A 105,305-nucleotide genomic window follows, 5' to 3' on the forward strand; every position below is an offset into this window, starting at 1 on the left:
CGGTGCCGGGCTGCCGATCCCCGGCCAGGTCACGGCGGTTGCGGAAGAGACCTATTTCGAGGCCATCAAACGCCTGATGGCGAACACGGCAGGTGTGCGCCGCCTCGGCTCGGCGGCACTGTCGATTGCCTATGTCGCCTGCGGCCGGCTGGACGGATTCTTCGAAGACGGGCTCGCGATCCATGATTTCGGCGCCTCGGCGCTGATGGTCGAAGAGGCGGGCGGCATCGTCACCCGTTTTTCCGGCGCTAAGGTTGTCGGAAAGAGCGATATCCTGGCCGCCAGCAAGGCGCTGCATCCCTGGCTGCTGGAAGGCTTCCAGAGCAAGGCGTGAACCGGCGCATTCCTACCGTCTAAACCCGCAGGAGCTCTTCGATCTCCACATCGCCCTTTGCCGGCATCGACTGATGGACGAGCTCGTTGTCGCGGAAGACGAACAAGCCGGCGAAACTCGGCTCGACCCTCATCCCGGCCCGAATCCGATCGTCCGGTGCGACCATCGCCTTCAGGCGGGTGCCGTCGGCAAGATCGACATCGACCATCTTGTGGGTGCCGAAATCGACGGTGCGATGGACTGTCGCGGCATCGACCCGCTCCGAGGGACGGATCGTCAGCGCTTCCGGGCGGGCGGCAAGCGTCACCGGCCCATCCTCGACGGGAACCGGAAGCGGGAACAGCGGATGCTCACAGACGCCGTTTCTAACGCGGCTCTGGACAAAATTCATCGAGCCGATGAACCCGGCGACGAAAGCCGTCTGCGGCTGCCGGTAGATGGTGCTCGGCGGCGCGATCTGTTCGGTGCCTCCGTCGCGCATGACGACGATGCGGTCGGCGAGCGCTAAGGCCTCGTCCTGGCCGTGGGTGACGAAGAGCGTGGTGATGCCAAGGCGCCGCTGGATATCGCGCACTTCCTCCCGCAGCCTTTCGCGCAGATGCTGGTCGAGGCTGGCGAAGGGCTCGTCGAGCAGAAGGATCTTCGGCTCAAGCACGAGCGAGCGGGCAAGCGCGACGCGCTGCTGCTGACCGCCGGAGAGTTGCGTCGTCATCCGCCGCCCGCAATCGGCGAGGCCGACCAGGGCCAAAGCATCCTCGACGCGTTGCCGGATTTCCGCTTTCGGCAGCCGGCGGAGCTTCAGGCCGAAGGCGATATTGTTGAAGACGTCCATGTGCGTCCAGAGCGCATGGCTCTGGAACACCATGCCGGTCGGGCGCCGCTCGGGCGGCAGCACCGTCACATCCTTCGCGTCGATGCGGATCGTTCCGCCGCTTGGGCGCTCGAAGCCGCCGATCATCCTGAGAAGCGTCGACTTGCCGGAACCGGATGGGCCGAGCAGGCAGACGAGCTCGCCGTCTCCGACTTCGAGCGAGAAGTCGCGAACGGCAAAGGCGGTCCCGAACAGCTTCGAAACGCCCTCGATCGAAAGATGTGCCATCTCAAACCCTTCCCTGAATTAACCTCACGCGCCAAAACCTCTTGCAAAGGCGCCGGTGCCGATCACGCGGCGGGCAAACATCAGCGCGATGAAGGACGGCACCCACAACATGACTGACAGTACGGCGCCGTATTGCACGACGATCTGATTGTTGATGAAGCTGATCATCAGCACCGGCATGGTGCGGACCTGAGGCGCGCCGATCAGCCAGGCACCTTCCGTCTCGTAGAAGGTGCCGACGAAGGTCAAAAGCAGTGCGGCAGCGATCGTGGGTCCGGCCTGCGGCAGGGTGATCGACCAGAAGACGCGCAGCGGCGTGGCACCCGCATCGCGCGCCGCCTCTTCCATGCGCCGGTCGACATTCTGGAAGGCTGCGACCGGGATCCAGATCATCAGCATCAGCGTGCCGACAAGCTGGATCAGCACGACGCCCCAGAAAGTGCTGATCAGGCCGAGCTGTAGGAAGATGCCGGCAATGGCGACGAGCAGGCCGAATTTCGGGAAGGCATGCGATGCGAGGAACGACAGGAACAGGATGTTCCTGCCGGGAAAGCGCATGCGGGCGAAGGCGTAAGCCGCGGGAAGGCAGATGACGGCGGAAAGAATGGTCACCGTCGTCGTCAGCCGCAGGCTGAGGAAGAGCGCTTCCCAGACATCCGGACGCGCCAGCGTCTGGCCCCAGAAACGCAGGCCGAACTGCTGCGGGATCACCGATGGATAACGCCAGACCTCGGTGAAAGCCCACGTTCCGACGACGATCAGCGGCAGCGCGATGAACAGCGTCAGCAGGCACGCGAAGAGCATGCCGATCCAGTCGAAGCGAAGATCCGTACCCGATCTACCGGCACTCATGGCTGGGCCTCGCGGTTGCGGGCGATCGACCTGATATAGAAGATACCGAAGACCAGGCAGAAGCCGAATGTGATGACGGCCTGGGTCATGGCGTTCAGTGGGTCGTTCATGTCGGCGAAGGTGCGCTGCATGAACGGCCCCATCATCTCCGGCGATGCGGAGCCGAGCACATAGGGCAGGGTGAAGGCGGAGAAGATGCCAAGCACCGCAAAGGAAGCAGTCACCAGCAGCGAGTTCCCCATGCGCGGCAGGATGATCGAGACGAAGACCCGAAGCGGCCTTGCGCCGACATCGCGGGCGGCTTCGATCGCGCTGTTCGAAACGGAGGAAAGCCCCGCCGTCAGCATCAGCACCGTCAGGGGAAGATTGTCCCAGACGAGGCCGATGACCGGTCCCCACGGCGTCAGATAGGGCGTGCGCAGCTTGGGCAGGCTGACGGCGTTCAGCAGCAGGTCGACGGTGCCGTTCGGCCCGATCGTCCTGATCAGCGCATAGGCGAGAATGATCGACGGCACGAACATCGGGAAGATCGCAAGAGCCTGCACATAGGCGGCAAGTCGCCCTTGCGAGAAGCGGAGGTATAGCGCGATCGGAAGGCCAATCGCCAGAAGCAGAATACCGCAGACGGCGGTGGTCCAGAGCGTCAGCCACAGATTGCCGAGGCTGTAGCCATCGGTGAAGAAGAAGCGATAGGAGGCAAGCGAGAATTCCGTCGCGCCGTCGGGGCCCCGAACGAAGATCGTGCCGACGACAGCCGAAAAGATCGGAAAGACGATCAGCCATGCGAGCAGGAGGACCGGTAGGGCAACGAGGAGGAGCCCGATGGAACTCCCCCTGTTGATGGACCGGTGACGGCGCAGAACCGCCGGCGCAGTGTCAGTGGACATCAGGTGCGGCTGATGCCCGGAGCAACGTTGCGGTACCAGCCGTCGGCGATCGCCTTTTCCCAATCGCCACCCGGGAAAGTCGGGATGGTCGAGGGAATGACGTCGGCATATTTCTTGCGAAGATCGTCGGAAATGTGGTCCCAGGAAATAGCCGGGAAGCCGCCGATCTCGGTGATGATCGCTTCCTGCATTTCCTTCGTCAGCATGAATGCGGCAAGCTTGAGGGCCGCATCCTTGTTGGCGCCGTTCGAGAACACGGTGATGCTGGAGAAGCCGCCGCAAAGGGCAAGATCGGTAAGCTGCACGAGGCCGGTCGTATCAGGCAGCACACCCTGGGAGATCGCCTGCAGCACCTGGTCCGACCAGACCGGCACCATGGTGACGACGCCCTGGGCGAGCAACTGGATCGACTGGGTGTTGCCGGCCGTATAGGCGCCCTTGTCATAGAGCGCAGGCGCGAGGTCGTTGAGGATCTTCCAGGCCGGCGTCAGCGTCTCAGTGGCAAAGTCGGTGGTGAAATTGTCGATCTTGAACTTCTTCGGATCGCGGCCATTGGCCTCATGGATCGCGCGGCGGACGAAATTGCCACCCGAACCGCCCTTGTCAGGACGGTTGTAGATGAACTGGCCCGGATTGGCCTTGATCCAGGCGGTGAGCTGATCCCAGCTCTTCGGCGCATCCTTCGGATCGAGCTTGGTCGTGTCGTAGGCGAGAAGCACCTGCGAACCGCGATAGGGCAGCGAGTAGGGGGTATCGAAGGCAAGCGGGTTGATATGGTCGTAGCCTTCGATGTTCTCGGCGGAGAACTTGACCCAGAGCCCGGCATCGATGCCGCCGGACGGCAGGCGCGGATCGAACTGCTCGAAAAGGTCGGCCTGCGGATCGGTCTTTGTCTTCAGCGCCGCGAGCGCACGGTCGGCGATGGCGCGCAGACCATTATTATCGCCGGCATCGATCACCTTCAGGGCAACACCCGGATGCGCCTTTTCGAAGGCCGGGCGGATGACGTTGTTCCAGAGGTCGACGATGTTGGCATCCGAACCGCTGTAGAGATCGATCGTGCCGGCCGCAGCCGATGCGAAACGCGGAAGAGCCAGCAGACCGGCTGCAGCCGACGATGTGATCAGAAATTCGCGTCTATTCATAACCGTCTCCATCAGGTGTCGAGGCTCAGCCTCCGCAGGATTGTCCAAGGCCTTGCTAGCGCCGGCGCGTAACATCGACATGACAGGATCGGGGGTCTCGGCAGGGAAATTGCACAGCTGTGCTCTTTGCACCGTGTGGAAATCGGCGGCAGGAGACACTATCTCTTGCGGAAAAGGAGATATCCAATGACCGAAGAACGTGCAGTCCTCGCCGGTGGTTGCTTCTGGGGCATGCAGGATCTGATCCGCCGATATAACGGCGTGATTTCGACCCGCGTCGGCTATAGCGGCGGCGATGTGCCGAATGCCACCTACCGCAACCACGGAACCCATGCCGAGGCGATCGAGATCATCTTCGACCCCGCAAGGATCAGCTATCGGGAAATCCTCGAATTCTTCTTCCAGATCCACGACCCGAGCACGCGCAACCGCCAGGGTAATGACGTCGGCTTGAGCTACCGCTCGGCGATCTTCTACGTCACCCCTGAGCAGGAGCGCGTCGCCAGGGATACGATCGCCGATGTCGATGCATCCGGCCTGTGGCCCGGCAAGGTCGTCACCGAAGTCGTGCCGGTCAGCGATTTCTGGGAGGCCGAGCCCGAGCACCAGGATTATCTGGAGCGGATTCCGAACGGCTATACCTGCCATTTCGTCCGACCCGGCTGGAAACTGCCGGTCCGCCAGAAGATCGCCTGAAATTGATCAAGCTCCCATCGCCGCGCGGCTGGTTTCCAGAAGCGCGGCGACGAGGTTTGTCCTCGGCGAAGATCGTGTCACCACGATGCCGACGGTGCGCATAGCGGACGAGCGGGGCAGGGGCAGCTTGACGATATCTAATCCCGCCGGCCAGGGCGGCGCCCAATCCGGCACGATCGAGATTCCGAGACCGCGGTCTACCATCACCGCGATCGCCTCCAGCGCGTCAAGCTCATAACGCTCGACCGGATGGATGCCGATCTCGAGCAGATATTCATCGGCGATGTGACCACCCCACTGGTTGCGGTCGTAGCGAATGAAGGGCAGGGCCGTCAACAGTTCGAGCGGATCCGCTCCCTCACAGTCCCGCGGAGCGATCAGCACCAGGGGTTCCTGGCGCAGCTTGTTGAAAGTCAGCGTCTTCTGCATCGGAAATCGCGGCTCGATGATGAAGGCGGCGTCCAGCGTGCCGTTCAGAACCTCGGCATAGAGGTCCATCGACGCGCCAGGCTTGAGGAAGATTTCGATCAGCGGATAGTCCTGCGCAAGGCGGTGGAGAATGCCGGGAACGAGACCGGTCAGCGCCGTATTGATCGCCCCGATCCGCATCTCACCCGAAATCGTCGCGGTGCCGGCCATCGCCTTCAGGTCGCGTGTATCGCGCACCAGATCCCGGCAACGTTCGAGAATGGCAAAACCGGCTTCCGTCGGCCGCATCACGCGGCCGGAGCGCACCAGCAGCCGCACCCCGAGCTCGGCCTCCAATGCGCGGATACGCTGGGCAACAGCTGCGGGCGTGAGGTTCAGCCGCTGGGCGGCCTCCGCCAGAGAGTGCCGCTCGGCAACGACAATGAAGGTTTCGAGAAAACGTGTGTCCATCGATAGTTTTTCTATCTCTTGAACGAAGCAGAAGCCATATTTTATTTACGATCCATTGCTCCGAAAGATGGCCAGACCCTATGAGGAGATGGATGAAATGGATTTCGGCCTGAAGGACAAGACGGCCCTGGTGCTTGGCGCCGGCGGCGGACTGGGCAGCGCGATTGCCGCCAAGCTTGCGCGCGAAGGCGCCAGAATTGCCGCGGCGGATATCGATCTCGCCGCCGCTGAGAAGACCGCGGCTGCGGTTGAATCCGAAGGCGGCAAGGCGCTGGCGCTGCAATGGGACCTTTCCGATCTCGGTTCGATCGATGCGCATGTCGCTGCAATCGAGCGCCAGTTCGGACCGGTCGATATCCTCGTCAACAATACCGGTGGCCCACCGCCGACCACTGTCTCCGGCCAGGATCCGGCGGTTTGGAACCAGTATTTCCAAAGCATGGTGCTCTCCGTCATCGCCGTTACCGATCGTGTGCTGCCTCAGATGCGCGCGCGCAAATGGGGACGCATCGTCACCTCGACCTCATCGGGCGTAGTTGCGCCGATCCCCAATCTCGGTATCTCCAACGCGCTGCGTCTGTCGCTGGTCGGCTGGTCGAAAACACTGGCGCGCGAGGTCGGACGCGACGGCATCACCGTCAACATCGTCCTGCCGGGCCGGATCGCCACCGGCCGCATCACCTTCCTCGACGAGCAGAAGGCCAAACGCGAAAACCGCTCCATCGATGACGTCGTCATTGAGAGCACCGGCAGCATTCCGCTCGGTCGCTATGGCCGGCCGGAAGAATATGGCAATGTCGTCACCTTCCTGGCTAGCGAGCCGGCCTCCTATCTCACCGGATCGGTGATCCGCGTCGATGGCGGCATGATCCAGAGCATCTGACAGAAACCGAATTGGAACCGAACACCGATGGCCCTCAGCGCTGAAGCGATAGCAACCCTCAAGACCGTCTCGACGGCGACCCTGACGACCGTTCTTCTGAAGAAGGGCCTGCGGAACGTCTGGATCCGCGGCGCCGTTCCGCTGAAGCCCGGCCAGCCGCGCATCGTCGGCCCGGCTTTCACCCTGCGCTTCGTTCCGGCCCGCGAAGATCTGGCGACGCCGACATCCTGGGCCTCGCCGATCTCGACGCGCGCCGCGATCGAGGCGATGCCGGTGGGCTGTGTTGCCGTCGTCGATGCGATGGGCGTTACCGATGCCGGCATCTTCGGCGATATCCTCTGCGCCCGCATGCAGAAGAGAGGCGTTGCAGCCCTCGTCACCGACGGCGTCGTACGCGACCTTGCCGGCGTGCTCGACACCAACCTGCCGGTCTGGTGCCGCGGCGTCGCAGCACCCCCATCGGTCGCCGGCCTCACCTTCGTCGCCTGGCAGCAGCCGATCGGCTGCGGCGGCGTTGCGGTCTTCCCTGACGACATCATCGTCGTCGACCAGGACGGCGCAGTGCTGATCCCCGCCGATCTGCTCGACACCGTGCTCGCAGAAGCGCCGGAACAGGAGCGCATGGAAGCCTGGATCATGACCAGGATCGATGAAGGCGTATCGCTGCCCGGCCTGTACCCGATGAACGCGGAAACAAAGGCGCTCTACGAGGCCTCGAAGAAATAGGTTCCAGGCCAGGCGGATTGAGGAGGTCGCGGCTTCCAGCCCTCTTCTTTCCGCCGCCTTTCAATACCAAGGCACGTAATCCAGGCCGCCGTCGATCCGTGCCGGGCGCCCGTTGAGGAAAAGTTCGCCGATGCGCGGGGCCGAGCGGGCGATGATCTTGCCGCGGCGGATGACCGTCAGGCGGTTCGGCTTCAGCCGCAGTGCTTCTAGCGTATCGCTCGCCTGGAGGATGACGAGGTCGGCGTTGCATCCCTTTTCCAGGCCGTAATCTGCAAGTCCCATCGTCTTCGCCGAATTGACGGTCAACGCGTCGAAGATCCTCTTCTTGTCGTCGATGCCGGCCATCTGCGCGACATGGATTGCCATATGGCCGACCTCCAGCATGTCGCCCGATCCCATCGAATACCAGGGGTCCATGACGCAGTCATGCCCGAAGGAAACATTGAGCCCGGCATCCATCAATTCGCGCACGCGGGTCATGCCGCGGCGTTTCGGATAGGTGTCGTGCCGGCCCTGCAGCATGATGTTGATCAGCGGATTGGGGATGACGTTGATCTCGGCCTCCGCCATCAGCGGAATGAGTTTGGAGACATAATAGTTGTCCATCGAATGCATCGAGGTCAGATGCGAGCCGGCGACGCGCCCCTGCAAGCCGAAGCGGATGGTTTCCGCAGCCAGCGTTTCGATATGGCGCGAGAGTGGATCGTCGGTTTCGTCGCAATGGATATCGACCGGCAGGCCGCGATCGGCGGCGATGCGGCAGAGCGCTTCGACCGACGCCGTACCTTCACCCATCGTCCGTTCGAAATGCGGAATGCCGCCGACGATGTCGACACCCATATCGAGGGCGCGGTTGAGCGCATCGATTGCGCCCGGCGAGCGGTAATAACCATCCTGGGGGAAGGCGACCAGCTGCAGATCGATATAGGGCGCGACCTTTTCGCGAACCTCGATCATCGCCTCGACGGTCACCAGTCTGGGATCGCTGGTATCGACATGGCTGCGAATGAAAAGCAGTCCCTGCGTGACCGCCAGATCGCAATAGCGCAGCGCGCGATCGACCAGTTCCTCTTTCGTCACGATCGGGCGCAACTCTCCCCAGAGCGCGATGCCTTCGAGCAGCGTGCCGGATACGTTCATGCGCGGCAGGCCGAGCGACAGGGTGGCGTCCATATGGAAATGCGGATCGACGAAGGGCGGGCTGACCAGCCGGCCGGCCGCGTCGATCTCTTCTCCGGCCTGCGCCTGAAGATTGCGCTCGACAGCGGTGATCTTGCCGCCCTGGATGCCGATATCGATCCCCTTTCGGCCATCGGGGAGATTTGCATTTCTGACGATCAGATCGAACATCGGAGCCTCATTGGATGTGGGCGGTTTCAGCGTTCGCCGCGGCGATAGGGCTGCATCAGCGCCTGCGGAACACGGGCACGGCGGGCCATGACGGCCAGGGCGGCAATGGAAAGGATATAGGGCGTCATCAAAAAGAGCTGATAGGGCACGAGCCCGCTCAGTGCGGTTTGCAGCCGAAGCTGAAAGGCGTCGAAGAAGGCAAAGAGCAGCGCGCCGAACAGCGCGCGGCCGGGCCGCCAGGAGGCGAAGACAACAAGCGCGATGCAGATCCAGCCCCGTCCCTGCACCATGGTCGGGAAGAAGCTGTTGAACGCCGACAATGTCAGGAAGGCGCCGCCCATTCCCATCAGCGCGCTTCCGGCAATCACCGCGCCATAGCGCACCTTCATCGGATTGACGCCCTGGGCCTCGGCCGCATGCGGATTTTCGCCGGTCATGCGGATCGCAAGCCCGACGGGTGTGCGGAAAATGATGTAGGCCATCAGCAGGGCGATAAGGATTCCGAGATAGGTCGGCGCCGTCTGGGTGAAGAAGGCTGGCCCGATGAAGGGCAATGTCGAGAGACCCGGGATGGCGATCGGCTGGAACGGCACGATGGTGGGCGGAGTATTGGCGAGCGGCACGATCAGCCGGAAGACATAATAGCTGAAGCTGGAGGCAAACAGCGTGACGCCGAGACCGGAAACATGCTGGGAGAGGCCGAGCGTCACCGTCAGGCCCGCATGCAGCAGGCCGAAGACGCCGCCGGCGATGGCGGCGATCAGCAGGCCGGTCCAGAGATCGGCGCCGTGATAGACGGAAAGCCAGCCGATCATCGCGCCGAAGGTCATGATACCCTCGATGCCGAGATTGAGCACGCCGGCCCGTTCGCAGAGCAATGCGCCGAGCGTGCCGAAAATCAGCGGCGTGGCGATCCGCAGGATTGCCGCCCAGAGCCCGGCGGAAGTGATGATGTCGAACAGTTGCATCATCGCCGTATCCTGTATTGGGTGAAGAATAACGCGATCAGCATCGTCAACAGCGACAGCGCCACCGTGACGTCGGCGATATAGGTCGGGATGCCGAGGCCCCGGCTCATACCATCCGCGCCCACGAACATGGTGGCGGTGAAAATGGCGGCGAAGACGACGCCGAGCGGATTGAGGTTGGCGAGCATGGCAACGACGATGCCGGCATAGCCGAAACCGGGCGACAGGTCGGTCGTCACATAACCCTTGACACCCATGACCTCGATCGCTCCGGCGAGCCCCGCAAGCCCGCCCGAGAGGCAGGCGACCTTCACCAGCGTTCTGCCGAGCGGGACGCCGGCGAAGACCGCACCAGTGGGATTGAGGCCGGCGGCGCGGGACTGCATGCCGAACACGGTGCGCGACTGGACGAAATGGACGATGACGGCCAGGGCGATCGCGATCGCAAAGCCGATATGCAGGCGTGAGCGGGCGATCAGCTTCGGCAGCATGGCGTGATCGCTGACGGATTGCGACTGCGGCCAGCCGAAGGCGAGCGGATCCTTGAGGATGCCGTCGATCAGCATCGAGACGAAGAGCACGGCGATGAAGTTCAAGAGCAGGCTGGTCACGACCTCATCGACGGAGAAGCGCAGCCTGAGCCAGAGCGGGATCAGGATCAGCACCATGCCGGCAATAGCGCCGACCAGCAGCAGGAGCGGGATGAGAATGGGCGCGGGAAGATTACCCAGCAGTTTCGAACTCGCCGCCGCAACGGCGATGGCGCCGAGATAGAACTGGCCTTCGGCGCCGATATTCCAGAGCCGCGCCCGGAAGGCGACGGCGGCGGCAAGTCCCGTCAGCATCAGCGGCGTTGCCCGCGTCAGCGTTTCGGTGGCCGACAGCCGCGAGCCAAAGGCACCAGTCAGGATGCGCCAATAGGCATCGAGCACCGGCGCGCCGGCAATTGATATCAGGATGCCGGCCAGCGCGAGCGCTGCTATCACTGCGATCACAGGGGTAACGATCAGCAGGTAAAGCGGACGATGTTCGCGGCGCTCAAATCGCATGGCCGGCCTCTGGGGTTTCCTGCCATTCGCCGGCCATCATCAGCCCCAGCCTGCGGGCATCGGCGCTTTCGGCCGCGACGGGCGGAGACAGGCGGCCGCCGACGATCGCCTGTATGCGATCGGCAAGTGCGATCACCTCGTCGAGGTCTTCCGAGATCAACAGCACGGCAGTACCCTGCCGACGAGCTTCGAGCAGGCGCGCGTGCACGGCCGCCACGGCCCCTTCGTCGAGTCCGCGCGCGGGCTGCGCGGCGATCAGGATGCGCGGTCGCCGATGCAGGTTGCGGCCGAGAATGAGCTTCTGCATATTGCCGCCGGAGAGCAGCCGGGTACGAATGGCAGGGCCGCCACCGCGAACATCGAACCCGTCGATGATTTCCCTGGCAAAGGCCATGCCCGCCTTGCGGTTGACGAGACCGCGGCGCGAAAAGGCTGGTGAAGCGATGCGCTCCAGCACGACGTTTTCCCAGATCGCCATTTCGCCGATCACGCCTTCTTCGTTGCGATCCTCGGGAATGCGGCCGATGCCGGCTTCGACGACATCGGCGACGCCGAGATTGCCGACGGCTTCTCCGAACAGCAGCAGGTCGCCGGCGCTGCGCGCCAGCATACCGGAGAGAAGATGCGCCAATGTCGCCTGGCCATTGCCGGAAACGCCGATGATGCCGAGGATCTCTCCTTGATGCAGCCGGAAGCTGATCGACTTCAGCCGATCGATGCCGCCGGTGCGCACCGTCACATCGGCCGCTTCAAGGGCAACGGCGCCGGGTGTCGACGGCTCGCGCACGGGCCGCGTCACACGGCGTCCGACCATCAGTTCGGCGAGTTCCGCCTTGCTGGTTTCCGACGCCCTGCGTTCGGCGACCATCTTGCCACCGCGTAAGACCACGATGCGGTCGGCCGCGGCCATGACCTCGTCGAGCTTGTGGGAGATGAAGATCAGCGACAGGCCCTGGCGGGCCATTTCCCTCAGCGTCGTGAACAGCCGTTCGGCCTCGATATTGGTCAGCACCGCCGTCGGCTCGTCGAGGATCAGGATGCGGGCATCGTTATAGAGCGCCTTGAGGATCTCGACCCGCTGCTGCTCGCCGACCGACAGGTCGCCAAGACGGGCATCGGGATCGACCTTGAGGCCGAAACGTTCGGAAATTGTGAGCAGCTTCTTGCGTGCCGCTGACGTTCCCGAGCGCCAGGACCACAGTTTTTCGGTGCCGGTCATGACATTTTCGAGAACGGTCAGATTGGGCGCGAGGGAGAAATGCTGATGCACCATGCCAACGCCGGCGCGGATCGCTGCACGTGGCTTGCCCTGCGGCACCTCCGCACCCTCGATCAGAATGCGACCGGCATCCGGCATGTAATGGCCGAAAAGGATGCTCATCAGCGTGGTCTTGCCGGCGCCGTTCTCGCCAAGCAGGGCCACGACCTCACCCTTGGCGAGCGTCATGGAGATATCGTCATTGGCGAGATTGTCGCCGAAGCGCTTGCTGACGCCTGCTATCTCCAGCACAGGCGCGGTCATGACGGCAGTCCTACGACGGGAAAACGGTGCTGCCACCGCCCCTCGGCCTCCAGGCGTGCGGCAAGCGACAGCAGACGCGGCTCGTGACCCATCGGCGCCATGATCTGCACCGGCAGCGGCATGGCATGCTCATCCTGTCCGAAAGGCAGTGTCAAAGCAGGAAAACCCGAAATATTGGCGAGGCAGGCAAGCGGCGCAAATGCCGTCATCCGCTCGAGATGCAGATCCGTGTCGGCATGATCGGACGGAAAGGAGCCGATCACAAGAGGCGCGGAAGACAGCAGCGGCATCAGGATGCAATCGACCCTGTCGAACAGCGCCCAAAGGTTACCGCTCACCAGGACGGCCTCGCTCAGCGTGTTCCAAAGCATGGTGGCCGACAGCGCTCGTCCGCGCGCCGCGAAAGCCTGCGTCAGAGGCTCGGCCCTGCTTTCATCAAGCGCCGCCGTCTTCATGAGTGCTGCGAGATTGACAGAGACGATATCGGCGAAGGCGCGGCCGCTCGCGGTGACGTTCCATTCGACGTCAGCCCAGGTGAGCGGAACCATGAGATGTCCGTCGCTTTCGAGCGCGCGGGCCGCATGCTCTACGGCTGCGAGCCGATTGTCTTCCGTCGGATAGGCCGGCCCGGTATCGGCAAGCAGGCCGATCCGCAAACGGCCATTGCCGCTATCGACAGGGAAGGGGTCCGGAAACGGTCCTCGTGATTTGCCGCTTAGCCTGTCGAAAGTCAGTGCCGTATCCCGCACCGAGCGGCAGACCGCGAGTTCGCTGGCGATGCCGGCGAGGTGGTTGCCGAAGGACGGCCCGCCCGGGATGGCGCCGCGCGTCGGCTTCAGTCCGACAAGGCCACAGCAAGCGGCAGGCACACGGATCGAGCCGCCGGCATCGGTGGCATGCGCAATCGCCACGATCCCGGCAGCAACCGCTGCTGCCGCCCCGCCGGAGGAGCCGCCCGCGGTTCGTGCCGGATCGAGTGGGTTGCGACAGACGGGCCCGATCGCCGGTTCGCTGGCGAGCGACAGGCCGAATTCCGGGCTGGTCGTCAAGCCGAAGAAACAGAAGCCGGCGTCGCGGAAACGAGCGGCCAGATCGGAATCCGCTTCGCCGCCTTTTCTTTCGAAGAGACGGGAGCCGGCCGTGACCGGCAACCCGGCAAAAGGGCCGCCAAGATCCTTCGCCAAGGTCGGCACACCGGCAAAGGGCCTGGCGACAAAACGATCGGGCGCGCTCTGCCGTTCCCGATCGCGGGCATTGGCCGAGGCGAGACCCATCGCTGCATCGAGATAGGCGATGGCGCCAAGCGGTTCCTGCCGCGCAGCCGCCTCGAGGGAAGCCTGCATCGCCTCCGCAGCGCTCAAGCTGCCATGCCTGATCGCTGCCGCCAGATCCGTCGCATCACCTTGCATGAGCCGGATTACTTCGGCTCGTCCATCATCTTCGGAACTTCGAAGCTGCCGGCCTTGATCTCCGCCCGCTTGGCTTCCATCGCAGCCTCCGCCTCGGCGGGCGCCACACCCTTCACGAAGACGATATCGCTGCCGCCTTCCTTCATCAGGCCGTAGGACGTGTAGTTCCTGCCGACCGGCTTTCCGGCAGCGACATCGGCGATCGCAGCGTCGAGGATTGGACGGAAATACCACATGGCGTTGGCAAACACCGTATCGGGATAACGCGGCGTGTAGTCGATCAGCGAGCCGACCGACTTGATACCGCGCTCCTTGGCGGCATCGGCCGTGCCGATACGCTCGCCGAACAGGATGTCGGCGCCGGCGTCGATCTGGGCAAGGCCGGCTTCACGGGCCTTCGGCGGATCGAAGAAGGTGCCGATGAACGAGACGAGGTGTTTTGCGTCCGGGTTGACCGCCTTGACGCCCGCCGCGAACGCATTGATCAGCATGTTGACCTCAGGGATCGGAATGGCGCCGACCGAACCGACGACATTCGACTTGGTCATCTTGCCCGCCAGCATGCCGGCGAGATAGGCGCCGTCATGGTTCCAGGTGCCGAAGACGCCGAAATTGTCGCCGGCCTGCTCGCCGCTCGAACCCAGAACGAAAGCGGTGTCGGGATAGTCGGCCGCGACCTGCCGGGCCTCTTTCTCCACCGCATAGGCCTCGCCGATGATCAGCTTGTTGCCCTGTTCGGCATATTCGCGCATGGCGCGCGGATAATCGGTGCCGGAGACTCCTTCGGAGAAGACATATTCGATGACGCCTTCCTTGGCCGCGTCCTGCAGGGCCTTGTGCAGACAGGAGTTCCAGGCATTTTCGACCGGCGAGGCATGAATGCCGGCAACCTTCAGCGGCGCAGCCGCCCTTGCCAGCGGGGCAAAGCCACTGACCCCAAGCGCAATGCCGGACGCGATCACTGCCCGGCGTGAAATCAGGATATCTTTGGTCATTGATTGTTCCCCTTTTTTACCATTTGGTTCAAAAATCATAGTAGCGCCCAAAAATGTGTCAAGCAGCAAACAGGCTTAAAAATCAGGCTGTTCGACCCATGCTCGCTGCTGGCTCGCCGAGGCGCGGAGGCGATGGGCTGGATTTACAAGGTGTTACATCTTGGCGTGACGACGTCGGCAGGATATGCAAGGATCATCGGGGTTGGGGGACATGAAATGGGGGAAGAAGAGGGCGCCTCGCGGCGACCGATCGCGAGCCGGTCGTCGTCCTGGGCCATCGGCCTCAGCGCGTGGCTGGCGCGGAGCGGCGCGACACCGAACGGCATTTCGCTTTTATCGGTCGTATTCGCGGGTATAGGCGCAGCCCTCGTCGTTTTCACAACACATCCGATTGCCATGGTTTGCGCCGCGATCTCGGTGCAACTGCGGCTCGTCTGCAATCTGCTGGACGGAATGGTCGCGATCGAAGGCGGCAAGAAAACCAAGAGCGGGCCGCTCTACAATGAATTTCCCGACCGGGTCGCCGACAGCCTGTTTCTCGTCGCGGCTGGCTATGCCTGCGGCCTTGGCTGGCTCGGCTGGCTCGCTGCGCTGCTCGCCGCACTCACCGCCTATATCAGGGTCTTCGGAGGATCGGTCGGTCTTCCCCAGGACTTCAGCGGTATCATGGCCAAGCAGCGCCGCATGGCGGTGCTGACGGCGGGCCTCCTCGCCCAGAGTGTCGAGACGCTGATATCAGGCAGCCACTGGTCGCTGATCCTGGCATGCGCGGTCATCGCCGCCGGCAGCCTTGTCACCTGCATCACACGCACGATAACGCTTGCCCGTTCCCTGGAGAGACTATGATCGCGCTCATCCGTCGCCTTCTCGTGCTGTTCGTCCGTATCCTGGTCGGCGCCCGAAGCGAGTGGCGGGGCTGCGCGCCCGATCCCCGCCGCCGCATCTATTTCGCCAATCACAACAGCCATGTCGATACCGTCGCCGTCATGGCCGCCCTGCCGTGGCCGGTGCGCCGGCTGACCCACCCGATTGCGGCGCGCGACTATTGGGGAACGAGCGCTTTTCGCCGCTTCATCGCGGAAAAATGCCTGCGCGCCGTCCTGATAGACCGCAAGCCTCCGCCGGACAGCAACCCGCTGGAGCCTCTCGAGCGCCTGCTCGAGGAAGGCCGCTCGATCCTGATTTTTCCTGAGGGGACGAGAAGCGCCACCGATGAAATCGCCCCGTTCCGCAGCGGCATCTATCGCCTCGCCTGCCGTTTTCCGGATGTCGATCTGGTGCCGATCCATCTCGACAACCTGCAGCGCATCCTGCCGAAGGGAAGCATGCTGATCGTCCCGATCACCTGCACGGCGCGCTTCGGCAAGCCGCTCCGCGTCGAACCAGGCGAAGAAAAGACCGAATTCCTGGCGCGCGCCCGTGCCGCTGTCATCGAGCTCGCGGATGGGGGGCACACGGCATGACCAGTATGTTCTCTCTCGTGCTGGCCGCTATCCTCGGCCTGCTTGCCGTCGCCTCCGCCATCGGTTTCATCCTGCAGCGGCGCGCGACCGAGCCCGGCTCCGTCGCCACCGTCCAAAATCTCAACGCCCGGATCCGCTCCTGGTGGATCATGGTCGCGGTGTTCGGCGGTGCGATCCTGCTCGGCGATACGGCGACCGTCATCCTGTTCGGATTCCTATCCTTTATGGCGCTTCGCGAATTCTGGACGCTGACACCATCGCGGCGCGGCGATCATCTGGCGCTTTTCCTGTCCTTCTTCGTTGTGCTGCCGCTGCATTACGTGCTGCTCGGAACGGAGTGGTACGGCCTGTTTGCGATCTTCATCCCGGTCTATGCCTTCCTGATCCTGCCGGCGGTGGCGACCTTGACGGGTGACGTCAACGAATTCCTCGCCCGCAGCGCCAGGGTGCAATGGGGATTGATGCTGACGGTCTATTCGATCAGCCACGCTCCCGCACTCCTTATGCTGGAGACCGGCACGCCGTCGGCACTTCTTCTCGTCTATCTGGTCGTGGTCGTGCAGCTTAGCGACGTCTTCCAGTATGTCTGGGGCAAACTCCTCGGAAAGCACCGCTTCTCGCCGAATATCAGCCCGTCGAAGACGATCGAAGGGCTGGTCGGAGGCGGCGCATCGGCCATCCTCGTGGGAACGCTGCTTTATCGCCTGACGCCGTTCTCGCCGCTGCAGGCCGCTGCTATCAGCACGGTCATCGTCGTCGCCGGCTTCTTCGGCGGCTTCGTGCTCTCGGCCATCAAACGCGATCTCAATGCCAAGGACTGGGGCTATGTGATCGAGGGCCATGGTGGCGTGCTTGACCGCCTGGACTCCATCACCTTCGCCGCACCGCTGTTCTTCCACATCGTCCGCTATTGGTTCACCACGTAGAAGCTGGTTCTGGCTAAAACCGGTCGATCTCCTCGAGGCTCTCGAACAGCCGGCGCTGAACGTCTCGCTCCTGCTTGCCGATGGCGGTCATCAGCTTGCCCATGGTTCCCCGCAGGCCGTGCAACTCGTCGACCAGCTCCATGACGATATCGACGCCGGCTTCGTTGACGCCCATGTTTGCCATGAGGTCCAGGATCAGCCGGGCGCGTGCGACGTCGGCGTCACGAAATTGCCTTTGGCCGCCTGAGATCTCCGGGATCAGCCAACCCTGTTCGATCCAGAGATCGAGCTGGACGATGTCGATTTTCAAGTAAAGACGGAATTCGAGATCATTCATGATCAAGCCTCCATGTTCTCTCTCGGATCGTAGGAGTTTGCTGTCGCCCATTCCTTCATCAAGGCCGTCAGCCGCTCATCCGGGGCGTCGGGCAGCACAATCTTCAGCGAGATGTAGACGTCGCCGTGTCCGCCGCCGCGTTTTACGACACCTTTGCTCTTGAGACGCAGGACCTTGCCCGTGTTCGAATGAGGCGGCAGCGTCAGATTGACCGGTCCCGACGGCGTCGGCACGCGAACCTTGCCACCAAGCACGGCCTCACTGAGCGAGATCGGCAGTTCCAGGCGGATATCGTCGCCGTCTCGCGTAAAGAAGCGGTGCGGGCGAACACGGATTTCGATCAGGGCATCGCCCACCGGCCCACCGCCGATGCCCGGCTCGCCCTTGCCGCGCAGCCGCAAGGTCTGGCCGTCGCGCGTCCCCGGCGGGATCTGTACGTCGAGCGCCGGACCATTCGGCATCTTGACCTCCGTCCTGGTGCCGTTGACGGCCTCGAGAAAGTCGACCTCCATGGAAAATTGGCGGTCACGGCCACGACCACGGGTCTGGCCGCCGCCGGCACGACGTGAAAAGAAGCTGGCGAAGATATCGTCGGCATCGCTGAAATCGGCAAAGCCGGCGCTGTTGTGGTAGGGATCGCCAGGCCCGCTCTTCGACGCGTAGTCGCGGTAATAATTGCGCTGCGCCCGCTCGGCGCCGGTTATATCGATCTCGCCGCGGTCGAAGCGTCCGCGTTTTTGCTCGTCACTCAATATCTCGTAGGCCGTTGAAATTTGCTTGAACCGTTCCTCAGCCTTTTTGTCGCCGGGGTTAAGGTCGGGGTGAAGTTTCTTGGCGAGCTTGCGGAACGCGCTTTGAATATCCTTTTGCGTCGCATCGCGTTTCACGCCCAGAAGCTCGTAGGGATCCTGGCTCATACATATCTCCGGTCGGGCAGCGAATACTGCTGGTTGGCTTGGCAATGATATAGGTTGTCGGGCCGCCGCCGGGGAGGGGAGGCCGTCCGCTCTGATCGACGTCAATCCGACAAAGCGCCCGCTGTCACGCAGGCTCTGTGGAGCTTAGAACAACGCCGCGTCTTCCGCCGGGGACGCCGAGCCTTCCTGCGCGTGATCGGGGCGTCGATCGATAAGAACCGAGCACCCGGCATGGCGCACGACCTTGTCGACGATCGAGGAGAAGACGTAGTCGGTGATATCGGTCACATGGGATGAAACCAGGATAAGATCGGCCGATTTCTCCCTTGCGCTGGAGACGAGCAGGGAGGCGGCAACACCGATGCGAACCTCGATCATCGCCGGAATTCCCAGCTCCTTGCAGAGCGATGCTAGTTTCTTTTCGGCGTCGACGATGGCGGTCGTTTCGAATTCCTCGGGAAGCTCCGTCAGGTGATGGCGGGGGATATTCTCGATGACGTGCATGACGACGATGCTTCCGCCTTCATCCACCAGCGCAGCAGCCCGGCGCAGAAGGCGGCTGGCCGTTTTGCGGGAACCCATACCGATGCCGCAGATGATCGTCCGATACATTGAAATCCATATCCTCGAATGTGAATGATAGCACCGATCATACCGGTGTCGACCATCCCGGCATTGACGAATATCAAGAAAAAGTGCGGCAACGACAGCGTGCATGAAACAGCCAGCTGCTCGGAACGAACCTCCGGCTGAAATCGTCGCATAAGCGACTGAAACTCAAGGCTTCAGCGCAGTCAACACCCCGACCCAAGAGGGCACGCCATGCTCAGGAAACCCCGGTCCCGCCTGGCACGCTAAGCGAGCCGCCGCCACCTCCAGATGGTACTCCTTCCAGAGTTGCCCACGGTGACGCTGCCTGATTAACCTGTTAGTGTATTTCGGCTTTTTGGATGGTGATGAGGAGGAGTTCAGTATGGTTCCTGCTCCTAAAGTTCGGTCCGGCCAGACCGTTGGAATTCCATCCGGATTTCCTTGCCTTCTGTTGCTCGCGATGGTTTTGGCCGCGAATGTCGCCTCGGCGGCGATTGTGGAGCGGGTTCCGCGCGTGCTCATCCTTTACCCGCTGGATGAAAGAACCCCCGCACCAGTGATTGTCGGTGAATCGGCGAGAAATCGACTGCTGGAGGTAACCACTGGCAAGATTGACCTATTCTCCGAGTTTCTCGACCTTACCAGATTCAGCGACAAAATTCACATAGATCGCATGGCGCGCTATCTCGCCGCGAAATACGTCGATTATCGCCCGGATGTTGTCATCGCCATCGCAGAGCCGGCGGCCAACTTCATCGTCGCGCACCGCAGTACAATCGCCCCAAATGCTAGGATAGTGTTCTCCGGCTTTGGTAGCGACACTGCCGCCAGAATGAAGCTGCCGAGCGATGTGGTAGGTGCGTTTACCGAGTTCGACATCGCGAAAACTCTCCAAATGGCTCGCAGCCTCCAGCCGAGCGCACGCCATCTTTTCATTGTCGGCGGTTCGTCGGAGTTCGACCGTTCGTGGCTTGCACTAGCGCGCAAGGAGCTGGCGCTTCTCGTCAAGAGCTATGAAACAACTTACTTGACGGATTTGACGATTGATGAGTTTGTCGAGCGCGTCGCCCGCCTCCCGTCCGAAAGCATCGTTTTGTTCCTGACCGTTTCGAAGGATAGCACCGGGCGTGACCTTATCCCGAGGGACGCGCTCGAACGGATAGCGGCCACAGCCAGCGCACCGATTTATGGTCCCTTCTCCACCTATGTCGGTCATGGCATTGTCGGTGGCAACACCGTCACCTTTGAATCGGCGGGACTGGCTGTAGCCGACCTCACTGCGGATGCGATTGGCGGAAAGGTGATCGCCAATGTCGACGTGCCGCAGACCTACGTCGCCGATGCGAGACAACTGAAGCACTGGGACTTGTCGGAGAGCAGGCTCCCTCCGGGAACAGTTCAAAGCTTCAAGGAAAAGACCCTATGGGAGGAGCACCAGAGGCTGATCATTGCCATCCTTGTCGTTCTCGCGCTTCAAGGCTTGGTCATTGGGGGATTGCTGGTCGAGCGCCGGCGCCGCCACGGCGCGGAGCAGGAGGCGCGCCGTCGTCTTCTTGAGGTGGTGCACCTTAACCAGTCGGCCACCGCAGGGGCGCTGTCGGCCTCGATCGCCCATGAGCTCAACCAACCGCTTGGCGCGATCCGAGCCAACGCCGAAGCTGCCGAAGTCATGATCCGCGGCAAAACGCCCGACCTCAAACTGATCCAACAAATACTCTGTGACATCCGCGACGATGATCAGCGTGCCGAGGATATCATCGTGCGGCTAAGAGGACTGCTCAAGAAGCGGAGCGAAATCGACTGGCAAGAATTCGACCTGAAGGACGTGATCAAGAGCTCGATCCAAATTCTCCACGCTGAGGCGGGTCGAAGGAACATAACAATCAGTTTCAGCCAACCGGTAGCGCAACTTCCGGTGCGGGCAGACCAGGTTCATGTTCAGCAAGTTATATTGAACCTCGCGACCAATGCGATGGATGCGATGCTCGACGCGGTGTCGACCGAGAGACGGCTGGTGTTTCAGACAACTCTCACAGAGGGATCCGAAGTCGAGTTATCAATTTCGGATACTGGACGCGGCATCCCAAGCGGACAGCTCGCCAGGGTTTTCGACGCGTTCTACACCACCAAGGCGACTGGCACTGGACTTGGCCTCTCCATCGCGCGCACAATAATCGAAACCTACGGCGGCAAGATATGGGCCGACAATCGCGCTGATGGTGGCGCTGTGTTTCGCTTCGTTCTGCCGCTCGCGCAGCGAGGATGAGGCAGTGGGACCAATCGTTCATATTGTCGATGACGACAAGTCGTTTCGCATCGCGGTCGGACGATTGCTGGAGGCCTCGGGCTTTCGAGTAATTTCTTATGAGTCGGGCGACGATATTTTAACGCGTCTGACAGGCTCGGAACCTGGATGCATTCTGCTCGATCTGCAAATGCCTGGCCTGAGCGGGTCAGAACTGCAGGGCCGTCTCGCACAGAAGGCACCGCTGCTGCCTATCGTGTTTCTCACCGGTCAAGCCGAAATCGAGGACAGCGTTCGAGCGATGAAGGCAGGCGCCGAAGATTTCCTAGAGAAGCATGCATCCAACAAGGCATTGCTAGGGGCTATCGAACGGGCGCTGCTGCAGTATGAAAAGCGGCGTACCCAGCAGGACCATGTTCATTCTCTCCACGCCCTCGTCGCCGCCCTAACGCCGCGTGAATACCAAGTTTTCGACCGGATTGTCCGCGGCAAGCGCAATAAACAGATCGCCTACGATCTCAGCACGTCGGAGAGAACTGTCAAGGCACACCGGCACAGTGTCATGGAAAAACTTGGAGTGGGTTCACTTGCCGAGGCAGTGTCGATTGCCGAGCGATTGGGACTTGTCGATCCGGCGGCATGACCGCCCGGCAATAAAAATCCGGCACTTCCCCATAGGACAATATCCGCGGTCCGTTGTTGAGCCTACGATCGGTAAGATTGGAAGTGGCCATATCGCCGGCTGGTTAGGGAAAGGCACACGGTGGAAAGTTCGCCGCCCACAGTGGCTGTCGTGGAAGACGACCAGAGCATGCGGACAAGCGTCGAGCGCTTGCTCAACGCTCATGGGTTCCCGACCAAAGGATTTAGGTCGGCGGAAAGTTTTCTCAACCGCGACGCCACGATCAAGATAGGCTGTATCGTGCTCGATATCCATCTTGATGGCATGTCAGGCATCGAGCTTCGGCACCGGCTTAAACAATCTGACTCCACGCTCTCAGTCGTTTTCATTACCGCCGTCGATGATGACGCGCTCGAACTCGAGGCGGTTCAAGCAGGTTGCATCGCCTATCTTCACAAGCCGTTTCCAGCGGCCTCGTTGATTGGCGCTGTCACCAAAGCACTGGCTGATTCCTCAACTGGCTGAAAGCGGTCCATGTGCGCTCCCCAGCCAACAAGGCATGCCTCGCCACTTCCGAAAACCATCTTCCCCTAAGGACAATAGCGCAGCCACCTTTTCTCGGTAAGACTTATCACCGGAAGGAGTTTAGCGGTGACTTGTCGCCATCGCTCGAACCGAACCTTTCTTGGCCTCACGGTCGAAGGCTTGCGATCAACGACGAAACGACGAAAGCCATGACAAAACTTGCCCCTGCCGAACTGACAGCTGGACCTGTGGCAGCGAACACGTCCGACACAAACATGGTCTTGATCCCCGGGGGCACTTTCCGCATGGGGTCGGACACGCATTACCCAGAGGAGGCTCCGTCCCATCGCGTGACTGTCGACGACTTCTGGATGGACAGGGTGCCGGTCACCAACGGAGAGTTCAAACAGTTCGTCAAGGCTACCGGCTATGTAACGATCGCCGAGCAGGTTCCCGATGCGAGAGATTATCCAGGAGCGCTTCCGCACATGCTCTACGCCGGATCGCTGGTGTTCCAGAGGGCCTCAGGGCCAGTCGATTTGAGAAATCCGAACAACTGGTGGGCCTTCGTCAAAGGGGCAAGCTGGCGGCATCCGCTCGGCCTCAGCAGCGGCCTGTTCAAGAAGGAAACCCATCCGGTCGTTCAAATCGCCCATACGGACGCACTTGCCTATGCAGAATGGGCCGGCATGGAACTGCCGACTGAAGCCGAATGGGAATATGCAGCCTGCGGCGGTCTTGAGAACGCCGAATTCGCTTGGGGCGACGAGTTCACACCTGCCGGTCGCCACATGGCCAACACCTGGCAGGGCGAGTTCCCGCACCAGAACCTGGCCGCTGATGGCTACGAGCGGACCTGCCCTGTCAACGCATTCCCGCCAAACGGCTACGGGCTCCTGAGCATGATCGGCAACACCTGGGAATGGACTTCTGACTGGTACACTTCGGAGCATCCAGCCGATGCGCCCAAAGCCTGCTGCATTCCGGAAAACCCGCGCGGCGGTCGCGAGTTGGACAGCTACGATCCGCGCCAGCCGGAGATCAGGATTCCGCGCAAGGTTCTGAAAGGCGGCTCGCATCTCTGCGCTCCAAACTACTGCCGTCGCTATCGCCCGGCGGCGCGCTACCCCCAGCCAATCGATACTTCAACTAGCCATGTCGGCTTCCGATGCATAGTGAGAGGAGACGTCAGATGACCAGTAGCTCGCAGACCCCCACAGGGACGCAGCCGAAGACAGGGTTGCAGCGCCGTGAACTCTTGTTGAGCGCCAGCGCACTCGTCGCGGCAGGCGCCGTCGCCACGGGCGGATTCGGCCTGCCGGTTCTTCGCGGCGCATTCGGTTCGGGGATGGCCGCAATGGCCGCAGAACCACAGCCGAATATCATCCACATTGTTTCGGACGATCAAGGTTGGAAGGATGTCGGATTTCATGGCTCCGACATCAAAACGCCGAACATCGACCGTTTGGCGGAAACAGGCGCGGAGCTGACGCAGTTCTACGCGCAGCCGATGTGCTCACAGACGCGCGCCGCGATGCTAACGGGGCGTTATCCACTCCGTACCGGGTTTCAAACGGCGGTCATTCCCTCCGGGGGCCTCTATGGGGTACCGGTGGACGAATGGCTTCTGCCTCAGGCACTGAAAGACGCCGGATACGAAACCGCGCTCGTCGGGAAATGGCACATCGGCCACGCCAAGCCGGAATATTGGCCACGTCAGCGCGGCTTCGACTATTTCTATGGCGCGATGGTGGGCGAGATCGACCATTTCAAGCACGAAGCGCATGGCGAGGGTGATTGGTATCGCAACAACGATCGCATTGAAGAAGAAGGCTACGACACGACGCTTTTCGGCAACGAAGCGGTCAAGCGGATTGAAGAACACGATCTCAGCAAACCACTATACCTCTACCTCGCCTTTACCGCGCCGCACACGCCATACCAGGTGCCTGACGAGTATCTCGACAATTATCCGGAGATCGCCGATACGTCGCGGCGCACTTACGCAGCAATGATCACCGCCATGGACGATCAGATCGGCCACGTGCTCGAAGCGCTCGACAAGCGAGGAATGCGTGAAAACACACTGATTGTATTCCACAGCGACAATGGTGGAACGCGTTCAGCGAAGTTCACCGGCGAATCGAAGGTAACCGGCGAACTCCCGCCCAACAACGGCTCCTATCGCGACGGCAAGGGAACGATCTACGAAGGCGGCACCCGCGTTGTCGCGCTCGCGAATTGGGCCGGAAAAATCAAGCCCGGGAAGGTCGATGGGATGATGCATGTCGTCGATATCTATCCGACGCTTGTCGGCCTCGCTGGCGGCACGCTCGACAAGACCAAGCCGCTGGACGGCCTCGATGTGTGGGGGGCGATCAGCGAAGGGAAGGTCTCGCCGCGCACCGAAGTCGTCTACAACGTGCAGCCGTGGGCTGCTGGGGTGCGCCAGGGAGACTGGAAGCTGGTATGGCAGGCGCTCATACCCGGAACCTTGGAATTGTTCGATCTGGCGGCTGACCCGTCGGAAGCCAAAAACCTCGCGGAAGCGAATCCCGCAAAAGTGAAGGAACTTCAGGCCAGGATCGCGGAGCTGGCAGCGCAAGCGGCGCCGCCGCTATTCATGACCGATGCATTCCGCCTCATACTTTCCGAACCGCCGTCGACACCCGAGGGCTTTTTCGAAGTGTCGGACTAGTCCCGCATTCATGGTGACTCGAAACGACGGAACTGCCTATCGCGGATACCGCAAACTGGCTCAGCGACTTTGGCGACACGTCGCCTAGGTGTGCCTCCGCCGTCGCCTCTGGACGAAGACACCGCTCGGACCTCCGACGTCCTTCGCATGTCGACGGAACATATTCGGGAGTGTAGATTGCAGCAGGGAATCGAGGATAGGCGATGGACTGTTCGGCGTCGCGGGTGGCCAGGAAACCGGGCTCATAATGTGGGAGGTAGGGGCACTCATGCAACCAGGAACGGAAAGCAAGGGACGGCAAGTCAGCCACGACAGCGGGCAATGCAGAGAGACGCGGTGAAGAAATGTGTTTCAAATAGGTTGGAGAGGCGATCCGATATATCGCGCATCGCACAACCACCGGAGGGGGAAGGTCAATGAGGAATTACTTGAAAACAGCGATTTCAGGGGTGATGGCAGTGCTGATCGGTACCGCGGCGCAGGCCGCCGACGTCTCTCCGCTCCTCACCCAGCAGCCCCAACCTGCCGAGGCGCAGGACGGCTGGACCTTTACCGTCGCACCTTATTTCTGGATGTCGGGCCTGTCGGGGGACACGGCGCAGTTCGGCCTTCCCACTGTCCACATCGACGCCGACTTCGGCGACATCCTCGGCAATCTCGACTTTGCATTCATGGCGGCAGGCGAAGCCCGATACGACCGCTTCAGCGTCATCGCCGATGTGATCTACGTAAAACTGGGCGCTGATGCCAGCACGCCGGCAGGCATCCTCGCCACAGAAGTCAACGTCACTTCGGAAACCTTTTCTGGCCTGCTCGGGGTTGGCTACGCGGTGCTGGATGGCCCTGACGGCAATCTGGATGTCGTGGGCGGTATTAAGGTCTGGTCGGTCGACACGACGATCAGCTTTACGGGTGGATTGTTCGGAGGAGTAGAACAAAGCGACAGCGCCACATGGGTAGATGGCATGGTCGGTCTGCGGGGGAAGTACTCTTTGACCCCAGAGGTCTACCTCACGGGTTGGGGCCTAGTTGGCGGAGGCGGCGCGGACATCGACTGGGATGTGGCGATGGGCATCGGCTACGACTTCAACGACAAGATATCGGCGATTGCGGGATACCGTGCCGTGGGCGTCGATTACAGCGACGACGGCTTCATCTTCGACACTGTCCAGCAGGGGCCAATCCTTAGCCTCGCCATAAAGTTCTGATAGATGGCCGCCTGCCCGAGAGAGCCAAAATGACAAGTGCGATGGACCAACTGAGCAACTCGGAGAGTGACATACATGGCGCTTGCATCCCCCGAGATCATTAATCGGAATGCCATAATCTAATAAAGTAACTTACAATATATCAAACCCGCAACCAGCCGTCCGCCCCTTCGTTGTTTGACAATTCGGGGTCGGTTCCGGCTAGGGGCGGAATGACACTCCAAGGTTATTTCCAGACGCTCAGTTTGGGCGCCGCGCGCCTTGGCGGCGGCGAGGTTGGATTGACCCCGCTCGCTGATTAAGTCCCGTTCGATCAAAGGCCATCCCGTTCATGGCGAGCACGGTTACTTTCCAGCCGTCCAATTCGCGTGACTCGGAGAAAATCGGAAATACTCTCACGTGATGTCGTCACTGATTGAGGTTCACATGCCGAATTTTGCGATTATTGGATCGGGCGCGATGGGAAGTGCTGTCGCCAAACGGCTGATCGACCACGGCGCTACGGTGCTGACCTATCTCGAGGGTAGGAGCGAGCAGACGATCGCGCGGGCAAAGGCAGCCGGCATGGTGCCGGTCGGCCGCCAGGAACTGACGAAGGCCGAGCTGATCCTGTCGATCGTTCCACCGGCGGAGGCGATCAAGGTCGCCGAACTCGTCGCGGACATATCGTCGGCGATGCAGGCGCCGCCGCCCTTCATCGACCTCAACGCGATTGCGCCGAAAACCATGCAGGCTTTGGCGGCACGGTTCGAAGGCAGCAGCGTCGAGGTGCTTGACGGTGCGATCATCGGCGGGCCGCCGGTCACCGGCAAATCAGGTCCGACCATCTATATCAGCGGCGATATTGCCGAGCGAAGCCGGCCGCTCGAGGATTGCGGCCTGCGGATCCGCAGGCTCGACGGACCGCTCGGCGCCGCCTCGGCACTGAAGATGTGTTATGCCGGCATCAACAAGGGATTTGTCGGCCTTGGCACCGCCATGCTGCTTGCCGCATCGCGTTCCGGTGCGGCCGAAAGCCTGAAAGCCGAGCTCTCCGAAAGCCTTCCCGACATCGATCGCAGGCTGTCGGGATCCATACCCGACATGTATCCGAAAGCCTATCGGTGGGTTGCCGAAATGCAGGAGATTGCCGATTTCCTCGGCGAGAATGATCCGGCAGCGACCATCTTCCGCGGCATGGCGGACGTCTTCTCCAGGATGGCGAACGACGTGGAGGGCAGCCGCGTGCTCGTCGAGCAGCTGGACGAGATCATCGGCCGCCCCGGTAGCTGACCGCAATAGTCAAGGAATCCCCGCAACAGCCTTACAGATGCTTGGCTACATCCATTCTTTGATGAAGGACGCGCACGATGATGATCTGGCCCGCATCATTGCTTTTGAAATACAGAAAATGAGCGCCAGCGGAGACCTTTCTGTACCCTTTCCGAATATCTGAGGGGCGGCTCACCCGTGTTCCCTCCGCCAGTTCCTGACAGGCGTCTCTTATGTCCTGAATATAACGCTCTGCCTGATCGACATTCCAACTCGTCGCTGTGTAATCCCAAATCTTGTCAATATCGGTTTGCGCGGCGGGAGAAAATATGATGCCGGTCATTTCGCATTGAACGCCGCCCGTTTGCGAGCGTTGAACGCATCGAAATCGAAGGGCGTGGCAGGGCCGGATTCCTCGCCTTCAATCAAGGCGTCCTGTAATGCCTTCACTTTGGCTTCGTGTTCTTCAAGTAGGCGGAGGCCTGCCCGGACGACGTCGCTGGCTGAACCATAGCGGCCAGCCTGAACTTGCGTATCGATGAAGCTGGTGAAATGGTCGCCGAGCGATATGGACGTATTTCTAGCCATCCTGAAATCTCCTTTGAGCCCAATATACCAATTTTTGGTACTTACAAAACCCTAGTGTTCACAGCGTAAATTGATATATGGCCGGCGCTCTGACGATTGTGTGAAGCGCTTCGACACCTCTGACAAAACCTCGTCGCCTCTGCTATGTCAGGAAAAATGCGGCAGCCCAACTGGCGTCGCGCTCTGTCCTATCAATGCCAGGAGTTTGAAAGATGAGCGGTTCTCCCGATTATACACCCCCGAAGGTCTGGACCTGGAACAAGGCGAATGGTGGCCAGTTCGCCAGCATCAATCGCCCGATCGCGGGACCGACGCATGACAAGGAGCTTCCGATCGGCCGCCATCCGCTGCAGCTCTATTCGCTCGGAACGCCGAACGGCCAGAAGGTCACCATCATGCTCGAGGAACTGCTGGCCCTTGGCCATAGCGGTGCCGAATACGATGCATGGCTGATCAAGATCGGCGATGGCGACCAGTTCGGCAGCGGCTTCGTCGCGGTCAATCCCAATTCCAAGATACCGGCGCTGATGGACCGCAGCGGGCCAAAGCCGATCCGTGTCTTCGAATCCGGTGCGATCCTCACCTATCTCGCTGAAAAATTCGGCGCCTTCCTGCCGACTGAGCCGAGCGCGCGGGCCGAATGCCTGTCCTGGCTGTTCTGGCAGATGGGAAGCGCGCCCTATCTCGGCGGCGGCTTCGGCCATTTCTACGCCTATGCGCCGACGAAGATCGAATATGCGATCGACCGCTTCGCCATGGAAGTGAAGCGTCAGCTCGACGTGCTCGATCGTCGCCTTGCCGAAAGCGAGTATCTGGCAGGCAGCGAATATACGATCGCCGATATTGCCGTCTGGCCCTGGTATGGCGGGTTGGTGAAGGGCTGGACCTACGGCGCGGCCGAGTTTCTGCAGGTCGAGGACTATAAGAACGTGCTGCGCTGGGCCGACACCATCCACAGCAGGCCAGCCGTGCAACGCGGCCGGATGGTCAACCGCCTCTCCGGCGAGCCATCGAGCCAGTTGCACGAGCGCCACGACGCCAGCGACTTCGACACCAGGACGCAGGACAAGCTCGCGGCCGCCGAGTAAGCAAGCGGCCCCCCAGCCACGTGTCGCAGCAACAAATGATGCTCCGCCGCCTTTACGGCGACGGAGCATCTGCATGCTGCCCGAACTCAGTTCTTGACCGTGTCTTCCAGGAAGAAACGGCCGAGCGGGTTCTGGTAGAAGTTCTCGATATTCTTGCGCGAGACGTTGATATAGGGGCTGTAATAGAGGTCGATCCAGTTGACGTCGTCCTTGGCCATCTTCTGCAGATCGACATACATCTGCTCGCGCTTCTTCGGGTCGAGCTCGAGACGCGCCTTGGCCACCAGTTCCTTCACCGCCTCGTTCTTGTAATTGGTCGAGTAGTTGTTGTTGGAATCGTGGCCGAGGACGAAGGTGGTCTTCTGGTCCGGATCGAGAATGTCGTTGGTCCAGTAATTGACCGAGACGTCGTAGTCGCCGGCAACGATCATGTCCCATTCCTGGCTCGGGTCGACCTTCTGCAGATTGGCGGTGATGCCGGCCTTCTGCAGCTGCTGCTGGACGAGCACGGCCGTCTGTTCGTCGACTTCGTCGCCGGCACGCACCAGGTAATTCAGCGTCAGGTCCGAGGCGCCGGCGGCGGCCAGCAGCTCCTTTGCCTTTTCGGGATCATAAGGCCGCTGCAGATTGTCAGCATAATAATAGAGCGCGCCCTTCGGAATATAGGAATTGGCGACCGTGCCCTGGCCGAAGGTGACGGTATCGACGATCGCCTTCTTGTCGATCGCGAGATCAAGCGCCTGGCGGACTTCCTTCTTGCCGAGCGCGCCATGCGCATGGTTGATCAGAAGATGGTCTTCACGGGTCGAAGCGTCGATATCGACATTGAGGTTCGGGTCCTTCTTCAACTCCTCGACGCGAGAAAAGGGAACGAAGATCGCCGTGTCCAGCTCGCCCGCCTGGACGTTCAGCATGCGGGTATTGTCGTCAGGCACCGAGATCCACTCGACACCGTCGAGCTTGACGCGGTCGGCCTGCCAGAAATTCGGGTTCTTCTTCAGGATGACGCGGTCGCCGCGCCGCCATTCCTCGACCACGAAGGCGCCGGATGCGATCGGCTTTTCGCCATAGGCATCGGCGCCCAGTGATTCCATGCCCTTCTTGGAGATGACCGAGGCATTCGGCAGCGCCAGCGTCGAAAGGAACGGCGCGGACTGGTTCTTGAGCTTGATCGTCAGCGTGTGCGCGTCGGTCGCCACGGCCGTGTCGATCACCTTGTAGGAATCGCTCCAGAGCGAGGCAGCGTCATCGCGGATGCGCAGCAGGCTGTAGGCCGCATCTTCCGCCGTCAGCGGCGAACCGTCGGAAAATTTTGCGTCGCGGATCTTGAACGTGTAGGTCAGCCCGTCATCCGAGGTGGTCCAGCTTTCGGCAAGGCCCGGCTCCAGTTTCGTGCCTGTCTTGTCGACGCGGATCAGCACGTCGTAGACGTTGGAGAACACCCAGTTGTCGATGTTCTGCGCGGTCTTGATCGGATCGAATGTCGTCGAATCCTCGCGGCGGCCGATGGTGAGCACGCCGGCGGCCTCGGCATAACTTGCGCTGAGCGTCAGACCGGCGAGCAGGGCTGCAAGCCCGATTGATTTCCACCTATTTGTCATGAGTTCGTTCCCTTCGTTGTTATGGCATGCGTTTGATTGATTGAATCGGCATCGAATGCGGATCGTCCTTGCCGTCGGCGCCTTGCAGCAGCCGCTTGTCAGGATCGATGTCGGGAATGGCGGCGATCAGCGCCGCCGTATAAGGATGCTTCGGCCGCGCGAAGACTTCTTCGGAGCGACCTTCCTCGACGATCTCGCCGCGATACATCACGACGACGCGTTCGCAGAGATTGCGGACGATTGCGAGGTCATGGGCGATGAAGATCAGCGTGAGGTTCATCTTCGCCGTGAGATCGCGGAAGAGCTCGATGATCTGCGCCTGGATGGTGACGTCGAGGGCCGCCACGCATTCGTCGGCGATGATCAGCTTGGGATCGACGGCGAGGGCTCGGGCGATGCCGGCGCGCTGGCACTGGCCGCCGCTCATGCTGCGCGGTTTGCGGCCGGCGAATTCGCGTTCGAGGCCGACGAGATCGAGCAGTTCGCCGATTCGAACAGGGATATCGGCCTTGGCGACCTTGCCCTGCACCTTCAGCACCTCGGCCAGCATGTGCCCGATCGTCAGTCTGGGATTGAGCGCATTATAGGGGTCCTGGAACACCATCGCCGTCTCGCGCCTGAGCTTTGCCAGGCCAGCGCTTTTCTGCAGCGCCAGATCGACGCCGTCGAAGGTGACGTGACCCGAGGAAAGCGGGGTGAGGCCGAGCACGGCGCGGGCAAGCGTGCTCTTGCCGCTGCCGGATTCGCCGACGATGCCGACCGTCTCGCCCGGCATAATCTGCAGGCTGACGCCGGCAACGGCGCTGACCGTCTTGGCACCGCCCCTGAGCAGGGCGCCACCCGCTCTGAAGCGCACATGGAGATCGTCGATTTCGAGCAATGGCCTCGCCGGTTGGCTGGCAGCTGCAAGCTCGAGCAGCGGCGCGGCCGTGTCGCCCGGGATGGAAGGGTGGCTGTTGATCAGATTGATCGTATAGGGATGCTGAGGTCGCGCCAGAATCGTCCGCTTCGGCCCCTCTTCGAGCAGTTTGCCGCCGCGCAGCACGGCGATGCGGTCGCAAGTCTGGGCGACGATACCGAGATCGTGGGTGATCAGAATGATCGACAGGCCGCGCCGGTCGCGAATGTCAATCAACAGCCGCAGGATCTGCGCCTGAATAGTCACGTCGAGCGCCGTCGTCGGCTCGTCGGCGATCAGGATCTTCGGATTGCAGGACAGCGCCACGCCGATCATCGCCCGCTGCCGCATGCCGCCGGAAAATTCGTGCGGGTAGCTGTCGTATTGGCGCACGGGATCGGGAAAACCGACCTGCGCCAGGATTTCCGTTGCCGCGGCGCGAGCCTCGCGGGCGCCGAGGCCCTGGTGATAGCGGATGCCCTCGGCGATCTGGTCGCCGATCCGCATGACCGGGTCGAGATGGCTGGTCGGGTTCTGGAAGATCATGCCGATCTCGCCGCCGCGCACTTTCAGCATCTCGCCATCGTCGATCCGCATGAGGTCGCGCCCTTCGAGCAGCACGCTACCGCTTTCGATCTTCAGCAGCGAGGAGGGCAGCAGGCGCACCAGGGAACGGCAGAACAGGCTCTTGCCCGAGCCGCTCTCGCCGACGAGACCGAGAATCTCGCCCTTGCCGAGATCGAGCGACACCGCATCGAGCAGCGTGCGCGGACCGGAATCGACATGTGCCCTGACGGTGAGATCACGGACGGACAGCACGGAGCCGCTCATTCATGCACCCCCAGCAGTTCGCCGAGCGCATCGCCCAGCATGCTGAAGCCGAAGGCGAGGCAGACGATGGAGAGGCCGGGAAACAAAGTGATCCACCATGCGGTGGTGATAAAGCTTTGTCCTTCCGCGACCATGACGCCCCATTCGGCGATCGGCGGCTGGACGCCGAGGCCGAGATAGCTGACGGCAGCGCCGCTAAGCAGCACCAGCGTCGCATCGGACATCGAAAAGACGATCGAACCCGCGATCGCGTTCGGCAGAAGGTGGCGGAACATGATGCGCGGGCGGCTGAAGCCGAGGCTGACGGCGGCAACGGCATAGTCGCTGCCTTTCAGAACCAGCATCTGCGCCCGGATCAGCCGCGCATAGGAGACCCAGCCGACCAGCGCCATGGCGATATAGAAACTGCCAAGGCCCGGGCCGAGGATCGCGATGATCGACAGCATCAGCACGAGGAAGGGAAAGGCGAGGATGATATCGACAAGACGCATGAACAGTGCATCGACGATCCCGCCGAAGAAGCCGGCAATCGTGCCGACCGTCGTGCCGATCAGGAAGGGGAAGATGACGCCGATCAGCGCCATCTGCAGGTCGAGGCGTGCGCCCCAGATGACGCGGGAGAGGATATCGCGGCCGAAATTGTCGGTGCCGAAGGGATGCAACAATGAAGGCGCCTGCAGGCGTACCTCGGCATTCTGCATGATCGGATCGTAGGGCGCGACGAGGGGCGCGCCGATCGCCAGCAGCACGAAGAACAGCAGCAGGCCGGCACTGAGCGCAAGCATCGGCCGCCGGCCGAAGAACCGGCGCCAGCCGGGGGAGGCGGGGGCGATCACCTCGATGCTCATAGCTTCACCCTTGGATCGATGGCGACAGTGACGATGTCGGCGATGAAGTTGATGAGCACGGTGGCGCAGGCAAAGACCATGGCGACGCCTTGGACCACCATGTAGTCGCGTGAGAAGATCGCCCTGACGAGCAGCTGTCCCATGCCGGGCAGCGCAAAGACGCTCTCGACCACCACCGTGCCGCCGATCAGCCAGCCGATATTGACGGCAAGCAGATTGATGGTCGGCACCAGAGAATTCGGCAGCACATGTCGCCAGAAGACGATGCCTTCGGGCATGCCGCGGGCGCGCGCCGCCGTCGCGACATCCGATTTCAGCTGCTCGATCATCGCCGCCCGCAGGCTGCGCGTCAGCACGGTCGAAAGCGATAGTGCGACCGTCAGGCTCGGCAGCACCAGATGCGACAGCTTTTCGCCGATCGTCGCACCATAGCCCGAAACCGGCAGCACACCGAGTTCGACGCTGAAGAGGATGATCAGCATCAGCCCCAGCCAGAAGGGTGGAAAGCCGATGCCGAAGGTCGAGACGATGCGCACCGCATGATCCGGCGCCCGGCCGGCATTGCGCGCGGCGATCGCCGACATCGGCACCGCGATCAGGACCGACAGCACGACGCTGGAGACGACGAGGGCGAGCGTCGGCTCGATGCGGGTGACGATCAGCTTCAGCACGTCGATCTTGTAGAGGATCGACTTGCCCATCTCGCCATTGGCGAGGTTCTTGAGGAAATAGACATATTGCAGCCATATCGGCTGGTCGAGGCCGTACTGGGCGCGAATGCTGGCGAGAGCCGCCGGCGTCGCGCGCGTGCCGAGGATGTTGCGTGCGGGATCACCGGGGATCAGCCGGACCAGAATGAACGTGATGACGCTGATACCGAAGATGACGGGCAGGAACTGCAGCGGTCGCGTCAGAACGAATTTATAGCGATGCATGTCGGCGATCGCCCCTTTGTCTTCGTCTGGTTCGGTCGGCTTCCTGTTGCATCAGCCTGCCTCGTGCCGGGCGAGAAAATCGAGAAGCGCCGGATAATAATCCTGCGGGTTCTCATAGAACGGCATGTGGCTGGCATTGGCAAATACCTTCAGCTCGGCATCCGGCAGTGCAAGCTTCATCCTGAGCGCACAGGCCGGCGTCAACTCGTCATGCTCTCCCGTCGTGATGAGCACCGGCAGCGTCAGCCGCGGCAGATCGGGGATGCGGTTCCAGTCCTTGAGGTTGCCGATATAGAGAAACTCGTTCGGCCCCTGCATCGTCTCATAGGGCGCCATGTTCCAATCGTCGAGCGAGCGGCGCACCGGCGCCGGCCATTCCGGCAGACGGCAGACATGGCGGTAGTTGAGGATGGTGACGGCGGCGAGATATTCCGGATGATTGTAGGTGCCCTGCGCCTCGTGCTTCTGCATCATCGCCACGGTTTCGGGACCGAGCGCTGCGCGCAGCCGTTCCAGTTCCGAGATCAGATGCGGCATGTCGGCGACGGTATCTTCGAGGATCAGCGTCCTGAGGTTTTCGGGATAGGTCAGCGCATATTCGATCGCCAGCCAGCCGCCCCAGGAATGACCGAGCATGTGGACCTTGCCGAGCCCCAGCGCTTTACGCACCGTCTCCGTCTCCTCGACATAACGGCCGATCGTCCAGAGCGTGAGATCGTCCGGCCGGTCGGAAGCGCCGGTGCCGAGTTGATCGAAGGCGATGACACGATAGCCCTTGTCGGTGAGACAGGAATGCGCTTCGCGCAGGTAATCGCAGGGCAGACCCGGCCCGCCGTTCAGGCAGAAAACCGTCTCGCTGCCGGTCCCGAAGCTATAGGCAACGACGCGATAGCCATCGACATCAATCTCGAATCGCTCGTCCGGCCGTATTTCACGCCACATTGATCGCTCCGGCAGAAGATTTCGCTTGCTCAATATTTGGGCACGGCTAAATTTTTACCTTAAACCGCATTCAGTGCCAGCTATAAGAAGTGATAGGGTGGGCCGTAATGCCGAACCCGGGAGCAGCTCATGCTTGACGACCCCATTCTTGACGACCCCATTCTCGACGACATTGGAACGATCAGACGGCAGTTTACAGCGCACGAAACGCTGGACGGCCGGATCGACCAGGCCTTCGAGGCGATGAAGCAGATCGGCTTCGAGGCGCTGATCTACGATTATACACCGGTGCCTTACGATCTCGACGGCGCGATCATGATACCATCGCTGCTGAAGCTGCGGAATATTTCAGACGACATGCACGACTACTGGTTCAATCGCGGCTATTTCCGTATCGATCCGGTGCAGCAGGTGGCGCTGCGCACCTCCGCACCTTTCTTCTGGAACTATGACCCGGACGCCGACACGCTGATCAACCGTTTCATGACCGACGACACCGCGCCGGTGACGCGCTATTTGAGCGAACGCGATATGTCGACCGGCGTCACCGTTCCGGTTCATATGCCACGCGGCGACTATGCCACCGTCACCGGCATCCGCTTCGGCCGGAACAAAGATTTCGAACGGCACGCACTGCGCTATATCGCCGACTTCAACCTGCTTGCCCATGTTTTCCATGAGACCGCCTATTCGCTTTTCGATACGCGGGCGAAGAGCGTCGGCACGATCCGCCTGACCGAGCGGGAACGGGAATGCCTGCGCCATTCGGCGGAAGGCTACTCCGCCAAGGAAATTTCCCGCATCATCGACCGTTCCGTACCGACTGTCGTGATGCATCTGAACGCCGCGACAAAGAAACTCGGCGCCCGCAACCGCACCCAGGCCGTGGTGCGCGCCACCCATTACCGCTTGCTCGAAGACCGGCCGACCCATAATTGGCCACCCTATAACTTGTGATAGCTGCCTTCGCCGTTGCCGGCGCGTTATGATTTTTTTCATGACGCCAAGAGATGGAGATGCCCGTGGGCGAAGTCACGACCAACGAAGCCTATCTGCCCTTTCGCGACTATCGCACCTGGTATCGCGTCACCGGTTCGCTGGAGAGCAGCAAGCTGCCTCTCGTCGTCGCCCATGGCGGGCCCGGCTGCACCCATGATTATGTCGATTCCTTCAAGGATATCGCCGCCCTCGACGGCCGTCCGGTCATCCATTACGACCAGCTCGGCAATGGCAATTCCACCCGACTTCCGGAAAAGGGCCCGGATTTCTGGACGGTCGGCCTGTTCCTCGAGGAGCTGGACGCGCTGCTTTCCCATCTCGGCATTCAGCATCGTTACGCCTTCCTCGGCCAGTCCTGGGGCGGCATGCTTGGTGCCGAACATGCGGTGCGCCGGCCGCAAGGCCTGAAGGCACTTGTTATCGCCAACTCGCCGGCCAACATGCACACCTGGGTTTCGGAGGCGAACCGGCTGAGGCAGGAACTGCCGAAAGAGGTGCAGGACACGCTGCTGAAGCATGAACTGGCGGGAAGCCTCACCGATCCGGAATATATCGCCGCCTCGCGTGTCTTCTATGACCGCCATGTCTGCCGGGTGGTGCCGTGGCCGCCTGAAGTGGCGCGGACCTTCGCGATCATGGACGAGGACAACACGGTCTACCGTAACATGAACGGCCCGACCGAATTTCACGTCATCGGCACCATGAAGGACTGGACGATCGAGAACAGGCTCGACCGCATCGAAGCCCCGACGCTGCTGATCTCGGGAAAATACGACGAGGCGACACCCTTGGTGGTAAGGCCTTATCTCGAACGCGTTCCGGGCTGCGAATGGGTGCTCTTCGAAAATTCCAGCCACATGCCGCATGTCGAGGAAAAGCAGCTTTGCCTGGCGACCGTTTCTGGTTTCCTGTCGCGGCGCGATTGAGAAAACTCGCCCGCGCCGGCTACACCGTTTCTTGCCGCGGCAGTGGCGCTTGCGATAGTCTCCGTCCCATTCAAGAGCGAACGGAACGGACCGATGAACGATCATCCGCAAACAGAAAGCGCGACAATCCTCGCAACGAGCAAGGGCCGTGCCTGGCGCGGTCTGGAGGCCGAGCTTTTGCGCATTCCGCCCGGCCGCACGCATATTTCAGGCACGCCCTATCATCGCCTCGGAATCCATGTCGGCCGACCGGTGCGGGCGCAATGCCGCTGTGACGGGCGGGAGCATCGCCGACTGCAGAAGCATGGCGATATCGACGTGGTGCCAGCCGGCCTCGATGGCGTCTGGGAGGACGACCGCGAATGCATGATCCTGCGGCTGAAGATCAGCAAGGATCTTTTCCATCGGGCTGCCATCGACCTCGGCCGCGATCCCGCGACGGCAATCGTGCCGCAATTTCAACTCCGCGATCCGCGGCTCGAGGCAATCGTCTGGGCCTTGAAGGCGGAACTCGAGGCGGATGTGCCGTCCGACAATCTCTATGCTGATACGCTGGCGACAGCCTTGGCGCTCCGTCTGGTCGAGGCGGGCAGCGATACCTCCCGTCCGGTGGATAACGGCAGAGCGCTCTCGCCCCGTCAGAAGCGGATGCTCACCGACTACATCGAGGATAATCTCGACACGTCGCTTTCCCTTGCAGAACTGGCAGGTCTTGCCGGACTGAGCCTCTCGCACCTGAAGACGCAGTTTCGAAACAGTTTCGGCATGCCGCCGCATCAGTATGTGATGCATCGCCGGATCTCGCGTGCCGAGGCACTGATCCGGAGCTCCAGCCTGCCGCTGAGCCAAATCGCGCTGGAAGCAGGCTTCGCGCATCAAAGCCATATGGCAAACAGCATGAAGCGGCTGCTTGGCGTCAGCCCCGGCACCATCGCCCGCCTGCGTAATTGACGAAAAGTGGCCGATCCTGCAACGGATCGGCTGAATGCGCAGGCAATGCCCCTGGCGGCAGTACATCTTCCTTCGACAGCGAACAGAGGAAGGAATGATCATGTTTGTCATCTTCGGCGCCACCGGCAAGGTCGGCAAGGCAACGATAACAAGGCTTCGGGCCGAGGGCGCCCCCGTCAGGGCGGTGCTCCGTGATCCCGCCAAGGCTGCGCTCCTTGCGGCACTCGGATGCGAGATCGCCATGGCCGAGGTCGGCGATGTCGAAGCCATGGCCGCCGCGATGAAAGATGCGACGGCTGTACAGCTCATCTGCCCGATCGATCCGCGCGCCGCCGATGCCAGCCGCCAGATGCTGCAGTCGATCGAGCGGATGGCGGAGGCGATCGATGCCGCCCGGCCGCCGCGCATCTTGGCGATCTCGGATTACGGCGCGCATCTGACGATCGATACCGGCATTACCAGCTTGTTCCGCGCGATGGAGGAGCGGTTCCGGCGCTGCAGCACCAGGGTGAGCTTCCTGCGTTCGGCCGAACATATGGAAAACTGGGCACGCTACCTGAAGATCGCCGGCGAGACCGGCGTGATGCCGAGCATGCACCAGCCGCTGGCGCGACCCTTCCCGACCGTCTCCGCCGCCGATATCGGTGATATGGCCGCCGACCTTCTGCTGGCTGACCAGGATCATGGCCCTTCGCCGCGGATCGTCCATGGCGAGGGGCCGCGCGAATACACGGCGCTTGAGATCGCTGCGGCCGTGGGGCGGTTATCGACTCGGCGCGTCGTCGCACACGAACTGCCGCGTGCCGATTGGCCGGCAACGTTGATCCGCGCAGGACTTTCGGAAAGTTACGCCGATCTGATCGTCAGGCTCGGCGATGCGCACAACAAAGGTCTGATCGGAGCGGAAGCCGGCGTCGGTGAAATCCGCCGTGGCCGCACGGGGCTTTCCGCTGCCCTTGAACCATTTCGTCCCGACATCCGGCAGGCTGTGTCACGATAGCCTCAATCACGCATGGGGAGGAGTCCTGCCGGGGACCCTCTATCGGCGAACCAGCCATTTCTTGGCAACACGGCAAGCCATCGTATAGGCCGGATCGAAGACATTGCCGACATCATAGCGCACCACCTGGCCGAGCAGATGGCTGGCCGCCGTTCTGTCCAGGCCGTAATCCGCTGCCAGCCAATTCAACATTTCGCTGGTGGCGTGCTGGAGCGCCTGATCGAGGGGCCGGGCGTTGCCGATGGTGAAGATGTCTTCGGCCGTTTCTCCGCGCGGCCAGACCAGTCCGGCCTTCTTTTCCACCGTCAGCCGTACCGTGACCTCGAATGTCGTCTCGACGCCGGTTCCGACGATTTCGCCATCCCCTTGCACGGCATGGCAGTCGCCGAGAAAGAACAAGGCGCCGGGGGCCGCTACGGGCAAGCGGACCGTGGTGCCGGGGCCGAACAACCGATAATCCATGTTGCCGCCATATTCGCCGCTGGTTGCGGTCGATATCGCCTGGCCGAGGCTGGGCGCCACGCCGAAGCAGCCGATCATCGGGGCGAGAGGCAGAACGAAATTTTCGAGGCCGCCGACCGGCTCGGAAAGCCGGACGGTCAAGGCCTCACGGTCGATCGCCCAGATGGCGATATCGCGCGGCGGCAGGTCACGAACCGCCTCTGGATCGACCACATTGGCCGCGACGACGCTACGGGTGAAACCCGTGTCCTTGGTCGGGATCATGCTGATGATCTCGACCTTCAGCGCATCCCCGGGCTCAGCACCTTCCACGAAGATCGGGCCGTTCATCGGATTGGGGCCGGATGCCTGCTTGATGCCGTCCTTGTCATGCCCAGCGGCGTCGAGCGTCTCGGTGACGACGGTATCGCCGTCGGCGATGTGCAGGGCCGGCGAAAGAGAGCCGATGACATTGTGAAAGCTCGTCGGAATGAAGCGGTGAGTGGTCATGAAAGTACAGCTCTCGCTCGTTTCGAATGTCATGAGCCTGCGGCTGAACTGCCCGGCGGAGAGAGTGCGAGACTACTGCATAATTCCGTAAATCGGAATCGATTTACGGATAAAATTATGCAGCAATTCAAAGTGCTACAGCGTCCTTTGCGCGTCTTTTCAGACGCGCGGCGCGGTAGATCAGAGATTGCCGGCAATGCCTATATCCGCGGCACCACGCAATCCCGATCTCGAAGACCGATGGGTTCATTTACGAACCGTAGATCGGAAAAGCCTCGCACAAAGCGCGGACTTGTGTGCGCACCTCCGCCTCGGACTCGGCGATGCCCTCCGGGTTCTGCGACAGCGCATCGATAACAGTCAGGATCAGCACGCCGATCTTTTCGAACTCGGCTTCACCGAAGCCGCGCGTGGTTCCAGCCGAACTCCCCAAACGAATTCCTGAGGTAACGAAGGGCTTTTCCGGATCGTTCGGGATTGCGTTCTTGTTGCAGGTCAGGCCCGCGCGTTCCAGCGCAATTTCAGCCACCTTGCCGGTTACGCCTTTCGGGCGCAGATCAACCAGGACCATGTGACTGTCCGTACCACCCGAAACGATCCCGAGGCCACCGTCCTTCAGAACTCTTGCCAGGGCTTGGGCATTGGAGATGACCTGGCCGGCGTAATCAGCAAACTCAGGCCGCAGCGCTTCACCAAACGCCACGGCCTTGGCAGCAATGACATGCATCAGGGGGCCACCCTGATTGCCGGGGAAAACGGCGGAGTTCAGTTTCTTCGCCAGGTCGGCATCATTGGTCAGGATGACACCCCCGCGCGGCCCGCGCAGGGTCTTATGGGTGGTCGAGGTGACGACATGGGCGTGGGGCACCGGGTTCGGATATTTGCCGCCTGCGATCAGACCGGCGTAGTGGGCCATGTCGACCATCAAATAGGCCCCGACCTCGTCGGCGATCTTGCGAAATCCGGCAAAGTCGATCTGGCGCGGATAGGCCGAGGCACCTGCGACGATCAACTTTGGCTTCGTCTCCAGAGCCTTCTCGCGGACCTTTTCCATATCGATGAGATGTGTGTCGGCATCGACTTCATAGGAGACCACATCAAACCATTTACCCGACATGGTCACCGGCGATCCGTGGGTGAGGTGCCCGCCATGGGCGAGCGACAGACCCATGATCCGATCTCCGGGCTGCAGAAGCGCAAGGAAGACCGCTTGATTGGCCTGCGCGCCGGAATGCGGCTGCACATTCGCGAATTCTGCTCCGAAGAGCTGCTTCAGCCGGTCGATGGCCACCTGCTCGACCTTGTCGACGAATTCGCAGCCGCCGTAGTAGCGTTTCCCTGGGTAGCCCTCGGCATATTTGTTTGTCAGAACCGATCCTTGCGCCGCCAGAACGTCCCGAGAAACGATGTTCTCCGAAGCGATCAGCTCGATCTGGGTCTTCTGCCGCTCAAGTTCTTCGGCGATGGCGCTGGCAACCGCCACGTCGGAAACGGTGGTTTGTGACAAACGGTCAAACATTGGATTTTCCTTTCAGGATAAGGCGATTTCTGCAGCAAGTTCCTTGCTGCCGATTTCAAACAGATGGCCGAGGTGCGGTGCGAAACTATTCCAGATGTCCATACGGAAGCGGTCCCCGGAATCGCGCCACAAGATCACCGTCGTTCCGTCGCAAACCGTCCTGCGACCCTCACCGACCGGGATGATCTCGACGTCGCGGGCGCAGCCGAGCGCCAGCAGCTCCACCGCTTTCGGGCCCTCGATCTCAAGCGTGATCTCACGCCCTGAAATATCGACAAGGCTGTGGGGATGCTCGACATAGATTGCGTCACAGGCGGCAATAAGCCCAGTCACCTCACCGACGGGGACGAGGATCGTCCATTCGTCGGGACCTAGCCGGATGACTTCGGTTTCGCCGGCGATGACGCGCCGGCCGATCCGATCAGGAAGCGTCAGACCGAGAGCCTTGTTCAGCGCCGCAGGGTCGCCGCGGGAGCGCAGCGACAACTGTCCCCGCTCCGGCAAGACTGCGACCCGTACGGCTCCGGTTTCGACCAGGACGCCGGGTGTCAGAGAAGAAATCTGCGTGCTCATCTTCATCTCCGGGTCAGATTTTCAGGCGGGTGTTTTCGGGATCGACAAACACGGTCCCGGCAATTTTCGCGGCAATGGTGCGGTCGGGCATCGGGATGTAGACCGTCTCTCCAATCCGGTCGTGGCCTCCCTCGACAAGCGCCAGCGCGATCGGCTGGCCGGCTGCGTCCGAATGATAGGAAGAGGTCACATGCCCCACCATCGTCATCGGAATTGCCTGCTTCGGGTCGAAGACGATCTGCGCTCCTTCTTCCAGCTTCGAGCGATCCTCGGTGAGAAGGCCGACAAGCTGCCTGCGGCCTTTGGCCACCAAATCCGGGCGCGCTAAGCCACGCTTGCCGACAAAATCCGGCTTGTTCTTGCCCACGGCCCAGCCCATACCCGCATCATAGGGCGTGACGGTGCCGTCAGTATCCTGACCAACGATGATGTAGCCCTTTTCGGCTCGCAGAACGTGCATCGTTTCGGTGCCATAGGCGGTGATGCCATATGACTGGCCTGCTTCCCAGAGCGTCTCCCATAGCCTGCGCCCGAGAGGCGCGGGCACGTTGACCTCGAAGCCGATCTCGCCGGTAAAGCTGACACGGAACAGTCGTGCAGGCATCCCGGCGACGGTGCATTCGACGCAGGACATATGCGGGAAGGCTTCCTCCGTCAGTTCGATCCCCTCGACCAGCGGCGCCAGCAGTTTCGCCGCATTCGGGCCATTCAGCGCAACGGTGGACCATTGCTCGGTGGTCGAGGTCAGCCAGACGTTGAGGCCGGGCCATTCGGTTTGGAGGTAGTCTTCCATCATATTCATCACACGCGCCGCGCCGCCGGTGGTGGTTGTGACGTGGAAGCGATCCTCGGTCATGCGGCCGATGACACCATCGTCACGGATAAAACCGTCATCGCCCAAAAGCAGACCGTAGCGGCATCGCCCCGGCGCAAGCTTCGACCAGGGGTTGGTGTACATACGGTTCATGAATTCGACCGCATCGGGACCTGCGACCTCGATCTTGCCGAGAGTCGACGCATCGAAGATGCCAAGGCTTTTGCGCACGGCCCGGCATTCGCGGCTCACGGCAGCGTCCATATCCTCGCCCGGCTTCGGAAAATACCAGGCGCGCCGCCACTGTCCGACCGGCTCGTAAACCGCGCCTTTCGCTTCGGCCCACGAGTCGATCTGCGTTTTGCGGGTGACCTCGAAATGAACGCCGCGATGATAACCTGCAAAAGCTCCGAAAGTCGTCGGCGTATAGGGCGGACGGAAGGTGGTCAGACCAACCTCGGGCTGACGTCTGCCGAGCGCATCGGCAGCGATGTTCAGACCGTTGATATTCGACATTTTTCCCTGATCGGTCGCCATGCCGTTGGTCGTGTAGCGCTTGACATGCTCGATCGAGCGCATGCCCTCGCGGACGGCCAGACGCAGGTCCTTGGCGGTCACGTCGTTCTGGTAGTCGACGAAAGCCTTGGCCTTGCCCGGATTGCGGTCGGTCGGCAGCTCCGTGTGTGACACGCCAGTGCCGGTCCGGTCATGATCTACGGCATAGCCGATCGACGCACCGGTTTTGCCGAGGGCGGCAGCGATCTCGCGACCGCGCTCGGCGCCATCTTTCAATGCCGCTTCGATGCCCCAGAGCCCTCGTCCGGCTCCAGCGATCACGCAATCCTCTCGGGTGAGCGCCGGCAGGAAAGTCGTGCGTTCGTCGTCCCATGCGATCTTGCCCTGGGTGTGCGAAAAAAGATGCAAGGAGGGTGTCCAGCCGCCCGACATCAGCACGGCATCGCATTTGATCCTATGCCCCGAGTGGACCGTCTGGCCGTCGACCCGGCTGACGCCGACCGAGTTGACGCGCAGACGCCCCGAGGTCGACGTTACCGTATGAGACAGCTTGACCGGAATTCCCAAGGCGCGGGCCTCGTTCACCAGTTCCTCCCGTACGTTGTTACGGGTGTCTACGATCGCCTGGACGCGGGCGCCCGCGCCGTGAAGATCGAAGGCTGCGTACCACGCGCTGTCATGGCTGGTGACGACGACAGGCATATTGCCGACCCTGACGCCATAGCGGTTCAGATAGGTTTGGGCCGCACCGGCCAGCATCACACCCGGACGGTCGTTGCCATGGAAGACCAGCGGCTTTTCAAGCGCACCCTGCGCCAGCACGACCTGGCGCGCCCGCACCCGCCACAGGCGTTCGCGTGGCGTATCTTTGGGCAGGGCCTCGAGGTGATCGGTCAAGCGTTGGCACAAGCCGATCATGTTCTGGTGGTAATAGGCGATTGCTGTGGTCCGGGTCATGATTTTGACGCCCAGATCATCGAGAGCTTTCAACTCGGCAGCCAGCCAGTCCCATGCCGGGCGTCCGCCGATATGGGCCTGCGGCTCGGACAGAAGCGTGCCGCCAGCTTCACCGTTTTCGTCCACGACGACGACCTTCAGGCCATCGACCGCTGCCGCGCGCGCTGCCGCCAGCCCCGCCGGTCCGGCGCCGACGATCAAGACGTCGCAATGCATGTTGCGCGACGCATAGGTGTCTGGATCCGTCTCCTTGGGAGACACGCCCAAACCGGCAGCCGCGCGGATGAAGGGCTCATAGACCTTGTTCCAGAAACTCTTGGGCCACATGAACGTCTTGTAATAGAAGCCCGCCGAAAACAGCATGTAGGCGGCGTCGTTGACCGCCCCCACGTCGAATTTCAAGCTGGGATACTTGTTCTGCGAGTTGGTTTCGAGCCCGTTCCAGATTTCCTGAACGGTAGCGCGGGTATTCGGCTCGAAGCGGCCAGGGCCGCGCCGCGTGCCGATCAGCGCATTGGGCTCCTCCGAACCCGCGGCAATAGGGCCGCGTGGACGGTGATATTTGAACGACCGCCCCATCAGATGAACGCCGTTCGCCAGCAGCGCCGAGGCTACCGTGTCGCCCTTTGCGCCGTGATAAGTCTTGCCGTCGAAGCTGAAGACAACAGGACGTCCGGTGTCTACCCGGCCGCGATCCGAAACGCGATACTGGTTCATTTCAGCACCTCCGAACCGGCTGGCAGGCCGGGCAATGTAGCAAGATCGGGGCGCAGCTCGCCCGCTGCATAGGTTGTCAGGAACCGATCGCTGACCGTGTCGCGCACCGCGTTGAAAAACCGGCCGCAACCATGCAGGTGCCGCCAGCGTTCGTAGTGCGGGCCTTTGACGTTGGCGCGGATAAACAGAAACTCCTCCCACTGCTCGTCGGTCTGTGACGAAGGATCGGACGCGCGAACGATGTGGGCCTGGCCGGCGTAGGTGAACTCCGCCTCGGGCAGGGTTTCATTGCAGTAAGGGCAACGGATCAGCAGCATCAGTTATGTCCTCAATGTGCTACGGCGGCGGCGGCGGCTTCGTCGATCAGGCGGCCGGAACGGAAGCGTTCAAGCGTGAAGGGCGCATTGATCGGATGAGGTTCGTTTTTCGCGATGGTCCAGGCGAAGGTGTGCGCCGCTCCCGGCGTGGCCTTGAAACCGCCGGTGCCCCAGCCGCAATTGACGTACAGCCCGGGAACCGGTGTCTTACCGAGAATAGCCGAGCGATCGGGTGTGACATCGACGATGCCGCCCCATTTTCGCAGCATCCGCATGCGGTTGAAGATGGGAAAGATCTCGACGATGGCGGCGATCGTATGCTCGATCAGCGGCAGTCCTCCACGTTGCGAGTAGGACGTGTACTGATCGGTCCCCGATCCAATGACCAGTTCGCCTTTGTCTGACTGGCTGATATAGGCGTGGACCGCATTCGACATCACCACGCACGGGAAAATTGGCTTGATCGGCTCGGAAACTAATGCCTGCAGTGGGTAGCTCTCCAGCGGCAACCGCACCCCAGCGGTTTCCATGACGACCGAGGTATGGCCGGCCGCCGAGACCGCAACCTTTTTTGCCTTGATGAATCCCTTGGCCGTTTCGACGCCGGCGACCGAACCGTCGGCGTTGCGGCGGATCCCGGTGACCGGGCAGTTCTCGATGATATCAACGCCTCTCGCCGCTGCACCGCGCGCATATCCCCAGGCGACGGCGTCGTGACGGGCTGTGCCAGCCCTCTCTTGAAGGGCGGCGCCCATCACCGGGTAACGGGCGTTGGGTGACAGATCCAGGGGAGGGCAATATTCCTTGGCCTCTTCCTTGGTCAGCCATCGGTTGTCGACACCGTTCAGCCGATTTGCATGAATATGCCGCTTGAAGCTCTGAACGTCATGCACGGTATGAGCCAGCATGAGGCAGCCTCGACGCGAATACATGACGTTGTAGTTAAGCTCCTGGCTCAGCCCTTCCCAAAGATCAACCGCGTGATCGTAAAGGCGCGCACTCTCGTCATAAAGATAGTTGGAACGGATGATCGTCGTATTGCGACCGGTGTTGCCACCGCCAAGCCAGCCCTTATCGATGACGGCGACGTTGGTAATGCCGTGCTGGCTGGCAAGGTAATAAGCGGCCCCCAGGCCGTGGCCGCCGGCGCCGACGATGACAACGTCATATTCGGCTTTTGGCTCTTTCTGCGGCCATTGCTCATCCCAGTGCTTATGCCCGGTCAGTGCATGCCGCAGGAGATTGAGTGCGTTGAAGCGCGTCATGGCGTGCCTGCTTGTTGGAGATATGGTGGCCTGGAACGTAGAGAGATTTCACAACGCACGTGTGGACAATTGCGTCGCTTTGATTGAATATTTGCGCATGATCGCGCCTCGCACCAAAAAGCGCCTAAGTGTCGCTTTTCTTCTTGCCGACCGGTTCACGCTCTCGGCATTCGCGAATTTTGTCGATGTGCTTCGCCTCGCCGCCGACGAGGCTGACCGCTCCCGGCCTATTCTATGCGAATGGACCGTTCTGTCGGACGACATGAACAGCGTGCAGTCGAGTTGCGGCGTCAAGGTGCAACCGGATACGCGTCTTAAACATGCGGAACGATATGATTACATAGTGGTCGTTGGTGGCCTGATCGGCGACAAGAGCGCGCTCACAGCCGAGGCAATCCGCTTTCTGAAGAGTTCCGCCGAAATCGGCGTCCCGATCATTGGGTTGTGCACAGGCGTCTTCATCCTGCATGAGGCAGGATTGCTCGACGGTTATCGATGCTGCGTCAGCTGGTTTCATCATCAGGATTTTCTTGACCGATTCAGCGCAGAGCAATTGGTCGCCGACCAGATTTTCGTCATCGACCGCGATCGGCTCACATGTTCTGGAGGTCACGGGGCAGCCCATCTGGCGGCTTTCCTGGTTGAGCGGCACGTGGGCCAGTCTGCCGCCATTAAAAGCCTGAACATCATGATGATCGACAATGCGTTGAGTGGAGAAAAGCCGCAGCCGGGTCAACAAACAAGGCGCATAGCGAGCGATCCGCTGGTGAAGAAAACAATCCTGCGCATGCAGCAAAATATCGAAGTACCGAAGACGGTCACCGACCTGGCGGACGAGCTTGGCGTCGGACGACGGGGGCTCGAGCGGCGGTTCCTGACGGATCTGAAGATCAGTCCGGCCAAGCTCTATCTCGAACTCCGGCTGGATCGAGTGCTTTCGCTTTTGCGCACCACGGACTGGACGATCACGCAGATTGCGATGGCCACAGGGTTCTGTGACGCGCCACACCTGTCCCGGGCCCTGAGTGCTGAGCATGGGTTCACGCCGGGGGAATATCGCAAGGCGCAAGGCGGGCGCTCGACCAGCGCCGAGGAATTCGCCGTCGGCGTTCTTCTCCCGAAATCCTGATCCAGAGACTTCGCTCCCGACCATGGGAAAGCCAAAGCCAGCTACGCTGTTCCAATCGGTCGCTGGCGAAAACGGCATGAACGCGTCGAGGCACATCACCACATTCGTGCGCAAAAACCGACGTCCGTAGGGCATTTCGGTCGCTCTAACGCGGCGAGAAAGGAGTGTATTTTCTCATAACAATCACTGTATACTCAGTTTATACATTTTTATTGACTCATGTCTCGGCCCATGCAAACCTGACTTTATTGACGCAGATCATGTGATCTGCCCGACACGGCGATGTGCAGGAGGTTTACGTGAGAAGCGGCAAAAACGATCTATACGACGATCTCAAGCGGCAGATACTGACGATGGAGCTCGACCCCGATCAGGATCTGGACGAGGTAGGCTTGAGCGAGCAGTACGGGCTTTCGCGCACGCCGGTTCGGGAAATCTTCCGACGTCTCGAAGGCGAGGGCTACGTCGACATCCGGGCGAACCGCGGCGCGCGCGTCATCCCGATGAACCACCAGACGCTCAGGCACTTCTTTCTGGTCGCGCCGATGATCTACGCAGCGATCGGTCGCCTCGCCGTCCAGAACTTCAAGCCGAAGCAGCTCGGAAACCTTAAGGACACGCAGGAACGCTTCCGCACGGCAAGTGTGTCCGGCGACGCTCTCGCGATGGTGCTGGAGAACAACCGGTTCCACGAGATCATCGGCGAGATGTCGGCCAACGCCTATCTGCAGCCGAGCCTCGGCCGCCTGCTCATCGACCACGCACGGATCGGCCACACTTTCTTCCGGCCGCGCAACGACGACATGCGCCAGCGGCTGCAATTGGCGGTCGAACATCACGACGGTTTCATCTCCGCCATCGGTGCCCACGATGAGGACGCGGTCGTCGACCTAGTGTTCGAACATTGGGAATTGTCGCGGGAGAACATGGAGATGTTCATTGCACCACAGGGAATGAAGGCTGACGCACTCGTCGAAGTGCCCGCCGCAGCGATGGAGAAATCGTCTTGAAATTCGAAGGTATCTACACTCCGGCGGTGACCCCGCTAAACCCTGATGGGCAAATAGACAGGCCAGGCTTCGCCGCCGTACTAGAATCGCTGATCGAAGCGAAGGTCCATGGCATCATCGTTGGCGGTTCGACCGGCGAGTATTATGCGCAGAGCGCCCAGGAACGTTTTGAGCTGGCCGCCTATGCCAAGGATGTCATCGGCACACGCCTGCCGCTCATCATCGGAACAGGTGCGACGCGGACGGAAGACTCCGTCGAATACGCCACGGCCGCGAAGGAAATCGGCGCCGATGCTATCCTGGTCTCGTCCCCTCCGTATGCGCTGCCCACAGAGCGCGAGAATGCCGTTCACGCGCTCACCATCGACCGCGCAGCCAACATGCCGATCATGCTCTACAACTATCCGGCCCGCATGGGCGTCGTGATGGGCGAAGAATATTTCGCCCGCGTGGGCAAATCGAAGAACGTCGTCGCCATTAAGGAAAGCTCCGGCGACATGGCCAATCTCCATTTGCTGGCCCGCAAATTCCCGCACATCTCGCTGTCCTGCGGCTGGGACGACCAGGCGCTGGAATTCTTCGCCTGGGGTGCAAAGAGCTGGGTCTGCGCCGGCTCGAACTTCCTTCCGCGTGAACACGTGGCTCTCTACGAGGCCTGCGTGAACGAGAAGAATTTCGACAAGGGCCGCGCCATCATGACCGCGATGCTGCCGCTGATGGATTTCCTCGAATGCGGGAAGTTCGTCCAGTCGATCAAGCACGGTTGCGAACTGATCGGTCTCAGCACGGGGCCGGTTCGCGCGCCGCTTCGCCCGCTCAATTCGGAAGAAAAAAGAACCCTCCAGACTGTCGTTACCACCTTGAAGCGCACGGTCGCCCAGATCACGTCGGGAGCAAATCATGCATGAACCTTTGACAGCCGCCGAATACAGGGCAATTGCCGCAAGCCTCCAGCTGGCCACCAACGCCTTCATCGATGGCGCCTTCCGTCCGGCGAATTCGGGAAAGACGTTCAAAACAACCAATCCTGCGACCGGCGAACTCCTGGCCGAGATCGCGGCCTGTGACGCAAGCGATGTGGACTATGCTGTCGCCAAAGCCAGGCAGTCCTTCGACGATGGCCGCTGGCACCTTCAGTCTCCCGGCGAGAGGAAAGCCGTTCTCCTCAGATTTGCCAAGCTCCTTGAAGAAAATCGCCATGAGCTCGCCGTCATGGAGAGCATCGACAGCGGTAAGCCGGTTCGCGAATGCCAGACCGTCGACATTCCGGATACCATCCACACCATTCGTTGGCACGCCGAACTGATCGACAAGCTCTACGACAACACCAATCCTGTGGGACCGAATGCGTTGACCATGGTGGTGCGCGAGCCCATCGGCGTCGTCGGCTGCGTTCTACCCTGGAACTTTCCCCTGCTGATGCTGGCCTGGAAGATCGGTCCGGCGCTTGCAGCGGGCTGCTCGGTGATCATCAAGCCTGCGCAGGAAACCACGCTGACGACGCTTCGTGTCGCCGAACTTGCCCATGAGGCGGGTATTCCGGCCGGCGTTCTCAACGTCGTCACGGGAAGCGGCAAGGATGTCGGCGAACCGCTCGGCATGCACATGGACGTCGATATGGTGGCCTTCACCGGATCGACGCCGACCGGCCGGCGTTTCCTGCGATATGCAGCAGACAGCAATCTTAAGAAAGTCGTCCTCGAATGCGGCGGTAAAAACCCGGCGGTCGTGCTGGAAGACGCCGAAGACCTGGATCTCGTTGCCGAACAGGTGGTCAACGGTGCCTTCTGGAACATGGGCGAGAATTGCTCGGCGACCTCGCGGCTTATCGTCCACTCCAAGATCAAGGACGAACTGCTCGAGCGCATCGGTGCCTATATGCGCGAATGGAGGACGGGCGACCCGCTCGACCCTGACAACCGCATCGGCGCGCTGGTCAGCAAAAATCACTTCGAGAAGGTGAAGTCGTTCCTCGACGACGCAAAGACGGAAAAGCTGGAGATCGCTCACGGGGGAGAGACCCAGAACGGTATCTTCATCGAGCCGACGGTGGTTGATGGCGTCACGCCGCAGAGCCGGCTTTTCAGGGAAGAGATTTTCGGACCCATCCTGTCGGTCACCACCTTCAATTCCCTCGACGAGGCCGTGGCGCTCGCCAACGACACGAATTATGGCCTGACAGCATCGGTCTACACCGGCAGCCTGCGCAAGGCGATCAGGCTCTCGCGCGAAATCCGCGCTGGACTGGTCACCGTCAATTGCTTCGGCGAGGGTGACGCGACCACCCCGTTCGGCGGTTACAAGGAGTCGGGTTTCGGCGGACGCGACAAGTCGATCTTTGCTCACGACAACTATTGCGAACTGAAGACGATCTGGATCGACATCTCGGAACGCTCGGTGGACGAGACGATCCGATGATCACCAAGTCCGTCAAACGCTTGCCGGTCGAAAACGGCATCTCGGGTTGGGAGGCGATCAGTCGACGTTCGTTTCCGATCCGAAGCCTCGATGGCAACGTAACCGCGGACTGGCTGATCGTCGGCGCGGGCTTTGCGGGCCTTTCCGCCGCCCGCCGTCTGCTCGAACTGCGTCCGGACGACAAGATTGTCATTTTGGACGCAGGCGAATTGGGGAAGGGGACGTCGGGTCGCAATTCCGGCTTCATGATCGACGTCCCGCACACGCTTTCATCCAGTGAATATTCGAGCGGCGGCTTGGACGCCACTCGTTTGGAGATGGAGCAGAACCGTTCCGCGATAGCCTTCGCCAAACAGGCGGCGGAAGAATACGGAATGTCTCGCGAGACGTTTGATCCGGCCGGAAAGATCAACGCTGCGGCCACGGCGAGGGGCCTGAAGCTGAACCAGAGCTTCGGAGAATCGCTGACCGGTGCAAGCGAAAAGCACAGCTATCTCGACGCCGCGGATATGCGCGAGATCACCGGAACGGAATTCTATCGTGGTGGAATCTATACGCCGGGGGCGGTGCTGATCCAACCCGCCGATTACATCCGGAGCTTCGCCCAAGGGCTCTCCGGCAGGGTGGATATTTTCGAGCGCTCTCCCGTCACGTCGTTGAAGCGGGAAAACGGCACCTGGATTGCGACGGCCCCTCGCGGCAAGATCGTCGCCCCAAAGGTTATCCTGGGCGTCAACGGGCATATCGACGACTTCGGCCATTATCGCGGTCGTCTGATGCATATCTTCGCCTATGCCTCGATGACTGCCCCTTTCTCCGACGACGACATCGGCCGCAAAGCGTCGGGACGGGAGAGATGGGCATTGCTTCCGGCGGATGCGATGGGAGCTACGGTCCGTAAGATCACCTCTGCAGGCCAGTCCCGGATCGTGATACGGACCAAATATACTTACGAAACGACGGTGGCCGTGACCGAACGGCGGATGGCGAAGATGGCCAAGGCCCATCGGGCTTCGCTCGATGCGCGCTTTCCCGCCCTCGAGGGCATACCGTTCGAACATAGCTGGGCCGGGCGCCTTTGCCTGAGCCTGAACCACGTGCCCGCCTTCGGCGAGATCGAAGAAGGGCTTTACTCCGCCTGCTGCGAAAACGGGCTGGGTACCGTGAAGAGCACGCTCGCCGGCATGATGGCGGCGGAACTGGCGACCGAGACCACGTCCCGGCATCTCGAACAATACATGGATCACCCCGAGCCGTCCCGGCTTCCACCGGAGCCGATCGCATGGCTGGGCATCAATTCGGTGATCCGTTTGCAGGAATTGCGTGCAGGCCGCGAGGGATGATCCCTTGCCGCGCAATCTGAAGACTGAGGCGACCCGCCGGTTTTCAACGAGAATGGGAACATAAGAGGAAAATAACAATGAAGGCTTTGTGGAAAGCACTCTGCGCTGCGGCAATGGTCGGGATGACCATGACGTCCGCTCAGGCGGAGGAAAAAAGCATCACGATCGGAACCATGTCGTGGGAGGATCTCACGCCGATCACCGGCATTACCAAGAAGGTTCTGGAAGACAAGGGCTACACCGTCAAGGTCGTGCCGTTCTCCGAGTGGGGCATCGCCTATGCTGCTCTGACCAAGGGCGACATCCAGATGCTCGCCTCGCAGACGGACTACGTCGCCCAGGATTACTGGGACAAGAACAAGAACCGCCTCGAGAAAATCTCCCCGGTTTCGCATGGCTTGTTCCAGGGCGTCGCCGTGCCGAAATACGTGCCGATCGACTCCATGGAGCAACTCAACGAAAACGCCGACAAATTTGGCGGCAAGATCGTCGGCATCGAGCCCGGTTCCGGTCTAATGCGCGACACCAGCAACTCGGTCAAGGAATATGACCTCAAGCTCCAGCTGGTCGAAGGCAGCACAGCTGCCATGACTGCCGCCCTCAAGTCGGCGGTCGACCGCAAGGAATGGATCGCCGTCACCATCTGGGAACCGTCCTGGATGATGCAGAAATACGACGTCAAGTTCCTCCAGGACCCCAAAGGTGTCTTCCCGCCGCCGCAGAGCTACTACTGGATCGGCAAGAAAGGCTTCTCTGCCGACTATCCGCACGCGCGTGAAGTCATCGCCAGCATTTACGTGCCGCTTGCCGATATCACTGCCATGAACAGCGCAGTCAACGACGGCAAGACGATGGATGAGGCCATTGCAGCGTGGACCGAAAGCCACGCCGATCTCATCAAGCGCTGGGAAAACATCAAGAGCGAGTGACGCCAACCGCGGGTCGCCACGGTCGGCGGCCCGCATCCTCTACCATGGACGAGCAACAGGCCAGCATCAGACCGGCCCGCGGGGAACGAAATGAACACTGCGATGAATGACTCCAACGAAGTATTGGTCGACTGCCAGAATGTCTGGAAAATCTTCGGCGGCCGGGCGTCGGCAGCCGTCAAGGCCGTCTCCGATCGAGGATTATCCAAGACTCAAGTCCTGCAAGAGTTCGACTGTGTGGTCGGGGTGTCCGGTGCCAGTTTGCAGGTCCGACGTGGCGAAATCTTCTGCATCATGGGGCTTTCGGGCAGCGGCAAGTCGACGCTTATTCGCCTTCTCAACCGCCTTATCGAGCCGAGTCTCGGCAAGATCACGGTGAAAGGCAAGGAGATCGCCAAGCTCAATCCCGCCGAACTCCGTGACATGCGAGCACGTAACATCGGCATGGTCTTCCAGAGCGTAGCGCTCCTTCCCAACAGAACGGTCGTCGAGAATGCAGCATTCGGTCTTGAGGTTCGCGGAGTTCCCAAAGTTGAACGTGAGAAGACGGCACGGGCCGCACTCGACAAGGTAGGTCTCTCTGACTGGACTTCTCGGTATCCATCCGAGCTGTCAGGCGGCATGCAGCAACGTGTCGGTCTTGCGCGCGCGCTTGCTGCCGATCCTGAAATCATCTTGATGGACGAACCCTTCAGCGCTCTCGACCCGCTCATCCGCCGGCAGCTCCAGGATGAATTCAGACAGCTGACGAAGTCGCTCGGCAAGTCGGCAGTCTTCATCACCCACGACCTCGAAGAAGCCATTCGCATCGGTGACCGGATTGCAATCATGAAGGACGGCGTGATCGTGCAGGTCGGCACGGCCGAGGAAATCGTCACGAAACCGGCGGACGATTACGTTTCCGATTTCGTCGCGGGCATTTCCCGGATCCACCTGGTAAAGGCGCATTCGGTGATGTTTCCCGTCGCCGAGTTCAAAGCCGCGCAGCCGCACTGCGACGTCGAAACGCTTCTCAGGACTTTACCCGAGGCCGATATCGGCGAACTCATCGATCTCACCATGCAGTCCGACCGTGACGCCGTGGCAGTCGTCGAGAACGGAACCGTTATCGGTGTCGTCACCACCCGCGGCTTGCTCCGCGGCGTAGCCGGAGCGCCTCTCGGAGAGATGCCAGCTTAAGGGAGAAGGCGAATGGACACCTCGGTCATAACGGATACTTTCGATACCTGGACGGATGATGCTCTCAGCTGGATCAGCGACAACGGCGAGTGGCTGTTCGAGTTCCTGCGGTCGGTCCTCGAAGGCACCTATGCAGGCATTCTCTGGCTGCTTCAACTGCCGCCTTTCTACGTTGTCGCGATCATCGTGGCGCTACTGAGCTGGCGGCTGATAAATTTGACATCCGGCATTCTCGCTGGCATCGCGATCATGGTCTGCGCGATCATGGGGCTGTGGACCGAAACCATGAGCACCCTGGCGCTCGTGGCAACAGCGACCATCCTCGCCCTTGCCGTGGGCATCCCCATCGGCATCGTCGCGGGCTTCGTCAAATCCTTCGACAGGTTCCTCGAGCCGATGCTCGACCTGATCCAGACCCTGCCGCCCTATATCTATCTGCTTCCCGCAATCGCGCTGCTGGGTTATGGCCCTGCGACGGCGCTTGTAGCCACCGTCATCGTTGCGATGCCGCCGGCGATCCGCCTTACGTCGCTTGGTATCCGCATGACGCCGCGCGAGTTCATCGAGCTTGGACAGGCGAGTGGCCTGACACCGTGGCAGATGTTTACCAAGATCAGACTGCCGTTCGCCATTCCGAGTGTGATGGCCGGCATAAACCAGAGCCTGATGATGGCCTTCGGCATGGTCGTGATCGCCGGCATCGTCGGCTCCGGCGGCTTGGGCGAGACGATCTACGGGGCGGTTCGCACGCTTGATATCGCTACCTCTATAAACGCTGCGATTGCCATCGTCATCCTGACCATGGTTCTCGACAGACTCACGCAAAGCGCTGCGCATCATGCGAAGGCAGGTGTAAGATGAACGCTGATCTTTTCCGGTTCTCGCCGGGCGCCTACCTCGCTCCGGTGGTCGATTGGCTCAACACCAATTTCCACCCCTTCTTTGATGCCGTGACGAAGTTCATCGAGGCTGTGCTCGGCGGAATTGAAGCTGTCCTGCTCTATCCGCCGGCTTACGCGGTGATCGTCGTGGTCGTGCTTCTTGCAGCATTCCTCATCAACCTCAGGGTTTCGATCGTGGCGGCTGTCGCACTCATGTTCTGCTTCTTGACGGGGCTTTGGATTGCGTCGATACAGACGCTGGCTCTGGTTACCGTCGCGGTCATCATTTCAGTGGCAATCGCCTTTCCGCTCGGCGTGATCGCGTCGCGTTACAGAAAATTCGAAGCCGCCATCCGGCCGGTGCTCGATATCATGCAAACCGTGCCGCCATGGGTCTATCTCATCCCCGCCGTCATGATCTTCAGTCTGGGCCGTGTCCCGGCGATCATCGCCACCATCGTCTATGGTGTTCCGCCAATGCTGCGTCTGACGACGCTGGCGTTCAAACAGGTTCCCAAGGATCTTCTCGAACTCGGCCAGGCCACTGGTGCTCCGCCCCGGGCGATCCTGTTCAAGATCGAAATCCCTTCCGCCACACCGACGCTTCTGGTCGGCCTCAACCAGTGCATCCTCCTCTCCCTTGCAATGGTCGTGCTGGCCGGACTTGTCGGAGCAGGGGGCCTCGGTGCCGAAGTCACCCGCGGGCTGACGCGCATGGAAATGGGGTTGGGTCTGAGGGCAGGACTGGCCATCGTCGCGGTCGCTATCCTTCTCGACCGGCTGTCGAAGGGCGCGTTGCAAGGCCGCCGCAATCTTGGCGTGTAAGGCCTGATCGAAAGGAAAACTCATGCGTCGCAGCTTCTTCTGTATCGACTCCCATACTTGCGGCAATCCCGTGCGATTGGTCGCAGGCGGCGGCCCGATGCTGCCGCATCTCCCGATCGCCGAGCGCCGCGAGCTTTTCGTCCGCGACCATGATTGGGTTCGCCAAGCCTTGATGTTCGAGCCCCGCGGCCATGACATCATGTCGGGCGCGATCATCTATCCCGCCTACCGCGAGGATTGTGATTTCGCGGTGATCTTCATCGAGGTCAGCGGTTGCTTACCAATGTGCGGGGCGGGCACTATCGGACTTGTCACCGCCGCAATCGAGGAGGGGCTGGTGACGCCTCGCATCCCAGGTCGGCTGTCCATCGAGACGCCGGCCGGAAGGGTCGATATTTCCTACGACAAGCCTGGCGAATTTGTCGAATCCGTCCGTATGTTCAACGTCGCGAGCTATCTCCATGCGGCGGATGTCGAAGTCGATGTCGCGGGTCTGGGAAAGCTGGTGGTCGACATTGCCTATGGCGGCAATTTTTATGCGGTCGTCGAGCCGCAGGACGCCTGGCCGGGCCTTGATGGCATGACGGCTGCAGATATCGTCGATCTCAGCCGCAAGCTGCGCGACGCGCTGGCCACGATCTGCGATCCGGTGCACCCCGAAGACGAGAGAATACGCGGGCTCCATCATGCTCTTTGGTGCGACAATGTGAGTGGGCCGGATGCCGACGGACGCGGCGCGGTCTTCTACGGCGACAAGGCGATCGACCGCTCGCCGGGCGGCACCGGAACATCGGCGCGCATGGCGCAGCTACACGGCAAAGGGCGGCTGCGTCCCGGAGACACGTTCCGCCAGCAGAGCCTGATCGGCACCGTGTTTGAAGGCCGCGTCGAGGCAGAGACCATGGTCGGCCCGTTCAAGGGCATCAAGCCAAGCGTCGGCGGCTGGGCTAGAATCATCGGGCACAACACAATATTCGTCGATGACCGCGATCCGCTGGCGCACGGTTTCCAGATAGTTTGATTGGACGCAAGTATCGGGTGGCATAATCGGTGATGCAGGCTGGCCCGGATCTGCCGTACCCAAAGCGCTGATCGGTCGCGCTATCCAAACGTCGCGAATGGCGCCGGACGGGGCGCTTTGAGTTCTTCTTCCGGGCAAGGCCGCTCCTACAATGCCTTGCCCACCTTCCTTTCAATCCGATAGGCAGATCATGACAAATATCGAGCAGATGCAGGAACAGCGACTTGAAGCGCTCCGACTGACGAAGTCGGGATCACCGAAGCTGCCGTCCAATCCGTTTTTCGGCGTCGGTCCGATCACGGATGCGACCACCGACGAAGTGGATAGCCGCCTGCGGCGCATCGCTTTCGATACATGGATCGAGAAGACCTATCGCAAGTTCGACGACAAGGGCAACGATATCGGCGGCTTCACCACCGCCGAAATTACCCGCAGCATGCACCGCGGCTACCCGGCGGATAAAATTCTGACCGACATGATGCGGGCGATCCACCGCTATTTCCACTTCCCGAAGGCGAACCGGATGGCTGTGGGACTCGGCGGCGGCCACAGCGGCTATACCGTCTGCGTCCAGCACCTGATGAACGCCAACGACGCCTCGCAGCGCGTCTACGTCGATACGCCGCGCCCGGAAAGCGATCCGGCCCGCGCGGCAGGCTTCTTCCGTCAGTCCTGGGCCACACAGCTGATCGAGATGCAGCGCTTCGCCGAAAAGGGCTGCGAAAGCCGCATTCATTTTGCCGCCTCCGAGGGTGTGATTCCGACGGCCGCCGAGCTTTCCGCTCTCGGCGTGTCGATCTTCGTCGGCGTCGGCCACGAGACGACCGGCGCCAATGCCTATACCAGCCGTGAGATCCACGAGCTGCTGAACTGGATCGATGGCGATCCGGCAAATCGTCATGCAGTGTTCGACGCGACGTCGATGCTGGGCGCCATGCCTTGGGAGCCCGAGCTGGTCGATGCCGTGATGGCGAAATGCTGCTTGTTCATGCCGTTCCAGAAGGCGATCGGCGGGGTGTCGGGGTATTTCGTCGCCTCCTTCACACCGCATGCTTTGGCGCTCGTTGAGAAAAACCAGCAGGATCCGTCCTGGGCGATCCCGCGCCAGCTCAAGATCGCGCCGCCGATCGATGCCCGGCAGCCGCTTTCAGCCAAGCGATCCGTGGATGCCGGGCCGTTTTACGATGCAGCGGAAGACCGCATGCTCGGCGGCGTCATCAATACCTACAGCGCGCTTGCCTTTGCCGAAACCACCTTCGGCCTCCTGCAGTCCGAGGCGCGGGTCGGCTCGGTGGTCGAGCTCAACAAGCGGTCTGCGGCCAATCGGGCGGTGATCGACGGCTGGGTCGAGTCGCACCCGCTGTTTTCGCTCACCGTCACCGATGCCGAGCGGCGCGGTGCGGCAGTGACGCTGCTAAAGGTTGAGGACGCCGGCATTACCGATCCTGCGATCCATGCCCGCATTATCGCACGTTCGAAGCAACTGCTCGGCTATGAGGGCTTTACCCATCCGAACGGCGCGTTCGAGCCCGGCCTCGACGCCGCGCGTTACGTCAACGCATTCCCGGGAACGCCCGGCGACTACCGCGCCTGGGTCGGCGGCATCCGCGAGCCGGCCGATATCGTCGCGCTGCTGGAGAACCTGCAATATGCCTATCTGCGCGCCAAGATCGTCGTGATCGAGGAGGAACTGGCAAAGCAGGGCGTCACGTTCGCGGCGCCTGTGAAGGCCGGCGCGATGGTCCGCAAGGACGATCCCGAACACGCCTATACGGTGCTGATCGCCGATCTGGTCGGCCTGCGCCTCGGCGCCGATGGGGAGCCCGACGACAGCGAGATCAGGACCTATGTCGAGGAAAAGGGCGGCGTCTTCCATACCGGCCCGATCGACGACAGGGCGGCGCTGGAAAAGGGCCGCATCCATTTCTTCTACCAGCCAAATCTCAGCACCGAGGCCGAAATCCTGCCGCAGACGGACAAGGGCCAGTATGACGCGCTGATCGCGGCGGCGACCTTCATCCCGAAGGCTTCCGTCTTCCCGTTCGGCGGCGTGCGCATCGGCGCGGGTACCGGCAATATGGGCTCGGCCTCCTGGGGTGGCGGCAACGGCGAGGGCGGCGAGGCGCCTTTGATGAACACGCCCGGCATCAACAGCCGGGCGACCGCCCAGATGGCGATGAAGGCGATCCTCAAGGTTGTTCCCGACCTGCCCGTCGACAGGCTGCACCGGATGGTCGCCAACGGCGACTTTGATACCGGGCGCCAGCTCAAGGACTTCCCGACCGCCAAGCTGGAGGGCCGGAAAATCGCCATTCTCGGCTACGGCAATATCGGTCGCGAAGTCGCCAAGCTCGCCAAGGCTTTCGGCATGGAGGTGGTGATCTACGCGCGCCAGCATCACCAGCGCTGGATCGAGTCGGAAGGCTTCGATTACGCCGCAAGTCCGGTTGAAGCGGCGACCGGCGCCGACGTGCTCTCCGTCCATATCGGTCTCGGCCGGCTGGATGCTGCGACAGGCGTCTACTCCAACGCAGGGGTGGTCGACACGCAGGTTCTCGGCGCGATGAACGATGGTGCGGTGCTGGTCAACTACGACCGGGGCGAGGTCGTCGATGCGGCGGCGCTCGACCAGGCGCTGTCATCCGGAAAGATTGCCCATGCGGCAATCGACGCCGATCTCTTCAAGGATGCAGTAACCGGCAAGCTCAGCGGACCGATGGTTCCCTATCTGCCGCTCGAAGAGCGCCATAAGGGCAAGCTGGAACTGCTGCCGCACGCCGCCGCCGATACCGACCATCCTTCTCGGGTGACCGGCGCCAAGCAGGCGGTCGATCAGATCTTCGATGTCATCCGCTTCAAGTCGGTCACCAATCTGAAGGGTGATCTGCCGGACGGGTACGTCTCGGCAGGCGGCCGCACACCGGCCGGAATCGGCAGGGTGACGAAGCGGGTGGTCAGCGAGATCAGCGGCAATTCGGAACTGCTGGACGAATTGCGGCGGACCTCGGAAAAGGTCGCGGCGATCGTCGGCGCGCTCTCCGTTGTCTCCGACCCGAGCCACCGCGACCGGATCATCGATCGCTATACCGGTCTGCTGGCCGAAAATGCCGGCCGGCAGCGGGCGCTTCTCGAACAGCTTGGTCTCTACGGGCCGGCGGCGGAGTAAGCCGCGGTCATGCCCGGTGTGCGCCGCTCTTTTTCTGACCGAGCCGGCCGGCTATCTCATCCGGATCCCCCATGACGGCTAGTCTGAAGACGATGGTCGCACCTTAGAGCATTCCGTGACTCGGAGAAAAACGGAACCGATCTAGTTGCGGCCCCGGCTCCCGGCGCGACATGGACCGAAGCCGAAGGTCTTCCCATATGCAGGCAACGCGGCATCGACGGCACATTCAACAGCGTTGAGCCTTGACGGACCCACATGCGATGCCTCAGCGAGACCGCTACTGCATGTACCAGCCATGGCTAACGACCAGTGACTGGCCGGTGAGAGCATTGGTCTCGAAATCGGCAAACAGCAGCGCCACTTCGGCGACATCGTCGACCGTGGTAAACTGTGCATCCACCGTGCCGCCGAGCATTACCTTCTTGATGACCTCGTCTTCGGAAATTCCGAGTTCCTTTGCCTGTTCCGGAATTTGCTTGTCGACGAGCGGCGTCCGGACGAAGCCGGGACAGATGACGTTGGCGCGCACGCCATCCGGTCCGCCTTCCTTGGCGACCACGCGAGCAAGGCCGAGCAAGCCGTGCTTGGCGGTGACGTAGGCCGATTTCAGCGGCGAAGCCTCATGCGAATGCACCGAGCCCATATAGATGATCGCGCCGCCCTTCTGCGCCTTCATATGTGGAACGCAAGCCTTGGTGGTGAGGAACGCGCCATCGAGATGGATGGCGAGCATCTTCTTCCAGTCGGAAAAGGCGTAGTCCTCGATCTTGTTGACGATCTGGATGCCGGCATTGGAGACGAGCACGTCCACCCGGCCCCACTTGGTTACGACGGCGGCGACGCCGGCATTCACGGCTTCCTCGCTGGTCACGTCCATCGCAAGACCGATCGCCTCGCCCGGGCCCGCAGCCGTCAAGTCCTTGGCCGCCGCTTCCGCCGCCTCGAGCTTCAGGTCGGCGATGACGACCTTGGCACCTTCTGAAACGTATTTTTTGGCGATCGCCAGTCCGATACCGCTGGCCGAGCCGGTGACGATGCAGACCTTGTCCCTGAGCTTCATGGTTCGACTCCTTATTTTGCAAGATAATCATGGACCACTTCGCCGAGGCCCAGCGTCAGGTCCGAGAGAATATGGACGGCGGATTTGACCTCAAGCACCGGCAGATCGGCGACCGGCGCCAGCGCGTGCGGAAACAGCGCCAGGGCGCCCGGTCCTTCCCACGCGCCCTTCACCGTCAGATCCTCCAGATAGTAGCGCACCAGTTCGCAGATGCGCGGTGTGCAATCGACATGTGGAATAATCTTCAGCATGAAATTCGGCTGCTTCAGGCTTTCGAGGATTTTCGCCTCGTCGAGTGACCGATGCTTGAAGCCCATCGTTGCGGTGGCGACGCGCTGACCGCCATAGTCGAGCGTGCCGACCAGCGCATCCTTGACGGATGTCAGCGATGGCTCGGCCAGTTTCTTCGGAAAGCCCCAGATTTCGCGTCCGCCGGCGATCGGCGCGTCGTCGTTGAGATACATGGAATGCACGTAACCGCCATGGACCCCTTGATAGGTCACCGGGATGACCTGGCCGGATTCGGTATAGTCGCCAAAGCCGGTCGAGTCCGGCATGCGGATGAATTCGTATTTCACCAGCGGCTCATCGAACTGCAGCGGTTCGGGCACGACCCGGCGCAGGGCCTCCGGATCGGTGCGATAGGTGATGATCATATATTCGCGATTGACGAACCGGTACGGCCCGGGCGGGTAGGATGGACTGGTCAGCGGCATGGCAAAGGCATTGCGAACGACATCTTCAATTTTCATGGTTTTTTCCCACGCAGGCGTTGCTCGGCAAGGTCGAAAATCCGTATCCCATTGGTCGGACGCGTTCGGTCGAGCCAATCTGGATGGTTCAGCGTCTCGACCACATCGTCATGGCCGGCCTTCCAGTGTTCCTCCACGGAGAGCCGCGAAAACTCATAGTCCTTAGATCCGGTTTCATACGCGGCATGCCGATAGATCAGGTGCACCATGGTGACGGCGCAATCATTGCCGATCTTTTCAAGGAGCCTCGCATCAGGATCGTCCTTCAGCTCAGGCGGCAGCTTTTCAGTCAGCCTCTTGGCCGCCATGCGCACCGACTGAAGCTTGCGGAACTGGTCGGTGTTGAGCCGCGTGCGGCTGGAAAAACGGATTTCCTTCTCGCGGGCATCCACGTCAAAGACATCCTTCGGCAGCACGCCCTTGGCGCTGAACAAATCGACCTGGAAGATGCAAAGATCTGTCTCCAACTCGCTACCACCGAGAATGCGCTGCAGCGGCGTGTTGGAAACGATACCTCCATCCCAATAATAGCGGCCGTCGATCTCGACGGGCGCAAAACCCGGCGGCAACGCCCCGGAGGCGGCCACGTGTTTGGGCGAAAACGCGCAATCGCGGTTGTCGAAATAATTGAAGTTACCGCTAACAACATCGACTGCGCCGAGGCTCAGACGGATGGCACCTGAATTGATCAGGTCGAAATCGACCAGACCGGCGAGGGTCTCCTGCAGCGGCGCGGTGTCGTAAAGGCTGATCGCGGCCATCGGATCGCCCGGGATGTTCCATGGCGCAAAGACGCGCGGCGTGAAAAAGCCGGGAACGCCGGTCAAAGACCCCAGAAAAGCGGAGGATTCGTTGAACCATTTGCGCATCGCATTGCCATTGCCGAGAAAATGGCCGGGCAGTCCGGACGAGACCCGATGCCAGAAGGTCCTTAGGTTATCGACACGCTGATCGACGGGGCTTCCGGCAATGATGGCTGAGTTGATCGAACCGATAGATATCCCGGCCAGCCAGTCGGGGCGGATGCCAGCCTCATGCAAAGCTTCGTAAGCGCCGGCCTGGTAGGCACCCAAAGCACCACCGCCCTGAAACACCAGCACGGTTTTCTCTGTCGGAATAGTACTCACGGGGCGCTTTTCCTTAAATGCTGCAGCCGCTAACAAATAGCACAGGAAAGGCCATCGAGCTGCACAGGGCAAATTAAGTTTTAGTAATGCAGGAAGGCTTCTTCGCTAATCTTATTCATGCCATTTCAATGACTTGATAGTCAAATCGGCGAATTCTTCGCAATCATTGAGGCCTTTTTGGTAGTCCCGCCGAGCGCATCTTGCAATGCAACAAAATGTGACAACACCGGCTGTGTGGAGATGTAGACCGCGAATTCACCCACGCCAGGCCAATCCTTCATTTCAGGTTTGCTACGCCGTTCGACCAGCGTCGTCAGCTGGTTCAATCAACGAAGTCTCGCTTCGAGACAGGAGCACTCGCAAGTTCCATAATATCTATTACGCCGCAAATTTATGTGTAGCCGCAAAGTTGAAGTGTCCTGTTTCTGCAAAGTTGGAATGTCACACTCCCCGGGTTTGATGACGGTGGAGATTGCGGATGGGATTGATAGCGATGAGCGAGCGCGACCTGCAACGGATCGAGATTCTATCGAAAGTGATCGCCGGCCGGATGACGATGGTGTCGGCAGGAAGAGCGAAACGTCGCTTCCGGAACAATGCGTCTTCATCCGAGTTTGCCTAGCTGGAGTAGCCGCTCGCGAAATCCCTCGTGAGTAGCGCCATCTTCACAGGAATCCCTAATGATATTACCGCAAGGCACAGTCGTCGCCGTCACTGACGGCGAGAAGCTAGACCTCTATCGCAATAACGGGTCGGGTACGGAGCTAAGTCTGTCCCTCATACATGGCGTATCGATTGTGGATGAAGCCAAAGGCTCCGGTGGACGTCACGGAAGCACGTCGGCAAATCCGGATGAAAGCCAGCTCGCCGAAGACGGGTTCTCCGCAGGCATCGCGCAGTACCTCAACAAGCAAGTGCTCGTGGGCGAGATCGAACATCTGGCTATCATTTCCGCGCCGCGTTCGCTGGGCGAACTGCGTAAGCACTACCACAAGTTTCTTGCTGCAAAACTCCTGCTTGAAATCCCCAAGGAGCTCACCGGCCACTCCGTCGAAGACATCGAGAAGGCCGTCCTGGGGGCTTGAGTTTCTGTCGAGACAGGCATCGAAACGCCCTATCATTTGGCGATTCTCAGTAGATTTATATTCGTTTTATCTTCACTGATTTCGCCTGTGGAGGAGCGATGTTGGTCTTCGAGCGATAGGCGCTGTGGGCCCACACCGTCGATGCCGTATTGTCCTTGGCGACGACATTCCTGAGTTGGGCGCCGTCATGGGCGCTCGCACTCGTCACCGTCCACCCCCGGATGAAGCCGTGCGCTCGGTCGATGCCGGCATGGTTTTTGTAACCGAACATCGGAATAGCAATGTCATGTGCCTGGTCGCGGCTGGTGTCGGAGTTTCCATGGGCTGCTTCGCCTTGGAATACTTCCCGTCCAACGCGCGTACACGCGGCTTCGGCGGTGTGTCTCTTGGGCCGCTACGTGCCGACTCAGGGTAGCTGGATTACGCGGGCGTTCGAAATTCTCCGCGGCGAACGAACTGGAGCAAATCCAACGCTTCGCGTTCGGGGCCTGCAGGCTTGCCGCTTGCCAGCCAAAGTACGAAGCTTGCCCCGAAATAGCCGATCCCGCCGATCGGTATCATGATCGCCAGTTGCAGGGACTCTGACCTGTCGGTGATCATGAGGCCGACGCCCCAGACACAGCCAGCCATAACCAGCGCGGCGACGATCGAACGCCAGCAGGCGAGAAGCTGAGCCCTCACTGACACGCCGGTGAGACGCCTCGCCAGGAAGACATACATCAGGATGCCGATCGCGGCGCTGATGCATCGCGCGAACAGAAGACCAACCAGCCCACCCCAGACCAGGCCGGCGAAAATCAGGGGAAAGCGGACGAAGATGAAAGCGAGGTCAAGCTGAAACAGCGACCGCGTGCAGCCGAGGCCCATTGCCAAGGGAGTCACCGGCATTTTAAAGGCGATGATGGCGAAGACCGCGCCTAACACCTGAGCCACCAGCGCGGCCGAGGACCACGCCGGGCCAAGGACCATGCTGACGAAGGGCTCGGCAACCAGCGCGAACCCAATGCCAACCGGCAGCGCCGCCGCAACAAGCAGGCCTTGGGATCGAAGGAATGCATGCCGCAGGCGTTCAGGATCGTCCTGAAGCCGTGCAAAGACTGGGAAGAGCAAGCTTGCAATCGGCGCCGTCGTTTCACGCACTGGCAGCGAGGCAAGCTTGTCGCCTACGGTGTACTGGCCGAGAGGGGCGGCGCCCAGCATGGCGCCAAGCGCAAGCTGGTCGGCGCGCCAGTTGAGCTCATTGAGGCCGGAGCTGAGCGCCACCCACCCGGAGAACGAGAACAGATTTCTCCAGTGAGCAAACGAAATGCGCGGCAAATAAGGAAGCAGGACGTACGACATGATCACACCGGCCACCTGCGAGGCGAGCGTGCCGATCACGAGCGCCCAGTAGCTGCGAAAAATCAGGGCGATGACGACGGCGACGACCACGCCAACCACCCTGTTGATCAGCTCGATGAATATCTCTTGGTGAAAGGAAAGGCGCCGCCGGAAGTCCACAAGCCGGGGGTTCACGAGGCCGCTGATCAGCGCGCCGCCTCCAAGCGCGAAGAATATGCCGATCAGACGGTCGTCCTGATAGGCCCATGCGACGGGATAACCTGCGCTAACCAGCAGGACGGCGATCGCCGCCGCGCGCAGCATGTTTAGTGTCCAGGCCGTATTGTAATGTTCTCGCTGCGGGCTCTTGTGCTGGATGAGGGCCGAACTGAGCGAAAGTTCGGTTATGGCCGCGATGATCGAAAGGACGATAGTCGCGAGGGTCACTAGGCCGAAATCGGCAGGTGATAGCAGTCGAGCCAGTGCCAGCATGCTAACCACGCCCAGAAGATTTGAGACGACGCGTCCGCCGGCGGTCCACATTGCCCCGACACTCAGCTGTTTGCGTACACCTTCCAACGTTGTTTCCTCGCTTACGCTTACAGTGCTAATGCGGTGCAGTTCTCGTGAGAAATATTCATCGGGCCGTGGTGTCCAGCTATGTCTTGCTGGAGGTACAAGACGATCGAAAGGTCAGGTACATCGCAACCCTGACGGCTGAGGCAGAAGAAACAGCGAAGCCAAAATCCCAGGGCCAGGCAAGTACTCACTGGATCGGTCGCAGCCTCACTGAAGAGCTGAAAAATGTTGATCTGATTCATCGCAAGAGCATTTCAGTCGCTTTCTTCAACAGCCGCTAGACCGGGGTGCTCCGGGCGACGGTACGCGCAATCTCAAGGGCTTCCTCATATGTGTCGGCCCAGTGGACGGTGCTGTAGTTCCGACCTGTGTACTCGTACACAGCGCGGTTCTTGCCGAAGCGGTCGGGCAGCAGCACGCTGTGCTGCGAACGCAGGGCGCAGAGAATGTGTGGGTGCATGCGGTCAGTAACCAGCACCTTACCGGTATCCAGCCTGCGGTTGCCGCTCGCGAGCACGTAGCGCGCAAAGCGATCGTAGCTGCCGGCAATCTGCCTATTGACGATCGAACGGAGCGTTGGCGCCAGTTGGCGGACGCGGGAGAAAAAGCGCCCTGGAAACAGGATCCGCATGCCCGCGGAATCATAGTGCGTCCAGTCGAACACTTCGACGTCACTTGGCGCGAGGGATCCGACGCCCTCGATATCGTCGCGGGCGAGCCAGATGACATCGTGATCAGGCGCGGCGTGCCTTGGCTGCGGCGGGAGCAGCAGCGCGGAATCGTGGACCGTCTCCACATGGACGTTGCCGGGGAATACGTTGCGCGCTGACTCAGCGCTGACCGGGTCCCTGGCCAAAAGTACAGCATTGCGATGATTTCCGAAGAGCGTGCTCGCCTCGCGGCGGTCCTCGTCGTCGACGAACAGCATGGTCGACGGTAGCGACACGAGGCGATTACGGGGGCACGCCTCGGCGACGATGCGCTTGACCTCTGCGTGGCGCGGCCATAGGCGCGAGACCGTGACCCCGCCCGAGAAGAGTATCGTGCCGTCCCCGACAGCGCGAATCATTTGCTGAAGATCGAGGTTATGCCCATGCGCCGTATAGGCGATGGGCGCATTACGTTGCTTCAAATAGTCCATGGCGGCCACCCACATCATGTGGTTGCCGACATTGAAGTCGAACGGGAACTGCAGAAGCGCTACAGGCTGGCCTTCGGGGATGTATCGGTCGAGACACTCGCGAATCGCTCGCGCCTGCTGCGCCTTTTGCGCCGCGTCTTTAGGCGAAAGTGCTGTACCGGTCATGTGCGCCTACCCTCGATCATGCACTGCCGCGATTGGCGAATGCTGGAGCCTGTCTTTGCTAGCGGCCTACCAGGCGACAAACCGGCGCACGCCCTTGGACACTGTCATCCGCACCGCGCTGGAGGAGCCCTTACAGGCCCCCGAGCGAAGTGAAGCCAATGATTGCTGGTCTTGCGTCTTGGATCTTTGGCGCCGCGGTAGGCATCGATTCTCGAAGTCCTTGCTGTGTCTAGTGCAGGAGGTGCCGTCCCAAAAATGTCTTCTTGGACGGAGAAGGTTCAGTGCGTTCGGGTCACAAGCATGTGTCCAGCCGAGAGGTCAAAGTCCAGTCCCTCCCGTCCTGCGCGAGAGAAGTAATCGTCTGCCGCCTTTCGGCACCCAGACCAATCCGAATAGGCGTGAAGTGCGACAGCGCCGCCGACGATGAGATGAGGCATAACCCGCTCTAGACAGGCGCTGACAGGCTCGTACCAATCAACATCGATATGGGCCAAAGCGACCGGCTCGGCGACTGTAAGCGTGTCTTGCACCTTACCCTTTATCAGTTGGACGTTGTTGGACTCGACGGGATAACCAAACCTAGCGAAGTTGTTCGTCACCGTCGCCATCAGGTCATCATCATAGAGATAGTATTGCTGGCCTCCAAGGCCGACGGCTTCGCCGGCAGTGATTTCAGCGTACCGAGCTTTCATGTCGTCGCCATCGTGCTCCGAAGGCGGAGGGAGCATCTCGAACAGGTCGTACACGCGTATAGCGCGCTGAGGCGACTTGGCGGAACACATGAGAATTGCTGAACCGCCGCGCGCGCAACCTGCCTCAATGATCAGCGCTCCGCTCGGGGCGGTACGACGCACTACCTCAAGCAATTGATTAAGTTGACGATCAGTCGTGTAAGAAAGGTGTTCGGCGCGCACCCTTGACCAAGCCTGCCGAACGGTCCCTGGGTAGGCGGTCCGACGGGCGCGTTCCAAAAGCGCGTTGAGGCGCCAACGCGCCCCACGCGCAACTCTATCTACTGCTTTCATAACGCCTCCATCTCCCCGCAACAGCGTCCGCCTCGGCGAAGCCTTACTGAACTCCCTACGACTCCCTTGGCGGGGGAAACCCGCTAGCGTCGTGTCTTGCCCTTCTCATCGACGTACTCGTCGTTGGCAAAGCTGATCTGTTTTCATGATACGATCATCTCTGGTCCTCACTCGCATACCTTCAAAGCGTTGGCAGATAACTCGGCGGTTCATCACGACAAAGTAAGCCAAGAGGAGGGGGTCTGCGGTCTTACATCCATTTCGGAAAAAAGATTGACCGTCATCTGCTGCGCGCGGCTATCTACGCATGGCATATTCCTTATCGGAACAGTAACGACTAGAGACACCAAACCCTTTATCCAGTTCTTTATTCTTCTCCGCCAACTTCTCGTGAGCTGAGGCGGTTGGAAAGCCCAGCTGTTGTCTAAGCCCCATACCCATTGAATTGATCCAGTCGAAAACACTCGCGCTCCACTCACTGCTCTGTAACAGATAGCATGAGAGATATTTGGACGTGTGCCACCCGGCAGTGGTGGGAGAATTTCGTTGGCACGTGTAGAGGATTTCGAAATAATGACGAGCCCGTCGGGAGATTCTTCGTTGTCTAGAACCGCATCCCATTCGTACCCGACCAGTCCCTTCAGCCTATCGCCGTTTCTTAAACCTGTGTGCGCGTAGATAGGGTTAGCAGCATTAGAAACGATGAAATCAAACCCCTCATAGATGTTACCTTGATCGGATACATAGCCCACCCCCATCAGTGCATTCTCCGGTCTATTGACCTCCTTAGAGCGAAACACTGAAGTTGACGCAGGAGGATCTAGCTGAGCCACCGGATCGAGAGATAGGCCGGCGCCAATACCCGATGAATCCTTGTATATGGTAACAACGCGGTTCGACTGCCCCCGGCTTGAGCAGTCGAACCGAACCTGCCAATAAGCAGTATTAGCAGAGTAAAAGGCGAGATGAATACCATTATCGCGTGCCGACTCAACTCTATTACGCTGTTCCATCGACCAATACTCATCATGACCTACCGAAAGAAATATTCTGTGCGAAAGAATTTGTAAAGGGTTGCTGTGAACATCCACATTGGTGTAATAGGATATGTCGTAACCCTGCGACTCCAACCAGCGGACCATGTTGTACTCCCAAGTGAGCATATTATTACAATTGAAACCATCAGTATTGCTGAATCCGAGATGGGTGGCATCATAGGGGCGATCAAAGCTTACCTGATATGCTCTTGTGTTACTGGTGCTATTAGCATCATATACACTGAAGCCTCCGAATATATTATACGCTTGAGCAGTCGTTACTGCATCCTGAAAGCCTATGTCGCTGGGGTGATTGTCTTTGCGCAGAACAAACGGGACAAGCGACTGCTTGCCGCTTCTGCAATCAGTTAACTTGATAACATAAAGCCCGCTTGTCCAAGCTGCAGATGTTTTCAGTTCATACGATACGTCCCATACACATTCGATCAAACGCGTGCCAGGATTGGTCATGGTGGGGCTTGATTGAGTTAACCCGTCTAGACCGAGCGCGCTGGCTATAAGTCGACCGCCTGCACCGCCGTAGTAGCCAAGGCGATAGACCTCAAGATTATATTGTCCAGCGGAAGACAAAGAAACCTTTAGGTTCAAGGGGTCTCCTGCATTTATACTTGTTGCATCCGCATAAGCCTCGATCTCGTGGTTCGTCGCCAAATTTGTAATCTTCCAATCAGTTGTTCCGGCATTTAGATTTTCGATTACAATTGAGTTTTGAGCGTCCACTCTGATGCCCTGACTGGTGAAGTTGTTAAGGCCCTCGGTCGTGGATACGACTGCTAGAGCTCGGATTTGTCTGCCAAGAAGACCCGACGGTATTCTGATGCGAGCACTCGTCTCTCCGGCAATATTCGTCCATGCCCCGTCAACTTCTTGCTGCCAACCGTAAGCCGCCTCCTTCTCAGGACTTTGGCCGCATTCATTGAAAACATTTGCGGTCAGCGTATTTCCAACAGTGGCGCTCCCTCTAAGGAGAACATAATAGGTGTGTTCCTCGTTCGACGAAGTGGGTATCTTTTGCGCGCCACTCTTGACACTGCCTTGCATGGGTCCCCCTGACCGTTATCCCACATTGGTACGTAGTGATTATTTATTCGCTGGGCGTGGCCGCGTTTCGGGAGCCTATAATTTCAGAGCCTTCCGATGACAGTACGAAACCAGCGTTCTGCAACGACCTATCGCGAAGCTTTATAGACCCTTAGTAGGTTTCCCTCAACGGCCCATTGGCCCGACTTAGACCGCTTTTCGGCTACGTAGCGGGGGGCTATCACTGCCCGTTTGATTGCATCGGCGCGGCCATTCATCCTCCAATTGGGGGTCTGCTAATTCGCTCTTCCTGTGAACTGCCCCCATTTCGACCAGACAGTCGGCATAAGCAGAAAGGCTCAAGCACAGGCTTGAGGACAGGCTTATGTCCAACGAACCTGTCGTCGGCAATTCCGAGGTCAAGACGCTCGAAGAGCGGGTGCGTGAGCTGGAACGCATGCTCGGCCGCAAGACGCTGGAGGCCGAGATCTCCCGCGAGGATTTCCAAAGCCCAGACAACAAAACAGATATCGCGGCCACTCTTGTTGCCCAAGGAGGTTCCCGATGAAGACACTTCACGCGACGAGCTGCGGCCGGAAGACCACATCGGCATAGCAGTTCGCTGGATCATAGGTGCTGGTCGGGAAGAGACCTGTGGTGGCGGACCCGCCATACGCATAGACACCATTGCCGCCAGCCGCCGCACTCGATTGCCTTCCCTTTCCGCCGACGGTCAACCATCGGGGAACCAAGGAATCCACCAGGAGTGAGCGCCAAGTCCACCGACGAGCGTTGCGATACATGGCAGGCACCTCTCTCGCGAGATTGTCAGGGTCGAATGTATGAGGATCATGCGATACGCAACTGTGAAGTATAGTCGAAAATGGGAGAGTATATCCTACGAATTTCGCTCTGCAGGGCGGCATCCTTTGGGCAAACGGGCGTGTTGCATGGCCCAGGTGATGGCGAGATGCGCGAGGTCGGCAAGATGCGCCGCATCCTGTACAAGGCCTGAAGCCGCAAGCGGTGTCTTTTTTCGACATCGCCGCATGGCTGGCCCCCCAAGCAGGAAGCCACGCACTGGACCGTTCGTGCAATGGCATAAGCCGCTGGGATCTCATGACCTGTTGATTTTCCCGGGCGATGCCTCGGTGTCGCGCCGAAGATATGTGTTTCTGTTGGATTTAGGCTGAAGTACCCGCCCCACCTCATCAATAGTGATGAGGCAAAATAAACGATCTCCACCTTCCTCAAGGCGTCGCCAGACTGCACACTAGGGACGCGGCTTCGGACTTGTCGTCCGGCGTGCGAACAGAATCAAGGCAGTTGGACCAGCATCCCTTTAAGGATGTTTTGCAGGCGAGATATATGTATATGAATTCATCGCACCGCGCCCCACACGTGTTCTTTCGCGCGACGTTTGTCATCGGTGCACTCGCCTTTCTTGCCGGAGCTGTGTCGCCAGCTCTCGCCGATAGCGCCCCCTTGACTCCGCAAACGAAAATCCGCCTGACGATCGTCCAATGGATGCAGTCCAAAGGCCAATATGAACGCTGGGATGCGCTTGGCGGCGAATACACCGTCTCGGATGAAGGCGCTGTCTTTTTGCCCTTTCTTGGATCCCTTTCCGTCGGCAATCGCGATAACACCAGCCTCACCAATGAGATTGCCAAGCGCCTGCAGGAAAAAATCGGATTGGTTCAGGCACCTGCGGTCACCATCGAAATTCTCGAATACCCACCAATCTACGTCGTCGGAGACGTAACCAAGCCCGGGGAATACAAATTCCGCCCTGGACTGACCGTCCTGCAATCACTGGCACTGAGCGGCGGCCCGTTGCGCGCGCCAAGTCTGCAGCAATCGCAGACGATCAAACTCGCAGGCGAATTGCGAGACGTCGACCACTCGCTGCTGCGCAGCACTGCCAAATTAGCACGGCTCCAAGCAGAGATGACCGGGGCGAAGGAGATAACGTTCGATCAGACGCTCGGCGTCGATCAGCAATACGCTGCGGGAATATACAACGAGGAACGGGTCATTTTTCAGGCTCGTGCAAATGCGCTGGACAGGCAGTCGAAGGCGCTCACGGAATTGCGTGATCTTTTGAACAGTGAAGTCGGCATGCTAGGCGAGAAGGTGCAAGGCTCGGAAGACAATATCAAATCGATCGAGGACCAGCTGACCAGCGTCAAAACGCTGGTCACGAAAGGCCTCACCGTTTCGTCGCGTCAATTGGATCTGGAACGGTTGCTCACCACCTACCGCTCCAATCGGCTCGACCTTGTCACCGCCATCATGCGGGGCCGTCAGGCGATCAGTGAGACAACGCGAAATCTCGAGGGGCTTTATGACACGCGGCGAAGCGAAGTCGCTTCCGAATTGCAGTCGGAACAGGCAAGTCTCGATCAGTTCAAATTGAAGCGCGAGATAACGCAAAAACTGCTTCTCGATGAGCTCGCGGCAGGGGGAAGCTCGAATACCAGCGGCGAGGAGCTCCCGCTGACCTTTACGGTGAGCCGGCGAAACGAAGGGCAAATCAAGCAGTTCCAGGCCTCCGAAACAACGGCGCTGATACCGGGTGATGTGGTGAGGATCGTCCGAACCCGCATTGCGGATGGCGTGTCTCGGGCCGCCCCTGCCGACCTGCCGCGTGAAACTGAGACACACGCCAGTCAGGCAAGCCAGTGACCCGCGAAAAGCACGTATTGCAAACGAACCCCCAGTGGGCGATCGAGCAGCGCCGAGGCGCTCAGACCACCAGCGCGAGAGAAATCGCTCTTGATACAAGCTGGCATAGACCCGACCAGGTCTTGAATTCGCTTCCTGCCCCAACAGCAATGCCTGTGCCGCGTATCTTCGAAGTGGCGTTGGGCAACATGTCGGCGACAGCGCGCCGGAGATCCCGTCCCACAGCATAGCGGCTAGGATAATTGATGACTTTGCGCATGATCCCAGCCAGTGGGCAGACTTATACCCAGAACCTCAAGTCGACGATGCTGATGGGCGGTTCCTCGCTCGTGAACGTCGCTTTGAGCATCATTCGCAACAAGGCCCTGGCCGTTCTGCTTGGGCCAGAAGGCGTGGGGCTCTCTGATCCTGGCGGAAAGATGCCCGGCCCTTCGGGTTGGCTGAAACGGGCCGCCTGATCGACCGGCCGGCTTGGCCCTAGAACTGGGCTACGACGCGCGCCGGCCGGTCGACCATCCGACTCCGTTTGAGCCAACAGAATGCTGCAATCTGATCAGGAAAGGCTCTAACAAAAAATGCGCATCAAGGCGATGCGCATCAGGCCCTTCGGCACAACGAAGATTGCATCACGCAATCAGGAAATCATACAAGCGCGATGTCCCGATCGTGCTGTACGGCGGCGGGTATGCTGGCCCCCTCAGCCAATGAGCTTCGAAGTGCTTCAACAACCCTGATGATGTCGAGATCCGTCATCTGAGCATAAAGCGGCAGAACTATCGTTTGCCGTTGCGCTGCCACGCCTCGCTTCAGACTTGTGGCGGCGCGATGAGAACTCTGGTCGGAATAGGCACCTTCCAGATGAATATTCATCACACCGCGCCGGGTCGAGATCCCTTGATCGAGCAATGCCTGCATGACCGTCCGCTGGTCGACGGCATCAGGCAGTCTCACGCAAAAGCTCTGCCAGTTGCTGCGAGCCCAATGCGGCTCGACCGGTGAGATCCCAGGGATCGTAGACAGGCGCTCACAATATTGCCCAGCAAGCCGCCTCCGTTGTGCAATCAGCCCCGGCAACCGCCGCAACTGTTCCCTTCCGACGGCAGCCTGAAGGTCCGTCATACGGTAGTTGTAGCCCAATTCGTCATAGTCTTCGAAAATCACCTGCTTCGAGCCATGGCGAACAGCATCGGTAACGCTCATGCCATGCTGACGCCACAGCCGGAATTTCCGGTCATATTCGGGATTGGCGGTGGTCAACATGCCACCATCACCTGTCGTGACGACCTTTCGGGGATGGAAGGAGAAACAGGCAATGTCGCCATGCGGCTTGCCGATCTTTTCCCAACGCCCGTCCCACAGGATTTCGCTTCCCGTCGCGCATGCCGCATCTTCGATGACCGGGAGCTGATGGCGCTTGCCGATCTCCACGATGGAGCGGAGATCGCAAGGCATGCCAAGCTGATGCACACATAGGATTGCCTTGGTGCGGGGCGTGATGGCTGCTTCGATCAGGCTGGGGTCGATATTGTAACCATCTGCTTCGATGTCGACGAAGACAGGCACCGCATTGCAGTATCGAACAGCATTCGCGGTGGCGATGAACGAATGGCTGACCGTGATGACTTCATCGCCGGCGCCGACATCGACCGCCATCAAGGCGAGATGCAGTGCGGTCGTGCAGTTTGAAACGGCGCAGGCATGTGCAGCGCCGACAAAGGCCGCGAATTCGCCCTCGAAGGCCGCGACTTCCGGCCCCTGCGTAACCCATCCTGACATAATTACACGGCGCGCGGCCTCAGCCTCCTCTTCTCCGAGGACGGGCTTGGCGACCGGAATCGTTGATAGAGACGAGCTCATGCAGCTTGCCCTCCTGCCGCAGCGGTCTTCATCTGCCACCATGCGACAAGGTCTCGAAGCCCTTGCTCCATCGATATTTCCGCCTTGAAGCCCAGAAGCTTCTCGGCCTTGCTGATATCGGCAAGACGACGGGTCACGCCGTTGACCGTGCGGGCTTCCTTATGCTGCGGTTCGAGTGAGACACCCATGATGCTGCTCAACATCTGCGCAAGTTGCAGGAGGCTTATTTCCTCGCCGCTCGCGACATTGAACACTTCATCCGTGACATCGCTCTTCGCAGCCAGCAGGTTTGCCCGGGCGATGTCACGTGCATCGACGAAGTCCATCGTCTGGCTGCCATCTCCATAGACAAGGGGTGGCATTCCGGTCGCCAGGCGCTCCATCCAGCGGATCAACACTTCGGTATAGGCGCCGTAAACGTCCATTCGCGGCCCGTATACGTTGAAATAGCGCAGCGCCACATAGCGCAGGCCGTACATCTCCGCAAAGCTGCGAAGCAGCCCCTCGTTAAACGTCTTGGCCGCCCCGTAGATCGTCCTGTTATTATAGGGATGATGCGCTTCGGTGGTCGGAAAGCTCTCGGCCAAACCCAGCACAGAGGCAGAAGAGGCAGCGACGACCTTCGACACACCTGCCTTTACGGCAGCTTCGAGAACATTGAACGTGCCTTCGGCCAGTACATCGAAGGCAAGCCGTGGGTCTTCGGCGCATTGCGTGATGCGGATGGCCGCCTGGTGAAAGACGATATCCACGCCCTCGAAGGTTTTCGCCAACAACGCTCTGTCACGAATATCTCCCTCGATGATGTTGACGGACCCGCCAGCTATTGCCGTACTGAGATTGTCCCGGCGTCCACGCACGAAGTTGTCGAGGATGATAATCTCGCGCGGCTTCTCCAATGCGACGAGATCGGCGATATGCGACCCGATCAGGCCGGCCCCGCCGGTAATGAGTACCCGTTGATCTCTCACGATCTTCCTCCATGCGATATATCCAGCACAGGATCGGCTTCCGTGCGCCAGCGTATGAACTTCGCCGGCACACCCGCCACGACTGAAAACGGTTCGACATCGGAAACAACGACTGCGCCTGCTCCGACGATCGCCCCTTTTCCGATGCTCACGCCGGGAAGAATAGTTGCATTCGTTCCAATATCGGCCCATGCGCCGATGCGAACCGGCTTGATTTCGAGATCCGTGCGAATGATCGGCACATCCACCGGCAGTGCGGTGTGGGTCGACCCAAGCACTTTGGCGCCAGGGCCCCAGCCGACACAATCCTCGATAACCAGGTCGCGTGCGTCGAAATAGGCCATCGGGCCGATCCAGACATTGTCGCCGATTACGCAAGTGCCGTCGAAGCGTCCCTGGATATAGGCCTGAGCGCCGATGAACACGCCATTGCCGATTTCAAACGTTTCAGGATGTTTGAAACCGGCGCCGCCCGCAACCTGCAGTCCCGCGCCGCAGCTCCGCGCGATCGCTTGCCAGATGGCTTTCCGCATCAGTGTGTCGACGACACCGTCGCCTGTGGCGAAACGACCGTAAAGGTCTATCAGACCAGCGCGCCCGTATGATTGCCTGAGCTCTTCGACCAACCCAGTTTGGTAGCCAGGATCTGCCGGCCTTTCATGGCGACCATGGACCGCCTGAACCAGTCGAGCCTCGCCGGCGCGGTTAACTGACATAAGCATACTCCAGTGCGGCGGCCACCTGGTCGACGTGTCGTAAAGGCATCTCTGGATAGATCGGCAGCGAGAGGACCTCCCGTGCCGCGGCTTCCGAGACCGGGAAATCCCCGGCCTGGTAACCAAGGTCGGCATGGGCTTTCTGCAGATGAACAGGGATGGGATAATGGAGCCCGGACGGAATGCCTTCCGCGCTGAGCAGGCGTTGAAGCCCATCGCGATCACGGCTTCTTATGGCATAGACATGATAGACGTGACGCCGGTCGGCTGCTTCGACAGGGATTGTCAAATCCGTCGATCCGGCAAGCAGCGAAGAATAGCGGCGCGCATGACTGCGACGCGCCTCGGTCCAGGCTTCAAGGTGCCGGAGCTTGACACGTAGGATCGCGCCTTGAATGGCGTCCATGCGATAGTTAAAGCCCTTCAGCAGATGGTGATAGCGCTGCTCCTGGCCCCAGTCTCGCAGCATGCGCATCGTCTTGGCCTGATCATCGTCATTGGTAACGACCATACCCCCCTCGCCGCAGGCGCCGAGGTTTTTGCCCGGATAGAAGCTGAAACAGCCGGATAGGCCGATACTGCCGGCGCGGTGGTCTTTGTATTGCGCGCCATGGGCCTGGCAGGCGTCTTCGATGACGGGTATCCCGTGGCGGTCGGCAATTGCCTTGATCGCGTCCATATCGGCCATTTGACCGTAGAGATGGACGGGAACAATGGCCTTGGTGCGGGGAGTAATCTTTGCCTCGACCTCCGCCGGATCCATCGTGAGTGTCACGGGCTCAACATCGACGAACACGGGTCGTGCGCCCGTGTAGCAGATCGCCGACACGGTTGCGACGAACGTGAATGGCACCGTAATGACCTCATCGCCGGGACCAACGCCCGCCGCAAGCAGGGCAAGATGCAAGGCACTCGTTCCGGTGTTGACGGCTATCGCATGCTTGACGTTGCAATAGTCGGCGAATTCCTGCTCGAAATGCGCGACCTCGTCGCCCAATACGTACTGCCCCGAGGCGAGGACGCCGAGCACGGCGGCGTCAATCTCACCCTTGATTGATTGATATTGTGCCTTAATGTCCAGGAACGGGATCATGCGATGCGCCTTGCCTCTTCGAGCTCGATGATGCGGCCGCGCTGGGCTAACGACCGGCTTGCTGCTTCCAGAATGCGAACGACGCGCAGGCCGGCATGGCCGTCCGTAATGGGCCGCGAATTCTGCTCGATGCACTCGACGAACTGATCCAGTTCGCGTTTCAGTGCTTCGGTCATATCGAGCTTGGGCGCCCACATGTCGCCGCTGCGGTAGCCGACCATCATCTGATGCACTTTCTCGCCATAAGCCTGAGAATTGGGGTTCAGCGTGATGCCCTTGTCGTAGACCTTGATTTTTTCGCTGGGCTCCAGATCGTCGTAGACGACCATCTTGTTGCTGCCACCGATCAGCGTGCGGCGCACCTTGACCGGCGCCAGCCAATTGACGTGGATGTGTGCGATGAGCTTGCTTTCGAAGAAGAGCGTCAGATAGGCGATGTTTTCCGGCTCGCCGAGTACATGGCTCATGCCTGTCGCTGAAACAGCCACCGGCCTTTCCTGCACAACATGGTCCAGGATGGAGAGATCATGCACCGCGAGGTCCCAGATGACGCTGACATCATGCTGAAAGAGCCCCAAATTGACCCGAACCGAGTCATAATAATACATGTCGCCTAAGCCGTTCTCGACCAGTTCGCGCATCTTGCGGACGGCGCCGGTGTGGACGAAGGTATGATCCACTGCCAGCACGAGGCGTCGGCGTGTGGCCTCTTCGACCATCCGCGAAGCTTCCTCCGTCGTCGATGCCATCGGCTTTTCGACGAAGACATGCTTTCCGGCCATCATAGCCTGCATTGCGAGCTTGAAATGGGTGAAGACTGGCGTCGCGATAGCGATGGCATCCACTCTTGGATCGCGCAGCACTTCCTCGAAATCATCGGTGATCGTCACCGCGGGATACCGGCTTTTGACAGCCGCCAACCGTTCGACATTGAGATCACAGACAGAAATGAGCTGCGCTCCGGCCGCCTCCGAGATGTTGCGAACCAGATTCGGGCCCCAATACCCATACCCAACAACAGCGATGCCGATCATTTCATTCCTCCCAACGCGTGCATGTCGACTGGCCCGTCATTAACGCGACCGATCATCCTGGCCGGAACGCCAGCGACAATGGCGCCATCGGGCACATCCTTTGTTACAACCGCTCCAGCGCCGACCTGCGCAGCCTCTCCGATCGTGACGCCAGGCAGAATGGTGGCGTTGCTGCCGATCGACGCATGGCGCTTGACCAGGGTCGGGACGACAATCCAGTCGGCCTCCGTCTGAAGGCTGCTATCCGGATTGACGGCGCGCGGGTATATGTCATTCGTAAACATGACCCCGTGGCCTATGAAAACGCCGTCTTCCAGCGTCACGCCCTCACAGAGGAAGGAATGGCTGGAGATCTTGCAGCTTTTTCCGACTAGGACGTTTTTCTGAATCTCAACGAAGGTGCCGATGCGCGTTCCGGCACCGATCGTACAACCGTAAAGATTCACGAGGTCCGGATGGTGGATAATGGTGCCGTCATCCAGCTTGACGTTTGATGCAATCATCCCTGCAAAACCCCTAACTCTTGAACAGGTCCAGACTTTCAGTTGAAACCAACAATCGCCTAATTGCACCCAAGGTTTCACACCGACAGGACTAATATTTTTCTACATCCCAAAGAGAATTGTTTTCTGCATCTGAGTAAAGAAACAAAACGTTTAAGGTTATTCACCTAAAGGCGTATCTACTTATGATGACTTACGCCCATGTTCATACATAGACCAACGTTGGTGGCGGGCTCACCTACCGCATCCGTTGCCGGTCCTACGCCGGAGACTGCGATTGTTTCCATGCATTTAGTGGCCCGTCGCAAAGCACGGTGTAACGATGAAGTTTATTCTGCAATCTATCTAGTAACACTCAAGACTACTTCAGATTTATCTTTCTATTTCCGGCTTACAATGGAAGTTGCGCGCTACTTAGCCTATATTAGCTACTGTAACGCTCCGCGAATTGTGGTATTCGATTCCTACTTTAGAGTTTCCTAAACCCCCGTATTGAGAGGGGTCGGTACTCGGGTCGTAGTTGAGCGTAACGTGTTAGGGGAGGGTGAAGCTGTGAATTCAGCACTTATATCGAATTTGGACCTCAGGCAGGAGAACGTAGCTCTTCCCCTCAGGATAGATAATCCGAACACATCTGCCGTGCCGGGAAGACACACGCATTCTCTTGTCATTCTCGATAATCGTGAGCTCGATCGTCAATGCCTGGCGCAATGCATGGCTGCCCAAAAAGCGGATTTGCAGATTCTGGCTTTTGGATCAATTGAGGAGTGGAAGCAGAAGCGCGACGAATATCCTCCGCTTTCGGCAATCCTCTTGAACGTCGGCGGCAAAAAGATCGATGAACCGACCGTTTCGGAGCAAATCCGGAAGCTTTCGTCGGAATTCGCATCGACGCCACTCATCGTATTGGCCGATAGCGACGATTTCGGTCAAATCGTTAGGGCACTTGAGTACGGAGCCAAAGGGTTCATACCCGCCTCAGTCAGCGTCAGCGTCTGTATGGAGCTGATCGCGCTGTCGGTGGCAGGAGGAATTTTTGTGCCTGCAAGCGCCCTGTTTGCCATGCGTCACTTGCTGGACTCGAGCAATTCGACCGCACGCCCGCTATCCGGCATATTCACGGATCGTCAGGTCGAAGTCGTGGAGGCGCTCCGACGCGGAAAGGCAAACAAAATTATCGCTTATGAGCTCAACCTGCGAGAAAGCACTGTAAAGGTGCATGTTCGCAATATTATGAAAAAGGTCAAAGCGACGAACAGAACGGAAGTCGTGTTCAAGCTCAACGATCTTTTTCTTTCGGGCGGCTCTGCGACAAACAGCCTGTGCTGATGCGGTCGGCCGATCAGATCTTGGATCGCATCAGGAGCGCATTCTCGCTCTAAACATCCTCGGTGGCTGCACGGCAAATACGCCACCGAGTCCGCGATTGCATCTTCAGCCTCACCTGGAAAGTTTGTCATGCACGCCTCTCCAGGTGAGACTGTCTGCATGTGCAATTTTCCCACAGCTAATTGCCGGTGCCCATAGGAAGCCTGGAAAGCGCTGTTCGGATCCTGCGCAACGGGCCTCTCTGCGAATGGGGGACCAGACCCCGCGCAAGATGCCAGAAATATCGGAACTCAGGCAGCGGCGGTACATTCGGCCGCAGGCCATTCAGGCGCAGTCTGACCATCAGGCCATCGACGCCTGAATATAGTCGCAGACGCCAACCAGCATCACGTTTGAAGTGTAGAAATGTTACTTTCTCGCCAGCGTTGCTTCCTCCGACGGGAGCGCGACGAAGAACATTTGCAAGATCTGGCTGCTGACAGCGCTCAAGAATATCGGAGAACCATGCAAGCCAATCGGAATCGCTCCGATCGGGAATCTGATGAATGCTTTTTCGATCCCTGCCATACCGTCCCGACACGACCCCATCGCCTGAGCCACCGAGTTGCGCGATGACGAGGCGCGCGCGCCTGAATTCGTCGTGGGATAGAGATGGATAGAAATCTTGCAGCCTCCGCGCCCGCTCAAACTGGCCTCTGCAGATCAAAGCGAGAAGGAAGTACGCCCACTCGGCCGGATCCGGGGTGAGTGCCCCATATTCGGTCATGGTCACCTTGACCAGATCCACCAGAAGGTCATAGGCGCGATCGGCGTCGCCCTCCTGCAATGCACAGATGGCAAGGCGGAATTTGGCTTCGGGCAGGTAGGATACATAGTCCAGGCAGCGCGCGTAGCACTGCTTGGCTTCCTCCACCCTGCCCTGCTCGAGAAGCAGGTCGCCCTGCTTCAGCAAAGCGCGATCGCTCGCTTCCCCCACGACATGGACGCTCTCTTGCTTGGAGATCCGCTGGACCTTTGTAAGATCGCCGAAGGGGCCGGACTGGATGATCTTTTCGCCGAACTGCAGGCCTTTGTTCAGCATGAACCACTGATATATTTGCGGCCTGTGGCTCAGTGTATGACACGCATGGATCAAACTGTAACCGGCTGTCGTGATACGCCGTATTTCGTCGGGATGGGCAAAAAGGTAATCTAGTCGCTCGACGACGTTGTGGCCGTCAACAAAGACACAGTTTTCCATGTCGACAAAGCCGGCTGCCTCCACTGCTGCCGTGCGTTCGGTCACGAGACAGGCATTTGCCCCGGGAATCTCGAAGTGCTTGCGTACGACCTCGCCGCCCATAGTGCCGCATGTGGGGACGATGAGGCTCGCGTTGAGCGCGCGCGCATAAGCCTCTCCAGACAGGAGCTGGGAAGCTAGCTTGCTCTCATAGGCGTGTTGCGGCGAGACCAGGCAGGGGTAACGGTCGCGGATCATCGGAAAGACCGTCTGTCGCCAGGGATAAAGGCCGTAGGCCTGACCTGTGAGCATGGCCGGGATGACCTTTTGCTGGCCATAGTCGTGGTAGACTTCGGGATCGATGAAATTTGGCCAGACGAACAGATTCTCCTTCACCGCCGGCATATATTCCGGAGTCATCGTTGCGATCGCGAAATACGTCTCGATGCCCCACTGCTGCATATCGGAAAGGAAGCCCGCGCGTCGATCGCACCATGCGTCGGCGTTATGAAGGCCAAGCTTCGGAACGGCGATATGGGTATTGGTGTTGGTGATTTTTATCCGACGCGACCCATGCGACCGATAACCGCTTTCAAACAGCGTCAGATCCGGCTCGTACCTGTCGCATATCTCTGCATAGTCGCAGTCGCGGTTAATGACGACGACATCGAAATGTGTTGCGAGGCATTTGACCTGCTGCTGCATGTGCAGCAGCAGGTAACCGGCCGCGGTCGCATTGGGCTGATGGTCCCATTGAAAAAAAACGAGCCGCGGTTTTCGATCATTAACGTTGCTATTCATGTCCCTATCGAATGGCTTCAGGAGCAGTGAGTTCGACGTTCGCGGACGCCAGATGCGGATAAGCCTCTTGCGAGGACTTGGCGCTGGGCCAGTTCCTTGCGCCGCCGGAAAGCTTCCACTCGAAATAAGCGATCGTTCTCTCAAGCCCCTCACGAAGGTTCACCTTCGGCTGCCAGCCCAGTTGTTGCGTTGCGCGGCTGATATCGGGCTTGCGCTGTGTCGGATCGTCAACTGGCAGATCCTTGAAGACGATGCCGGACTTCGATCCGGTCATTTCGACCACCATTTCCGCCAATTCACGGACCTGGAATTCTCCGGGGTTGCCGAGATTGATGGGCCCCGTGACCCCAGCGGGCGCGCCCATCAGACGGATAAAGCCGTCGATCAGGTCGTCCACATAGCAGAACGATCGTGTTTGCCTGCCGTTGCCAAAGATGGTGATCGGCTCGTTTCGAAGCGCCTGAACGATGAAATTGGAGACGACACGGCCGTCATTGGTCTGCATGCGCGGACCGTAGGTATTGAAGATCCGCGCGACCCGGATTTCCACGCCATATTGACGATGATAGTCGAAGAACAGCGTCTCGGCGCACCGCTTGCCTTCGTCATAGCATGCCCGCGGTCCTATGGGATTGACGCTGCCTCGATACTCCTCGGGTTGAGGGTGGACCGCCGGATCGCCATAAACTTCGCTTGTGGATGCCTGGAAGATCTTCGCCTTGGTGCGTTTTGCCAAGCCGAGCATATTGATGGCCCCGTGCACATTGGTCTTCACAGTCTGCACGGGGTCGTGCTGATAGTGGACCGGAGATGCTGGACAGGCGAGGTTGTAAATCTCGTCGACCTCCACATAGAGCGGGAAGGTAATGTCATGGCGGAGCACCTCGAAGCGAGGATCGTCAAGAAGATGCAGCACATTGTCGCGCGAACCGGTGTAGTAATTGTCCACGCAGAGGACGTCATTGCCCTCTCGCAAAAGCCTTTCGCACAGGAATGATCCCAAAAACCCGGTGCCGCCGGTTACCATAATTCGCTTTTGTCCGTGCATTGGTATGCTCCGTTGTTGATGGTTGCCTCGCGGAAGCGAGGATGGTCAGTAGGCTCCCCTGCGTTTGAAGACCGCAGGGATTGTGCTGAGAATAATTTGGCAGTCGAACCACAGAGACCGGTTGTCGATGTAGAACTCGTCGAGTTGCTGCTGCAGTTCGATATCCGCATTGCTTCGTTCGGATATCTGCCAGAGGCCCGTCAGCCCCGGTGTTACCGAACGCCGCTTGTCACGAAATTCGCTATCCATCGCTGAGAGGTGATATTCTGGAAACGGACGCGGTCCGACGAAGGCCATATCCCCTGCAATGATGTTCACCAGTTGCGGGAGCTCGTCGATGCTCGAAGCGCGCAGCATATGTCCTATAACCGGAAGGATACGCGGATCGTCCTTGAGCTTGAAGTGGCTCAACCACTCGGCGCGCATGTTAGGGTCGTCTCGGAATAGTGCTTCAAGGCGCTGTTCTGCATCTTGGTACATCGTCCTCAATTTCAGGACGTGCACCGGCTTACCGGACAGCCCTTCCCTGGTATGCCGGAAGAAGACGGGGCCTGGATCGATGGCATAGATTGCGGCCGCTGCAATCGCGATGAATGGCGCGACCACGATTGTTGCAGGGATGGCGATTGCGAGATCGAGGATCCGGCGAACCAGGTCCGAGTTCACTGAACTCCTACTGTTGGTGAGGCGAATACCGATTTCTCCGCCAACATCCGCAGGCTGCAATCCGCTCACCTTGAGGCTCGGCGTGTCGGACAGCAAAATGACTTCGGCGAACTTCCGACGCATAGCCGCCAAGTCGGGTGCAAGCGCGCCTGTGCCCGCAATCACGGCAATGGATGGCCCGCCGTCGGGCAATGCCTCCAAACTATCGGGGGAAATGGCCTCCGGCCTGATGCCATACTGCCAGTGGTTCTTGAAATGGGCCACGAGAGCGGGAGTAAGGTTGCCTCCCCCTATGACAACCGCGCGCTCCCCCCAGACTCCAAGTTTCCAGCACAGGCCCCGTGCAAGCCAATGCACAAATGGCTGAACAATCAGCCCGAGAGCGAGGAACCCAATGACGGCAAGCAGCAGTCGTTCCCCCTCCGGCAGGATAATTGCTCCAAACGCCGCCAGGACAGCCACCTTGACGGCGGCGACAGTGCGCCGCCGCAGATGTTCGTGGCCATGCAACCGATATCCAGGATAGAGGCCGGCCGATGCGTAAAGAATAATCGCGGCGAGTGCTGCGATCGTGAACGTACGCTCTGCTATCGTGCCCTGCGAACCACTGGCCAAACCACTGGGAAGAAAGGACAGGACAACAAAATAGGCAATCAAATAGCCCGCAATGTCGCCGGCGACCAGGAAGGACGAGGTTGCAAGCCGAGGAAGCCGACGCCGTAGTGCGACGGGCATATTCGACCCTGCCCGGTCAAAGGGATCGGCAGTCTTGGCTGCTATGGGTGGCACGGAACCTGCCGGAATCGCCCGCGCCGTCATATCATTTGATGTGGCTGCCTTCGACGGACGCGGTGTCATTTCTGTCGACGCAAATAAGGACATGATGGCTACACCTTTACAGCTGCTGCTTTTGGCGCGCTTGATCCAAAACCCGCATCTTCGATCGGAAACTTACGAAGCCCCAGTCTCTGGACTGCCGTCAGTGAGATGAAGGTCGGCACGACGAGCGCATAGCGCCGCCACAGCCGTCGTGGCTCGCATAAAAGACGAAACGCCCATTCGAAGCCGCTTCTTTGAATGATCCTTGGAGCCTGCCGCTTGAGACCGGCGTGGAAATCGAATGCGGCTCCGACACCGATGAGCATCGATGCTTCCAGACGATCGCGCATGTGCGCCATCCAGAGTTCCTGCTTGGGACTGCTCAGCCCGACCCAGATGATATCGGCGCCCGATCGATTGAGCTGTTCAGCAATCTCCGTTTCCTCCCGCGTCGACAGTTTGCGAAAAGGTGGCGCATAGGAGCCGACGATCCGTGCTTGCGGAAATTTTGCGAGAAGGCGCGCCTGCAGCTGTTCGAGCGTTTCGGCCGTTGCGCCATAAAGGAAGTGGCGCAAGCCCTTGGAGCTGCCGGCATCGAAAACGGATAACATCAGGTCAGGTCCATAGACCCTATCGCTTTCAGCATGACCGGCACGCTTCAATGCCCATACCAATGGCATGCCATCGGGTGTTACGAGGAAAGCCCGGTTATGTATCGACCGGAGCTCGGGATCATCTTGACACCGGACCACACCGTGCGCGTCGCGAACGCACACATATTCCTTCCTGCCGTCTTCGATCGCTTTTTGAATAAAGCCAGTCGCGCTTTTGAGATTAACTGCCGAAATGCGAACACCAAGGACATTAATACATTCCAAAGAACTCGTTTGATTGAGAACTGAATCTTGGCTTCTGTCTGCTGATTGCTTTCTCATGACCTACGCTTTCGCGATCTAAACTGTCATCAGAATATGCTGCCAAGACGATTGCCTCCATACTTGCGTCTCTAACTATTGGACGTAGAAGAGACTTCATGTTTCTACGTCTTACGCCGAGATCGGTTACATATTCGAAGTAAGGCGACGTACCCCCACTGCTTGCCAGGCTGCTCTTTTTGATGAGCGCTGTCCCGAAAGAGCGGTTTGATCTCGGCAAAGCCGAACGCAGCACGTCATCGCGCCAAAGCGCAACCGAAAAATGCAGCGCGCCCACGACGCAGACCTCTACAAGGAGCGCAATCGCATCGAGCGCTTCTTCAGCAAGCTCAAACAGTTTCGACGCGCCGCAACCCGATACGACAAACTGCTCGTGAACGTCATGGGATTGGCCAAGCTCGCGGCAATCGCAATGTGGCTCAAATAGTTAAATCGTCGCCTCGCTCTAGGGAGGCAAAGCGTCCGCTACCATTGATCTTCTACCGGGACTGCCGGATGCAGAGCAAGATCGAAGCGGCGGCCATCACCGTTGCCATCCAAGTTAAACAGTTGTCCCCATCCGTTTACTGCGACCGGGGCAACTCATAGGTCTGCGGCAACCGTCGATATGCTTCTTTACAACGCGGCGAGAAAAACCAGGGACCCTGCGGGGCGGCCCGCTTATGGGATGAATATGGTGCATGCATCTTGCACACCGGATCGATCCAAGCCGGGTCAGCCGACGGAGCAAGCTGGATTCCATAGAGAGGGGCTTCCCAGGCCACCGATCTAAGCGCCACCGTTCCGAGGTCTCGCACCAGCGGCCGAACTTGATCGCCCACTCAGACACGGTCTGGAACGAGACATCGATTCCACGCTCGGCAAGCAGATTGTCGACATAAGGCAGGCCCCGCGGAAACGGAAAGTACCGCATGCCCGATGATCTCGGCGGGAAAGCGGTGGCGCTTGAAATGCTGGGCAATGGGTTGGTCGAATCGCTACGGTCGACCTCACATTGCCATCTCGATCAGCACCAATCGTAAGGCGATACTGCCCAAAATTGCCGAATTCTGAAAAAAATGTCGATTCCGCATTTGGCGGGGACAATCCAGCCACGCCCATCAGGATTTTCTAAAGTTTTCAATGGATGCATGTCGCCATGGTTGTAGAAAGAATAACTCGCGGCAAGCGAGATATTAAAGCTGCCACATTTTGGGCGACTCGAAATTCACCAAATATTTCAAAACGTAACTTTGGATCGATTAAGATATTGTGGCAGCAATAAGGCTATGCTTCTCAAGCACTTACTGTTGCGTTGCTGTTGCGCCCTCCAGAATGTCGCCCTATAACCTGCCGCCGTAACGCAGGATTAACCGCAAATATTAACGGGCGGGGGTTGAGGAACAAGACCATGACAACATACTACGTAGCAACGACTGGCAGCAACGGTGGTAACGGCAGTACCTCCTCTCCTTTCCGCACGATCGGCGACGCGATGGCGTCGAACCTTAAGCCCGGCGACGAGGTCGTGGTGAAGGCGGGGACCTACAACGAGGCTATTAACATCGACAAAGACGGCTCGGCGGCAGCCGACATCACACTGCGCTCGGAAGTGCCCGGCGGGGCGCTGATCCGGCCGCCCGCGGGCTCGTGGAACGCGATCAGTGTCAACGCCAACTACGTGACAATCGACGGCTTTGACATCGGCGGCGCCAAAGGCGACGGCATCGAAGCGAACAATGTCCACCACATCTCAGTTCTCAACAACAAGGTCCACGGCAGCGGGGAGTCGGGCATTCAGTTCAACTGGTCGGACTTCATTCGCATCGAAGGGAACGAGACCTACAATAACGCGTCGACGGGCTGGTTCTCGGGCATCTCGATCTACCAGAACCGGAACATCACCGGCGATACCTCGACCGACGGCTACCGGACGATCGTTCGGGACAACATCTCGCACGACAACGTCACGAAGTCGGGTGCGCACACCGACGGCAACGGCATCATCATCGACGATTTCCAGAGCACGCAGACGAGCGGTCATCCGAACTACACGTTCAAGACCCTGGTCGACAATAACCTCGTCTACGAGAACGGCGGCAAAGGCATCCAGGTTACCTGGAGCGACTCCGTCACGGTGAAAAACAACACCGCATACCACAACAATCAGGACCCGGCGAACAGCGGCACCTGGCGCGGCGAGCTCAGCAATTCGGCGTCGAGCAACAACACCTGGGTCAACAACATCGCCGTGGCGGACCCATCGCTGAACAAGAACAACACCGCGATCGATAACACGTCGACCGACAGCTACAAGAACACTAACGTCGTCTGGGCCAACAACATCACCTACAACGGCACGGCCGGTCAGGCATCGGTCAAGACCGACGGCGGCAACGCGATGCCGAGCGCGGCGAACGGCAACAAGCTCGGCATCGACCCGAAGTTCGCGGGGGCAGCGAGCGACAACTTCCACCTCGGCTCCGGCTCGTCGGCGATCGACAGCGGAACCAGCAAGTACGGCGTCGGCTCGGTCGATCTGGACGGCCACGCTCGCGTCGTTGGAACTGTCGACATGGGTGCCTACGAATCTGGCTCCAGCTCGACACCGGGAACGCCAACTACGCCGACGAACCCAGGAACGCCAACCACGCCGACGCAACCGGGAACGCCAACCACACCGACGAAGGTATTCACCGGCACCAACGGCAACGACATCCTGCCACACACCGGTCAGTCCAACGGCGGCAACGAAACCTTCAAGGGTCTCGGCGGCAGTGACGTGTTGAAGGGCGGCGCCGGCGCGGACGTGCTCGACGGCGGCAGCGGCAACGACACGGCCAGCTATGCGGGCTCCGGCGCGGTCAGCGTCAATTTGGCGACCAAGGCCGCATCGGGCGGGCAGGCCGCCGGTGACAAGATCGCCAGCGTCGAAAACTTGACTGGCTCCAGCTACAACGACGTGCTGACCGGCGGCAATGGCGGCAGCAACGTTCTCAATGGCGGGGCTGGCGCGGACAAGCTCAGCGGCGGCGCCGGCGGGGACGTCCTCAATGGTGGTGCCGACAACGACACGGCCGGCTATGCGGGCTCCGGCGGGGTCAACGTCAACTTGGCGACTGGGGCGGCAACGGGCGGCCATGCCGCCGGTGACAAGTTCGTCAGCATCGAAAACTTGACTGGCTCCAGCTACAACGACGTGCTGACCGGAAATAGCGGCAGCAACATTCTCGATGGCGGGGCCGGCGCGGACAAGCTGAACGGCGGACTCGGCAACGACAAGCTGTTCGGAAAAGCCGGCGCAGACATTCTGACCGGCGGCGGCGGCGGCGATACCTTCGTCTTCAATGTGAAGCCCGACAATATCAGCGTCGACCACATCCGGGATTTTTCCTCCGCGGCGGGCGACAAGCTGATGCTCGATCATTCGATTTTCGCCGCGCTCAGCCTATCCCAATTTTCGGACGAGAATTTCGTTCTGGGAACAAAAGCGCTGGAGGCTGATGACAAGCTGATCTACGATCAGAAGAGCGGCATTCTATCCTATGACGCGGATGGAAGCGCAGCGGGCGCGGCCGTCCATGTCGCGGATCTCGATAATTCCGCAGCACTTCACTTCAAAGATTTCCTGCTTGTCTAACCAGGTCGGCCCGTCGCCTTTCAGGCGGCGGGCCTACAGCGTCACGGGCAGTCGTGTCTCTCCGCTTGCCGGCACGAAAAAAACCCGGCCACATTCTCCGTTGACGCCACTCAGGCCGCAACGGAGAAACCTTTGCCCTGGATCGCCTAGATTGCCCATTTCATCGCCGCGGCATTTCTGACCAACGGCATCCCGCATTTCGTCAACGGGGTCAGCGGCAGGCCGTTCTGCATTCCCTTCGCGCAAGGGGCAAAGCTCGGCTCACCGACGGCGAATGTCGTCTGGGCCTGGGCGAATTTCCTCATCGCCTTCCCAAGCCGCTCGGGCAGATCTCGCCAGTGACTACCGGAACGCCCCGGGAACACCGCTCGTCGTATCGCCCTTTCGTTACTCGGGCCGCGCGACTACGCTTTCGGTGTCCGCCCCAGCCTTCTGAAGATCCTGTAAACTGCCAAATTCTCCCGAAGGCATGATCCCGGGATGTATTCGGAAGCTCTTGTCGTTCAAATTGCCGGCGTAGCGGTTATTCGCGAACTGCACGTATCCAGGCCCATGGTCAGGAGCGTAGACATAGGCTGCAAGCCCGTTGCTACCATCGATCGACACGATATTGCTCTCGATACGATTAGGACGTGCCCATGACGGACGCCAACCCCTGCCCGTACCGTCATCAACGCGAAAAGCCGCGCCCGATCCGTGCGTGATAACGTTTCCGGTCACCAAGTTGCTCCAGCCGCCGTTGATGCCGATCGCCGATATATTGTCCGACAGCGTATTTCCTTCGATGCGCACACCACTGGCCTTGCCATCGGTGTAGATCGCCCAACTAATGGGAGTCGGCCATTCATTGATATTTTCATATCCGGGAGGCCAAAACGTCCCATCGGCCCTGTTCATGAGTTGACCTGTCCCGGTGACCAGATTGTAGCGGATGCTGCTGTTCAGGAGGTCAGCCTGCTCGCCCATCAGCTTGATTGCACCGCCATCTGCCGTCTGCTGATTGGCATTGCGGATCTCGTTATGTTCGATGACTGCGTCGTGGACTGCGTCTTGTGCTCCCCACAGTGAGCCGCCGGCGATACCGAACTGCGCAGTATTTTCGACCAGGTTATGAGCGATCCTGATACTGTCGGTCGCCTGGAACCATATCCCCGCGGTTTCAAAGTAAACCCTTCCGATGTCATGAATATGGTTCGACAGGATTATGGCACCGTCGGATTTGCCGAAGCTGCCATAGGTCGTGCCAACGTAAATCCCGTTGCCAGCCACATCTCCAATCACGTTGCCGGCAATCAAGACATCTTTGCTCTCGGAAACATGGATGCCGACGCCGACATTTTCGATGGAGTTGCCGAGCAGCCGAACACCGTCCGAGTGATCGAGCCGTATGGCCCCAAAGCTTCTGGTATCGGTACCGAACTTGCCGCTGCCCCGCGGATCCCCATCCCGAAACTGGAGCCCCGATACAACCATCCCGTCGGCTCCATCCAGCCTGAAGAGGGTCGGCAGGATGCCGGCCACAGCCGTAGAACTTGTTGGGAGTCCATCGGCCGGGATATAATCGAGTTGACCTTTGGTTCGGTCGTACCACCACTCCCCGGGCGCATCGAGCAGCGCCGCCGCCCCGGTCAGGAAATAGCGGCTGCCTTCTGCGGTGAAGAAATAGCTGGTGCCTTGGGTATTTATCGCCCGGTTCGCGGTGTCGATTGAAACCACTGGGAGGGTGTCACTGCCCCACTGGCTGCCGGGGTGAAAACCACCGACGATGTGGGCGACAAGCCCTGCTGCATTTTTTGAGATCGGAAGATCGCCGGCATGGAAGCAAAAGCGCGTGTTACCATGCCATTCATCGTCGTCCTGCGTGCACTTGGCCGCGAAAAGCCACCCTTTGCGCGGGTCTCCATCGAGTGGAGCGTTGGGAAAGCGAGCCTGCATCTGGCGCGCGCCGCTGACGAAAAGATCACCCACATCCCGGCCCGCAGGCAGCTTCAGTGACGCCTTCCAGCGACCATCGGCCTGCGCCGTCCAATTGCGCACAATCGGGCCGCCGTGCAGAACCGGCGCCTCGTTGCATCTCGCCGCGATGATCAGGCCCGCATCGCGAGCATCGAAGACTATCGGTTCAGCAAGATAGTAATCCCCATTGCCCATTGCGATCGTATTCTGGCCGCCCTTCTGGCGCGCAGCATCCCGCGCTCTTTCAATACTGGCAAAAGGACCGTCTGTACGCCGAGAATTTGCTTTAGGAAGGTGCCCGCTCCAGGTGTCTTTGCCATCGGGAGAGACATAGAATACTGCCCGGGCCGCGGGTGCTCCGGTCAATATGTTGCTCAGTGAAGTCCCCTTCAGCTTGTCCGAAAAGGTCGCCGGCGAGGCTTCCGCGCAGGTTGCCTCCCTGACCGCCGTCCGCAGCCTGTCGGGCGCATCTGCGTCCGGGCTCACCGAGGCCAGCTTGCCCGGCTGCGGAAAGAGCATCGCAAGCAAAATGCTCAAGATCGGTGCGAAGCGCTGCCTCATGAGATTTGCAGCTCCGCCGTTCTGCTGCGGGCCCGTACCCGCAATTGCCGGCCGGGGGCCGTCGAAGTAACAACAGGCTCATATAGAGAGAACATGATGATGGCTGTTGTGAACAGAATGAAAATCGCGTCATTCTGGATCAGGAAGATTGTCTCGGTCAGGTTCATCACCAAAATCACAACCGTGAAGACGTTCAGCCAGAGCCAGCCATAATGCGGGTCCCCGCATTGGAGGGCCGCCCCTTGGCGGAGTGCCTGCAAAAGCATCAGAGCGAACAAAGTCATTCCGCTTATTCCGAAGCTCAGCAGCGTATCGCGGAATCCATTATGGGCGTGAGGAGCCATCCACTGGATCTTTGACCAGATAATCCAGGCTTCGGGATTCGCTTCTGTCCAAAACGCTTGGTAGCCGAAGCCGAGCAGCAGATGATCGGCGATCTGGCCATCGACCAGCTCCCACAAGGGCACTCGGCCCGTCAAAGTGGCATCCTTGCCAAGCGCCTCAAGGAATGGGACCAGGAATTCGTGAAGCAAAAGGAGGATCCCGACGAACATTTGAAAGAAAAAGAGGATGAAGACGATGCGACCGATGCCACGGATTCGCTGCAACATGGAGTAGAACCCGATCAGGCAATATGCCGATACCGTCGCAATTGTCGCGGTCATCGATCCGGAAAGGAAGAGACAAGCCCCGCCCGCCGCCAACAAGATCAAAGCGGTTCGCCGCAATCCTCGGTTGCTGTCCATTGCGACGGCGGTCGACACCAGTATCATCATGCCGGCGTACCAACCAAGGCTGTTCTTGTGGATGAATATGCCGCGCATCGCGCTGTCCGTGGGCATGCGAGCGAGCCCCGGTGATACTAGAAAAATCAACAGGCTGAGGACAATACATGTTCCGAAGGTCGCAAATGCAATGAGAAGCAACTGCCTCGGTGTAAAGCGTATCGCCAACACATAAGCCAGAAGTACGGTGAAGAGCAGGCCGATGGCACGCCTGAGAGTCGTCGACGGGCCAACCGACCAGAAGACAGACACGAAGGGCATGGCGACCATCAGCGGGACAAGCCAATTTCGCTTGAGCGCGGTGAGAAATTGCGGAAAATTTCGTGCCAGCATCAGCAATGTAAACCCGTATACGGGTAGGCAAAGCAGACGCAACATAGACTTGGCATGATCGCTAAGGCCTCCGTCGGCATCCGCCAGCATGAGCGGGAAAAGCGCGCCTGTCTGAAGAAAAAGGCATAGGCCGGCGCCCCAGCACTCTATCGCTCGCCAACTGACAGTCGGCCCATTCGCTATTCTAAGCGTATACGCTCTCATTACCGGTCCCGACCTGCTTGTACAGATGAGAGGCTGTTGATCGCGGCAATTTGGAAAGACATGGGTCCCCTTTCATAGCTGCGCTGCTTACCAACGAACAATCATCCCGCCACATCCCCGGTCAACCAACGCAAACGAAGGCGGGGCTAAGCCTAACGTCCATACCCACCATCCAAGGACGTTGTTTGGATTAAGCTTACGGTCTACCCCTCCCCCAAAAGTTGGTGCTGGGGCCTACGACATTGCCCATAAGAGGAGATGTCACCCGTGACCAATCACCGGTAGCTTGACGATGAAAGCATACCGCGAAGCACGTCGCGCTGAGCCGCAGTTTCCGGTGAAGTGAGGCAATAATTCTGGCGCAGCCGGCTGTTGGCAGGTGACGCTTAGAAGGGTTGGGATTGCAATGGTTCTGCGTCATGGTCCTGGTTTTGTACGTTATATAAAGGGAGCGTCACGCGTTGCGGCGTTGTCGGCGGTGACCCTACCGGCTCAAGGCGAAATCCTGATCGAGCAGAACTCCTTCCATCAATTCGCGCTGCCAAACGCGCGAGCGTTCGCAACTCCGGCGCACCGACGTGTCGCCCAGCGACGCGCTTGAGGGGTGTCATGGAGCGGCCTACAATCAGCGTCCTTATCAATAACTACAACTACGGTCGCTTCGTTGCCCGGGCAATTGACAGCGCCTTGAGCCAACAGGCGTCCAATGTCGAGATAATCGTCGTCGACGACGGCTCGAGCGACCAGTCGCGCTCTGTTCTCGACGGCTATGACAAGCGGGTGAAGGTGCTCTTCCAGGAGAACCAGGGACAGGCCGCCGCCATAAATGCTGCTGTGAAGTTAAGCAGTGGCGACATCCTCTGTTTTCTCGATGCCGATGACTGGTGGGCGCCAGGCAAGCTGTCGGCAACCGCCGCTGCTTTCCACTCCAATCCTCAGGCATCGCTTGTCTATCACCGACTTCAGCCAACGCAGAACGATGGCTCACCAGCCTTCAGGCCGATCCCTCGGACCCTGTGTTCAGGAAATTTGTCGCCACGGCTCGCCAGATCGGCTGGTTGGTGGCCCTTCCCGATGACATCAGCCATCGCTGTAAGACGTAGCGCGTGGGATGCTGCAGGGGATATTCCCGAGCAGTTCCGCATGTCTGCCGATGCCTGGCTCACAGGCATCTATCCATTTCTGGGGAGCGTTGTCGCCTTGTCGGATTCACTCGGTTTCTATCGGATTCACAACAATAATTGGTATCGGCCAGTCGATGACGCCGCCATGCTGCGAAAGCGGATGGCCCATTGGAAGGCTACCGTTGAAGCGACGAACCGGTTTCTTTCCGCGCACGATCTGGCGGGAAGGCTGCGTCTGACTGATCACTATCCGTACCGGGTCGCCTCAGCCAAGCTGCAGGGCGCCGATACACGCACCCGGTTCAGCCTTGCTGTGGAAGGGCTCTTTTTTGCCGGAGAACCAAACTTGCTGAGGCGGACGCGTGATGCATTGCGCACAGCCTACGACTTGCCTCGACTTGGTCAGGATGTCGGCGTGTCGGAGTCAGCGGGATGAAGGCACTGCTGCTGGTTTCCGAACTGGAAGACTACACCATCTCCTTCGCTAGCGGCGTTGCGCGACATGCGCACGTCGTCCTAGCGGTTCCGCGCAGGCGCTACGCACACCTTGCTTCATGGATCGATCCGGCTGTCGATCTGCACCTCATGGACTGGCCAAGGCACCGCTCGCTCTCCAATCCCTGGTTCCTGCACCAACTCACACGTCTTATCCGGCAGGAGCGGCCGAACGTCATTCACCTTCTGAGCAACTCGACGCTCTGGTTGAACTTCGCCGCGCCGTTCTGGCGTCCGATCCCGATCGTGACCACCGTCCATGACGTGGAAGTGCATCCCGGCGATTCCGACACCCGTACGCTGCCCGCCTGGGCTCCCCAATTGATGGTGCGGCAATCGGGTCATGTCGTCGTCCATGGCGAAGGGCTGAAACAAATGGTCCTCGAGCGATATTCAAAATCGCCTGATTGTGTCCATGTCCTGTCGCATCCCGCCATTCATCGCTACGCGGAGCTCGCTCGGCGGCACAAGATGGCGCGGCGCGGCGCAGATGGAACTTTGCGCGTTCTGCTTTTCGGACGGATTTTTGCTTACAAGGGATTGGAGCATCTGATCCGTGCCGAGGCGATGCTCAAGGACCTGCTCCCCAATCTACGCATCACGGTGGCAGGCCGCGGCGATGATCCGTGGATCTTCCAGCCCCTTATGGGGGACGCCGTCCGCTATGATATTCGCAACCGCTTTATCGAGGATATGGAGGTCGCCCAGCTCTTTCTGGATGCCGACATCGTTGTCCTTCCCTATACGGAAGCCTCTCAAAGCGGAGTCCTCAATCTTGCCGCGGCATTTGGCAAACCGGTTATCGTGACTGATGTCGGCGAATTGCGAGCCACCGTTCTGCCAAACGGACTGGGAATGGTGGTTCCACCCGGGGATGTGGAACAGCTCGCGATAGCCATACGGACACTGGCGGAAAACAGCGAGCTCAGAAGCAGCTTCGGGATCAACGCGCTCGCATGGGCTACAGGTCCGAATTCGCCTCAACAGGTCGGAGCACAGGCTGCGGCCGTTTATCGTAAGGTGATCGGGGCATGCTGATGAACGCGCTCACGGATGGGAATCGGGTAGCGACGCGCAACGCAGCAGCAACCGTCCGCCACTACGTCCCGGGTGGTTGCGAAAACGGTGGCGGAATTGGCAGGCTCGTCGGATATATATCGAACACGGCGAAGGAGGCCGGCGAAACACACCTCGTCACCGACACCAGAGGGCCTCGGTGGTCCTCAGTTGCGTCGCCTATGCGCCTGCTCGGCGCCGTCTTGATGATGGCAAAGGATCGGATAGTTGCTCCGGCACGCATTCACCATATTCATGTCGCGGGTCGCGGTAGCACCGCAAGAAAACTGATCCTGACCGAGGCTGCCCGTCTCCTCGGATGCTCTCACATATTGCACCTGCACGACTACGACTACGCGACCGACTTTGCCGCACGCTCGCCACGTCAACAAATGCTTGTACGCCGGATGTTCCAACATGCCGACCAGGTCGTGGCACTGGGCCAGCGCGACCGCATCACGCTAACGACGCTTCTCGGTGTAGAAGAGCGCCGCGTAGTCGTCATCGGCAATTGTGTTCCCGACCCCGGGCCGCGCAATGTTCATGTCGGCGAGATGCCGTTGATCATATTTCTCGGCCGGCTGAGCGAACGTAAAGGCGTTCAGGAGCTTCTGCTTGCCTTAAGTCATCCGATCATGAAAGAACTCCGGTGGCGAGCCGTGCTGGCAGGCGATGGACCTGTGGAAGACTACCGGCGCCAGGCTGCCGCCATGGGGCTTTCAGATCTGGTGAAAATGCCGGGCTGGCTTGGCGCCGACGAGGCCCAAGCGCTGTGTACACGGGCAGATATCCTGGTCTTACCTTCGCATGCCGAGGGCTTGGCAATGGCTGTGGTCGAAGGGCTTGCCCATGGGCTCGCCGTCGTCACCACGCGCGTCGGCGCGCATGGCGAAGTCATCTCCGATGGTGAAACCGGCGTCTTCGTACCTGTCGGAGACAAGGATGCCCTGGCTGCGGCGCTGGCTAAGCTCGTCACCGACCCGAAAGTCCGCAACTATCTGTCGGCCAAGGCCCGTGCTCATTATCTCAACAATTTCAGTATGAAGGCTTACATGCGATCGCTGGACAAACTCTACGACGCTATCTCCGCGCAACCTCAAACAACGGCTGGTGAACGATGACTATTTCGACTGTGCCGCCAGACCGCAACCCCTCGCTCTCGTCGATGCGCTACGATCCCCGGCTTCAGGTAGAGACTCGTTCGGACGAAATTGATCTGACTTCAGGCCTGCGCCTTATCCGGCGACGGATGGTCATGATAATGGCGATCATCATGGTATTTATGGCGGTTGCCGTAACCGTGATTTCTGGATTGAAGCCGACTTATCATGCCGAGTCCCGGCTGATCATCCACACCCCTCTGGCGACAAAGCTCGGCACCGACGAGTCCGGCCGCAACGATCCGCTGGACGCCACATCTGAGACCGAACGGCTTCTTTCCAGAAGCATCGCAGAGCGGGTAATCCGCGACCTGCGGCTCAATGAATGGCCGGAATTCAATCCGGCGCTGCAAGAAATCTCGCCTATCGACAAGATCCGATCAATGCTGCGCGGTTGGGTCGATAGTGAAAAACCGTCCTTGCCGATACGGGACAGCATCGAGCCGATAATCCCGAAGTACTACAAGGCCCTCCGCGTTTGGCGCGATGGCCAGGGTGACGTCATTCAGATCGGTTTCGATGCGAGCGACCCCGAACGGGCCGCTTCTGTCCCGAACCGGCTCATCAGCATCTACCTCGAAGAGCGCAAGGACAGCCTGCGTGGTCGAGTGGACGCAGCAGAAGAATGGCTTCTGCTGCGCATCGACGAACAGATGGGGCGCGCCAAGGCAGCACGCGATGCCGCCGACGTGTACCAGAAAACTACCGACGTTGCCTCAAATGACGACGATCAGGTTGAACAGATCAAGTCGATCATGGAGCTGGGCGAGCGGCGGACAAAAATCGAACAAGGCCGCGCTGAAGCGAGAGCAACGATATCCGCACTCGAAGCGGCCGACGACCCCTCGCTCGTCCTGCAGAATATGGTCATTCCCGACAGCATTGTTGCAATGCAACGCGAGCTTCGTGCGAAGGAGCAAGATCTCGAGCGCCTTCTTGAGACATATGGCAACACCGCCGAAGCCGTGGTCGACGCGCGCGCCAAGATCCTCAAAACTCGCACCGATCTCAGCCTTGCAACCGATCGATATCTCCAATCGATACACGCCAAGCTTGCGGCGCTCGATCATGAGGACGACGCAATCCGGTCGGCATTGGCGACTGCTCATGAGAAACGCACTCGCTCTGCCCTGGCGCAAACCGAGTTGGCCCGACTCCAGCGCATGGCTGACAAAGAGCAAACGGCGCTGGACAAGCTCGAGGAGCAGCGCCGTGGCCTGGCTGCGCAAGCCATGTTGCCGGGCGCGGAACTGGAAGTCTTGTCACCGGCCGCGGTGCCGCTGGCGCCGCAGGGACGCGGGCGGCTTTTCTATTTGATCGGCGCCCTTTTGGCTTCGATATCGATCGCGGTGACGGCCGCTTTCGTGGTCGAGATGTTGGACAATTCAGTCCGCAGCTTCGACCAGATGGCCGGAATGTCGCGCATCGTACCCGCCGGATTCATCCCACACCTGAAACGGAAAGACCGGAGAGATCCGTCGATGCTCTTCGGGAGCATCCAAGACGGGATGTTTGACGAAGCAATTCGCTCCGTCATGACTTCGCTCAAACAATCCAACGGCGGAAAGTTGCCCAACAGTATCGTTGTGACGTCGGCTCACAGCGGAGAGGGCAAGTCACTTGTCGCCAGATCCCTGGCAATCGATCTCGCCGCCAACGGAATTCCGGTGCTGCTTGTCGATGGCGACCTCAGACTCGGAAATCTCGACTCGTTTTTCAAATCAGAGCTAAAGCAGGGGTTGAACGAATTCCTGTGTGGACAGGCCGGAATGCGGGACATCATCCATCACCATCCAAGCGGCATCGACTTCATCCCGGCTGGCAATGCCGGTCTCCATCGGCGCGTTCGTTTGACTGATGCGGCTGACATCATCGCGAGGGCCGCCTCACTCGGCCAAATCGTCATCTTCGACAGCGCGCCGGTGCTCGCCTCGGCTGATACGATGCATCTGACAGCGTTAGCAGAACGAACGCTGGTGGTCGTAAAATGGGGAAAGACGAGCCGTCGCGCGGTAGAGTTTTGCCTACATCAGCTGAAGACCGCGCGCAACGCAGAGATTGCCGTTGCCATAAATAACGTCAATCCGAAACAACACGCCATGTACAACTTCAACGATTCAGAACTGTTTGTGAGCTCACTGAGGAAGTACCACGAGTACACATGAGTTCGAACAGCATGTCCGCCTGATTCTCCGAAATAAATTATGGAGACCGCATTGAAAAACGAAAATAAGGTTGCGCTGGTTACGGGTATAACTGGCCAGGACGGTGCGTATTTGGCCGAATTGCTCCTGGAGAAGGGCTATATTGTTCACGGCCTCAAGCGACGCTCATCGTCGTTCAACACCAGTCGCATCGAGCATCTATACGAGGATCCCCATGTCGAAAATCCTCGCTTTATTCTGCATTACGGGGACATGACCGATTCAACGAACCTCATCCGCGTCGTTCAGGAAACGCAGCCGGACGAAATCTATAATCTCGCCGCACAGAGCCACGTTCAAGTCTCTTTCGAGACGCCGGAATATACGGCTAACGCCGATGGAACCGGCACCCTTCGGCTCCTTGAAGCAATTCGCCTCCTGGGACTGACCAAGAAGACCCGCTTCTATCAAGCGTCCACCTCAGAGCTCTACGGCAAAGTTCAGGAAGTCCCGCAGAGCGAAACGACACCTTTCTACCCCCGATCCCCCTACGCGGCGGCCAAGCTCTACGCCTATTGGATTGTGGTCAATTATCGCGAGGCATATGGCATGCACGCCTCGAACGGCATTTTGTTCAATCACGAAAGCCCGATCCGCGGCGAAACATTCGTGACGCGCAAAATCACCCGGGCGGCGGCGGCGATCCATCTTGGACTGCAGGAAAGGCTCTATCTCGGCAACTTGGACGCCAAGCGCGACTGGGGACATGCACGAGAATATGTCCGTGGCATGTGGCTGATGCTGCAACAGGACGAACCGGAGGACTATGTCCTTGCGACCGGCGAAACGCACTCGGTTCGTTCCTTTGTCGACAAAGCCTTTGCCCAGGTGGGCATGCCGATTGATTGGCGTGGGAGCGGGGTTGAGGAAAAGGGATACGATAAGACATCCGGCAAGTGTTTGGTGGAGATCGATCCAGCTTACTTCCGTCCGACCGAAGTTGATCTTCTGATTGGCGATCCGACGAAGGCGCACACGAAGCTTGGCTGGAAACATGAGACCAATCTTGATCAGCTGGTTGCGGAGATGGTTCGCGAGGATCTGAAACTCATGGCACGAAATGTTCCGTCGGTCGGTGTAACTAAAGGTTTTGCCTATGCCTGAGGTGATTTACAGCCTTGCCGGAAAGAGGGTCTATGTCGCCGGCCACCGCGGAATGGTGGGCTCTGCGATCGTGCGGCGTCTCGCTTCCGAGGGCTGCGAGATTTTGACGGCCACCCGCGCCGAGGTCGATCTCAGACGGCAGGAGCAGGTGGAGGCCTGGATGAGTAAGCATCGTCCCGATGCTGTCTTCCTGGCTGCTGCGAGGGTCGGCGGTATTCTCGCGAATGCTACCTATCCGGCCGACTTCCTTTACGACAACTTGATTCTCCAGGCGAACGTCATCCACGCCGCCCATAGAACTCAAGTCGAAAAACTGATGTTTCTGGGCTCGTCCTGCATCTATCCGAAATTCGCCGATCAGCCGATCGTTGAGGACTCACTTCTGACCGGATCGCTTGAGCCCACGAATGAATGGTATGCGATCGCCAAAATTGCCGGATTAAAGCTCTGCCAAGCCTATCGCAAACAGCACGGTAGAGATTTCATCTCGGCCATGCCTACCAATCTTTACGGTCCAGGCGACAATTTTGACCTCGGGTCAAGCCATGTCATGCCGGCGCTCATACGCAAGACACATGAGGCCAAGGTCAACCAGCAACAAGAGATATGCGTCTGGGGTACCGGCACGCCGCGGCGCGAATTCCTGCATGTTGACGATTGCGCCGACGCCTGCGTCCATCTCATGAAGACCTATTCCGCCGAAAGTCATGTGAACGTAGGTTGTGGCGAAGACATTACCATCCTCGAATTGGCATACCTCGTCTCCGAGATCGTTGGTTTCGAAGGCAAGATCACGCGCGACCTCACCAAGCCAGATGGCACGCCACGTAAACTCCTGAGCGTCGACAAGCTTCGCACTCTCGGCTGGTCTCCTAAGATAGGTCTGAAGGAGGGTATCGCAGATGCCTATCGCTCCTTCCTTGATGGCCATCATCTCGAACGCAGCGACAGAGCTACGTCCGGCGACTTGATCGGTCAAAGCGACATCAGTTTCGAGAAAGCGAAGGGTTCGGCGCCGCATGCGCCCACGCTCTCGACCGTTGCGCATCATCCCTCGCCATAGGGAATTTGCACGAGGGATAACAGGGTTTTGTCTCGGGGGGACGCATATGCTGGGACGGCGCAAATAATGCAGCCTGTAGACATCAGGATTGCAGCGCTCATTTTCCTGATAGTCGCGTGGGTGATGATTATCGGTGCAGCAATGGATTTTTTCGCGGTCGAAATGCCGATATCGCTTGTCGCGCTATTAGGCAGATAGTCCACATCGGACGGCTCCACCGGGCCTTACCTTCAACCTCATCGCTTGCAGTCGCCACATCGACGGTTTCGCCGTTCTCATCGCCTCGGTAATTTCGCAGAAGATAGGCGAAGCGTAGAACCCGGCTGACATCGGCACTGTGAACGCCGAAATGCGGCACGGCGTTACTGACGCTGGAGCAGCTTTCATACAGAACTTGGAGGTAGAGATGCTCCTTCGCGATCAGGCTAACGAGCATCGGGTATCGGCGACCAGTCCGACTGAATCTTTCCATTGTGCTCACCCAGCTTGGGCGACTTGTTGTGAGATGTCATCGGGATTCCTGAAAAGATGATCGGTGTCCGGATGCCCGGTACTCCGTCATTCATGATCGCCATTCCGCGGTGCTCAACTTGCGGATCCGCGAAAACGTCTTTCACCGAGTTGATCGGCCCAGCGGGCACGCCCACACGTTCAAGTTCGGCGAGCAGATCGGCGCGATTAAAATGTTTCGTCCGCGCCTCTAGAATGGATGTCAAATCGGCTCGATGATGTACGCGGTCTGCGTTTGTCTTGAAATGGATGTCGTCAGCCAAGCTCGCTATCTGCAGAACATCGCAAACCCGAGAAAATTGAGCGTCATTGCCACACGCGATGATGACGCTACCGTCGGAGACCGGAAATACCTGGTAGGGCGCAATGTTAGGATGCGCATTGCCAAGCCGTGTCGGTGACTTCCCGGACGCGAGGAAGTTCATTGCCTGATTGGCAAGCACTCCAACGGCACTGTCCAGGAGAGCCATATCTATGTGCTGGCCCTCTCCCGTGGCGCTGCGAAGAAGCAAGGCTGATTGAATAGCAATGACCGAATAGAGGCCTGTGAATATATCGCCGAACGCCACGCCTATTTTTTGAGGCTCCCGACCGGGCTCGCCGGTCAGATCCATGATCCCCGCCATGCCCTGAACGATGAAATCGTATCCGGCACGTTCGGCATAAGGGCCTGACTGGCCAAAACCGGTGATCGAGCAATAAATTAGACGCGGGTTGATCCGTTTGAGGCTCTCGTAGTCGAGGCCGAACTTCTTAAGCCCACCAACCTTGAAGTTCTCGATGACGACATCGGCATTGGCAATCAGTTCGCGAACTTTTGCGGTGTCTTCTTTAGACTTGAAGTCGGCGGTGATGCTGAGCTTTCCGCGGTTGCAACTATGGAAGTAAGCCGCGGCGACATCATTTCCATCTTCGATAAAAGGAGGGCCCCAGCGACGTGTATCGTCGCCCTCTGGGCTTTCCACCTTGACGACCGTCGCTCCCAAATCCGCAAGGGTCTGACCTGCCCAAGGGCCAGCCAAAATTCGCGCGAGTTCCACAACCCGGATGCCTTGAAGCGGAAATTGCATCGATACTCCTCTTAAACTCTCACAGTCAAAGCAGCCCGCAATGGCTGCTACATATTCGGATAGACCGGCCCCTCGCCGCCCTGCGGCGGCACCCAGTTGATGTTCTGGTTGGGGTCCTTGATGTCGCAGGTCTTGCAGTGCACGCAGTTCTGGGCGTTGATGACAAAGACGTCCTTGCCGTCCTTCTCCACCCATTCATAGACGCCGGCCGGACAGTAGCGCGTCGACGGGCCGGCATAGATGTCATGCTCGGACGACTTCTGAAGGTTCATGTCCTTGACCTGGAGATGCACCGGCTGGTCTTCCTCGTGATTGGTGTTCGACAGGAACACCGAGGACAGGCGATCGAAGGTCAAGACGCCATCGGGCTTCGGATAGGCGATCGGCTTGTGCTGCGACGCCGGCTCCAGGCTCTCAGCATCGGACTTGCCATGTTTCAGCGTGCCGAAGACGGAAAAGCCGAACAGCGTGTTGGTCCACATGTCGAAACCGCCGAGCGCTACGCCGAGTGCTGTGCCGAACTTCGACCACAGCGGCTTGACGTTGCGCACACGCTTCAAATCCTTGCCGATGTCGCCCTTTCGCCATTCATTCTCGATCTCGGTCACTTCGTCATGGCTGCGGCCCGATACAATCGCCGCGGCGATCTTCTCGGCCGCCAGCATGCCCGACAGCACCGCATTGTGGCTGCCCTTGATGCGCGGCACGTTGACGAGACCGGCCGAACAGCCGATCAACGCCCCGCCGGGGAAGGAAAGCTTCGGCACCGACTGGTAACCGCCCTCGGTGATGGCGCGCGCCCCATAGGACAGCCGCTTGCCGCCCTCGAAGGTGGGGCGGATCGCCGGATGGGTCTTGAAGCGCTGGAATTCCTCGAAGGGATAGAGATAGGGGTTCTTGTAATTGAGGTGGACGACGAAGCCGACGGCGACCAGATTGTCTTCCAGGTGATAGAGGAAGGAGCCGCCGCCGGTCTTCATGCCGAGCGGCCAGCCGAAGGAATGCTGCACCAGGCCCGGCCGATGGTTTTCCGGCTTGACCTGCCAGAGCTCCTTGATGCCGATGCCGAACTTTTGCGGTTCACGGTCCTTCGAAAGATCGAACTTGGCAATCAGCTGCTTGGCGAGCGAGCCACGCACACCCTCGCCGATCAGCACGTACTTGCCGAGCAGTTCCATGCCGCGGGTATAGTTCGGCCCGGGCTCGCCATTCTTCTCGATGCCCATGTCGCCGGTCGCAACACCGATCACCGCGCCCTCATCATTGTAGAGCACTTCGGTTGCCGCAAAACCCGGATAGATCTCGACGCCGAGTTCTTCGGCTTTGGTCGCCAGCC

General features: G+C 59.7%; 92 protein-coding genes and 4 pseudogenes (1 of these 96 only partly in view). 45 read left to right on the top strand and 51 right to left on the bottom strand.

Annotated features, from left to right (window positions below; translation table 11 throughout):
- Positions 1-334, top strand: the 3' end of a protein-coding gene (locus HX898_RS26985; RefSeq protein ID WP_138389926.1) for an inositol monophosphatase family protein. 500 nt of this gene lie to the left of the window's left edge; 334 of the gene's 834 nt are visible here — the last part of the coding sequence; its start codon lies off the left edge, out of view; it ends in the stop codon at positions 332-334.
- 19 nt (positions 335-353) lie between these two features.
- Here HX898_RS26985 and HX898_RS26990 read toward each other — a convergent pair whose 3' ends face one another.
- From HX898_RS26990 to HX898_RS27005, 4 genes are read right to left on the bottom strand one after another with little or no spacing between them, the layout of a single operon-like run.
- Positions 354-1,433 carry an ABC transporter ATP-binding protein gene (locus HX898_RS26990; protein ID WP_180196293.1) on the bottom strand — a complete coding sequence of 360 codons (1,080 nt, stop codon included), beginning with the start codon at positions 1,431-1,433 and terminating at the stop codon, positions 354-356.
- A 24-nt stretch (positions 1,434-1,457) separates the two neighbouring features.
- Positions 1,458-2,285 carry an ABC transporter permease subunit gene (locus HX898_RS26995; protein WP_138334088.1) on the bottom strand — a complete coding sequence of 276 codons (828 nt, stop codon included), beginning with the start codon at positions 2,283-2,285 and terminating at the stop codon, positions 1,458-1,460.
- Positions 2,282-3,172, bottom strand: a complete 891-nt coding sequence (locus HX898_RS27000; RefSeq protein WP_138334090.1) for an ABC transporter permease subunit — start codon at positions 3,170-3,172, stop codon at positions 2,282-2,284. The genes HX898_RS26995 and HX898_RS27000 overlap by 4 nt, the downstream gene beginning before the upstream one ends.
- Positions 3,172-4,317: an extracellular solute-binding protein gene (locus HX898_RS27005; RefSeq protein WP_180196294.1), complete on the bottom strand. Its 1,146-nt coding sequence runs from the start codon at positions 4,315-4,317 to the stop codon at positions 3,172-3,174. Before HX898_RS27005 ends, HX898_RS27000 begins: the two co-directional genes overlap by 1 nt.
- Before the next feature lie 186 nt (positions 4,318-4,503).
- On the opposite strand from HX898_RS27005, the gene msrA reads away from it, so the two are divergent.
- Positions 4,504-5,013, top strand: coding sequence for a peptide-methionine (S)-S-oxide reductase MsrA (msrA, locus tag HX898_RS27010; RefSeq protein ID WP_138334093.1), 510 nt, complete (start codon positions 4,504-4,506; stop codon positions 5,011-5,013).
- A 6-nt stretch (positions 5,014-5,019) separates the two neighbouring features.
- Here the strand turns inward: msrA and HX898_RS27015 are convergent, their stop codons facing one another.
- Positions 5,020-5,892 carry a LysR family transcriptional regulator gene (locus HX898_RS27015; protein WP_138389923.1) on the bottom strand — a complete coding sequence of 291 codons (873 nt, stop codon included), beginning with the start codon at positions 5,890-5,892 and terminating at the stop codon, positions 5,020-5,022.
- A gap of 97 nt (positions 5,893-5,989) precedes the next feature.
- Here HX898_RS27015 and HX898_RS27020 point away from each other — a divergent pair, with 97 nt between their 5' ends.
- Both HX898_RS27020 and HX898_RS27025 read left to right on the top strand, forming a co-directional pair.
- Positions 5,990-6,775: an SDR family oxidoreductase gene (locus HX898_RS27020; protein ID WP_180196295.1), complete on the top strand. Its 786-nt coding sequence runs from the start codon at positions 5,990-5,992 to the stop codon at positions 6,773-6,775.
- Between the two features lie 27 nt (positions 6,776-6,802).
- Positions 6,803-7,501: a ribonuclease activity regulator RraA gene (locus tag HX898_RS27025; protein ID WP_180196296.1), complete on the top strand. Its 699-nt coding sequence runs from the start codon at positions 6,803-6,805 to the stop codon at positions 7,499-7,501.
- Positions 7,502-7,561: 60 nt separating this feature from the next.
- Here the strand turns inward: HX898_RS27025 and HX898_RS27030 are convergent, their stop codons facing one another.
- From HX898_RS27030 to HX898_RS27055, 6 genes are read right to left on the bottom strand one after another with little or no spacing between them, the layout of a single operon-like run.
- Positions 7,562-8,851, bottom strand: coding sequence for an amidohydrolase family protein (locus HX898_RS27030; protein ID WP_180196297.1), 1,290 nt, complete (start codon positions 8,849-8,851; stop codon positions 7,562-7,564).
- Positions 8,852-8,877: 26 nt separating this feature from the next.
- Positions 8,878-9,822 carry an ABC transporter permease gene (locus tag HX898_RS27035; protein ID WP_180196298.1) on the bottom strand — a complete coding sequence of 315 codons (945 nt, stop codon included), beginning with the start codon at positions 9,820-9,822 and terminating at the stop codon, positions 8,878-8,880.
- On the bottom strand, positions 9,819-10,868 hold the full coding sequence (locus tag HX898_RS27040) for an ABC transporter permease (protein WP_180196299.1): 1,050 nt from the start codon (positions 10,866-10,868) through the stop codon (positions 9,819-9,821). The genes HX898_RS27035 and HX898_RS27040 overlap by 4 nt, the downstream gene beginning before the upstream one ends.
- Entirely contained in the window at positions 10,858-12,390 is a 1,533-nt protein-coding gene (locus HX898_RS27045; RefSeq protein ID WP_180196300.1) for an ABC transporter ATP-binding protein, read from the bottom strand. Before HX898_RS27045 ends, HX898_RS27040 begins: the two co-directional genes overlap by 11 nt.
- A complete protein-coding gene (locus HX898_RS27050) occupies positions 12,387-13,799 on the bottom strand; it encodes an amidase (RefSeq protein WP_180196301.1) in 1,413 nt (470 codons plus the stop codon). The genes HX898_RS27045 and HX898_RS27050 overlap by 4 nt, the downstream gene beginning before the upstream one ends.
- Positions 13,800-13,807: 8 nt before the next feature.
- Entirely contained in the window at positions 13,808-14,794 is a 987-nt protein-coding gene (locus tag HX898_RS27055) for a BMP family protein (protein ID WP_033184007.1), read from the bottom strand.
- Between the two features lie 216 nt (positions 14,795-15,010).
- On the opposite strand from HX898_RS27055, the gene HX898_RS27060 reads away from it, so the two are divergent.
- From HX898_RS27060 to HX898_RS27070, 3 genes are read left to right on the top strand one after another with little or no spacing between them, the layout of a single operon-like run.
- Positions 15,011-15,640 (top strand): CDP-alcohol phosphatidyltransferase family protein, encoded by a 630-nt coding sequence (locus tag HX898_RS27060; protein WP_180196302.1) that lies wholly within the window; start codon positions 15,011-15,013, stop codon positions 15,638-15,640.
- On the top strand, positions 15,637-16,257 hold the full coding sequence (locus HX898_RS27065; protein WP_180196303.1) for a lysophospholipid acyltransferase family protein: 621 nt from the start codon (positions 15,637-15,639) through the stop codon (positions 16,255-16,257). The genes HX898_RS27060 and HX898_RS27065 overlap by 4 nt, the downstream gene beginning before the upstream one ends.
- On the top strand, positions 16,254-17,183 hold the full coding sequence (locus HX898_RS27070) for a phosphatidate cytidylyltransferase (protein WP_180196304.1): 930 nt from the start codon (positions 16,254-16,256) through the stop codon (positions 17,181-17,183). Before HX898_RS27065 ends, HX898_RS27070 begins: the two co-directional genes overlap by 4 nt.
- Positions 17,184-17,196: 13 nt before the next feature.
- On the opposite strand, the gene HX898_RS27075 is transcribed toward HX898_RS27070, so the two are convergent.
- The 3 genes from HX898_RS27075 to HX898_RS27085 all read right to left on the bottom strand — a co-directional run bounded on the left by HX898_RS27075 (position 17,197) and on the right by HX898_RS27085 (position 19,049).
- A complete protein-coding gene (locus HX898_RS27075) occupies positions 17,197-17,520 on the bottom strand; it encodes a chaperone modulator CbpM (protein WP_138334114.1) in 324 nt (107 codons plus the stop codon).
- A 2-nt stretch (positions 17,521-17,522) separates the two neighbouring features.
- A complete protein-coding gene (locus HX898_RS27080) occupies positions 17,523-18,437 on the bottom strand; it encodes a J domain-containing protein (RefSeq protein ID WP_180196305.1) in 915 nt (304 codons plus the stop codon).
- A gap of 144 nt (positions 18,438-18,581) precedes the next feature.
- Positions 18,582-19,049 (bottom strand): universal stress protein, encoded by a 468-nt coding sequence (locus tag HX898_RS27085; protein WP_180196306.1) that lies wholly within the window; start codon positions 19,047-19,049, stop codon positions 18,582-18,584.
- A 439-nt stretch (positions 19,050-19,488) separates the two neighbouring features.
- Between HX898_RS27085 and HX898_RS27090 the strand changes: the two genes are divergently transcribed.
- The 7 genes from HX898_RS27090 (at position 19,489) to HX898_RS27120 (ending at position 27,598) form a co-directional block, all read left to right on the top strand.
- Entirely contained in the window at positions 19,489-21,294 is a 1,806-nt protein-coding gene (locus HX898_RS27090; protein ID WP_246413406.1) for a sensor histidine kinase, read from the top strand.
- 4 nt (positions 21,295-21,298) lie between these two features.
- Positions 21,299-21,916, top strand: a complete 618-nt coding sequence (locus tag HX898_RS27095) for a response regulator (protein WP_348649487.1) — start codon at positions 21,299-21,301, stop codon at positions 21,914-21,916.
- 168 nt (positions 21,917-22,084) lie between these two features.
- Positions 22,085-22,420 carry a response regulator gene (locus HX898_RS27100; protein WP_210258952.1) on the top strand — a complete coding sequence of 112 codons (336 nt, stop codon included), beginning with the start codon at positions 22,085-22,087 and terminating at the stop codon, positions 22,418-22,420.
- A 275-nt stretch (positions 22,421-22,695) separates the two neighbouring features.
- Positions 22,696-23,616: a formylglycine-generating enzyme family protein gene (locus HX898_RS27105; RefSeq protein ID WP_180196335.1), complete on the top strand. Its 921-nt coding sequence runs from the start codon at positions 22,696-22,698 to the stop codon at positions 23,614-23,616.
- Positions 23,613-25,118, top strand: coding sequence for an arylsulfatase (locus tag HX898_RS27110; RefSeq protein WP_180196308.1), 1,506 nt, complete (start codon positions 23,613-23,615; stop codon positions 25,116-25,118). The genes HX898_RS27105 and HX898_RS27110 overlap by 4 nt, the downstream gene beginning before the upstream one ends.
- A gap of 452 nt (positions 25,119-25,570) precedes the next feature.
- Positions 25,571-26,326 carry a hypothetical protein gene (locus HX898_RS27115; protein WP_246413408.1) on the top strand — a complete coding sequence of 252 codons (756 nt, stop codon included), beginning with the start codon at positions 25,571-25,573 and terminating at the stop codon, positions 26,324-26,326.
- A 426-nt stretch (positions 26,327-26,752) separates the two neighbouring features.
- Entirely contained in the window at positions 26,753-27,598 is an 846-nt protein-coding gene (locus HX898_RS27120; protein ID WP_138334302.1) for an NAD(P)-dependent oxidoreductase, read from the top strand.
- A gap of 31 nt (positions 27,599-27,629) precedes the next feature.
- On the opposite strand, the gene HX898_RS27125 is transcribed toward HX898_RS27120, so the two are convergent.
- Together HX898_RS27125 and HX898_RS27130 are read right to left on the bottom strand one after the other, a co-directional pair.
- On the bottom strand, positions 27,630-27,920 hold the full coding sequence (locus HX898_RS27125; RefSeq protein ID WP_138334127.1) for a type II toxin-antitoxin system RelE/ParE family toxin: 291 nt from the start codon (positions 27,918-27,920) through the stop codon (positions 27,630-27,632).
- Positions 27,917-28,165, bottom strand: a complete 249-nt coding sequence (locus HX898_RS27130; protein ID WP_138334129.1) for a type II toxin-antitoxin system ParD family antitoxin — start codon at positions 28,163-28,165, stop codon at positions 27,917-27,919. The genes HX898_RS27125 and HX898_RS27130 overlap by 4 nt, the downstream gene beginning before the upstream one ends.
- A gap of 212 nt (positions 28,166-28,377) precedes the next feature.
- Between HX898_RS27130 and yghU the strand changes: the two genes are divergently transcribed.
- Positions 28,378-29,253 (top strand): glutathione-dependent disulfide-bond oxidoreductase, encoded by an 876-nt coding sequence (gene yghU, locus HX898_RS27135; protein WP_003549352.1) that lies wholly within the window; start codon positions 28,378-28,380, stop codon positions 29,251-29,253.
- Positions 29,254-29,339: 86 nt separating this feature from the next.
- Here the strand turns inward: yghU and HX898_RS27140 are convergent, their stop codons facing one another.
- From HX898_RS27140 to HX898_RS27160, 5 genes are read right to left on the bottom strand one after another with little or no spacing between them, the layout of a single operon-like run.
- Positions 29,340-30,854 (bottom strand): ABC transporter substrate-binding protein, encoded by a 1,515-nt coding sequence (locus HX898_RS27140; RefSeq protein ID WP_018484126.1) that lies wholly within the window; start codon positions 30,852-30,854, stop codon positions 29,340-29,342.
- A 19-nt stretch (positions 30,855-30,873) separates the two neighbouring features.
- Positions 30,874-32,583 carry an ABC transporter ATP-binding protein gene (locus HX898_RS27145; protein ID WP_180196309.1) on the bottom strand — a complete coding sequence of 570 codons (1,710 nt, stop codon included), beginning with the start codon at positions 32,581-32,583 and terminating at the stop codon, positions 30,874-30,876.
- A complete protein-coding gene (locus HX898_RS27150) occupies positions 32,580-33,431 on the bottom strand; it encodes an ABC transporter permease (RefSeq protein ID WP_180196310.1) in 852 nt (283 codons plus the stop codon). The genes HX898_RS27145 and HX898_RS27150 overlap by 4 nt, the downstream gene beginning before the upstream one ends.
- Positions 33,428-34,366, bottom strand: a complete 939-nt coding sequence (locus HX898_RS27155; RefSeq protein ID WP_180196311.1) for an ABC transporter permease — start codon at positions 34,364-34,366, stop codon at positions 33,428-33,430. Before HX898_RS27155 ends, HX898_RS27150 begins: the two co-directional genes overlap by 4 nt.
- A 51-nt stretch (positions 34,367-34,417) precedes the next feature.
- Entirely contained in the window at positions 34,418-35,308 is an 891-nt protein-coding gene (locus HX898_RS27160; RefSeq protein WP_171376369.1) for a proline iminopeptidase-family hydrolase, read from the bottom strand.
- 159 nt (positions 35,309-35,467) lie between these two features.
- On the opposite strand from HX898_RS27160, the gene HX898_RS27165 reads away from it, so the two are divergent.
- The 4 genes from HX898_RS27165 (at position 35,468) to HX898_RS27180 (ending at position 39,184) form a co-directional block, all read left to right on the top strand.
- On the top strand, positions 35,468-36,265 hold the full coding sequence (locus HX898_RS27165; protein WP_032988193.1) for a LuxR family transcriptional regulator: 798 nt from the start codon (positions 35,468-35,470) through the stop codon (positions 36,263-36,265).
- 65 nt (positions 36,266-36,330) lie between these two features.
- Positions 36,331-37,233 carry a proline iminopeptidase-family hydrolase gene (locus tag HX898_RS27170; RefSeq protein ID WP_180196312.1) on the top strand — a complete coding sequence of 301 codons (903 nt, stop codon included), beginning with the start codon at positions 36,331-36,333 and terminating at the stop codon, positions 37,231-37,233.
- Positions 37,234-37,326: 93 nt separating this feature from the next.
- Positions 37,327-38,184: an AraC family transcriptional regulator gene (locus tag HX898_RS27175; RefSeq protein WP_138334137.1), complete on the top strand. Its 858-nt coding sequence runs from the start codon at positions 37,327-37,329 to the stop codon at positions 38,182-38,184.
- Between the two features lie 94 nt (positions 38,185-38,278).
- Positions 38,279-39,184 carry an NAD(P)H-binding protein gene (locus HX898_RS27180; protein ID WP_180196313.1) on the top strand — a complete coding sequence of 302 codons (906 nt, stop codon included), beginning with the start codon at positions 38,279-38,281 and terminating at the stop codon, positions 39,182-39,184.
- Between the two features lie 39 nt (positions 39,185-39,223).
- On the opposite strand, the gene HX898_RS27185 is transcribed toward HX898_RS27180, so the two are convergent.
- The 6 genes from HX898_RS27185 to HX898_RS27210 all read right to left on the bottom strand — a co-directional run bounded on the left by HX898_RS27185 (position 39,224) and on the right by HX898_RS27210 (position 46,813).
- A complete protein-coding gene (locus HX898_RS27185) occupies positions 39,224-40,135 on the bottom strand; it encodes an acetamidase/formamidase family protein (RefSeq protein ID WP_138334141.1) in 912 nt (303 codons plus the stop codon).
- Positions 40,136-40,385: 250 nt separating this feature from the next.
- Positions 40,386-41,654 (bottom strand): serine hydroxymethyltransferase, encoded by a 1,269-nt coding sequence (gene glyA, locus HX898_RS27190; protein ID WP_171599562.1) that lies wholly within the window; start codon positions 41,652-41,654, stop codon positions 40,386-40,388.
- A gap of 12 nt (positions 41,655-41,666) precedes the next feature.
- Positions 41,667-42,227: a sarcosine oxidase subunit gamma family protein gene (soxG, locus tag HX898_RS27195; protein ID WP_180196314.1), complete on the bottom strand. Its 561-nt coding sequence runs from the start codon at positions 42,225-42,227 to the stop codon at positions 41,667-41,669.
- A gap of 13 nt (positions 42,228-42,240) precedes the next feature.
- Positions 42,241-45,231 (bottom strand): sarcosine oxidase subunit alpha, encoded by a 2,991-nt coding sequence (locus HX898_RS27200; RefSeq protein WP_180196315.1) that lies wholly within the window; start codon positions 45,229-45,231, stop codon positions 42,241-42,243.
- A complete protein-coding gene (locus HX898_RS27205) occupies positions 45,228-45,548 on the bottom strand; it encodes a sarcosine oxidase subunit delta (protein WP_171599565.1) in 321 nt (106 codons plus the stop codon). The genes HX898_RS27200 and HX898_RS27205 overlap by 4 nt, the downstream gene beginning before the upstream one ends.
- A gap of 11 nt (positions 45,549-45,559) precedes the next feature.
- Entirely contained in the window at positions 45,560-46,813 is a 1,254-nt protein-coding gene (locus HX898_RS27210) for a sarcosine oxidase subunit beta family protein (RefSeq protein ID WP_062941726.1), read from the bottom strand.
- A 97-nt stretch (positions 46,814-46,910) separates the two neighbouring features.
- Between HX898_RS27210 and HX898_RS27215 the strand changes: the two genes are divergently transcribed.
- The 11 genes from HX898_RS27215 (at position 46,911) to HX898_RS27265 (ending at position 60,714) form a co-directional block, all read left to right on the top strand.
- A complete protein-coding gene (locus HX898_RS27215) occupies positions 46,911-47,942 on the top strand; it encodes a GlxA family transcriptional regulator (protein WP_180196336.1) in 1,032 nt (343 codons plus the stop codon).
- Positions 47,943-48,241: 299 nt separating this feature from the next.
- Positions 48,242-48,952, top strand: a complete 711-nt coding sequence (locus HX898_RS27220) for a GntR family transcriptional regulator (protein ID WP_138334152.1) — start codon at positions 48,242-48,244, stop codon at positions 48,950-48,952.
- Positions 48,949-49,860, top strand: a complete 912-nt coding sequence (locus HX898_RS27225; protein WP_171599567.1) for a dihydrodipicolinate synthase family protein — start codon at positions 48,949-48,951, stop codon at positions 49,858-49,860. Before HX898_RS27220 ends, HX898_RS27225 begins: the two co-directional genes overlap by 4 nt.
- Positions 49,853-51,370, top strand: a complete 1,518-nt coding sequence (locus HX898_RS27230) for an aldehyde dehydrogenase (RefSeq protein WP_138334156.1) — start codon at positions 49,853-49,855, stop codon at positions 51,368-51,370. The genes HX898_RS27225 and HX898_RS27230 overlap by 8 nt, the downstream gene beginning before the upstream one ends.
- Positions 51,367-52,713 (top strand): FAD-binding oxidoreductase, encoded by a 1,347-nt coding sequence (locus HX898_RS27235; RefSeq protein ID WP_180196316.1) that lies wholly within the window; start codon positions 51,367-51,369, stop codon positions 52,711-52,713. Before HX898_RS27230 ends, HX898_RS27235 begins: the two co-directional genes overlap by 4 nt.
- 77 nt (positions 52,714-52,790) lie before the next feature.
- The gene (locus HX898_RS27240) at positions 52,791-53,642 is read left to right on the top strand and encodes a glycine betaine ABC transporter substrate-binding protein (RefSeq protein WP_062941731.1); all 852 of its coding nucleotides are present in this window, start codon (positions 52,791-52,793) and stop codon (positions 53,640-53,642) included.
- Between the two features lie 90 nt (positions 53,643-53,732).
- The gene (locus HX898_RS27245; RefSeq protein WP_180196317.1) at positions 53,733-54,821 is read left to right on the top strand and encodes a glycine betaine/L-proline ABC transporter ATP-binding protein; all 1,089 of its coding nucleotides are present in this window, start codon (positions 53,733-53,735) and stop codon (positions 54,819-54,821) included.
- A gap of 12 nt (positions 54,822-54,833) precedes the next feature.
- Positions 54,834-55,682 carry an ABC transporter permease subunit gene (locus HX898_RS27250; RefSeq protein ID WP_138334161.1) on the top strand — a complete coding sequence of 283 codons (849 nt, stop codon included), beginning with the start codon at positions 54,834-54,836 and terminating at the stop codon, positions 55,680-55,682.
- Positions 55,679-56,527 carry an ABC transporter permease subunit gene (locus tag HX898_RS27255; RefSeq protein WP_180196318.1) on the top strand — a complete coding sequence of 283 codons (849 nt, stop codon included), beginning with the start codon at positions 55,679-55,681 and terminating at the stop codon, positions 56,525-56,527. Before HX898_RS27250 ends, HX898_RS27255 begins: the two co-directional genes overlap by 4 nt.
- Positions 56,528-56,549: 22 nt before the next feature.
- Positions 56,550-57,548, top strand: a complete 999-nt coding sequence (locus HX898_RS27260) for a 4-hydroxyproline epimerase (protein ID WP_180196319.1) — start codon at positions 56,550-56,552, stop codon at positions 57,546-57,548.
- A 190-nt stretch (positions 57,549-57,738) separates the two neighbouring features.
- Positions 57,739-60,714 (top strand): NAD(P)-dependent oxidoreductase, encoded by a 2,976-nt coding sequence (locus HX898_RS27265; RefSeq protein ID WP_180196320.1) that lies wholly within the window; start codon positions 57,739-57,741, stop codon positions 60,712-60,714.
- 277 nt (positions 60,715-60,991) lie between these two features.
- Here the strand turns inward: HX898_RS27265 and HX898_RS27270 are convergent, their stop codons facing one another.
- From HX898_RS27270 to HX898_RS27285, 4 genes are all read right to left on the bottom strand, one after another.
- Complete coding sequence (locus HX898_RS27270) at positions 60,992-61,774, bottom strand: 3-hydroxybutyrate dehydrogenase (RefSeq protein ID WP_138334167.1); 783 nt, start codon at positions 61,772-61,774, stop codon at positions 60,992-60,994.
- An 11-nt stretch (positions 61,775-61,785) separates the two neighbouring features.
- Positions 61,786-62,526 carry an acetoacetate decarboxylase gene (locus HX898_RS27275; protein ID WP_011649696.1) on the bottom strand — a complete coding sequence of 247 codons (741 nt, stop codon included), beginning with the start codon at positions 62,524-62,526 and terminating at the stop codon, positions 61,786-61,788.
- Complete coding sequence (locus HX898_RS27280) at positions 62,523-63,653, bottom strand: patatin-like phospholipase family protein (protein WP_029875401.1); 1,131 nt, start codon at positions 63,651-63,653, stop codon at positions 62,523-62,525. Before HX898_RS27280 ends, HX898_RS27275 begins: the two co-directional genes overlap by 4 nt.
- Positions 63,654-63,793: 140 nt before the next feature.
- Positions 63,794-63,979: a hypothetical protein gene (locus tag HX898_RS27285; protein ID WP_171599573.1), complete on the bottom strand. Its 186-nt coding sequence runs from the start codon at positions 63,977-63,979 to the stop codon at positions 63,794-63,796.
- A 167-nt stretch (positions 63,980-64,146) separates the two neighbouring features.
- On the opposite strand from HX898_RS27285, the gene HX898_RS33475 reads away from it, so the two are divergent.
- Positions 64,147-64,275: a hypothetical protein gene (locus tag HX898_RS33475; RefSeq protein WP_280818223.1), complete on the top strand. Its 129-nt coding sequence runs from the start codon at positions 64,147-64,149 to the stop codon at positions 64,273-64,275.
- Positions 64,276-64,333: 58 nt separating this feature from the next.
- Positions 64,334-64,738, top strand: a complete 405-nt coding sequence (locus HX898_RS27295) for a host attachment protein (RefSeq protein ID WP_062941740.1) — start codon at positions 64,334-64,336, stop codon at positions 64,736-64,738.
- A gap of 94 nt (positions 64,739-64,832) precedes the next feature.
- Here the strand turns inward: HX898_RS27295 and HX898_RS27300 are convergent.
- Both HX898_RS27300 and HX898_RS27305 read right to left on the bottom strand, forming a co-directional pair.
- A pseudogene (locus HX898_RS27300) lies at positions 64,833-65,024 on the bottom strand (IS5/IS1182 family transposase); the annotation flags it as partial.
- Positions 65,025-65,158: 134 nt separating this feature from the next.
- Positions 65,159-66,637, bottom strand: coding sequence for a lipopolysaccharide biosynthesis protein (locus HX898_RS27305; protein WP_180196321.1), 1,479 nt, complete (start codon positions 66,635-66,637; stop codon positions 65,159-65,161).
- A 47-nt stretch (positions 66,638-66,684) separates the two neighbouring features.
- Here HX898_RS27305 and HX898_RS27310 point away from each other — a divergent pair, with 47 nt between their 5' ends.
- Complete coding sequence (locus tag HX898_RS27310; RefSeq protein ID WP_180196322.1) at positions 66,685-66,918, top strand: hypothetical protein; 234 nt, start codon at positions 66,685-66,687, stop codon at positions 66,916-66,918.
- Here the strand turns inward: HX898_RS27310 and HX898_RS27315 are convergent.
- The 3 genes from HX898_RS27315 to HX898_RS27325 form a co-directional block, all read right to left on the bottom strand.
- Positions 66,915-67,943, bottom strand: a complete 1,029-nt coding sequence (locus tag HX898_RS27315) for a polysaccharide pyruvyl transferase family protein (protein WP_062941743.1) — start codon at positions 67,941-67,943, stop codon at positions 66,915-66,917. The genes HX898_RS27310 and HX898_RS27315 overlap by 4 nt on opposite strands.
- Positions 67,944-68,221: 278 nt before the next feature.
- The gene (locus tag HX898_RS27320) at positions 68,222-68,968 is read right to left on the bottom strand and encodes a TylF/MycF/NovP-related O-methyltransferase (protein WP_138334172.1); all 747 of its coding nucleotides are present in this window, start codon (positions 68,966-68,968) and stop codon (positions 68,222-68,224) included.
- Positions 68,969-69,180: 212 nt separating this feature from the next.
- Positions 69,181-71,067 (bottom strand): N,N-dimethylformamidase beta subunit family domain-containing protein, encoded by a 1,887-nt coding sequence (locus HX898_RS27325; protein WP_138334174.1) that lies wholly within the window; start codon positions 71,065-71,067, stop codon positions 69,181-69,183.
- A gap of 364 nt (positions 71,068-71,431) precedes the next feature.
- Between HX898_RS27325 and HX898_RS27330 the strand changes: the two genes are divergently transcribed.
- The 3 genes and pseudogenes from HX898_RS27330 to HX898_RS27340 form a co-directional block, all read left to right on the top strand.
- A complete protein-coding gene (locus HX898_RS27330) occupies positions 71,432-71,614 on the top strand; it encodes a hypothetical protein (protein WP_246697997.1) in 183 nt (60 codons plus the stop codon).
- An 806-nt stretch (positions 71,615-72,420) separates the two neighbouring features.
- Positions 72,421-73,734, top strand: coding sequence for a polysaccharide biosynthesis/export family protein (locus tag HX898_RS27335; protein ID WP_138390061.1), 1,314 nt, complete (start codon positions 72,421-72,423; stop codon positions 73,732-73,734).
- A 245-nt stretch (positions 73,735-73,979) separates the two neighbouring features.
- A pseudogene (locus tag HX898_RS27340) lies at positions 73,980-74,135 on the top strand (O-antigen translocase); the annotation flags it as partial.
- Between the two features lie 241 nt (positions 74,136-74,376).
- On the opposite strand, the gene HX898_RS27345 reads toward HX898_RS27340, so the two are convergent.
- Genes HX898_RS27345 through HX898_RS27370 form a run of 6 tightly spaced genes read right to left on the bottom strand, consistent with a single transcriptional unit; the run spans position 74,377 to position 79,908 of the window.
- A complete protein-coding gene (locus tag HX898_RS27345; RefSeq protein ID WP_180196323.1) occupies positions 74,377-75,591 on the bottom strand; it encodes a DegT/DnrJ/EryC1/StrS family aminotransferase in 1,215 nt (404 codons plus the stop codon).
- Entirely contained in the window at positions 75,588-76,562 is a 975-nt protein-coding gene (locus HX898_RS27350; protein WP_138334179.1) for an NAD-dependent epimerase/dehydratase family protein, read from the bottom strand. Before HX898_RS27350 ends, HX898_RS27345 begins: the two co-directional genes overlap by 4 nt.
- Positions 76,559-77,278, bottom strand: coding sequence for an acyltransferase (locus tag HX898_RS27355; RefSeq protein ID WP_138334181.1), 720 nt, complete (start codon positions 77,276-77,278; stop codon positions 76,559-76,561). Before HX898_RS27355 ends, HX898_RS27350 begins: the two co-directional genes overlap by 4 nt.
- Positions 77,268-78,371, bottom strand: coding sequence for a DegT/DnrJ/EryC1/StrS family aminotransferase (locus tag HX898_RS27360; RefSeq protein ID WP_138334183.1), 1,104 nt, complete (start codon positions 78,369-78,371; stop codon positions 77,268-77,270). Before HX898_RS27360 ends, HX898_RS27355 begins: the two co-directional genes overlap by 11 nt.
- Positions 78,368-79,405, bottom strand: coding sequence for a Gfo/Idh/MocA family oxidoreductase (locus tag HX898_RS27365; RefSeq protein WP_138334185.1), 1,038 nt, complete (start codon positions 79,403-79,405; stop codon positions 78,368-78,370). Before HX898_RS27365 ends, HX898_RS27360 begins: the two co-directional genes overlap by 4 nt.
- Positions 79,402-79,908, bottom strand: a complete 507-nt coding sequence (locus HX898_RS27370; protein ID WP_138334187.1) for an acyltransferase — start codon at positions 79,906-79,908, stop codon at positions 79,402-79,404. Before HX898_RS27370 ends, HX898_RS27365 begins: the two co-directional genes overlap by 4 nt.
- 552 nt (positions 79,909-80,460) lie before the next feature.
- On the opposite strand from HX898_RS27370, the gene HX898_RS27375 reads away from it, so the two are divergent.
- Positions 80,461-81,237: a response regulator transcription factor gene (locus tag HX898_RS27375; protein ID WP_138334189.1), complete on the top strand. Its 777-nt coding sequence runs from the start codon at positions 80,461-80,463 to the stop codon at positions 81,235-81,237.
- A 178-nt stretch (positions 81,238-81,415) separates the two neighbouring features.
- Here the strand turns inward: HX898_RS27375 and HX898_RS27380 are convergent, their stop codons facing one another.
- From HX898_RS27380 to HX898_RS27395, 4 genes are read right to left on the bottom strand one after another with little or no spacing between them, the layout of a single operon-like run.
- Complete coding sequence (locus HX898_RS27380) at positions 81,416-83,257, bottom strand: glycosyltransferase (RefSeq protein WP_180196324.1); 1,842 nt, start codon at positions 83,255-83,257, stop codon at positions 81,416-81,418.
- 4 nt (positions 83,258-83,261) lie between these two features.
- Positions 83,262-84,305: a UDP-glucuronic acid decarboxylase family protein gene (locus HX898_RS27385; protein ID WP_138390057.1), complete on the bottom strand. Its 1,044-nt coding sequence runs from the start codon at positions 84,303-84,305 to the stop codon at positions 83,262-83,264.
- Between the two features lie 45 nt (positions 84,306-84,350).
- Positions 84,351-85,853, bottom strand: coding sequence for a sugar transferase (locus HX898_RS27390; protein WP_180196325.1), 1,503 nt, complete (start codon positions 85,851-85,853; stop codon positions 84,351-84,353).
- Positions 85,854-85,858: 5 nt separating this feature from the next.
- Complete coding sequence (locus tag HX898_RS27395; RefSeq protein WP_180196326.1) at positions 85,859-86,725, bottom strand: WecB/TagA/CpsF family glycosyltransferase; 867 nt, start codon at positions 86,723-86,725, stop codon at positions 85,859-85,861.
- A 235-nt stretch (positions 86,726-86,960) separates the two neighbouring features.
- Between HX898_RS27395 and HX898_RS27400 the strand changes: the two are divergent.
- A pseudogene (locus tag HX898_RS27400) lies at positions 86,961-87,152 on the top strand (transposase); the annotation flags it as partial.
- Positions 87,153-87,527: 375 nt separating this feature from the next.
- On the opposite strand, the pseudogene HX898_RS27405 reads toward HX898_RS27400, so the two are convergent.
- Positions 87,528-87,687: pseudogene (locus tag HX898_RS27405) on the bottom strand (IS6 family transposase); the annotation flags it as partial.
- A gap of 428 nt (positions 87,688-88,115) precedes the next feature.
- Here HX898_RS27405 and HX898_RS27410 point away from each other — a divergent pair.
- The gene (locus tag HX898_RS27410) at positions 88,116-90,344 is read left to right on the top strand and encodes a choice-of-anchor Q domain-containing protein (protein WP_180196327.1); all 2,229 of its coding nucleotides are present in this window, start codon (positions 88,116-88,118) and stop codon (positions 90,342-90,344) included.
- Positions 90,345-90,731: 387 nt separating this feature from the next.
- Here HX898_RS27410 and HX898_RS27415 read toward each other — a convergent pair whose 3' ends face one another.
- Positions 90,732-92,861: a right-handed parallel beta-helix repeat-containing protein gene (locus tag HX898_RS27415; protein ID WP_180196328.1), complete on the bottom strand. Its 2,130-nt coding sequence runs from the start codon at positions 92,859-92,861 to the stop codon at positions 90,732-90,734.
- Positions 92,858-94,183: an O-antigen ligase family protein gene (locus HX898_RS27420; protein ID WP_138334199.1), complete on the bottom strand. Its 1,326-nt coding sequence runs from the start codon at positions 94,181-94,183 to the stop codon at positions 92,858-92,860. Before HX898_RS27420 ends, HX898_RS27415 begins: the two co-directional genes overlap by 4 nt.
- Before the next feature lie 609 nt (positions 94,184-94,792).
- Here HX898_RS27420 and HX898_RS27425 point away from each other — a divergent pair.
- Genes HX898_RS27425 through HX898_RS27450 form a run of 6 tightly spaced genes read left to right on the top strand, consistent with a single transcriptional unit; the run spans position 94,793 to position 102,389 of the window.
- Complete coding sequence (locus HX898_RS27425; protein ID WP_180196329.1) at positions 94,793-95,743, top strand: glycosyltransferase; 951 nt, start codon at positions 94,793-94,795, stop codon at positions 95,741-95,743.
- Positions 95,740-96,840, top strand: a complete 1,101-nt coding sequence (locus HX898_RS27430) for a glycosyltransferase family 4 protein (protein WP_029875027.1) — start codon at positions 95,740-95,742, stop codon at positions 96,838-96,840. The genes HX898_RS27425 and HX898_RS27430 overlap by 4 nt, the downstream gene beginning before the upstream one ends.
- A complete protein-coding gene (locus HX898_RS27435; RefSeq protein WP_138334202.1) occupies positions 96,834-97,979 on the top strand; it encodes a glycosyltransferase family 4 protein in 1,146 nt (381 codons plus the stop codon). Before HX898_RS27430 ends, HX898_RS27435 begins: the two co-directional genes overlap by 7 nt.
- The gene (locus tag HX898_RS27440; RefSeq protein ID WP_138334204.1) at positions 97,976-100,183 is read left to right on the top strand and encodes a polysaccharide biosynthesis tyrosine autokinase; all 2,208 of its coding nucleotides are present in this window, start codon (positions 97,976-97,978) and stop codon (positions 100,181-100,183) included. Before HX898_RS27435 ends, HX898_RS27440 begins: the two co-directional genes overlap by 4 nt.
- A 39-nt stretch (positions 100,184-100,222) precedes the next feature.
- A complete protein-coding gene (gene gmd / locus HX898_RS27445; protein ID WP_180196330.1) occupies positions 100,223-101,326 on the top strand; it encodes a GDP-mannose 4,6-dehydratase in 1,104 nt (367 codons plus the stop codon).
- The gene (locus HX898_RS27450; protein WP_062941765.1) at positions 101,319-102,389 is read left to right on the top strand and encodes a GDP-L-fucose synthase; all 1,071 of its coding nucleotides are present in this window, start codon (positions 101,319-101,321) and stop codon (positions 102,387-102,389) included. Before gmd ends, HX898_RS27450 begins: the two co-directional genes overlap by 8 nt.
- A gap of 425 nt (positions 102,390-102,814) precedes the next feature.
- On the opposite strand, the gene HX898_RS27455 is transcribed toward HX898_RS27450, so the two are convergent.
- Both HX898_RS27455 and HX898_RS27460 read right to left on the bottom strand, forming a co-directional pair.
- The gene (locus tag HX898_RS27455; RefSeq protein ID WP_180196331.1) at positions 102,815-103,969 is read right to left on the bottom strand and encodes a CaiB/BaiF CoA-transferase family protein; all 1,155 of its coding nucleotides are present in this window, start codon (positions 103,967-103,969) and stop codon (positions 102,815-102,817) included.
- Positions 103,970-104,016: 47 nt separating this feature from the next.
- The coding region (locus HX898_RS27460; RefSeq protein ID WP_180196332.1) for an electron transfer flavoprotein-ubiquinone oxidoreductase at positions 104,017-105,305 on the bottom strand (1,289 nt) is incomplete at its 5' end.

Source organism: Rhizobium sp. WYCCWR 11128, assembly GCF_013416305.1.
GTDB classification, from domain to species: domain Bacteria; phylum Pseudomonadota; class Alphaproteobacteria; order Rhizobiales; family Rhizobiaceae; genus Rhizobium; species Rhizobium indicum.

What these genes read in the sequence shown, in the direction of transcription:
- HX898_RS26990 (WP_180196293.1), bottom strand. Translation starts at nt 1,433, where the DNA reads ATGGCACATCTTTCGATCGAGGGCGTTTCGAAGCTGTTCGGGACCGCC.
- HX898_RS26995 (WP_138334088.1), bottom strand. Translation starts at nt 2,285, where the DNA reads ATGAGTGCCGGTAGATCGGGTACGGATCTTCGCTTCGACTGGATCGGC.
- HX898_RS27000 (WP_138334090.1), bottom strand. Translation starts at nt 3,172, where the DNA reads ATGTCCACTGACACTGCGCCGGCGGTTCTGCGCCGTCACCGGTCCATC.
- HX898_RS27005 (WP_180196294.1), bottom strand. Translation starts at nt 4,317, where the DNA reads ATGAATAGACGCGAATTTCTGATCACATCGTCGGCTGCAGCCGGTCTG.
- msrA (WP_138334093.1), top strand. Translation starts at nt 4,504, where the DNA reads ATGACCGAAGAACGTGCAGTCCTCGCCGGTGGTTGCTTCTGGGGCATG.
- HX898_RS27015 (WP_138389923.1), bottom strand. Translation starts at nt 5,892, where the DNA reads ATGGACACACGTTTTCTCGAAACCTTCATTGTCGTTGCCGAGCGGCAC.
- HX898_RS27020 (WP_180196295.1), top strand. Translation starts at nt 5,990, where the DNA reads ATGGATTTCGGCCTGAAGGACAAGACGGCCCTGGTGCTTGGCGCCGGC.
- HX898_RS27025 (WP_180196296.1), top strand. Translation starts at nt 6,803, where the DNA reads ATGGCCCTCAGCGCTGAAGCGATAGCAACCCTCAAGACCGTCTCGACG.
- HX898_RS27030 (WP_180196297.1), bottom strand. Translation starts at nt 8,851, where the DNA reads ATGTTCGATCTGATCGTCAGAAATGCAAATCTCCCCGATGGCCGAAAG.
- HX898_RS27035 (WP_180196298.1), bottom strand. Translation starts at nt 9,822, where the DNA reads ATGATGCAACTGTTCGACATCATCACTTCCGCCGGGCTCTGGGCGGCA.
- HX898_RS27040 (WP_180196299.1), bottom strand. Translation starts at nt 10,868, where the DNA reads ATGCGATTTGAGCGCCGCGAACATCGTCCGCTTTACCTGCTGATCGTT.
- HX898_RS27045 (WP_180196300.1), bottom strand. Translation starts at nt 12,390, where the DNA reads ATGACCGCGCCTGTGCTGGAGATAGCAGGCGTCAGCAAGCGCTTCGGC.
- HX898_RS27050 (WP_180196301.1), bottom strand. Translation starts at nt 13,799, where the DNA reads ATGCAAGGTGATGCGACGGATCTGGCGGCAGCGATCAGGCATGGCAGC.
- HX898_RS27055 (WP_033184007.1), bottom strand. Translation starts at nt 14,794, where the DNA reads ATGACCAAAGATATCCTGATTTCACGCCGGGCAGTGATCGCGTCCGGC.
- HX898_RS27060 (WP_180196302.1), top strand. Translation starts at nt 15,011, where the DNA reads ATGGGGGAAGAAGAGGGCGCCTCGCGGCGACCGATCGCGAGCCGGTCG.
- HX898_RS27065 (WP_180196303.1), top strand. Translation starts at nt 15,637, where the DNA reads ATGATCGCGCTCATCCGTCGCCTTCTCGTGCTGTTCGTCCGTATCCTG.
- HX898_RS27070 (WP_180196304.1), top strand. Translation starts at nt 16,254, where the DNA reads ATGACCAGTATGTTCTCTCTCGTGCTGGCCGCTATCCTCGGCCTGCTT.
- HX898_RS27075 (WP_138334114.1), bottom strand. Translation starts at nt 17,520, where the DNA reads ATGAATGATCTCGAATTCCGTCTTTACTTGAAAATCGACATCGTCCAG.
- HX898_RS27080 (WP_180196305.1), bottom strand. Translation starts at nt 18,437, where the DNA reads ATGAGCCAGGATCCCTACGAGCTTCTGGGCGTGAAACGCGATGCGACG.
- HX898_RS27085 (WP_180196306.1), bottom strand. Translation starts at nt 19,049, where the DNA reads ATGTATCGGACGATCATCTGCGGCATCGGTATGGGTTCCCGCAAAACG.
- HX898_RS27090 (WP_246413406.1), top strand. Translation starts at nt 19,489, where the DNA reads ATGGTTTTGGCCGCGAATGTCGCCTCGGCGGCGATTGTGGAGCGGGTT.
- HX898_RS27100 (WP_210258952.1), top strand. Translation starts at nt 22,085, where the DNA reads ATGCGGACAAGCGTCGAGCGCTTGCTCAACGCTCATGGGTTCCCGACC.
- HX898_RS27105 (WP_180196335.1), top strand. Translation starts at nt 22,696, where the DNA reads ATGGTCTTGATCCCCGGGGGCACTTTCCGCATGGGGTCGGACACGCAT.
- HX898_RS27110 (WP_180196308.1), top strand. Translation starts at nt 23,613, where the DNA reads ATGACCAGTAGCTCGCAGACCCCCACAGGGACGCAGCCGAAGACAGGG.
- HX898_RS27115 (WP_246413408.1), top strand. Translation starts at nt 25,571, where the DNA reads ATGGCAGTGCTGATCGGTACCGCGGCGCAGGCCGCCGACGTCTCTCCG.
- HX898_RS27120 (WP_138334302.1), top strand. Translation starts at nt 26,753, where the DNA reads ATGCCGAATTTTGCGATTATTGGATCGGGCGCGATGGGAAGTGCTGTC.
- HX898_RS27125 (WP_138334127.1), bottom strand. Translation starts at nt 27,920, where the DNA reads ATGACCGGCATCATATTTTCTCCCGCCGCGCAAACCGATATTGACAAG.
- HX898_RS27130 (WP_138334129.1), bottom strand. Translation starts at nt 28,165, where the DNA reads ATGGCTAGAAATACGTCCATATCGCTCGGCGACCATTTCACCAGCTTC.
- yghU (WP_003549352.1), top strand. Translation starts at nt 28,378, where the DNA reads ATGAGCGGTTCTCCCGATTATACACCCCCGAAGGTCTGGACCTGGAAC.
- HX898_RS27140 (WP_018484126.1), bottom strand. Translation starts at nt 30,854, where the DNA reads ATGACAAATAGGTGGAAATCAATCGGGCTTGCAGCCCTGCTCGCCGGT.
- HX898_RS27145 (WP_180196309.1), bottom strand. Translation starts at nt 32,583, where the DNA reads ATGAGCGGCTCCGTGCTGTCCGTCCGTGATCTCACCGTCAGGGCACAT.
- HX898_RS27150 (WP_180196310.1), bottom strand. Translation starts at nt 33,431, where the DNA reads ATGAGCATCGAGGTGATCGCCCCCGCCTCCCCCGGCTGGCGCCGGTTC.
- HX898_RS27155 (WP_180196311.1), bottom strand. Translation starts at nt 34,366, where the DNA reads ATGCATCGCTATAAATTCGTTCTGACGCGACCGCTGCAGTTCCTGCCC.
- HX898_RS27160 (WP_171376369.1), bottom strand. Translation starts at nt 35,308, where the DNA reads ATGTGGCGTGAAATACGGCCGGACGAGCGATTCGAGATTGATGTCGAT.
- HX898_RS27175 (WP_138334137.1), top strand. Translation starts at nt 37,327, where the DNA reads ATGAACGATCATCCGCAAACAGAAAGCGCGACAATCCTCGCAACGAGC.
- HX898_RS27180 (WP_180196313.1), top strand. Translation starts at nt 38,279, where the DNA reads ATGATCATGTTTGTCATCTTCGGCGCCACCGGCAAGGTCGGCAAGGCA.
- HX898_RS27185 (WP_138334141.1), bottom strand. Translation starts at nt 40,135, where the DNA reads ATGACCACTCACCGCTTCATTCCGACGAGCTTTCACAATGTCATCGGC.
- glyA (WP_171599562.1), bottom strand. Translation starts at nt 41,654, where the DNA reads ATGTTTGACCGTTTGTCACAAACCACCGTTTCCGACGTGGCGGTTGCC.
- soxG (WP_180196314.1), bottom strand. Translation starts at nt 42,227, where the DNA reads ATGAGCACGCAGATTTCTTCTCTGACACCCGGCGTCCTGGTCGAAACC.
- HX898_RS27200 (WP_180196315.1), bottom strand. Translation starts at nt 45,231, where the DNA reads ATGAACCAGTATCGCGTTTCGGATCGCGGCCGGGTAGACACCGGACGT.
- HX898_RS27205 (WP_171599565.1), bottom strand. Translation starts at nt 45,548, where the DNA reads ATGCTGCTGATCCGTTGCCCTTACTGCAATGAAACCCTGCCCGAGGCG.
- HX898_RS27210 (WP_062941726.1), bottom strand. Translation starts at nt 46,813, where the DNA reads ATGACGCGCTTCAACGCACTCAATCTCCTGCGGCATGCACTGACCGGG.
- HX898_RS27215 (WP_180196336.1), top strand. Translation starts at nt 46,911, where the DNA reads ATGATCGCGCCTCGCACCAAAAAGCGCCTAAGTGTCGCTTTTCTTCTT.
- HX898_RS27230 (WP_138334156.1), top strand. Translation starts at nt 49,853, where the DNA reads ATGCATGAACCTTTGACAGCCGCCGAATACAGGGCAATTGCCGCAAGC.
- HX898_RS27235 (WP_180196316.1), top strand. Translation starts at nt 51,367, where the DNA reads ATGATCACCAAGTCCGTCAAACGCTTGCCGGTCGAAAACGGCATCTCG.
- HX898_RS27240 (WP_062941731.1), top strand. Translation starts at nt 52,791, where the DNA reads ATGAAGGCTTTGTGGAAAGCACTCTGCGCTGCGGCAATGGTCGGGATG.
- HX898_RS27245 (WP_180196317.1), top strand. Translation starts at nt 53,733, where the DNA reads ATGAACACTGCGATGAATGACTCCAACGAAGTATTGGTCGACTGCCAG.
- HX898_RS27250 (WP_138334161.1), top strand. Translation starts at nt 54,834, where the DNA reads ATGGACACCTCGGTCATAACGGATACTTTCGATACCTGGACGGATGAT.
- HX898_RS27255 (WP_180196318.1), top strand. Translation starts at nt 55,679, where the DNA reads ATGAACGCTGATCTTTTCCGGTTCTCGCCGGGCGCCTACCTCGCTCCG.
- HX898_RS27260 (WP_180196319.1), top strand. Translation starts at nt 56,550, where the DNA reads ATGCGTCGCAGCTTCTTCTGTATCGACTCCCATACTTGCGGCAATCCC.
- HX898_RS27265 (WP_180196320.1), top strand. Translation starts at nt 57,739, where the DNA reads ATGACAAATATCGAGCAGATGCAGGAACAGCGACTTGAAGCGCTCCGA.
- HX898_RS27270 (WP_138334167.1), bottom strand. Translation starts at nt 61,774, where the DNA reads ATGAAGCTCAGGGACAAGGTCTGCATCGTCACCGGCTCGGCCAGCGGT.
- HX898_RS27275 (WP_011649696.1), bottom strand. Translation starts at nt 62,526, where the DNA reads ATGAAAATTGAAGATGTCGTTCGCAATGCCTTTGCCATGCCGCTGACC.
- HX898_RS33475 (WP_280818223.1), top strand. Translation starts at nt 64,147, where the DNA reads ATGAGCGAGCGCGACCTGCAACGGATCGAGATTCTATCGAAAGTGATC.
- HX898_RS27295 (WP_062941740.1), top strand. Translation starts at nt 64,334, where the DNA reads ATGATATTACCGCAAGGCACAGTCGTCGCCGTCACTGACGGCGAGAAG.
- HX898_RS27315 (WP_062941743.1), bottom strand. Translation starts at nt 67,943, where the DNA reads ATGACCGGTACAGCACTTTCGCCTAAAGACGCGGCGCAAAAGGCGCAG.
- HX898_RS27320 (WP_138334172.1), bottom strand. Translation starts at nt 68,968, where the DNA reads ATGAAAGCAGTAGATAGAGTTGCGCGTGGGGCGCGTTGGCGCCTCAAC.
- HX898_RS27325 (WP_138334174.1), bottom strand. Translation starts at nt 71,067, where the DNA reads ATGCAAGGCAGTGTCAAGAGTGGCGCGCAAAAGATACCCACTTCGTCG.
- HX898_RS27330 (WP_246697997.1), top strand. Translation starts at nt 71,432, where the DNA reads ATGTCCAACGAACCTGTCGTCGGCAATTCCGAGGTCAAGACGCTCGAA.
- HX898_RS27335 (WP_138390061.1), top strand. Translation starts at nt 72,421, where the DNA reads ATGAATTCATCGCACCGCGCCCCACACGTGTTCTTTCGCGCGACGTTT.
- HX898_RS27345 (WP_180196323.1), bottom strand. Translation starts at nt 75,591, where the DNA reads ATGAGCTCGTCTCTATCAACGATTCCGGTCGCCAAGCCCGTCCTCGGA.
- HX898_RS27355 (WP_138334181.1), bottom strand. Translation starts at nt 77,278, where the DNA reads ATGTCAGTTAACCGCGCCGGCGAGGCTCGACTGGTTCAGGCGGTCCAT.
- HX898_RS27360 (WP_138334183.1), bottom strand. Translation starts at nt 78,371, where the DNA reads ATGATCCCGTTCCTGGACATTAAGGCACAATATCAATCAATCAAGGGT.
- HX898_RS27365 (WP_138334185.1), bottom strand. Translation starts at nt 79,405, where the DNA reads ATGATCGGCATCGCTGTTGTTGGGTATGGGTATTGGGGCCCGAATCTG.
- HX898_RS27370 (WP_138334187.1), bottom strand. Translation starts at nt 79,908, where the DNA reads ATGATTGCATCAAACGTCAAGCTGGATGACGGCACCATTATCCACCAT.
- HX898_RS27380 (WP_180196324.1), bottom strand. Translation starts at nt 83,257, where the DNA reads ATGAATAGCAACGTTAATGATCGAAAACCGCGGCTCGTTTTTTTTCAA.
- HX898_RS27385 (WP_138390057.1), bottom strand. Translation starts at nt 84,305, where the DNA reads ATGCACGGACAAAAGCGAATTATGGTAACCGGCGGCACCGGGTTTTTG.
- HX898_RS27390 (WP_180196325.1), bottom strand. Translation starts at nt 85,853, where the DNA reads ATGTCCTTATTTGCGTCGACAGAAATGACACCGCGTCCGTCGAAGGCA.
- HX898_RS27395 (WP_180196326.1), bottom strand. Translation starts at nt 86,725, where the DNA reads ATGAGAAAGCAATCAGCAGACAGAAGCCAAGATTCAGTTCTCAATCAA.
- HX898_RS27410 (WP_180196327.1), top strand. Translation starts at nt 88,116, where the DNA reads ATGACAACATACTACGTAGCAACGACTGGCAGCAACGGTGGTAACGGC.
- HX898_RS27415 (WP_180196328.1), bottom strand. Translation starts at nt 92,861, where the DNA reads ATGAGGCAGCGCTTCGCACCGATCTTGAGCATTTTGCTTGCGATGCTC.
- HX898_RS27420 (WP_138334199.1), bottom strand. Translation starts at nt 94,183, where the DNA reads ATGAGAGCGTATACGCTTAGAATAGCGAATGGGCCGACTGTCAGTTGG.
- HX898_RS27425 (WP_180196329.1), top strand. Translation starts at nt 94,793, where the DNA reads ATGGAGCGGCCTACAATCAGCGTCCTTATCAATAACTACAACTACGGT.
- HX898_RS27430 (WP_029875027.1), top strand. Translation starts at nt 95,740, where the DNA reads ATGAAGGCACTGCTGCTGGTTTCCGAACTGGAAGACTACACCATCTCC.
- HX898_RS27435 (WP_138334202.1), top strand. Translation starts at nt 96,834, where the DNA reads ATGCTGATGAACGCGCTCACGGATGGGAATCGGGTAGCGACGCGCAAC.
- HX898_RS27440 (WP_138334204.1), top strand. Translation starts at nt 97,976, where the DNA reads ATGACTATTTCGACTGTGCCGCCAGACCGCAACCCCTCGCTCTCGTCG.
- gmd (WP_180196330.1), top strand. Translation starts at nt 100,223, where the DNA reads ATGGAGACCGCATTGAAAAACGAAAATAAGGTTGCGCTGGTTACGGGT.
- HX898_RS27450 (WP_062941765.1), top strand. Translation starts at nt 101,319, where the DNA reads ATGCCTGAGGTGATTTACAGCCTTGCCGGAAAGAGGGTCTATGTCGCC.
- HX898_RS27455 (WP_180196331.1), bottom strand. Translation starts at nt 103,969, where the DNA reads ATGCAATTTCCGCTTCAAGGCATCCGGGTTGTGGAACTCGCGCGAATT.